The organism is Mesorhizobium sp. CC13, assembly GCF_039907765.1.
Taxonomy (GTDB): domain Bacteria; phylum Pseudomonadota; class Alphaproteobacteria; order Rhizobiales; family Rhizobiaceae; genus Aminobacter.
Window position 1 is genome coordinate 56484 of sequence record NZ_JARDJI010000004.1, and the last position, 112548, is coordinate 169031.

Below are 112548 nucleotides of genomic sequence, written 5' to 3' on the forward strand. Positions count from 1 at the left end.
GGCTCGGGCTTCGGCAACATGGTGATCGCGATCGCCCTGTCGTGGTGGCCCGGCTATGCGCGACTGGTGCGCGGCGAAGTGCTGGCGGCCCGCGAGGAGGTCTACGTCACCGCAGCCCGTGCGCTCGGCGCAACGCCCAAGCGCATCCTCTTCCGCCATATCCTGCCCAACGTCGTGTCGCCGATCATCGTCAAGATGTCGCTCGACATGGGCTTTGCCATCCTGACCGTCGCCGGTCTCGGCTTCATCGGCATCGGCGTTCGTCCGCCGACGCCGGAATGGGGCACGCTGCTTTCGGTCTCGCGCTCCTACATGCCCGACTACTGGTGGACGGCGATGGCGCCGGGCATGGCGATGTTCCTGGCGGTGTTCGGCTTCAACCTGCTCGGCGATGGCCTGCGCGACATTCTCGATCCGAAGGCGAGGCGCTGACATGACCGCCCCTCTGCTTTCGATCCGCGACCTGCACCTCAGGATGTCGAGCTTCGACGGCCGGGCGCATGTCCTGAACGGGATCAACCTGACCGTGAACCGGGGCGAGATCTGGGGTCTTGTCGGGGAAAGCGGCTGCGGCAAGTCGCTCACCGGCCTGTCGGTCTCGCGTCTGCAGCCCACGCCGCCGGCCCACTACACGGCGGGCGAGATCCTGCTCGAAGGCCAGGACCTGCTCAAGCTCAGCCCGGCCCAGATGCAGCGCCTGCGCGGCAAGCGCATCGGCATGATCTTCCAGGACCCGACGACGAACCTCAATCCGGCCTTCCGCATCGGCGAGCAGCTCGTCGACGTGGCGCTGGCTGCGGCAGAGCACGATGCCAGCGTGATCGATTGCCCGCCCGGTGCCGGTCGGCGCGAACGCCGCCGGGCCGCGCGCAAGCTGGCCGGCGAGATGCTGGTCCGTGTCGGCATCCCCAACGCACTGGCCCGGCTCGACGACTATCCGCATCAATTCTCCGGCGGCATGCGCCAGCGCGTGCTGATCGCCATGGCCCTGATCGGACGCCCCGACCTTCTGATTGCCGACGAACCGACGACGGCGCTCGACGTGTCGGTGCAGGCGCAGATCCTCGAACTCATCAAGAACAGCGTCAAAGACTTCGACATGGGTGTCGTGCTCATCACCCACAACCTCGGTGTCGTCGCCCAGACATGCAGTCATGTCGCGGTCATGTACGCAGGAAATATCGTCGAAAGCGGCCCGGTCGCGGCCGTGATCGGCAATCCCGTCCATCCCTACACGCGCGCGCTGATGTCTGCCATCCCGACCCGGGAAACCAAGCGCGGCGAACTGCGCGGGCTGGCCGGTTCGGTGCCGAACCTGATCACCCCGCCGCCGGGCTGCCGCTTCGCACCGCGCTGCCAGTTCGCCCTGCCCGCCTGCACCGCGGCCATGCCGGCATCGGTGCCCGTCGGCAACGATCATTCCGCAGCCTGCATCCGCGTGGCCGAGATGGAGGCGCTTGTCCATGAGTGACATCATGCTCGAAATCGACAACGTCTCGAAAATCTACCCGGGACGTCGCGGCGTCTTCGGCAAGTCGGCCGAAGTCCACGCGCTGAAGAACGTCTCGCTGAAGGTGCGCAAGGGCGAGAGTTTCGGCCTGGTCGGCGAAAGCGGCTCGGGAAAGACGACGCTCACCCGATCCATCCTGCATCTCGAAACCCCGACCTCGGGCAGTATCCGCGTGCAGGGCCAGGACCTCGGCAAGCTTTCCGATGCCGAACTCCGGCGGATGCGCTCGCGCGTCCAGATCGTGTTCCAGGATCCCTATGCGTCGCTCAACCCGCGCATGTCCGTCTACGACATCATCACCGAACCCCTGGTCATCCACCACGAAACCCTGGGCCTGACGCCAAGGCAGCGCAGCGACCGCGCCGCCGAACTGCTTTCGCTCGTCGGCATGGGCCCGCAGCATCTCCACCGCTATCCGCACGAGTTTTCCGGCGGCCAGCGCCAGCGCATCTGCATCGCGCGCGCCCTTGCCTCGGGACCGGAGCTGCTGCTTCTCGACGAACCCACTTCCGCGCTCGACGTATCGGTGCAGGCGCAGGTCCTCAACCTCCTGTGCGAGCTGCAGGATCGGCTCGGGCTGACCTATTTCTTCATCAGCCACGACCTGGCGGTCGTGCGCTACCTTTGCGACCGCGTGGCGCTGATCAATCGCGGCGAGATCGTCGAACAGGGAGATTGCGCCGATATCTTCGACGCTCCGAAGAGCGAATATGCCCGCATGCTCATCGGCGCAATGCCCGAGGTGAAGGTGCCGGCCGGACCGGCGAACGGCGGCATCGGCGCGTAACCTCACCAAGCGCGCCAAACGCCGCGGCGCTCGCATTTGAGCCGAAAAGGCAACGATACCATCCGCGCTCGTCGGCGAACCGCTGGCATCGGTGAACGTCACTCCGGCGCCTGCAGTGCTGACCCTGGCCCGGAACTTCTCCTCCGATCACGGGTTACCCCTCCATGTCCCAGCTATGGAGAGTTCCATGTTCTTGCGAATTTCGAGCCTGACCTTGCTGCTCCTGGCCACCACCTCGGGCCTCTCGGCCCAGACTCTGGTGCTGGAGCCGGCCCAGCAAACCATCGTCCGCGAGTATGTCATCGCGCATCCCGTTCAGCCGGTCGTGCCTCCTGCCGGATTCCAGGTGGTCGTGGGAGAGGTCTTGCCTGACGTGGTCGAAATCACCCCGCTGGACGCGCCCGACCTCGGCGCCAGCTACAGCTATGTCGTGATCGGCCAGCAGACCGTGCTGGTCGAACCGGGCACCCGCAAGATCGTCCAGATCATCGAATAGTAGGCAGCCTGCCGACCTTGGCCGGCACACGCGGGGACCTGCCCCGCCCATTCCGCGAGCCCAGAGGAGGCGCGGACTTCGCTGCCGCGCGTGCGCCATGACCTGGGAGGACTGGCTTTACGTAGTCGTCATTCTGGCAGCACTGGCCATGATATGGCTGGCGGTTGCCCTGTGAGGCGCATTCCATCCGGGCCCTGCCTCCCACGACCCCGAGGCTTCGCTTGGGGAACCAGAATTCTTTCGCGCCGTTGGTGAGTGTCGCCAGGCCCGACTGCGCGATCGCGATCGGCCCTGCCGCGGCGTCAGTGCGTCGCCACCGAAAAGAGGCAATGGCGTGACAACCGAGCCGGCCGTCCCGAGAATGCTAACCGTCTCGAAGCGCCATGCCGAATTGGCGACCGTCCTCGCCATTCCACTGCTGTTCCTGCTTGTCGGCATGGCACTCCGCTATGCGGCCTTCGTCTCGCTGACCGACGAGCCCAGCCTTTCCGCCTATATGCGCGCGCTCTGCAGATGGGACTGCTCCTGGTATCTCGGCATCGCCGAGAAGGGCTACGAAGGCTTTCCGATACCGAACCGCAGCAATGTCGGGCGCTGGGCGTTCTTCCCCTTGTATCCGCTGCTGGTCAGGGGGCTCGGCAACCTCTCGTCCCTACCCCTGCTCTGGGCTGCCGTGTTTGCCTCGACGGCTGCCGCCTATGCCGCCTGCCTGGTCGCCTGGCCCCTGCTCGAAAGAAGCCTCAGGGCCTACGCGCTCTATTCAGCCTTCCTGCTCAGCGGTCCGCTGTCGTTTCAATTCACCAGCGTGCTGACGGAGCCTCTCTTCGTGCTGCTGACCTCGTGTGTCCTCCTGGCATTGAAGCGCTCGAACTACCTCACCGCAGGCGCGTTTTCGGCGCTCCTGTCGTCCACCCGGCTGGTCGGGGTCTTCATCGTCGTCGCCACCGTGATCGGGATGTACCAGGACTACCGTTCGCGTCACCCGGCCGCCGCGCTCGCGTCATTTCCCGCCTGGGTGCTGGCGCGGCCGCGGCTGCTGGTCGCGATCCTCATCTCGCCCCTTGGCCTGTTCGCCTACATGATGTTCCTGCATGCCACCGTCGGCGACGGATTTGCCTTCGTGCATGTGCAACGCGCCTTCGGCCGCGTTGCCGGCAATCCCGTCCTTTATCTGTGGGAGGGGATCTCGGCCATGCCGACAAGCGGTTGGCTGCCGAGCGCGCCGCAATGGAGCGCGCTCGCCGTCATCGTCGGGCTTGCGCTGTGTGCTGTGCTGGCGCTGCGGCGGCAATATGGGGCAGCGCTGTTCTGCGCGCTGTGCATCGTCCTGCCGCTGATCACCAATCTGGCGTCGATGGTCAGATATGTCGGCGCCCTCGCCCCGCTCATCCTGCTTTCGGCACAGTTGCTGTCGCGCCCGGCGCCGATCTGGCTGGCGGCATTGGCCCTTGCACTTGCCGGCTGCTATCTCGTGACGCAGGCCTGGATGGGAGGGCACCTTGCCCTGGTCTAGTGGGCCGCGCGCCTTCCGGCTCGCCCGGCTGGGCGGCTACACGCTTGCGGCATTGCTGGCCTCGGCCGAGTCCGCCATCCTGGTGGTCGCGCTCAACCCGCGCGTCGACGCCGACTATCGTGACTTCTACATCGACCGGACCACGACCTGCCTCAATCGCGATTCCTCGGCACGCTATCTGTTCGGCGAGACGATTTCGTTTCGCCGCGATGGGCAGAAGCGCGCCGCCGGATTCAAGGTCTGCGGCTGGTCGGGCCCTGCAGGCGACGGCACTCATTCACTGGGCGAGATCTCGAGGCTTCGCCTGGAACTCCCTGGCATAGGCTCGACCGTCGTCGCCACCCTCGTGCTCACGCCGGTTCTCCGTCCGCCGCAGAACGAGCAGCGGGTACGGTTCCTCGTCAACGGCGTTCCTGCCCATGAAGTCCGCCTCCGAGGGCCGGAGACGAGGACGGTCTCCCTTGCCGTCCCGCCGGCCGCGCTGGCGCGTGGCAGTATCCTCGACATCATCCTGCAATATCCCGACGCCATACCGCCCAGCCGTTCGGCCAGCGACATCTACAAGCGCGCGATCAAGCTGCTCTCGCTGCGGCTCGACGAGGCCGCGGTGCAGGGCCAGGCTACCGGCGCGCCCGATCGGCGAACACCCATCGGCTCAGAAGGACGAAGTTGACCACGGGGACGAGGAGCGACGTGACGACGATGGGCAATGCCGGAGGCAGCCCGAGCCATCCGACCAGCACCGCCGGCGCAAGATAGGCGATCGCGAAGCCGGCGGCGGTTGCCACCAGGAATCGGGGCGCTTCGGAGCGGTGCTGCCCGGGCGACATGAACGTCACGATCTTGTGGGCGACGTAGGAATAGGCGGCCGCCACCGCATAGGCCGCGAGCGACGCCCGGACGGGGGCGAAATGCGCGCCTTGCCCCAGAATGAAGGCGAGGACCGCATATAGGGCCGTCGCCGAGAGGCCGACCGCTCCGAAGCGCGCGAGCAGCTTCATGGTGTTCAGCGCGGCGGTTCGGCTTTCAGACACGGGCGCTGCAGGCATACTGGGCGCCGAGGGGAAATGCCGCGAGCCCGCGTTCCACCGCCTTGGCGATGCGGCCGGGTGTGGGCAACAGCAGGAAGTGCTCCGAGCGGACCTGCCGGAAGCCCGCGCCGACAAGCAGCGCCCTGGCCTTGCGGGCGCCCAGGAGCACGGCATCCTCGTCGAACGGGCACCGCATCACCGCAAGGCGCGTCAGCGGGTTGAAGGGGTTGTGCTCGATGATGCAGGCCACCCCGCCCGGCCGCACCACCCGCCGCATCTCCTCGACGAAGCCTGGCCAGGACGTCGGCGCAACATGGTGCAGGACGCAGCTGGCGAAGGCGATGTCGAACGTAGCGCTCCGATAGGGAAGCAGGTTCGAGGTGCAAACGCCGTATTCGTTGTCCGGATTGCAGTGGCGGGCGCGCTCGATCGATTGTTCGGACACGTCGCAGCCGTGCAGTCGATCGAAGATGCCGCGAAGATGCGGGTGCAGCGAACCCACGCCGCAGCCGATGTCCAGCGCGCACACGCGCTCGCCGCCGAGCCGCAGTTGCCGCTCGTCGACCAGCCGCCTGAGCAGGTCGGCCTTGGCGCCGAGGAAGAAGTCGTGCCCGAGACCGGAGAAGCGGATGGATCGCGCGACCGCTTCGCCATAGCTGGACCCGTAGCCGTCGAACAGTTCTGACACTAGCCGGCTCTCCGATTGGCCAGGCCCGCGAACGCACGCTCCTCACCCGCCGGCCGCTTGTCGTCGAACCCGCTCGCGCGGGAAACCACGTAGAGGGGCCGCCGCTTCACCTCGGCATAGATGCCGCCGACATAGAGCCCGACCACCCCGGTCATGAACAAGTTGACGCCGCACAGGAAGGACACGATGACGACCGTGGACGTCCAGCCGGCGATGACCCCGGCTTCGAAGGTCCAGGCCAGGATCGCGTAGACGCCATAGGCGATCGCGACGAACGAGATCGTCAGCCCGCCCCACAGCGCCATCCGCAAGGGGGTGTCGGAAAAGCTGACGATGCCGCGGACGGCGAGGTGCAGCATCTTCCAGAACGGGTACTTGGTCTCGCCCCGCGCGCGAGCGGGCCGTTCGAAGAGCACCTCCGTCTGCTTGAAGCCCATCCAGGCGAACATGCCGCGCACGAAACGGTCGTGTTCGGGCATGCTCTGGAAGGTCTCGAGCGCCCTGCGGCCGACGAGCCGGAAATCCCCGACGTCGCGCGGAATGTCCACCGTGGTCATCCGCCCCATCAGCCGGTAGAAGAGGCTCGCGGTCGCACGCTTGAACCAGGTCTCGCCCTCGCGCCTGATGCGCCGGGCATAGACGATCTCGTATCCTTCGTGCCATTTGGCGATGAGATCGAGCACCACTTCGGGCGGGTCCTGGAGATCGGCATCCATGACGATGACCGCGTCGCCGGCCGCGGCGTCCATCCCGGCGGTGATGGCGATCTGGTGTCCGAAATTGCGCGAGAGCTCGATGAGCCGAAACCGCGGCTCATGCTCGAGCAAACGCCTGAGATACTCCACGCTGCCGTCGCGGCTGCCGTCGTCGACGAAGATCGCCTCCGCCTCGCCGTCCAGCCGGCAAAACAGCCCGCCGATCCTTTCGACCAGCAGCGGCAGGACTTCCTCTTCGTTGTTGACCGGGATGACGAACGAGTATCGAGGCGGTTTTCGCCTCGACCGCACGATCTGGATCGCCTGGTTTCGCATCCGATTCAAATCGACAACGCCGCCGAAAAGTTCCCGCCTCGCGTGCAAATGTCGACGAACGGGCAGCCTTGCCGACTTTTGCCTGTATTTGACAGCGCAAGGGCATGGCGGGATGCCTGCCGGCATTCGCCGACAGGCAGGGTCGGACGACGGCGCCTAGACCAGGATGACGACGATCTTCAGGGTCGACGGTTCGACGATCACAATCCGTCCGTCCGCCAGCAGGAAGAACAGGTAGCCTTCATAGGCCGGAACGATCTTGACGATCCGTACCGGAAGCGGTCTCAGCTTGACCTTGACCGTCTGCGGCACGGCAACGCCGACCGCCACGTCAAAGTTGACGGTAACCGGCGCGACCTGCGTTTCCTTGATCACCTGGGTGATCTCGGTCTTCTGCTCCACGGTCACGTTGACGTTCTGGGTCGTCGACGACTCGCCACTCTGCTGAGCCTCCCCGCTCTGTGCAGGTTGCTCGGTCTGCGCGGCGCCACTTTGAGCGGGCTGTTCCATTCCGGAGCCCTGCGCCTTCTGCTTCGGCTGCTCGGCCGTCGCTCCGCCCTGCGTCGCCTCTCCGGCGGCTTCGCCCTCAGGCGCTTGTTCGCCTGCCTTGGGCTGCTTGGCCTGCTGCTTGGGCTGTGCCGCTCCCTCGCCCGCGGCACCGCCCTGCTGCTCGCTCGTGGCGCCCTTTGGCGACTTGCCTTCGGGCTTCAAGCAGTTCTCGGCCTTTGAGCCTGCCGGGCACTCGGTGGTCTGGCCCTGAGCCGGTTGCTCGGTCTGCGCCAGAACAGGCCCGGCGGCGACGCTGAGGCCCAAGGCGATGACGCTCTTGATGATGATACCTGTCATTACAAGTCTCCTCGTCTGAACATCCCTCAAGAGGCTAATCCGGCGTGGAGGGCCAAGGTTCCCAAAAACTTTCCCTGGCGCATTGGCCTCGGTCGGCGATGTGGGCGGTTGATCGGCGGGACCGCGATCGTCGCTTTGAAGCAGGCCTGGCGGAACAATCCGGCCGCGGCCGCCGTTGGTCCCGGTCGCCCGAAAGAGGAGTTCGCGATGGCTGGCAAAGGCGGATTCCGCTTTGCGTCCCTCCGACCCGATGAACGTGGCAAGGTGCCTTCGTCAGGGGATGACGCGCAGTCGGATGCATTCATGCCCCCGGCGCTCGAGGAGGATGCGAGCATCGACACGCTGCGCGAGAGCGCCAGGACCTGCCGCCGCTGCCCGCTGTGGCGCGACGCCACCCAGACGGTCTTCGGCGAGGGGCCGCCAAGGGCGGATATCATCTTCGTCGGCGAGCAGCCCGGCGACCGCGAGGACCTGGCCGGCAAGCCCTTCGTCGGTCCCGCCGGCGACATCTTCGACGCCATCCTTGAAGAAGCGGGCCTCGACCGGGCCAGGGTCTACGTCACCAATGCGGTCAAGCATTTCAAATTCCAGCCGCGCGGCAAGCGCCGCATCCATTCGAAGCCGAATGTCGGCGAGATGCGGGCCTGCCACTGGTGGCTCGCCAAGGAACTGAAGATCGTGAAGCCCCGGCTTGCAGTGGCGCTGGGCGCGACAGCGGCCCATTCCCTCATCGGCAAGCCGATTGCAGTCACCAGGCTGCGCGGCGAGACGATGACGCGTGATGACGGGCTGCCCGTCTTCATCACGATCCACCCTTCGTTCATCCTCCGCATCCGCGACCCGGCCGACCGTCGCGCCGAACGGCGGCGCTTCCTGGCAGACCTGGTAGCGGTCGGGAAGGCAGCGGCGAGTTCGGTGGCTAGTATCCGCCGATGATCGGCAGGATCTCTCCCGTGATGTAGCTGGAGCAGTGCGGCGAAGCCAGGAACACATAGGCGGGCGCGATCTCCTCGGGCTGGGCCGGACGCTTCATCGGCGTCTTCGCGCCGAACATCGATACGTCCGCCGCCTGCTTGTCGGAAGGATTGAGCGGCGTCCACACCGGGCCGGGCGCCACGGCATTTACCCGGATGCCGCGGTCGACGAGATTGGCGGCGAGCGCGCGGGTGAACGCGTGGATGCCGCCCTTGGTCATCGAATAGTCGATGAGTTCCTTGCTGCCGTCGATGCCGGTGACCGAGCCGGTGTTGATGATGGCCGAACCCGGCTGCATGTGCGCGACCGCGGCCTGCGCCATGTGGAAGTAGCCGTAGAGATTTGTCTTGAGCGTTATGTCGAAGTGCTCCTCGGTGAGGTCGGCCAGCTCGCGCGAATGCACCTGGAAGGCCGCGTTGTTGACCAGTATGTCGATGCGCCCGAACTTCTTCACGGTCTCGGCCACCGCCTTTTGGCAGTCGTCGCGCTTGCTGACGTCGCCGGGCAGCAGGATGCATCGGCCGCCCTCGGCCTCGACCGCCGCCTTGGTCCGCTCGGCATCCTCGTGTTCGTTGAGGTAGCCGATGGCGATGTCGGCTCCCTCGCGCGCGAACAGCACCGCGACGGAGCGGCCGATGCCGGAGTCGCCGCCGGTGATCAGCGCCACCTTCCCGGCGAGCTTGCCGGAGCCGATGTAATAGGGTGCATCGTAGAGGGGAGCCGGGTCGACTTGCGACTCCTTTCCCGGTTTCGGCAGATGCTGCCTGGGAAACGGGGGAACGGGGTAGAGCCGGGCTCCGGCCTGCATTGCCTGCCCGCCATTGCCACCCTTGCGTTTGCGGTCGTCTGCTTCGACCTTCTTCTGGACGGATTGCTGTCGTCGCGCTGCTGCGGCGGCTTTGCTCGCGGCCATCGGGCTACCTCCAGATCCTCAGTGGGCCTCGCGGCGTTTGCGTGTGGCGGCGGCCTTCTTTGCAGATGCCGAACGGGAGGCTGCCGAACGGCGGGCCGAAGCTTCCCCGCCCAATTGGCCCCCCTTTTTTGCCGACACGTTGGTGTCGGCCTTGCCGCGTCCGGAGCCGGATTTGTTGCCGCCGCCCGACTCCTTGTTGACCGTGGCCCAGGCTCTGCGCTCGGCCTCCTCGTCGGATATTCCCCGCTCCTTGTAGCTGTCCTCGATGTGCTCCGCCTTGCGCTTTTGCTTGTCCGTATATTTGTCCTTGTCGCCGCGTGGCATGTCATTCTCCCATGGTTCTTCAAGAACCCAACGCCCCGCCTCCGCGACGGTTCCTCTACGAAATCCTGGCGCTTCGATCGGAACCCTCGGCACGCCTGCCTGTTGTGCCGTGACCGCGAGGAAGACGACCATGCCCGGAGGAATCGATGCACCGCAACGCTGAAGCCTGTCCGGCGGCGTCCGGACATGAGGGCGCGGCATCCCTGCGATACGTCGGCGACCAGGAGGCCGGAACGACGCGGCACCCGGCGGGCAAGGGCTTCCGCTACAAGGATGCCCATGGCCGCTGGGTGGCCGACAAGCCCGAGCTTGACCGTATCCGCGGCCTCGCCATCCCTCCGGCCTGGTCCGACGTCTGGATCTGTTCCGATGGCAAGGGGCACATCCAGGCGACCGGGCGCGACGCGCGCGGCCGCAAGCAGTACCGCTACCATCCCCGCTGGACCGCGATCCGCGACGAGGTCAAGTTTTCGAGCCTTGGCGAGTTCGCGCGGGCGCTGCCGAAACTCCGGCGGCGGGTGGAGCGCGACCTCGCCAAGCGAGGGCTGCCGCGGGAAAAGGTGATCGCCTCCATCGTCTGGCTGCTCGACAACACCATGATCCGCGTCGGCAGCCCGGCCTATGCCCGGGAGAACGGCAGCTTCGGCCTGACGACGCTGCGCGACCGGCATGTCGACATCCGCGGCTCGACACTCAGATTTGCCTTCAAGGGCAAGTCCGGCAGGGAATGGCGGTTGCGGCTCGTCGACAGGCGCATGGCCGGGATCGTCCGCCGCATCCAGGACCTGCCCGGGCAGGACCTGTTCCAGTATCTCGATGAGGATGGCAGGCGGTCTGCCGTGACCTCCGAGGACGTCAACGGCTACATCCGCGCGGCGTGCGGCCTCCCCTTCAGTTCCAAGGACTTCCGGACCTGGGGCGGCACGGTCCGGGCGCTTGCGCTGTTTTCGCGCCTGCCGCTCCCGTCCGGCGAAGCCGCCAGGAGGCGCGCCCGCAACACCGTCGTCGACAAGGTCGCGAGAAGCCTCGGCAATACGCGCACCGTCTGCCGCAAGGGATACATCCATCCCGAAGTGATCGGCGCCTGGGCCGAAGGCCGGCTGCAGGAAGGGCTGCGCAGGGCTGGCCATCCTCGCGTGGCGGAACTGGACCGGGACGAGGCGCGGACGCTGGCCTGGCTCCGCGCCACGGCGGAACCTTTGCCAGGGAGACGCGTTCGCAAAACGAGCGCCTAGCCTTTCAGCCGCTCGTCCGAAAGAACAGCGCAATGGCCGAGATTCTCCAGTTTGGTGGCAACCACGTGTTCGTCAAGCGAGCCGAGGATGTCTGGATCGTCCGGGTCCTGGAGGACGGCGACCAGACGGACTACACGTTCGATCACTGCAAATGGGCCGAGAAGTTCGCCAGGGACCAGCGGATCAGGATTGCCGGCCGCAACGGTTGAGGCGAACGCGCGCCAGGTCAGGCCTGGATCGAAGCGACAGGCGCCGTCAGCGTCCAGCAGACACCGTCCGCGTCCAGGACCAGCGCCGCGGTTCCACCCACCGAGATGGGCGTCACGCGTTCGAGCACTGTGCGGCCGAAGCCCGAGCCGGCGCTGGCGCCGGCATTGGGTCCTCCCCGTTCGGTCCATCGCAAGGTGAATTCCGTGCCTGCGACTTGCCATTCGACGGCGACGCGTCCCCTGGCAGTAGACAACGCACCGTATTTCGCCGAGTTCGTGGACAATTCGTGGAACGCCATGCCAAGGCTCTGGACCGCCGCCGCCGACAGCACGATCCGTTCGCCCGCGAACGAGATCTTGTCCTTCCGGGCGAACGGCATGACCTGGCTCGCTACCAGTTCGTGGAGTGTGGCGCCGCGCCATTCGCCTTCCACGAGCAGGTCGTGCGCCCGCGAAAGTCCCATGATCCGCTCACGGATCTGGCTTTCGAATGCCAGCGTGTCCACCGAGTTCTTCCGCGTCTCGCGGATCATCGACAGGATCACCGCGAACTGGTTCTTCACCCGATGGTTCACCTCGCGCATCAGCAACCTGATGCGGCTTTCCCGCTCGCTCCGCTCGGTGATGTCCCGGGCGATCTTGGATGCGCCGATCACCCTGCCCGAGGCGGTCCTGATCGGCGAAACCGTAAGCGAGACCGGTACCAGGCTGCCGTCCTTGCGCCTGCGGACGGTGTCGAAATGGTCGACCCGCTGCCCGGCGCGTATGCGTCCGAGGATGTGGTCCTCTTCGGCCAGGCGATCTTCCGGAATGAGCATGCTGATGTGCTGTCCGATCGCTTCCTCGCTGCTGTATCCGAAAAGCCGCTCCGCGCCTGCGTTCCAGCTCTTGATGTAACCGCTGATATCCTTGCTGACGATGGCATCGTCCGACGACTCGACGATCGCCGCCAGCCGATGCACCTGTTCCTCGGCGCTCTTGTGCTGGGAGATATCGATCAGAATGCTGATCGCTCCGGCGACCTCGCCGGAATCGGAGAGGATGGGGGCAGGATAGGCCAGATACGGGACCACCCTTCCGTCGGGCCGGATCAACGCCGCCTCCACCGCCGCCATTGCCTTCTTGCCGCGCAGGGCGAGAGCCGTCGGCGACTCGTGGCGGCCGAGCGGATCGCCGTTGGGCGTCAAAAGCTTCAGTGCGCCGCACCACTTGGCATCCTTGGGCGGCGTCCGCCCCCACATCTCCACGGCCGCGTCGTTGAACCAGGCGACCGTTCCGTCCGCATCCGTCATGCAGACCGGCACCGCCAGGGCGGCAAGCAGCAGTCGGGGATCGTGCTGGCCGAATTCATCGCGCTTCGCCGCGGGCGTCGGAGCTTCGTCGGGCGCAAGGGACGGACCCGTCATTTCAACCATGTCTGTCCCACTTCCCCGCGATGCGGTTCGCACGCCTTCACCGCTGCGATGGCCGTATGCGCCCGGCATGATCGGTTCGTGTCCATGTCAGTTCAGGCTCGTGCCGGTGTAGCGCTGCCGCACGGCCTCGGCGATCGCCGCCCGGCTCTCCGGGGGTGCCAGGTCGGCATTCCGCTCGATCGAACGCGCCTCGGCCGCGAGCTTCTTGTCCTTGACCTTGTCGCGGAACCACTCCGAGTAGTCGCCGGCGCGGAGGTGGTGTTCCCAGGTGGCGTCGTCGACGCCCTCGGCAATGTGCAGGAACATCATCAGGTTTTGGGCCTTCAGCCTGAGGGCACCTTCAGGGCCGCGGAAGTAGAAGCTGTTGTCGCCCAGGTCCCCCTCGGCATATTTGCGCTTGTGGCGCTTGCGCGCCTGCTTGGGCCTGTCGACGTTGAGCGGCTTCGCCGGCCGGTCCGAGCAGCGGTCCCAGAACAGGACCTGCTGTTCCGACAGCGGCGTGATCCCCTCCGGACGATCGATGCCGACGGCCTCGGAATAGGCGGAGAACACCTGGTCCGCCTCCGGCCCGAGCCCCACGACCACGTCCACGGTTTTGAGGACGTCCTTGGACACGAGGTCGGGGTGGACCGTGATCAGGATGGTCGCCGGCAGTTCCTTGGGAAGGGCAAAGCTGTCGCCGACCCGCGCGGCAGGCAGGAGATGATGCGCCTCGTCGATGACGAGCCAGTGCGGCCGGCCGGTCCTCGCACGCAGCGAGGCCAGCTCGGGCAACAGCTTGGCGAAATAATCGGGCCGCTCGTCGGTCTTGAGCCCGAGCATGTTGACCGCGACGTTGTTGGCCGGCTTGGCGAGCAGGTCCAGGATCTCGCGCACGCTCGGCGGCGTTTCCGCGTCGCCCACCACGACCACGTCCTCGAGGTGCTCGTAGTCACCCTCCGGGTCAAGCACGCAGAACTGATAGGATTTCTTGACGAAGCGCTCGATGAGAAGCATCGCGAGCGTGGACTTGCCGATGCCCGAAGTCCCGGCGATCAGCATGCCGCCGCCATAGGGCGAGATCGCCGAGATCGCGCCTGCGGCGTCGGTACCGACCTTCACGCGCTGCCTGATCGTGTTCATCAGTTCGGCGTCGCGGGACAGGATCCTGCCCGTCAGTTCCGCGACGCCGGCACCGCGCGCCGCGAGCGTCGTACGGTCGGCCGTCTGCTTGACCGTCGGCAATGCGTTCGCCACGGCCACGCCGTAGCCGACCGCGCGCAGGAAGGCGTGGTCGTTCTCCGCGTCGCCGATGCCGACGACATTGTGCGGCGACAGCTCCAGGTCGGCGAGCGCGGCGGCAAGCCCGGTCGCCTTGTTGACGCCGCTCGGCAGGATCATCACGGCACCCTTGTTGAAGATGATCTCGAGTTCGAGGCCGAGCCTGCGTATTTCCTCGAGCACGATCGTCTCATTGGGCACCAGCGTGGCGACGATGGTGCGCCCCACATATAGGGGCACGACGCCTCTCCGGCGCAGGCATTCGACGAACGCCTGCGGCGGAGGGGGTGCCAGCGGCCGCTCCTTCTTTGTCGCTGGCGTGTAGAGCAGCGCACCGTTCTCCGCGACGATCCGGTCGAAGATGTCGTGCTCGGGAAAGACCCGTTCGAGGTCCGGCAATTCGCGCCCCGTCACCAGGATCAGCTTCCGCCCAGATTCCTTGAACTTCACCACGGCCGCCAGCGTGTCCTCGGTGACGGTGCCGTGGTCGGCGAGCGTTTCGTCATAATCGGTGGCAAGGGCCAACGCATACATGGGGTTATGCCGGTCGTTACAGGGTCGTTCAATAATCGGGCAGGCCGGAGTTCGTTCCCGAGTCTCCGACAAAATGCGGTCGGCGAGACCGATTCCGCGGGGAACCATCGGCGCCGCGATCGATTTCAGGATCGGGCGGACGTGCAAGAGGCCGAAGGACGAGCGATGAAGATTGCCCAGGTTGCTCCGCTTTACGAAAGCGTGCCGCCGCGGCTTTATGGCGGAACCGAGCGGATCATTTCCTTCTTGGCTGATGGGCTTGTCGAGGCCGGCCACGACGTCACGCTCTTTGCAAGCGGCGATTCAACCACGCGTGCCGCCCTGGCGGCGACCCGTGATTGCGCCCTGCGTCTCGATCCGAACCCGCCGACCTCGGCGATCGCGGCGCATCTGGCGCAGTTGCACGAGGTCCGCAGACGCGCGTCGGAATTCGACGTCATCCATTTCCATCTCAGCCACTTCCTGCATTTCCCGTTCTTCGAGGACATCGCGTGGAAGACGGTGACGACCCCGCATGGCCGGCTCGACTATCGCGATCTCGCCGGCGCCTATGGGCTCTGGCCGCGCTTTCCGATGATCTCGATCTCCAACAACCAGCGTCTGCCCCTCGCCGGCGCCAACTGGCTCGCCACCATCCACCACGGCCTGCCGGCCCGCCCGCACTCACAGCCTCAATGGAATGGAGAGGGCGGTTACCTGGCCTTTCTCGGGCGGGTCTCCCGCGACAAGCGGCCCGACAGGGCGATCGAGATCGCGCTGCGGAGCGGCTATCGCCTCAGGATAGCCGCGAAGATCGGCGACGATGACCAGCACTATTTTCGCGAGACGGTCGAGCCACTGGTCGACGGGACGAACGTCGAATTCATCGGAGAGATCGGCGAGGCCGAGAAGGACGAATTCCTCGGCAAGGCCACGGCTCTGCTGTTTCCGATCGACTGGCCGGAGCCTTTCGGCCTGGCGGTGATCGAGGCGATGTCCGTGGGCACGCCGGTCGTCGCCTGGAACTGCGGCGCGACGGGCGAGATCGTCGACGACGAGACCGGCGCCGTCGTCGACACGATCGAGGCGGCGGTGGTGGCTGTCCATCGCGTCGCAAGGCTTGACCGCGCCCGGATTCGCGCGGTGTTCGAACGGCGCTTCGGGGCCGAACGAATGGTCGGGCAATACGCCGATGCCTATGCGCGCCTGCTGGCCATGCACGGCGCCTGACGTCTTGCGGATCAGGGATCGAACGACCCGAGGGATGGGATGAATGGCACAACTCGACGAACGCCAGCTTGATCCAGCGGTCGCGCTCGCGACGCTCGACGACGCGCCGCCGCGCAACCCGCACCGGCAGTTCGCCTTGAAACATGGCGACTGCTTCGTCGTCACCAATGATCGAGGCGACATCCAAGGCCGGGGCGACGGCCTGTTTCGCGACGACACGCGCGTCCTGTCCCTGTTACGGCTGACGGTTGGCGGAAGGGAGCCCACCCTTCTCGGCGCGTCGCTCAGCCACGACAACATCATCTTCACCGCCAATTTGACGAACGTGCCGCTGGAGCTCGAGCCGGCCCCGCCGATGCCGCAAGGCGTGCTGCACATCGAACGCTCTTGCCTGCTTTGGGACGACCGCATGTTCGAGCGGATCAGGCTGTCCAACTACAGCGACCGCGACATCCAGGTTCCCGTTGCCCTGGAGTTCGATGCCGACTTCCGCGACATGTTCGAGGTGCGCGGCACCACGCGCCTGAAACGGGGCAAGACCTTCGCCAGCGAGACGTCGGCGGGCCATGTCCTGCTGCGTTACGAGGGGCTCGACGGCGTGGTCCGCCAGTCGGTCATTTCCTTTTCCGAGCAGCCGGTGCAACTGAGCGCCACGCGCGCCGAATTCCGCCTGGAACTGCCCAGGCGCGACGGACGCTCGCTCTTCGTCGAAGTCGGCGCGGAACACGTCGACCGGCCGAGCCGCGAGCGCTACCGCTCGGCGGCCGCCCGTGCGCGCTGGCGGATGCGGGCCAAGAGCCGGCATGGCGCAACCCTTCACAGTTCGGGCCGGGTGTTCAACGAGTGGCTGTCGCGCGCACGCGCCGACATCGCGCTGCTCACGACCGAATTGCCCACCGGCCCCTATCCCTATGCGGGCATTCCCTGGTTTTCGACCGCGTTCGGACGCGACGGCGTGATTTCCGCCCTGCAGATGCTATGGCTCAATCCCGGCCTGGCGAAGGGAGTGCTGGCCTTCCTGGCGCAGCATCAGGCCACCGAGACGCTGCCGTTCAGCGATTCCCAGCCCGGCAAGATCATGCACGAGACGCGCAAGGGCGAGATGGCGGTGCTCAGCGAACTGCCTTTCGGCCGCTACTATGGCGGGGTCGATACCACGCCGCTCTACGTCTACCTGGCCAGCGCCTATGCCCGGAGGACCGGCGACATGGCCTTCATCGACGGCCTGTGGCCCTCCCTTTGCGCTGCTGCCGGCTGGATAGACGCCATGAGCGCGCTCGACGAACATGGCTTCGTCACCTATCAGCGCGCCGCCGAATCCGGGCTCGCCAATCAGGGCTGGAAGGACAGTTTCGATGCGGTCTTCCACGCCGACGGCCGCATCCCGAGGGGGCCGATCGCGCTTGTCGAGGTGCAGGGCTACGTCTTCGCCGCCTATCGTGGCCTGGCGGAACTGGCGACAATTCGCGGCGAGACGGCCCTCGCCCAGCACTGGAGCGACCGCGCCGAACGCATGCGCAAGTCGGTCGAACGCCATTTCTGGATGGACAAGCGCAATTTCTACGCCATGGCGCTGGATGGCGACGGCAAGCGGTGCGAGGTCCGGGCATCGAACGCCAGCCACCTGCTCTACGTCGAGCTGCCGGCGCCCGAGCGGGCCCGGGCGCTCGCCGATGAACTGCTCACGGCGTCGTTCCATACCGGATGGGGCATTCGCACGCTTGCCGACGACGAGGTTCCCTTCAACCCGATGTCCTATCACAACGGCTCGATATGGCCCCACGACACGGCCATCTGCGGCGCCGGCATGGCACGCTACGGCGCCCGCGATGCGGTGGTAAGGCTGATGAGCGGCACTTTCGAAGCGGCCGTGCATTTCAACATGCGGCTGCCCGAACTGTTCTGCGGCTTCACCCGCTCGCCCGGCGAGGCGCCGGTGGCCTATCCCGTCGCCTGCCTGCCGCAGGCGTGGTCCTCCGGATCGGCATTCATGCTCATGCAGGCTTGCCTCGGCATCGAGATCGACGGCTTCAGGGGCGAGATCCGCGTGACCCGCCCGCGGCTGCCCATCGGCATCGACCACCTGTCCGTACGGCGCCTCGGTGTCGGCAATGCCGAGGTCGATCTGCACTTCCAGCGGGTGGGGGATCGCGTCGCGGCCTTCCTCGATTCGCGCGACGAAGGGCTTGCGCCGCTGGTGGTGCGCAGCTGATCAAATCGGCGATCCCTGGGAACCCATCGCCGTCACGGGAGTTCTCACTGCGTGCCGCATGGCACGGCACCATTCCAGAAAAGTCCGGCAACGCCACCAGCGGTATGACTGTTGAGACTGCATTCTTGACCTTGATAGGCCTGGCCGCCGCCGCATTGGCGATATCGGTCGTGGCGATGTGGACGTCGCTTGCCGCCCTGCGGCGCGGCTCGGGTCTTCGGCTGACCCAGTCGGAGATCGATCAAAACGCGCCTTTACGCGCGGTCGAGCAGCCTCGTCCGATGGACGAGCCGCCGCGGCAGCTGCTGCCGGAATTCGAGCAGAACAGCCGTGTGGCCGACAGCCCCCTCACCGCCTGGTCGCCCGAGATGATGCGCCATGTGATAGACAGCGAACTGCCCGACGCCGAGATCATCCTCGTCTCCAACAGGGAGCCCTACATCCACAATCTGAAGGACGGCAAGGTCGAACTCATCGTCCCGGCCAGCGGCCTCGTTTCGGCGTTGGAGCCGGTCATGCGCGCCTGCGCGGGCACCTGGATCGCCCACGGTGGCGGCACCGCCGATCACATGGTCGTCGACGAGCACGATCGCGTCCCGGTTCCGCCGAGCCGGCCGGCCTATACGCTGAGCCGCGTGTGGCTGAGCGAAGAGGAGCAGGAAGGCTACTATCTCGGCTTTGCCAATGACGGACTTTGGCCGCTCTGCCACATCGTCTTCACCCGGCCGGTGTTCCGTGAATCCGACTGGGAGGCCTACAAGGCGGTCAACCAGAAATTCGCCGACCGCATCGTCAAGGAGGCCCGCGGCCCGGACCCCGTCGTCCTGGTCCAGGACTACCACTTCGCGCTCCTGCCCCGCATGGTGCGCGACAAGCTGCCCGAAGCGACCATCATCACCTTCTGGCACATTCCGTGGCCCAATTCGGAAGTCTTCAGCATCTGCCCCTGGCGGGAGCAGATCCTCGACGGCCTGCTCGGCAGCTCGATCGTCGGCTTCCACATCCAGTTCCACTGCAACAACTTCACCGAAAGCGTGGATCGCTTCCTGGAAAGCCGCATCGAGCGCGAGCATTCGTCGATTTCCCATGGCGGCCAGACCACGCTGGTGCATCCCTATCCGATTTCCATCGAATGGCCGCCGATGGCGTTGCAATCGCAGCCTTCGGTGGAGGAGTGCCGCGAGACGATATTCTCGCGCCTCCATCTCGACCCGCGGGCGAGGCTGCTGGTCGGCGTCGAGCGGCTGGACTACACCAAGGGCATCGTCGACCGCTTCCTTGCCCTGGAGCAATTGTTCCTGCGCCATCCGGAATGGATCGGCCAGCTGGTCTTCCTGCAGATTGCAGCGCCCAGCCGCGGTACCCTGCCGGCCTACAGGCACCTGCACGAGGAATGCCTGGCGTTCGTCGAGGATTTCAACGACCGCTTCGGCAACGACACCTATCGCCCGATCGTGTTGCTCGACGAGCATCACAACCAGGGCGACATCTACACCGCCTACCGCGCCGCGGATGCCTGCGTGGTCAGCAGCCTGCATGACGGCATGAACCTGGTGGCGAAGGAGTTCGTCGCCTCGCGTGACGACGAACAGGGCGTGCTGATCCTCAGCACGTTCGCCGGAGCCTCGCGTGAACTCCTGGATGCGCTCATCGTCAATCCCTTCGACCCGGCCGCGATGGGCGAAGCGATGCTGCGTGCCATAACCATGCCCCCCGACGAACAGCGCGAGCGGATGCAAAGGCTGAGGGAAGTCGTCCGCACCAACAACGTCTACCGATGGGCGGGCGCCATGCTGCAGGATGCGGCACGGCTGCGCAAACGCCATCGCGCGCCCGGCGCCGACAACGGTACCGAGGCCGCTGCCGCGATCGTCTCCTCGACCTTCCTCGATCGCCTGCTCGCCAGGCGCCGGCAACCGCCACCCAACAATGTCGGGCGTCGCGCCGGTTCACGCAACTAGGGCCCGGTTCCGAAAAGATGGATGCCGGCAATCGGACCCTACGCCGTCTGCTGCACGACCAGGGTCAATACCCCCTCGTCGGTCACGCCCGCCGCGACGACCTGGCTGGGATCCAAGCCGACGGAAGCCAGGGTCAGCACGGCCTGGCGTGAGTTGCCGACGACGCTTTGCAGCTCCTTCAACTGCGCTGCGTCGGTCTCGTTGACGATGTCGCCCACCTCCTTCTGGGTCGACGGCGGCAGCGTCTCGAACTGAATGACCACCACGTCCGAATAGACCTGGTCGGGGTCGAGGGCGGGTACCTGGAACGGCTGGGTCTGCTGCGGCGCGGACAAGTCCTGCGCCATGGCGGAAGCTGGCAGCAGTGCTGCCAGGATGATCAAGGGTACGACAACACGTCTCATGGGTGCCTCCTCGGAAGAGACCGATGCTCCGATGCAATCGAACTCCTAACCTTGGCCAGGTCGAAATGGTTCCGCTCGGCGCGCGAGGCCCCGGCCGATGCGACAAGACGGCCCTACCTGTGCCGGGTCCGCACGACTGCAAGGACCGCCTGGTCAACTCGCTATTGGCGCTGGCGCTGCTCGAGCGCCCTGATCTCCCTTGCGATCTCGGCCAGCTGGACGGACCAGGGATCGTCGTCCGCGCCGGCGAAGAGCGCGCGGTCGAGGCTCCGAATGCTCACTTCCAGGTCGCGAAGCCGCGTGATCTTGTCCCTAGGCGAAAGGGTTCGGTCGTTGACGATGCTGGCGAGAGACAAGTGTGCCTCCCTTCGATTTTCGGCCGCTGGCGCCGGGCTCAGCCGTAGAAGCGCTGCGCCATGATCGCGTCGAGCTTGCTGCGCGAGGGGCCATAGCGCTTGATCAGCGCTGCGGCCTCGCCGCGGGAGAGGTCGTATCTGTCGGCAAGGTCTGCCACCTCGTATTCCTGCGCGGCGGAAACACGTTTTCGATCTTCCTTGGTCTTCGTCGGGTCGTCGGGCATGATCAGCCCTCCTTGAAATGGCGTTGGCAGGCGAGGCCGCCGCGCTGGCGCGGCAGCCTCGGCAGCCCTAGGCCGCCAGTGCCTTGCGATTGGCCGAGCTGTCGGCGATCTTCGTCAGGTCCTTGTCGGTCGTCTCCTCCTCGGCAAGCGTCAGCCCGAGGAGCTTGGCAGCGTCGGGCAGCTTCATGATTTCGGCCCAGCGCCGCAGGGTTCCGTAGCGGGTGATCTCGTAGTGCTCCACCGCCTGTGCCGCCGAGATCAGGCCGGCATCGCCCGCGGCCGTGTCCTTGAATTCGTCGAGGATTTCCTCGCCTTCCTCGATGATGCCGTCGATGGCGGGGCAGGTCTTGCCCTGGACCCGCTTGCCGATGATCTCGAACACCTGCTCGAGCCGCTCGACATGGCCCTCGGTCTGGTCGCGGTGCTTCTCGAACGCGGCCTTGAGTTCCTTGGACTGCGCGCCGCGCGCCATCTTCGGCAGCGTCCGCAGGATCTTGCGCTCGGCATAGTAGATGTCCATCAGCGCGTCATGAAACAGGTCTTCGAGACCTTTCTCCTTGCTTGGCATTTTCGGCTCCTTCGATTCAGCCCCCGACCTTGGATCAATGACGGTGCGTGGCGAAGGTTCCCCGCATTCGCTGCACGCCACGGCGACTGGTTCCTGTGAACCAAATGCCGGCACGCGGCGTTGTCTGCCATCGACCCAACCCGAGACGAACTCCGTGGACCCGCATCTGTTTCGATTGGCCAGTTTTCTGTCCCGCCCGCCCGGCTTCTATTTGTTGATAGCGGCCATGGGCTTCTGTACGGCGTTGATCCCCTTCGGCCTGACCGACATCGTGACCTATGCGCTGTCGGTGGCGGCGATCCTGATCACCGGCGTGGTGCTGATCCAGGGCAATCGCGACACCGCGGCGATCCACGCCAAGCTGGACGAGATCGTCTTGAGCCTCAACGAGGCACGGAACCACGTGGTCGGGCTTGAGCACTCCGACGCAAAAGACATCAAGAGGACGCTCAAGCAGATAGAACACGAGGCGGCGACAAACGGCCAGCCGTCCGTGCCTGCCGCCAGCCGTCCGTGCCTGCCGCCAGCCGGCGCGGCAGGCCGCAATCCTGATCGAGGCCGGCTTGCGGCAAATGCACGACGTGGAACCTGCCGGGGGGCATAGTTGGGTTGGCGCGTGCCGGCTTCTCAATGCGCCCTTTTGAGGTGGTCGTGCAGGACGTTGATCTCTTCCCAGCCGAATTGGGCGCCCGACTGGGTCACGATGCTTGCTGCCGGATGCTGCTTGGTCAGCGGCGCGCAGACCGCATGGCGCAATGCCTGCGAGAGGTGGCCGAAAAAGACGCCGTGGGTGAACCGGTTTTCATAGAAGGTCGCCGGCTCGTCGAGATCCACTCGCTTGCCTCGAAGCTCCATCTTCAACTCCATGTGCAGTCGCCCCCGCCGCTCTTTGGGGAATTCAAAACCCGTAGGGCGATGAACGGTTCCAGGGAGAACGAAGAAGTGATTGTTCTGGCCGGCCAGGCGGCGATTTGAGCGAATGCCGGTCATCCGTGGTGACGCAGCCTTCGGCGCGGCCGGGTCGCCAAAATGACAAACCCGGCGTGTTACCGCCGGGTTTGCACCATTCATTGCATCGGCCGATCAGAACGAGGCGTCGAGCCGCAGGAAGCCGCTGAACGAGCCGTCGCGCTCCACACTGGTGACCGGATCGATACCCTCGTAGCTGTCGCCGTCATTGTAGTTGAGGGCCAGCTTGGCGTTCAGGTTCTCAACGATCTTGTAGTCGACGACGGCGCCGACCGCCCAGTCGTCGTTGCCGAGTTCGACGGTCTCGTTGGTGGCGAAGTTGCCGGTGTGGCGGTCGCCGAAGTACTGGCCGCCGGCGCCGACCGACAGCCGGTCGTTGACGGCGTACTTGACATAGCCGCCGACCGACCACTCGTAGCCGGAGTACGGAGCGAGCAGGCCGAACCAGGTCGCGCCCGTCTCGTAGGTCGCGATCGCCTGGAGCGTCACGGCATCCGTCGCCTTGACGTTCACGATGCCCTTGAGCGCGACTTCCGAGAAGCGATCGTCATAGCCGGCGTAGAGATTGACCGAGCCCCAGCCCTGGGCGATCGACACCTTGCCGGTGACGAGCGGCACGTAGTCGTAGTTGGTGCGCTCTTCTTCCAGGCCGACCGACACCGCGATGCCGTTGCCGGCGTCGAAGGTGTAGCGGATCTGGTTGATGAAGGTGCCGCCGCCCTTGTCGAACTCGCCGTCGACGCCGCCGTCGAACAGCGTGTCGTTGCGTCCGATCATCAGGCCGCCGAGCTCGAAGTAGGCATAGCGGATCCACATGGCGGTGGTGTCGCTGTAGGTGGGCGTGAATTCGCCGCCGTCGTTCTGCCAGTGCAGCTCGATGTAGCGACGGAAGGTGCCGTATTCGGTCTCCGAACGCGCGTCGAGCTTCAGGCGCGCAGCCGAGTACTTCCGCCAGCCGTCATCGTTGTCCGACCAGTCGATCTGATAGCGAACCAGGCCGCCGACCTTCAGGCAGGTCTCGGTGCCGGGAATGTAGTAGAACCCCGCGCCATAGACGTCGCAGATGCGGACGTATTCCATCGGCTCCGGCTCGGCAACGACGACGGCGTCGGCCGCACGGGCGCCGGAAACTGCGAGCAGAGCCGCAGCGGAACTGAGAGCAAGTCTCTTGATGTCCATTATGTATCCTCAGGTAAAAGAAATAAACAACGGCACGAAACCTTTTCTCAATTCGAGAAATACCTCCCGCGCCCTCGGCGATTGGAAATGAGATCACGTCGGTCTCCATTTCCAAGGATGGTTTCATATACATCCGTCGCGATTCTTCAAAAACAAAACGGCATTAATTTCCAAATGATGTATCTCATTATAATATAATAGTGATATTAAAACCACAGTTATTGTACAAATAATACATACTATACATTTGGCACAAACGGAACGTTATTATTTTTACTTCAGATCGTCACTTACGACTCAGTTCATTTTGACCTTTTCGGCATGCGGGCAAAATTAGGATGCGGCGGAATGTTCCTTCGCCGCTGCTATGACGTCGGCCACGATGTCCTGCTTGAGCAGCTCAATCGGAATGCGGCCGCCGAGCCCGGGCGAAGGCTGGATCAGCCAGAACCAGGCAAGCCGCGGATGCGGGATATGCGAAAGCACTTCGCGGATGCCCGACGCGGGTCTTCCGTCGACGAACTGGGCCAGCGGAAACACATGACGCTGTCTGCCCTTGCGCAAGGCGACGACCTCGTTGCCGCGATACCACCGGTGCAGGGTCGATCGCGGTATCCGAAGGTGCTCCTCCAGATAGGTCGATCCGGCCACGCGACCCGCCCAGTCTTCTATGACCATCGCTTCCAGGTCGCCGCTGGTCGGTTGATTTGGGGATGGAATGCCGCTCGTCGACGCGGCCGGTCTTCCGGCGCCACCGCCTTCGCTCGCCATACGCGCGGCCTCTGCGGCGAGCGCGCGCACAAACTGCGAGGCCAGGGCTGCCAGGTCGGGCCGCATGCCCCCCACGGATTGCAGACTCACCTGCGATGAACAATCCCCGCCCACCCCGCTTTCGCCAGGGACCTTTCCGGCAGCGAGATACCCATCAATATGAAATACATCATTATTGACAATCTTCTTTATTTCGTTGAAGAATGAATCTGTAAGGTTATTTATTATATTAGAAATGTGAGATTGAACATCTTCATTCATGCCGGTCTATTCCTCCACTTCATCAGGCGGGTAGATCTCGAATGCCTGTCCCGGAGCTCAAACGACTGGAGCCCCGGATCCCCTCGGTCGGCGATCGGTAGCCGCTGCTAGTCCAACGCCTGGGCGGCAGTCGCAAATGGCGCCACGGCCGGCATTGCGGCATTTGCCCGGAACCACTTCATCGATTTCCTCCCTTCGATGTCGCCTTCCATGTCCCCCAGGCGTCCCCGCCCGGGAGGTCGACCTGCGCAGCAGGTACACAAATTCATGCCTACAACGCCTTCCAGGCGGTCCACATGGTCGATCCGGACGATGTCGTAAGCATTGTTGACGAACAGGGCCGCTCTCAACGACCCGATGCGCCGCCGCGTCGCAGCACGACGGATTGAGAAGTCGCCTCGGGCACTATAATATCCGGCGATGCTCAGTCTGAGGCGCGCATTGGCTTTCTGTCTGGCGGTCATCTTTGCCGCCGGGCTGAGCGTGTCTCCCATCCAGGCCAGCGACATGTCGGTCAAGATGACGACCATGTCGGATATGAGCATGCCGATGGACGGCGACTGCATCGGATGCCCGGACAAGGGGACGGACAACGGCAAGGCCATGCCCTGTCCTTACGCCTGTGCTGTTCCGCTTGCGGGCCTGTTGCCCACACCCGTTGCCTACGACATAGTGGCGCCGCAATCCGAACCGGCTCCGAGCCTGTCGGCCGAGCCGGACGGACGAGCGGCGGTTCCCGACCCTCATCCTCCCAAACCTTTCGCGCTGATCTGAACGGGGAAGCCCCCAGGGCTTCCGAGCGTGTCGCAAACATCCGCCCCTGCTGGGCCTGATGTGAATTGCCCATGGCCGGCCAGGCTTTCGCCTGTGCGCCGCCCGTGCACGACCAATGCGGAAGGTTTGGAATGACTGATTTATTGAATTTCGGCATGTCCCGGAGGGCCCTCCTTCGGGCAGGTGCATGCCTTGCCGTCGCGGCCACTGGCCTGGAGACGACTGCGGGGAACGCCGCGCCGACGACGGAATATCGGATCGCGCCGGCCCCCGGCCGCGCTCGCCTCAAGGGAAGCGACGCTCCGGAGACGGCCGTCTGGTCCTACGACGGGCAGATTCCCGGCCCGGAGATCCGGTTGCGGCAGGGAGAGCCTGTCCGCATCCTGGTCGAGAATGGGCTCGGGGAAGACACGACCGTCCACTGGCACGGCATCAGGTTGCCGAACGCGATGGACGGCGTGCCGGGCCTGACCCAGCCGCCGATCCGGCCCGGCGAGAGCTTCCTCTACGAATACACGCCGCCCGATGCCGGCACCTTCTGGTACCACCCCCACGCCAACAGCCTGCAGCAGCTTGGCCGGGGGCTGGCCGGGGCCCTGATCGTCGAGGAGGCGGAACCGATCCAGGTCGATCGAGACCTTCTCTGGGTGCTCGGCGACTGGCGGCTGGACCCGGAAGGTCAGATCGCTCCCGGCTTCGGCAGCCCGATGGAAGCGGCGATGTCGGGCCGCGTCGGCAACACCGTGACGCTGAACGGGCGAGCGCCTGCCGACCTGGAAGTGCGGGCCGGCGAGCGCATCCGCCTGCGCCTCGTCAACACGTCGCTCGCCCGCATCATGGCCCTGCGGTTCGAGCGCCACAGGCCCGTCGTCGTCGCCGTCGACGGACAGCCCTGCGATCCGCATGAGCCGGCGGACGGCCGCCTTTTGCTCGGCCCCGCCATGCGCCTCGACCTCGTCGTCGACATGCTGGGCGAGCCCGGCAAGCGCTACGCAATCCGCGACGACTTCTACGAAGGGCTTGGCTACGAGTTGACGGGCTTCGCCTACTCCAGCCAGCCCCCGTTGCGCGAAAACCCGCTCGATGCGCCGCTCCGCCTGCCGCCCAACCCATTGCCGGAACCGGATGTCCGGAACGCGACGCGGCACGAACTGCTGCTCGAGGGCGGCATGCCCGGCATGAACAACATGCAAGGTGGCGCCGGCATGCAGGGCGTGGCCAAGATGATGTCCGGCGGCATGGGCGGCATGAAGCACGGCCAGGCCGTGTGGTCGATCAACGGCACCGCCATGACCGGCGACGGTCACGCCGGGATGCAGCCGCTCGTGACCCTAGCAAGAGGGCAGAGCCACTTCGTCACCCTGCGCAACCGCACCGCCTGGTGGCACCCGATGCACCTCCACGGCTTCAGCTTCCGAGTGCTCAGCCGGAACGGTGTGGCCGTCCCCAACAACCAGTGGGCCGACACGGTGCTTCTGGCTCCGGACGACAGCGTCGACATCGCCTTCGTCGCCGACAATCCCGGCGACTGGATGCTGCATTGCCATGTCACCGACCACCAGACCGCCGGCCTGATGACGGTGCTGCGTGTGGAATGACCAGGCAAGACATGAACGTCACCACCTCAATTGACCACACCGAAAGGAAGACAAAAATGCTTAGAACTCTCGCCACCATGGCCCTTCTCGCAACCAGCCTCACCACCGTCCATGCCGCCGAGGCGCGCAAGGCCGTGCTCTACAAGAACCCCCAGTGCGGCTGCTGCGAAGGCTACGCCGACTATCTGCGCCAAAATGGCTTCGAGGTGGAGGTCAAGCCGAGCAACGATCTCGCCGAGATCAGCCGCAAGGCCGGCGTGCCGGCCGACTTCCAGGGTTGCCACACGACCTTCATCGACGGCTATGTCGTCGACGGCCACGTGCCGGTGAAGATCGTCGAAAAGCTGCTCACCGAGCGCCCCGAAATTGCCGGCATTGCGCTTCCCGGCATGCCGATGGGATCGCCGGGCATGGGCGGCGAGAAGACCGAGCCCTTCACCGTCTATGCTCTCCCCAAAACCGCCGGAGAGCCCGCGGTCTACGCGACGGAATGACAGGCGATGAACAGGAGGAGTTTCGCTTTCTCAGGGCATCCGCCTCTCTTGCCACCCTTGATCGGAAGGATGCGCGAAGTTCTGCTTGGCATCGTCGCGATGCTGCTCGTCGGTGCGCTCGTCGCACCGGCCGCAGCCCACTCTCTCGATGAAGTCGACGCCATGCTCGGCGACAAGGAAAAGTACTTCCAGCCGATCGACAAGCCCGGTCCCGACTTCGCCTTGCAGACGGCGGACGGCCGCGCCGTCGGCCGCGCCGATCTCAGGGGCAAGGTCGTGGTGCTGCATTTCATCTACACCTCGTGTCCGGACGTCTGCCCGCTTCATGCCGAGAAGATCGCCGGGGTCCAGAAGCTGGTGAACGCCACGCCGATGAAGGACCGGGTGACCTTCGTGACGGTCACGACGGACCCGACCAACGACACGGCCGCGGTCATGCGCGACTACGGTCCCACGCACGGTCTCGACCCCGCCAACTGGCTGTTCCTCACGGCAAGGACCGGCGACCCCGAGGATACCACCCGCAAGCTGGCCGAGCAGTTCGGACACAAGTTCCAGAGGACCGCGGACGGCTACCAGATGCACGGCATCGTCACCCACGTCATCGACCAGGAAGGGAACTGGAAAGCCAATTTCCACGGCCTCAACTTCGACGACGTCAACTTCGTGACCTTCGTCAACGCGCTGACCAACGGCACCTCTCGTCCGCACGGGCACGCCGAAAAGAAGTGGTGGGATTTCTTCTGACGGGCCGCAGTGCTGGCAACCTGACCTCGAGGAGGCCCACGGGCCTCCTCGGGGCACGGGCCCGCAGGTGACGGCTGGCGTTCGACGCAATGGGACGTGTGAAAATGCCGTTGACCTTCCATTTGCAGAAAGGTGCACCTTTGAACAATGGAAGCCGGAGCCATGGCACATCAACAACCTGCGCTTGACGAGGCGATCGTCGCGGCATTCACGGTGGCCGTCAGCATCGGACGGGATGACGTCGCCGACCTGCTGCTGCGCGCGCTGGAGTGTCTCTGCGGCGGTCCCGAGACCGGTGGCGCCAACGCCGCCTACAGGATCATCCTGCGCTCCGAACCAGGCGAGCCTGGCCGCGGAATTCCAGCTCCCGGCGCGGCCCGCGGCAAGCGGCCAACCCATTGAGGGATCGCCTCGACTGGAGTGACCGGCATGCCGAAGCGATCAATTCGCCTGGCTCGGTACACTTCCAACCACAGCACCGATACGATAGTTCCCGCCGAGCCTTGAAGCGAGCCGCGCTCAGCGCGCCGTGACGGCCGGCAGGTTCGCCAGTCCGCCTTCGAAGACATCCCGCACCAGGGCCGCGGTGGCGCGGTCGGCCTCGGCGGGTTGGGCGCTGCCGGCGGGCCGCTGGAACTCGCCCGACCACAGCACCGCGCTGCCGCCCGCCTCGCCCGGCTCCACCCACATCTCGGCGACATAGTTGCTGAGCGGCAGGCTGGTCTTGACGATGCGGTAGCGGTACCACCTGCGCGCCTCGTCATAGGCCAGAAGCTCGCTGATGACGAAGCCGCCGCCCTTCACCTGGAACTCCCTGACGGCCAGGGGCTTGCCGTTCTCCCCGACCAGCAGCACGGTTGCCTCGGTTGCCGGGTGCCAGAGATGGATGCCGTCGAAATCCTTGATCGCATCCCAGGCCCGCTGCGGCTCGGCATCGAGGGCGATCCGGGATGCGTAGCGCAGCACCGGGCGTTCCGGTGTCACGGCTTGTATGTTTGTGGGCATGGTTCCTCCCTCCATGTAATTGACTTCGGTCGACGCGGCCCGAGGCGGGACTGCCACCCCGGGCCGGGATCGTTAGAACGGGTAGGCCGGCGGGGCGTTGCGGATCGTCAGCCACTGCCACTGGGTGAACTCGTCTATGTTGCTCGGGCCGCCGATGCTGGTGCCGTTGCCGGAGGCGCCCACCCCGCCGAACGGGTTGATCACCTCGTCGTTGACGGTCTGGTCGTTGATGTGCAGCAGCCCGGCGCGCAGCCGGTCGCCGACCGCCATGGCGCGGCCGATGTCGGGCGAGATCACCGCCGCCGACAGGCCGTATTCGGTGCGGTTGGCGAGTTCCACCGCCTCGTCGTCGCCATTGAAGGAGGTGACGCAGGCGACCGGCCCGAAGATCTCCTCTTCGAAGGCGGCCATGCCCGGCTGGACGCCGGCAAGCACGCTCGGCGCGTAGAACAGCTTGTCATACGTGCCGCCGGCCAGGAGCCGCGCGCCCTGCTCGACCGAGGTCTTCACCACGCGGTCGATATGGTCGAGCTGGGCCTTGTTGATGATCGGGCCGAGCGCGACGTTGTCCGTCGCCGGGTTGCCGACCGGCAGGGTCTTCGCCTTCTCGGCAAGTGCGGCCGTGAACGCCTCGAAGATCGGCGCCTCGACCAGGATGCGGCCGGACGACATGCAGATCTGGCCCTGGTGCAGCCAGGCGCCCCAGGCGGCGTTCTTCACCGCCAGCTCGAGGTCGGCGTCCTTGAGGATGACAAGCGTGTTCTTGCCGCCGAGTTCGAGCGACACCTTCTTGAGGTGCCGGCTGGCGTTCTCGCCGACGACGCGGCCGGCCTTGGTCGAGCCGGTGAACTGGATCATGGCGATGTTCGGATCGGCGACCAGAGCCGCCCCCGCGTCGCCGGCGCCCGGCAGCACGTGCAGAAGCCCCTCGGGCAGGCCGGCCTTTTCGAAAAGGGCGGCAAAGACCAGCCCGCCGCAGACCGCCGTGCGCGGATCGGGCTTCAGCACCACGGCATTGCCGACCGCGAGCGCCGGCGCCACCGCGCGCATGGCGAGGTAGAGCGGGAAGTTGAACGGCGAGATGATGCCGACCACGCCGAGCGGGCGGCGGCGGGCGAGGTTCATCCGGCCGGTTTCGGAGGGCAGCACCAGCCCCTGCGGCTGCGAGGCGAGCGCGGCGGCTTCGTTCAGCGCCTTGATGCAAAGCTGCGTCTCGAATTCGGCCTTGCCGCGCGCGGAACCGCTTTCGCGGATCAGCCAGTCGACCACGTCGGCGAAGTGCGTTTCGAGCAAGCTTGCTGCCTTGCGGATGACAGCTGCCCGCGCGTCGTAGCTGGCCGAAGCCCAGTCGCGCTGCGCCCTGGCCGCCGTCGCCGACGCCTTGGCGACATCGCCGGCCGATGCCATGCCGATGCGGCCGAGCACCGAACCGGTCGCCGGCTCGATGATGTCGGCCGCCTGCGCGGTGCGCTGCCAGCCGCGCGAATAAATAGTTCCGTCAAGGTGATCGCCTCGGATCAGTTTCGTCTGGGACGATGAGACTGTCTTATCCATGAAATGGCTCCTTATTCCTGAAAATGTGGGCCGGGTCCGGGATGTCCGGCGCTGGAGGCCGCCCGCTCGCGGCCGAGCCTGTCCCCCTTTGCGGCAACAGTGGAACTCAAGAAGTGGTGAAGCAGGCTGGCGACTTCGCCCGGACGCTCAATGCACGGCAGGTGGCCGGCGCCGGCAATCGTGCGGAAGGCCGCAGCGGGAATTCGCCGCGCCGTGTCGGCAACGAGTTCCGGCGGGGTCGATTGGTCCTCTTCGCCGGCGATCACCAGCGTCGGCGCGGCAATGCCGGCAATCGCGCCGGTCAGGTCGGCGTCGCGCAGCGCCCGGCAGGTGTCGGCGTAGCCCGTGGCCGGCGTGCGCTCCAGCATCCGCTGCCAGCCGGCGAAGGCGTCTGCCCGGGTGTCGCGGAAGCCGGCCGAGAACCAGCGTTCCATGATCTGGTCGCCGATCGCAGCGACGCCCCGTTGCATCACGGCCTCGATGCGGGTGTTCCAGGCCTCCGGCGTGCCGATCTTGGCCGCCGTGTCCATCAGCACCAGCCTTTCCACCCGCTCCGGCGCCCGCACCGCGAGCTCCATCGCGATCAGCCCGCCGACCGACAGGCCGCACAGGGCGGCACTCCGCCAGCCCAGGTGATCGAGCAGGCCGACGAGGTCGGCCGCGTGATCGGCGATACCGTTGGGCGACTGTGCGACCTCGCTCAACCCGTGGCCGCGCTTGTCGTAGAACAGGAGGTCGAAATCGGCGGCGAGCGCGTCGGCGACCTCGTCCCAGATCGCCAGGTCCGAGCCGAGCGAATTGGCGAAGACGATCCGGGGGCCGCCCCGGCGGCCGGCGCGGCGAAAATGGAGGACGATGCCGTTGCTTCTGGCGAAGGCCATGATGCGCGCCCTAGTGCAGGCCGAGATGGCGTTCGAGCAGCTCGGGCTGCGCCAGCAGCTCCGGCGGTGTGCCGTCGAACTCGACGCCTCCCCTCGACATCACCACCATGCGGTCGGCGACCTTGGCGAGGTTCTTGATGTCCTTGTCGACGACGATGGTGGCGATGCCCTCGCCGCGGATGACGGCGAGCGTCTTCCAGATCTCCTCCGCCACCAGCGGCGCCAGCCCCTCGGTCGCCTCGTCGATGAGGATGATGTCGGGATTGGTCATCAGCGCCCGGCCGATGGTCAGCATCTGCTGCTCGCCGCCGGAAAGCTGGTGGCCGCCGTTGCCACGGCGCTGGGCGAGGCGCGGAAACACCTGAAGCACGCGCTCCAGCGTCCAGCCGCGCTTGCCGTCGCGGCCGGCGCGCGACGCCATGACCAGGTTCTCGATCACCGAAAGCGAGCCGAAGACGCCGCGTCCCTCGGGCACGAAGGCAACGCCGGCCTGCGAGATCGCCTCCGGCTTCTTGCCGCGGATCGAGCTGCCGTTCAGCTCGATGATGCCCTGGACCCGCGGCACCAGCCCCATCAGCGAGCGCAGCAAGGTGGTCTTGCCCATGCCGTTGCGGCCGATGAGCGCCACCTGCTCGCCGGGCCGCACCGCGAGACTCACGCCGTGAAGGATCTGGCTCGGCCCGTAGAAGCTCTCGAGCCGGTCGACTGTCAGGAGCATGTTCATGCCACTTCCTCCGCTTCTCCGAGATAGGCGGCCCGCACCACCGGATCGCGCCTGACGGCGTCGACCGTGCCCGAGGCGATGACCTTGCCGTCGGCCATGACGGTGAGCCGGTCGGCGATGGCGAAGACCGCGTCCATGTCGTGCTCGACCAGGAGCACGCCCCTGCCCGCCTTCAGCGACGCGATCAGCCCGGTCATGCGGCGCGCCTCGGCGTGCCCCATGCCGGCGAGCGGCTCGTCGAGCAGCACCAGCCGGGGTGCTGTGGCCAGCACCATGGCGACCTCGAGCTGGCGCTGTTCGCCATGGCTCATCGACTTCGCCGGGGTGTCGGCACGGCCTTCGAGGCCGACTTCGGCGAGTGCGGCAAGCGCCGCCTCGCGCACGTCGGCGCGGCGTTTGCCGTCGCAGCGCATGGCCAGCGCGCCAGGCCGCGTCGCCTGGGCGGCCAGCCGAGCGTTGTCGAACACCGTTCGCTCGGGAAAGATCGTGGTCTTCTGGTAGGAGCGGCCGATGCCGCCCCGGCAGCGCTGGTGCGGGCCGCTTACGGTGACGTCGCGGCCGTCGAGCAGGATCTTGCCGTCGGTCGGCCTGAGATCTCCCGACAACAGGTTGATGAGCGTCGACTTGCCCGCGCCGTTGGGGCCGATGACGGCATGGACCTCGCCTTCGCGCACGCTGAGCGAAACGTCCGCGCAGGCGGCGAGCCCGCCGAAACGCTTGCCGAGGCCGCGGGCTTCGAGAACGTCAGCCGGCATTGTTCGCCTCCTTCAGGTTGAGCGCGGGCGTGCCTGTGCGCCTGCCGAGGCCGGCGAGCCGTGCCAGGTCCTGCAGGCCGCCGGGCGCGACCAGCACCAGCGCGATGATGATCAGGCCATAGACGAGCTTCCAATCGTCGATGAAATACTTCAGCCCCTCCTCGAGCCCGGTCACGACCAGGGCGCCGGCGAGCGGCCCGGCGACGCGGCGCGTGCCGCCGAGCACGACCATCACCAGCGCGGTGGCGGAGAGATGCCAGCCGAGCATCTGCGGCGCGACGAAGCCGAACTGGGCGGCCGAGAGATAGCCGGCGAGGCCGGCCAGCGCGGCCGAGAGCACGAAGGCGACGAGCCGGACGCGGAACACCGGGATGCCGAGCGCCAGCGCACGCCTTTCGTTGTCGCGCGCCGCCGTCAGGGCATCGCCGAACGGTGTCGACAAGAGATGCCGGATCAGCCACCACGTCCCTGCCGCAGCTGCCAGCGCGGCAAGGTAGAAGGTCACCGGATAGTCGAGATCGACGAGCACGGTCTCGCCCACCGACAGCACCGGCTTGACGTACAGGAACAGGCCGTCCGAGCCGCCGCCGACCGGGGTGTCGTGGAACAGGAAGAACAGCATCTCGCCGAAGGCGAGCGTCACCATAATGAAGTAGACGCCGCGCGTCCTGAGCGACAGGAGCCCGATGACCAGCGCCGCGGCGGCGGCAACCGCCACCGCCAGCGGCAGTGTCAGCAGCAACGACGGCGCGTCGTATTCGGGGGCGGCGAGCACCAGCGCATAACCGGCCAGGCCGAAGAAGGCCGCGTGGCAGAGGCTGACGAGACCGCCGAAGCCGACGGCGAGGTTCAGCGCCATGGCCAGCGTGCCGAGGATCAGCACCTTGGCCGCGAACTGCACGTAGTAGTCGGGAACCAGGGCCGGGAGCATCGCCGCCGCAACGGCGGCGGCAAGCAGCGCAAGATGGGTGCGCGAAGACAAGGGTTGCATCTCACACCTCCCGTTTGCCGAGGATGCCGGTGGGGCGCACGATCAGGACCGCGGCCATCAGCACGTAGACGAGGATGCCGGCGAGTTCGGGCATGAACACCTTGCCGAACGTGTCGATCAGCCCGATCAGCAGCGCGCCGATGGCGGCTCCCGGCACCGAGCCGATGCCGCCGAGCACCACCACCACGAAGGACAGGATGAGCATGCCGTCGCCCATGCCGGGGAACACCGTCGAGATCGGCGCGATCACCGCTCCGGCCAGAGCTGCGAGCGCGATGCCTATGGCAAAGACGTAGCGGTTGACGCTGTCGAACGGGATGCCCAGCGCGCGCGTCATTTCGCGGTTCTCGGCGCCGGCGCGCACCACCATGCCGATCCTGGTGCGGCGGATCACCAGGAAGATGGCGACCGCAACCGCCAGGCAGAGCAGGCTGACGGCCAGCCGGTAGACCGGATAGTTCAGCACGTCGGTCAGCGGCAACGAGCCGGAAAGCCATTCCGGCAGCGGCACCGACTGCACGTCGCGCCCGAACAGCATCTGGCGCAGCTCGTCGACGACGAGGATCAGGCCGAAGCTGAGCAGCACCTGCGAGAGATGGTCGCGGCCGTAGAGCCGGCGGATGAACACGCTCTCCAGCGCCATGCCGACGAGGAAGCTGATGGCGAAGGCGCCTGTGATGCCGATGGCGAAATTGCCGGTGGCGACTGTCAGCCACCAGGCGAGATAGGCGCCCAGCATGTAGAAGACGCCGTGCGCGAGGTTGATCACTCCGAGGATGCCGAAGACCAGGGTCAGGCCGCTCGCGACGAGAAACAGCACGAGCCCATACTGGACGGCATTGAGGAGCTGGATGGCGAAGGTGCCGATATCCATGACGGTCTCCTGTCCGAGAGGGGAGCGGGCGCATGGCGCCCGCCGTTCAGGCCATGCGGCAGCCGCGCGCGGGGTCCCGCACCGCTTCGCCGGCGACCGAGACGAAGGCGTTGCGCCCGTCGCGGACCTCGCGGAGGTAGATGTTCTGGATCGGGTTGTGCGCGGCCGAGAAGCTGAGCGGCCCGCGCGGGCTGTCGATCTTGGCGCCCGCCATGGCGGCAAACAGCGCCTCGCGCGCCGAGGCGTCGCCGCCGGTGGCGGTCAAGCCCGCTTCCAGCAGTGCCGCCGCGTCAAAACCCTGGACGGCGTAGATGTCGCCCGCCTCGCCGGTCTTGGCCTGGAAGGCCGACAGGAACGCCTTGTTGGCCGGATTGTCGAGGTCGTCGGCATAATGCAGCGTGGTGCGGATGCCGCTCGCCGCGTCGCCCTGCGCCTTCAGCGTGCCGTCGGTCAGGAAGCCGGTGCCGTAGAGCGGGATCTTGCCCTTGAGCCCCGCGGCCGCATAGTCGGTGACGAATTTCACCGCCCCGCCGCCGGCGAAGAAGGCGAACACCGCGTCGGGCTTCAGCGTGGCGATCTGCGTGATCAACGCCTGGAATTCGACTTCCGGGAATGGCAGCGTCAGCCCCTCGACGACCTTGCCGCCGGCGGCCTCGAAGCCTTCGGTGAAGGCGCCGACCATCTGCTGGCCTGCGGTGTAGCGCCAGGTGATGGTGAGTACGTTGCGGTGGCCTTCGTCATACACGACCTTGCCCATCGGATGGGCAGGCTGCCAGTTGGAGAACGAGGTGCGGAAGATGTTCGGCGCGCAGAGCGGCCCCGTCGCCTCGTCGGCGCCGGCATTCGGAATGATCAGCGGCACGCCGCTGTCGCGCGCCACCTTCACCATCGCCATGGCGACGCCGGAGTGCACGGTGCCGATCACCACGTCGGCCTTGTCGCGGCTGACCAGCCTGTTCATGTTGTCGGTCGCGGTTTCGGGCTTGGACTCGTCGTCGAGGCGGATGAACTCAACCTTGCGTCCGCCGAGCATGCCGGATTTCTGCTCGACATAGAGGTTGAAGCCGTTCTCGATGAACTGCCCGAGCCTGGCGTAGGTGCCGCTGAAGGGCAGCATCAGCCCGACCTTGAGCGGTGCTCCCTGGGCGATGGCAGGCTTGGGAAATCCGAGGGCGAGGCCTGCGGCGCCGGCCGCCGTTGCGCCGAGAAAGTTCCTGCGCGTGATTACCAGGGTCTGCGCTGTGGACTTGATGTTGGTCATTTCACACTCCTCCGTTTGTTGTCGTTCATCAGCTTGTCAGCGTGCGAGGCCTCCTCCTCGCAAGCCGCCTCAGCCGCTGTCGCCGCCACCCACCGGCAAGATGGTGCCGGTCACGTACGAGGCCTCGTCCGAGGCCAGGAACAGGATGGCGTTGGCCTGCTCTTCGAGCGTGCCGTAGCGTTTCATGAAGCTGGTGGCCTTGGTCTGCTCGACCACCTCCTGCATCCAGGTCGCGTCGCGCTCGTCCTGGGCCGAGGTGTTGCGCGGAATGCGGCGCGCCGGCGCCTCGGTGCCACCCGGCGCCACCGCATTGACGCGGATGCCGCGCTCGGCATTCTCCATCGCCATTGCCACCGTCAGCCCGTTGACCGCGCCCTTGGCCGCCGAATAGGGCACGCGGTTGATGCCGCGCGTGGCGATCGACGAGACGTTGACGATCGACCCGCCGCCGGCCTCGATCATCAGCGGCAGCACGGCGCGGCAGCACCACAGGGTCGGAAACAGCGACCGGCGGATCTCCGCCTCGATCTGCGCCTCGTCGAAATGTTCGAACGGCCGCATCCAGATCGCGCCGCCGACATTGTTGACCAGCACGTCGACGCGTCCGAGCGCGGCGCGCGCCTCCTCGATGGCACCGCGTGCGCCGGCCCAGCCTTCGAGGTCGGCAAGTATGGCGACCGCCCTGCCGCCGGCCGCCACGATCTCGGCCGCGGCTTCCTTGACCAGTTCGGAGCGGTCGACCAGCGCCACATGCGCGCCTTCGCTCGCGGCTTGCATCGCCACCTGGCGGCCGATGCCTTGCGCGGCACCGGTGACGACCAGCGCCTTGCCGGCGAAACGCTGCGCCCGGCCGGTCACGTCGTCGTCTCCGCCGCGAGGAACTTCTCGTAGTGGAAGGAGGCGGGTTTCACGCCGATCCTGTCGAAATGCGCCTTCACGGCATCCACCATCGGCGGCGGGCCGCAGAGATAGACGTCGGCCTCGCCGTCGTTGAGGTCGGCCGCGCCGAAGTGATCGGTGACGAAACCCTTCAGGCCGTGGGCGCTGTCCTTGTCGGCCACGCACACGTCGTAGCTGAAGTTGGCCATCGTTTCGGCGAAGCGGGCGAGCTTCTCGACCTCGACCATGTCGGCGTCGCGCGTCACGCCATAGACCAGCCGCACCGGATGGGCTGGTCCGCCCTCCTCGTCGAGATGTTCGAGCATGGCGAGGAAGGGCGCGAGCCCCGTGCCGCCGGCGAGGAACAGCGTCGGCCTGCGGATCTCGCGCAGGTAGAACGCCCCCACCGGGCCGCGCAGGGTCAGCCGGTCGCCGGAAGTCGCCTGGCTGGACAGATAGGTCGACATCAGTCCACCCGGGATGTTGCGCACCAGGAAGTCGGCGCGGCCGCCCGACACGCAGGACGAGAACGAATAGGCCCGGCTCTCGGCCGTGCCCGGAACCGACACCTGCATGTACTGGCCGGGCAGGAAGCTGAGCGCTTCCGGCTGGTCGAGCGCGACGGTGAAGCCGATCGTGGTGTTGGAGAGCTTGCGCACGTCGGCGATCGCGGCCTCGAACACAGTCGGTCCGCTCTTGCACAGGGCCGAGGTCGCCGGGATGCTGATGACGCAGTCGCTCTCGGGGCGGAACTGGCAGGTCAGCACGAAACCTTCGGAGGCCTCGTCCTCGGTCAGCGCGTCCTCGATGTAGTCGCCCATCCTGAAGCGGCCGGACTCGCACTTGCTCTTGCAGGTGCCGCAGGCGCCGTCGCGGCAGTCCATCGGAATGTTGAGGCGGGCCCGGTAGGCTGCGTCGGCCACGACCTCGTTGCCGTCGCATTCGATGAAGCGGGTGACGCCGTCTTCGAAGTTCAAGGCTATCCTGTGTGCCATGGCTCGATCCTCCCTGGCTGTCAGACGTGGTAGATGTCGATGACGTGGTGGATGTAGTCGTTGGTCAGCACGACCTTCTTGCGGGCGATCTTCAGCCCGCCCTCGCCCTTCTCGAGCGTGTAGAACGACGCTCCGTAGTAGGAATCGGTGGTCTTGTAGCGGAAGTTGAAGGTCAGCCAGTTGAAGCGGACCTGCAGCTTCTCCGCGTCCTGTTCCAGGATCTCGACGTTCGAGATGTGATGGATGGTGCGCGGCTCCGGCAGGCTGGTGGCGCTGGAGCGCTCGGTGCGGATGCGGAAGATGCGGTCCTCCAGCCCCTGCTTGGTGGGATAGTACATCAGCGAGATTTCGGTCTGCGGGTCCTCGACGAGGGTCTCGTCGTCGTCCCAGGACGGCATCCAGAACTCGGCATGCGGGGCGTAGAGCGCGAGCCATTCGTCCCACTGCCTGTCGTCGAGGAAGCGGGCCTCGCGATAGAGGAACTCTTCGACCTCTTGGCGTGAAATGGTCATGACGTCTCCTTCCGCGGACCGTCTTCGGGTCCGCGCCGTGCGGGCGTGTTGCTGTGAAAGGGCGGCGCGTTCGGTCCCGCCGCCCGGGGCTCGGTCAGTCGGTCGGGTTGCGGCCGATCGCCTTTTCCAGCGTCTCTTTCCAGTATTTGTGCTGGATCACGAACAGGCCCTCGTCCTCGGTCTTGGCCCCGGACAGCAGGGGCTTGAGGCCGATCGCCTTGGCGCCTTCGTCGGCACCCTCGATCCAGTGCGTGGCGCCACGGCTGAGGTCGTTCCATGCCGCCTGCCGCGCCTGGTAGCCGATCTGGCAGGAGCGGAACTCTTCCAGGTCGTCGGGCGTCGCCATGCCGGAGGCGTTGAAGAAGTCCTCGTACTGGCGGATGCGGCGGGCACGTGCCTCGGCACCCTCGCCCTTGGGCGCGATGCAGTAGATGGTGACCTCCGTCTTGTCGACCGAGATGGGCCGGTACATCCGGATCTGCGAGGAGAACTGGTCCATCAGGTAGACGTTGGGGTAGAGGCACAGGTTGCGCGAGCGGTCGATCATCCAGTCGGCCCAGGACTGGCCGAACTTCTCGGTCAGCTCGCCGCGCTTCTCGGCCAGCGGCCGGTCCTCCGGATTGCTCCAGCGGGTCCAGAGCAGGAGGTGGCCATGCTCGAACGAGTAGAAGCCGCCGCCCTGCTTGGCCCAGGACGAGGCGTCCATGGCGCGGGTGACGTCGACGCCGGCGGCAGCCGCCAGCGCGTCCTTGCGGTGGTTGGTGGTCGCCGCGTAGTTCCAGTGCACGGACGAGACGTGATAGCCGTCGGCGCCGTTCTCGGTCTGCAGCTTCCAGTTCCCGTCATAGACATAGGTCGAGCCGCCGCGCAGCACTTCCAGCCCGTCGGGCGACTGGTCGACGATCATGTCGATGATCCGTGCCGCCTCGCCGAGATGCTGTTCGAGCGGCAGCACGTCGGCATTCAGGCTGCCGAACAGGAAGCCGCGATAGCTCTCGAAGCGGGCCACCTTGGTCAGGTCGTGCGAGCCGTTCTTGTTGAACTGCTCGGGATAGCCGGCACCGTCGGGGTCCTTGGCCTTGAGCAGCTTGCCGCTGTTGGAGAAGGTCCAGCCGTGGAACGGGCAGGTATAGGTGCTCTTGTTGCCGCGCTTGTGGCGGCACACCATCGCACCGCGATGCGAGCAGGCGTTGAGGAAGCAGTGCAGATCGCCCTTGCGGTCGCGCGAGATGACGATCGGCTGGCGGCCGATATGGCCGGTCAGGAAGTCGTTGGCGTTCGGGATCTGGCTTTCATGGGCGAGATAGACCCAGTTGCCTTCCCAGATGTGCCGCATCTCCAGCTCGAACAGGTCGGGATCGGTGAAGATGTCCCGCCGGCAGCGATAGGCGCCGGTGGCGGGGTCGTCGACGACGGCAGCTTCGAGCGTTTCCTCGATATGCCGGTTGGCGATTGAGTCCAGCATCTTGAAATCCTCCACGAGAGAACAGCGCGCCGCCTCTCCTCGGCGCGCCGGTTGCGGCTGTCAGGCCGAGACGCGCTCGCGCTCGACCACGGTGTCGGCGACGCCCTCCTTCTCGGGCACCAGCACGAAGTCGAAGTCGATCGAGGCGAAGGGCTCCTGCACCTGGCGCTCGGCCAGCGCCTTGGGGTCGCTGATGCGGGTGACCGGCGGGATCAGGTCGTCGCGGGTGCCGAAGGCGAAATCCTCGAACAGGTATTCGTCGCCCTCGATGTTGATCTGCGTGGTCAGGTGGCGGTAGCCGGGCGCCGAGACGAAGAAATGGATGTGCGCCGGACGGTGGCCGTGGCGGCCGAAGGCGAACATCAGCTGCTCGGTGGAGCCGCCCGGAGGCGTCGCATAGCCGCTCGGCATGATCGAGCGGAAGCCGTAGCGGCCGTTGGCGTCGGTCTGGATGCGGCGGCGCAGGTTGTAGGCGGCCTGCTGCGGATCGAAATGCGAATAGTTGCCGCGCGTGTTGGCGTGCCAGACGTCGACGATGGCGTCGGCGACGGGCTTGCCGTTCTGGTCGCGGACCTGGCCCTGCATGAACACGACCTCGCCCTTGTCGGAGCCGTCATCGAGGCGCGCGGTGCCCTTGGAGAGCGGCGCGCCGGCGATGTAGAGCGGCCCTTCGATGGTGCGCGAAGTGCCGCCGGCCAGGCCGGCGCGGCGTTCGGCCTCGTCGAGCCGCAGGTCGAGGAAGTGCTCGAGGCCGATGCCCGGCGCGATCAGGCCGAGTTCGTTGTTGCGCGCCGCCTGGCCGAGATAGGCGACCGCGCTCCAGACCTCGTTCATGCTGATGTCGAGATCGTCGATCGCCGTGAACAGGTCGGCCAAGAGCCGGTTGGCGATGGTCTTCAGGCGCTGGTCGCCGCCTGGCTGGTCGAGGCCGCTGGCGCGGCTGGCGAGATCGTCGACGACGGACTTTTCAATGAGCTTGCTGGACATGGGAACCTCCCTTTCTGGCTCGCATTGCTATGTGTTGACTTTCCCCGCCGGCTCTCCCTTGCCGGCGGAAACCTCTTGCGGCGTCAGGCGCCGTCGTCGGCGATCGCCGATCCGTGCCGGCACAGCGCCTTCACCTCGATCTTCATGAACGGAAACAGCGGCAGCCCGGACAGGATTTCGTGCAGCTCGCCCGGCCCGCTGACGTCGAAGACGCTGACATTGGCGTAGCGGCCGGCGACGCGCCAAAGGTGGCACCACTTGCCGCTCCGCTGCAGTTCCTGGGCCTTGGCCTTCTCCGTCGCCTTGAGGCGATCGGCCACTTCGGCGGGAAGGTCGTGCGGCAGTTCGACGGTCATTTCGACATGGAACAGCATGATGTCACCCAACCACCCGCAGCGACGCGGACGCCTTGTTGCCGTCGCGGCGGAAGCGGTTCACCGCCGCCTCGTCCAGTTCAATTCCGAGGCCGGGTCCGGCCGGAACCTTTAGCTCGAAGTCGGCGTAGCCGAGCGGCTCGGTCAGCAGTTCCTCGGTCAGGAGCAGCGGCCCGAAGAACTCGGTGCCCCATTCGAGGCTGCGGACCCCGGCGAACAGATGCGCCGCCGCGATGGTGCCCACCGGCCCTTCGAGCATGGTGCCGCCATAGACCGCGATGCCCGCGGCCTCCGCGATTCCGATCACCTTGGCTGCCGGAAACAGTCCGCCGGCCTGCTCGATCTTGATCGAGAACACGTCGCCGGCATGCTTTGCGGCCGCCGCGAGTGCGCTTTCGGGACCGGTCAGGATCTCGTCGGCCATCAGTGCTATGGTCGACTTCGCCTGCAGCCTGGCGAGCGGCTCGACGCCGTGCACCGGCTGCTCCACCAGCACGCAGCCGGCATCCGCCAGGGCCGCGATCCCATGCAGCGCCTCGCGCTCGCGCCAGGCCATATTGACGTCGACGCGGACGCTGGCGAAGTCCGGCAGCGCCTTGCGGATCGCCGCCACATGCGCCACGTCCTGGTCCACCGGACGCTTGCCGATCTTGAGCTTGAAATCCTTGTGGCGGCGGGCCGTGAGCATGCGCTGGGCCTCGTCGATGTCCTTGGCCGTGTCGCCCGAGGCCAGCGTCCAGGCCACCGGCAGGCTGTCGCGCCGGCGCCCGCCGAGCAGTTCCGAAAGCGGCAGGCCGAGGCGGCGTGCCTGTGCGTCGAGCAATGCGGTCTCGATCGCGCATTTGGCGAAGTGGTTGCCCTTCACCGCGGCATTGACCTTGTCCATCGCAAGCCCGACGCGGGTTGCGTCGGCACCCGCGAGCAGCGGCGCGATGTAGCGGTCGATGGTGAGCTTCATGCTCTCGGGGCTTTCCGACCCGTAGGCCAGGCCGCCGATCGTGGTGCCCTCGCCGAGCCCGACGACATCGTCCGAACAGCGCAGCCGGACGATCATCATCGTCTGGCCGCTCATCGTCACCATCGACAGCGCGTGCGGCCGGATGGTGGGCAGATCAAGGATAAGCGTCTCGATCTCGATGATGCGGATGTCGGATTTCACGGATAGTCTCCTCCGAAACTCTCGCCATGACGCTAGCTTTGCGAGGCCGGAGGGTCCAAGACTATCTTGGTCGGATTCGATACCCGTAAGGTATAGTGCCATGGACATGCGCCAGCTCCGCTATTTCGTCGCCGTTGCCCGGGAGCGCAATTTCTCAAGGGCTGCGGAGCTCCTTCACATCGCGCAGCCGCCGCTCAGCCGGCAGATCCAGCAACTGGAAGATACCCTGGGAGCAACATTGATCGACCGCTCCAGCCGGCCGCTGGCGCTCACCGACGCCGGCCGTTTCTTCTACGAGCAGGCGACGCAGATCCTTGCCCGGATGGAGCACATCCGCGAGCAGACGCGCCGCATCGCTCAGTCGAGGCGCGAGATCTTCATCATCGGCTGCGTCGGCTCCACCCTCTACAGCGGCATCCCCGATCTCGTCCGGCGCATGCGCGTGCGCTGGCCCGAGCTCGGCATCGAGATCCGCGAGATGATGTCGGTGGAGCAGATCGCAGCACTCAAGGACGGGCGCATCGACCTCGGCTTCGGCCGCGTGCGGCTGAGCGACCCGGATGTCGAGCGCATCACGCTGCGCGAGGAAAGGCTGGTGGTGGCCTTCCCGAAAGGGCATCCGAAATCGCTGTCGCCCGAGCCGATGCCGCTGCGCGACATCGCCGGCGAGACGCTGGTGATCTACCCCTCAAAGCCGCGGCCGAGCTTCGCCGACGAGGTGCTGGCGCTGTTCGCCGACCTCAACGTCGAGCACGGCGTGGTGGAGGAAGTGCGCGAGATCCAGACCGCGCTCGGGCTGGTCGCCGCCGCCATCGGCGTCTGCATCCTGCCGGCGGCGGCGCAGCGCCAGCGCACCGACGACGTCTGCTACCGCATCCTGTCCGACGAAACCGCCACCTCGCCGGTGATCATGAGCTACCGGCGCAACGACAGGTCGGGCCGGATCGAGGAGATCAAGGGCCTAATCCGGGAAATGTATGCCGACAACCCGCCGTGGCTGCGCCTGTCAAACGTCACCTGGTAGGCCTGCGCCCCTCGCGCAGGTTTGCGTCGCCGCACGCAGCCGCGCGGCGCCTTCCTCGTAACCGGCGTCTTCGGCCTCCTCGAGCGCGGTCGTGCAATCGTCTATCCGGGTCCGCAGGAACGGATCGGCGCCGGCCGAGAGCAGCCGCTCGACGGCCTCGATGTCCCGGAGACAGGTGGCATAGTGCAGCGGCGTCCAGTCGTTGAGGCCGCGGCGGTCGACATCCGCGCCCCGGCCGATGAGCAGCGCGACGACGTCCAGCCGGTCGCTCCGGCTGGACGACAGCGCCGCGATGATCGCGGGAAACCCGGCATCGTCGGCGAAGTTCGGGTCGGCCCCCTCGACGATCAGTTTCTCGATGAAGGCCAGCGGGCTCCAGTAGATCGCATATTCGAGCGGATGGCCGAGGCCGAGCTCGAACGGCATCGGTTCGTCGAACCAGCGCCGCGAGCCGCCCAGCGCGCGTCCGAGCGCCTCGAAATCGCCGGCCTTGAAGGCGCCGTCGATCCGCTCGAACAGGCGATTGCGCTCGCACCGGTCTTCAGGGACTTCCAGCATCGCGGCTCCCCTGCTGCCATATTCCCAAGTTTGCCGGGCATTGCTGCGCGGTTGCAAGATGCGATAGGCCGATTCAGGCGCTGGAGCCGGCACGACCCTTGCGCAGGTCGACGGCAAGAACCTTGCGCCGCGATCACTTCCGCAAACAGCAAGAACTCTGCAACCAGCATGCCTAGACTATGACTCTTGTATGCAGAATAGTGAATGTAAGCACTTCGCAATTTGAACGGTTGAGACGAATTTCTCTCCGGCGTATTGCGGAGGCGATGTCGGCTGCCGGCGCGATCAAGGGAGACGACTGCAACCGTAGCCGGGCGCCTGCCTGGAGGGGAGACAGGATGCGTTTGTTCAAGGCCATCGCCGTCGCGGTCGTTGGCGTGGTTCTGGGGATTGCGGCTGCGCGGGGCGGCACGCCGCCCGATACGCTGGTCGTGGCGGATGCGATCGACGACGTCATCACGCTCGATCCCGGCGAGATCGGCGAGGTCGGCGGCGTGCTCACCAGCAGCCAGATCTACCAGCCGCTCGTCAGTTTCGACCCCAACGACCCGGCCAGGATCGTCGGCGTGCTGGCCAGGAGCTGGTCGGTTTCGCCGGACGGCAGGACTTTCACCTTCAAGATGACTCCCGGCGCCAGGTTCGCCTCCGGCAACCCGGTGACCGCCTTCGATGCCGAATATTCGCTGCGCCGGGTGATCCACCTCAAGTCGCGCTCGTCCTTCATCATCGGCCAGTTCGGCTTCTCGCCGGACAATGTCGACGACCGCATCAAGGCCCTCGACGAAAACACACTGGTGATCCAGGTCGCCGACATCTATTCGCCGAGCTACCTGCTCTATTGCCTGTCGTCCTACATGGGTGGCATCGTCGACAGCAAGCTCGTCAAGTCGAAGGAGGTGAGCGGCGACTACGGCAATGGCTGGCTCAAGGCCAGCAACTCGGCCGGCTCCGGCCCCTTCGCGCTTGCCAAGTGGGAGCCCGGGCAGTCGATCCTGCTCGAGCGCAATGCAAACTATCGGGGCGACAAGCCCGGTATCGACCGCATCCTCATTCGCCATGTCGCCGAAAGCAGCGCCCAGCGCCGCATGCTGGAAGCCGGCGAGGTCGACATCGCCAACAGGCTGCGGCCGGACGATCTCGACGCCGTCGAAAGGAACCCGGACCTTTTCACCATCTATGGCCGTTCCGGCAACATCTATTACATGGGCCTCAACGTGCGGAACCAGTATCTCGCCAATCCCAAGGTGGTGCAGGCGATGAAATACCTGGTCGACTACAAGGGGATCGCCGATACGGTGTCGCGCGGCACCATGGAGGTGCATCAGACGCTGGTGCCGAAGGGTTTTCTCGGCGCTCTCGACTACAACCCCTACAGCTACGACGTCGAGAAGGCCAAGGCGCTGCTGGCCGAAGGCGGGGTCACCGGCGATTTCTCGCTCGACATGGTCGTCTGGGACACCCTGCCCTACACCGACTTCGCCAAGGCCATCCAGGCCAACATGGCCAAGGCCGGCCTGACGCTCAATCTCGTGGTCGTCGACGGGCAGCAATGGCTGAAGCGTTATCGCGAGCACGACCTCGACATCTGGCTCGGCCTGTGGGGGCCCGACTATCCGGACCCGCACTCCAACGCCAAGGCCTTCGTGGTCAACAAGCAGGACGCCCCGGACGGCTCGGAAAGCCTGGCCGACCGTTTCGGCTGGAACTCACGCGGCCTTTCGGCCGATGCGATGGCGGCCGTCCGCGAACAGGACACCGCCAAGCGCAAGGCCATGTACGAGGCGATGCAGAAGGTCCACACCGACACTTCCCCCTTCATCTTCATGTTCCAGGAAGTGCGCAAGGTGGCCGTGAGCGCCAGGGTCAAGGGCCTGGTGATGGGCACGACCTTCTCCGACGACCGCTACTCGGCCGTCTCGAAGACGCCGTAAGCGTCGTCCCGTCGGTCACCCTCGGGCAACCCGACCCGGCGCCACCGGCCGGGCGACTGCCCGATTCGGCTTCGCCCTGCACGAGAAGTCCGCTCGGACGCGGCCTCGCTTAGCCTCCGCTGCCGCCAGAGCCGCCCGAACCGCCACTGCCACCCGAACCGCCGGAGCCGCCTGAACCGCCGCTCCCGCCACCGCCACCTGAACCTCCACTGCCACCGGAGCCGCCGCCGCCCCCGGAACCGCCGCTACCGCCCGAGCCTCCGGAGCCTCCGCTACCGCCGCTCCCGCCACCGCCATTGCCGCCGCCGGAACCGTCGCCGTCATCGCCGGAGCCGCCGTCGCCGCCGGTTCCGCCGTCGTTGCCGTCGTTCTCACTGCCGGCGAGCACCGCCGAAATGACCGCGGTGGTGAGCGGCGGGCATTGCGCCAGTTGCTCCGGCGACAGGATGCTGCGGCGGTTGAGCGCGATGCAGCACATCTCGAAGTTGTCCTGGGTCAGCGGCTGGCACTGGGCCGCCGCCATGCGGGGCCGGATGCTGTTCTGGGCCGAGGCAAATCCGGTTGGTAAGGTTGCGGCCAAGGCCGACGAGACCAGCAGAATCGCATGAACCCTGCGTGCGCAGGTTGGGAACGTCCTCATTTCTTCCTCCTGAGGGAAAAAACGCGCCCGTCCCCAAACTGGCGCTATCGATCAAATGTTCCGACATGCGGAAACATCTTGTTAAGCATACATCCTTTTGAAAACCGTGCAACAACCACCCGCCGGGGTTGCGTTATCATCTTCTAATATGCTGTCTACGTGTCGTCCAGGGAGAGAGGGGACAACACATGAAAACGCCAGTGGCGCTGCTGGCGACCGCTTTCATTGCGGCCGCCTGCAGCCAGACGAACTCGTCCGGACCGAGCATGAGCACAGTCGGCTATGCGTTCGCGCCGCCGGCCGCCAATGCCTTCTGCGCCAGCCAGCCGCGCCTGTGCAGCACTGCCGGGTCCGCCAGGACCGCGACGCTGACCGAAGCCAGGATGGAGGAACTCCGGCAGGTCACCGCCTCGGTCAACAGCCGCATCCGCCAGCGCGACGACGCCGAGACCGTCGGCCGCGGGGACGACTGGCGGCTGCCGACGACGGTCGGCGATTGCGAGGATCTGGCCATCCTGAAGAAGAACGAGCTGCGCAAGCGCGGCTGGCCCGCCTCGACGCTGCTGCTCACCGTGGCCACCTATCGCGGCATCGGCCACACGGTCCTCACCGTGCGCACCGACAAGGGCGACTTCATCCTCGACAACCTCAACAACTCGGTGAAGAACTGGTCGCGAACGCCCTACCGCTATTTCGCCCGGCAATCGCAGTCGGAAACCGGCAGGTGGATGCGCATCGGCGCCTGACGTCCGCCACGGCATGACGTGCCGTTCCGGCTCGACCGGAACGGCACCGGCTAGTGCGGAAACCGGTTGTCCTCGACGATCTTCCATATCTGCCGGTTGATGTCCCTGATCGCCTCGATCGAGGCGGTGATGCGGCGCATCTCGGTGTCGTCGAGTTCCTCGTGCTTGCCGTAGTGGACCTCGTCCTTGCTGTCGAAGACCCGCATCAGCTGGGTGCTGGCGCGCGTGCCCGTCTCGTCGAACGAATAGATGCAGTGGCTGTACTTGTTGCGGAGCTTGGACTGGTGCGTCAGCTGCTCCGTCACCGCCAGGATAGACTGGCGGCACGGGGCCGCTGTCTTGGGCAGCTTCGCCAGCCGCTCGACCAGGTCGAGCCGCGCCCGCGTCGTGTTCAGCGTCAGGAAGATGATGATCGCCGTTTCCTTGTCCACCTGGGCAAGTCCGGCAATGAGGTAGATCAGAAGGCTTTCGGTGTTCGTCCAGGTGTAGTTCAGCTGGCCGACGACGAGCAGGACGTCCTGGAAGCGGGGCATTGCAGGTTCATGCCGTGGGTTGCGGCGCCCGTACCGCCGCTGCGTCGTCCGGGCCGCGGTCGCCGAGCCCCTCCCTCCGTTCGTGATAGATGGCCGCCGCCTCGGTGCGGTTGTGCGCGCCGAGCTTGGTGATGATGTTGTGCAGGTGGATCTTGACCGTGTGCTCGGACAGTCCGAGCGCCGCGGCGATGAGCTTGTTCTGCAGCCCACGGGCGACCATGCCGAGGATCTGCAGCTCGCGGTCGGTCAGTTCGTAGAAGTCTTCCTGGTCGCCGTCCGGGACGCGCCGCACCGGATGCTCGTCGAGTTCGTCGGCGTTCGGCGGCCGCCGCTCCATGATCGGCTCGAACAGCGACAGCGGGAAATATTCGCCGCCACGCAACACCAGGCGCACGACCGACAGCCACACGTCGAGCTTGAGGTTCATGGGCAGCACGCCGCGGATGTTGCGGGCGGTCACCACGTCCTTGATCGACACCTCGTGGCGGCCGTCGTCCTGGATCAGCATGATCTGGGCAAAGGGATGCAATTGCGACAGGCGCTCGGAATGGGCCGCCACCTCGGGCAATTGCTCGGCCTCGAGCAGGATCAGAGCGACCGGGCAGTCGAAGCCCGCGCAGGCCTCCGCCAGCGACGGCACCTGTTCCACGGCGATCCAGGGAAATTCGCGCTCGATCGCATAGACGAGCGATTCCGACACGAAATCTGCCGGAGCCACGATCAGCAGCGTCTTGAAAGACTTTTGGCCAGAGACAGAGCCCCCAGCAGCGCGGCGCGCGCTTGCAACTGCTACCCGATACATGAGGCCTCCCGTCCTCTGTCCCGCAATAGACTGCTACTCCCGGCGTGCCGCGCGGCGGGAAATGAGTGTGGATCATATACCGGTCATTGCCGGTTCGGTATAAGCAAGACGAGCTAGCAGGCTCATTCGGCCTAATGCTTCCGGCTGCCCTGCCCCCCTTACGGATTAGTCCCCTGTTGCTTTCCTGAACCCGCGCCGGCTCGCGTCCGCTGGTTGACGCATGCCGCTGCCGCAAGGTTGCAAAGCATAGCGGCCGAGCCGCGCTGTTCTTTGCGGCACAAGCAATTGTTCGCGTGGAGCGGGTCGCAAGAAGTACAACCGGGCGGCCCGCCGTTCTGCCTTCTCCGCACTCGGCGAATCCTTGGCCGGATCGCCCGAAAAGCCTAGCGCGAAGTGTCAGCTTACAATTTCTGGGCGGCAGCCACAGACTTTCCGGGTTTCGCCAGCGAGGGCGCGGCGCGACCAGAACTGCGATTCCGAGTGACACGGCCATTCGTGAAGGCTTCGCCATTCACGGAATTGTGAAGCATTCCGGACGCAGGCCCTCGCCCAGCAAGAGGAGGTAGAGGCCATCCAGACAGGCATGGGATCAGCGGCTGCAAGTCCCCACGGCCGACGATCCAGGCATTCCCAGATGGAAAATAGAGGCGACGTCCGCGCGAAGCCCAAGGCCGTCTGCAAGATGACAACGGTCCGGCAGGCGCGGTCCCAACCGAGGACACGACGATGTCTGACAGGAACAACGGCAATATTAGTGCGTTCGGTTTGCAGTTCCCTGGCGATTCTCACGACTACGGCGACGAGAGCGAAAACAAGAACGAAAACGAGAATAAGAACGAGAACGAAAACAAGAACGACACCGACAATTCCAACGAGAACGAAAACAAGAACGAGTCCGAGAACAAGAACGAGTCGGACAACTACAACGAAAGCGAGAACAAGAACGAGTCCGAGAATAAGAACGAGAACGAAAACAAGAACGAATCCGAAAACAAGAACGTCAACGAGAACAAGAACGAGACCCAGGTTGACGTGGATGTCGACGTCAAGGTCGACCTGAAGGCCGAGGGCCTGCTGGGCGACGATCATTCCGACGACGACTTCGCCGACATCGATACCGGCGGTGGCGACATCGATACGATGCTCATCACCAAGGAAGGCAACATCTCCTACGATCCCGGCGACGACGTCGATTTCAAGGACATCCTCAACGGCTCGCTGAACGGCAATGGCAACAACGCCTTTGTCATCAACCAGATCGCCGAGATGTCCGACGACGACAAGCTCGAGGAAGCGACCGTCAAGAACGAAGGCACCTTTACCCAGGATCTGGACGCCAAGGGCGGCTTCGCCTCGGCCGGTGACGGCATCGACACCGGCGGCGGCGGCGGCTCGGGCGGCGACGCCAAGGCCAATGGCGGCGACGGCGGCGACAGCGGCGACACCAAGGGCGGCAAGGCCGACGGCGGCGACGGCACGGGCGGTCTGGCACTCAGTGCCGCGCTCGGCGGCGACGCCAAGGGCGACACCAAGGCCGAAGGTGGCGAGAGCGACGGCGGCGACGGCAAGAACGACGCCGAGGGCGGCAAGGGCGAAGGCGACGAAGGCGGTCGCGGCGGCGACGGCACCGGCGTCGGCCTCGGCCTCGGCCTCGGTCTCGGCCTCGGTGCCGGGCTCGGCGGCGAAGCCAATTCCGACGGCGGCGACGCCAAGGCCGAATCCGACGAGGCGAAGGCCGAGAGCGGTGACGGCGGCGACGGCGGTGGCGGCGGCGGCGGCGGCGACGGCGGCGATTCCGAAGGCGGCGACGCCGAGGGCGATGGCGGCGATGGCATCGATGCCATCGTACCGATCGTGCCCATCCTGAATTTCGGCTTCGGCGGTGACGCCGAGGGCGACGGCGGCGATGCCGGCAATACCGGCGGCGGCGGTGGCGGCGGCGGCGGCGGCGGTGGCGGCGGCACGGGCGATGCCACTGCGACCAGCGGCGACGCGACATCGACGGCCGGCGACTCCTTCTCGACCGGCGGGGACGGCACCGGCACCGGCACGGGTACCGGCACGGGCTCCGGCTCGGGCAGCGGTACCGGCGGCGGCGGCGGCGCCGGCGGCGACGGCCTTGGCGGCTACGCCATGAACGGCGACGCGACCGGTGGCGCAAGCACCGGCGGTGCGGCGACGGCTTGGGGGGGCGAAGGCGGCCATGCGCTGAGTGGCGCCTGGGCCGACGGCTATGGCGGTGACGCCAAGGTCGGCGACGTCTGGGGCGGCGCGGGCGGCGCTGGCGGCGCGGGTGGCACGGCCAATGGCGGCTTCGGCGGCGCCGGCGGCGACGGCGGAATGTGGGGCTCCTACAACGGCGACGACGGTTACGTCACCGGCTCCAGCGAGGCCAACGCCGACGCCATCATCGACACCAGCGCGTTCAACCAGCAGATCGTGATGGGTGCCAACCTGCAGGGCAACACGGTCGACATGACCGTGGTCGGCGGCGACTACGACCATACGCTCAGTGGCGAAGACGGCTCCGGCTCCAACACCTAGCCGCGATCGTTCGACTCCGCTGCGGCGGAGTGACCCAAACGGACTGCGCGGGTCCCCCGCGCAGTCCTCCATGGTCGGCTGAGCATGCCCGGGCCCGGCCGGCTCCTAGGTTCCGATACCGGAGGCAACGCACGTGAATTCCGTTTATTTGGACAAGGTCACCGAGGCGATCGCTCATTTCATCGGACTGTTCGACACCTCGATCGAAGAGGCTCGCCAGAAACAGGCATACGACGAGTTCAGGGCCAGCCAGGCGAAGGAAGATGCCCAGCCGATTCAGGACGGCGCCGCCGTCCAGGTGGACGCCCGGCACACCCTCGAGGACTTCGACCCGCACGTTCCCTATCTCGGATTGCCGCCGGAGCTGGTGGTGACGACGGTGTGGTCGAACGTGTGGTTCACGCCGCCCGAGATCCCCGCCCCGCACGGGCCGGATATCTTCTATCCGGGCTTCAACGTTCCCCATGCCCCCTTTGCCTCGTCCAGCATCGTGCTGCCGGGCATCGTGCCGCCGGGATCGCTGCCGATCATCGTCAACCAGGATATCCGCCTGTCCGACGCCGACTATGTCGGCGCCGGCGGCAGCGGCCTGAAATTCACGCCGGCGCCGGCCGACGACCTCCAGATGAACATGCTGCAGACGGCCGCTGCCGACCTGTCGCCGATCGACGACCTGGCGCTGCCCGCAACGCCCGACGAGATCGGCACATTCGTGACGACCGCGGTCGCGCGGCTGGACGGCTTCACCGCCGACGGCCACGGCGACGCCGTAGTCGTCGTCGTCAAGGACAGTGTCATCGACGGCATCTTCGTCAATGGCGTCGAGGTCCAGGACGGGGACGCCCCCAAGCTCGAGGACTACGCCGATTTCCTCAGGGATGAGGAAGACGGCGGACCGGACAAGCCCGACTTCAGCGCCCCTCCCGATTCTTCCGACTTCATGGCCGGCTGGGGCGATGGCTCGATAGCCCCCTCGGTCGAGCTGGAGAGCGGCGGCAACACGGTCGTGAACTCGGCCGTCATCACCAACGACTGGGCCTCGTCCGGCGTCATTGCCGCGGTCGGCGACCATGTCGAACTCAACGCCGTGATCCAGATCAACATCGTTGCCGACACCGACAGCGTCGGCGCGAGCCTGAACGGCTGGCGGATCGGCCCCGACAACATCGACGAGACCTTCAACATCGCCACGTTCCAGCGCATCGATCCGGATGCCGGCGCGGCAGACGCCGGAAATGCCCCCTCGGGCTTCCCGTCCTACTATGTCGTGACCGAGATTTCCGGCGACCTCATCCTGCTCAACTGGATCGACCAGTACGCTTTCATGATGGATGGCGACGTCTGCATCCTGTCGTCGTCCGGCGTGAAGACCGTGGTCTCGACCGGCGACAACACGGCCGTCAACGACGTGTCGCTCAGTGAACTGGGCTACTACTACGACCTCATCATCGTCGGCGGCAACATCTACGACGCCAACATCATCCAGCAGCTCAACCTCCTGATCGACAACGACCAGCTGGGCGCGGTGTCCGGTTTCGAGACGACCGGCGGCGGCGCGCTCTCGACGGCGGGAAACCTGCTGTGGAACGAGGCGGCCATCGTCAATGTCGGCCAGGGCAACGACGACGAGAACCTGCCCGGCTTCTACAAGAAGGCGGCCGACAACCTCGCCGCCGGCAAGGACGACCTGCCCAACCAGGTCCTGCACGACAGCGCCTTCGCCGGCATCGGCGTGCTGCGCGTGCTCTACATTTCCGGCGACATCTACAATCTGCAATACATCAAACAGACAACCGTGCTCGGCGACAGCGACCAGGTTGCTGTCGCCATGAACGAGCTTGCCGCGCAACCGGACGCACAGTGGACGGTCACCACCGGCAGCAACGAGCTGGTCAACTTCGCCGGCATCGTCGACGTCGACGGCGCGACCAAGACCTATGTCGGCGGCGAGAGCTATTCCGACGAGGTCCTGATCCAGGCGGAGCTGGTGTCCAGCGATCCGAACCTGGGCGCCCAGGATCCGGACGTGCTGGTCAACGAGGCGGTGGCCTTCCTCGACGACGGCACCGACGACACAGGCCCGGACCCGCACGCAGACCACGCCGTACCGCTGCCGGCGGATTCCGGCACCGTCGACGTCATGCAGAACATGCTCGCCTGACCCGGCCGAAAGGATCGCAAGATGACCGACGATCGCGACCACGGCTGGAGCGAATTCCACGATGTGCCGGAAGGCGGCGAAGGCGAAGACGGTCCGGCCGCCCGCCCGTCGCGCGCCGCCACCAATCCTCCTCCGGACCAGCGGCTCTCCAGCGCCGTCGCCCCGCAGGAAGCTGCGATCGACAGGCTCGAGAAATACATCGACAACGTCGTCGGCGAACTGAAGCAGGTCGCGGGCGCCGAACCGGCCGACCCGACGCCGCAGCCAGTCGCGGCCCCCGAAAAGGCGACGCCGCCGGTATCGGCCGAGCCGGCGCGCAACGCCCATCAACTGCCCAAGGCCGAACTGCCGTCGGCCAGGTCGGCCTGGGAGGCGACGCATCCGCCCCAGCCAATGCCGAGGCCGCCGATCAAGCGGCCCGAAGGCGACGCGGCCGTGCAGAAGGCCACCCCTTCCGCCCAGGCCCTGCCCAAGCTGCCGATCCCTCCCGGGCAGCTTGATGACCGGCCCCAGCCGGCAATGCCCCCCGCGGCATCGATCATCCCGCCTCAGCAAGCCCCGCAGCCGGCCGAGCCGCCGGCGGAGGCTGCCGTAGAAGCCGCGACAGGTTCGCCCATGCCCGAGATGCGGGACACCGAGCCGTCCGAGCCGCGGCCGGACATGAAGGACAAGCCGGTGCCGACCGGCACGGTGAACATCGACGCCGATACCGTTCCGGTGAGGGCGGAGAAGCTTCCCGGCAGCAACGGTCCGACCGGCGGCGACATCGATCGCGGCGGCGGAGGCGGCGGCGGTGGCGGCGGCGACGCCTTCCACAAGCGGCTCGGCCCGGTGGACTTTTCCGCCTCGCTCAAGACCGGCAAGCAGGTCGTCCAGCGAAACCTCCTGATCGTCATGCTGTTCACGCTCGCCAGCAACATCCTGGTGCTGGCGATCCCGCTCTATCTGTTCCAGATATCCGACCGCGTGCTGACCAGCCGCTCGGTCGACACGCTGATCATGCTGACAATCGTCATCGTCGGCGCCGTGGTGCTGCAGGCGATTTTCGACGCCATCCGCCGCCTCATCCTGATGCGTACGGCGGTGGAGGTGGCAGCCCAGCTCGGCACCCCCATCCTCAGCGCCGCCGCCCGCGCCGCCCTGCATGGGACGGGGCGCGAGTACCAGACGCTCGGCGATCTCGGCCAGCTGCGCTCGTTCCTGGTTTCAGGAACGCTTCTGTCGCTGCTCGACGCCCCGCTGGCACCGCTGTTCGTGCTGGCGGTCTTCCTCGTCCACCCGCATCTCGGCTTCATCGTCGTCACGACGTCGCTGATCCTGCTGATCATCGCGATCATCAACCAGCGCTCGACCGAGGCGCCCTTCGGCGAGGCCAACTCGCATCAGAGCAAGGCGAATCTGCATCTCGATTCCATGTCGCGCAATTCGCAGATCATCAACGCCCTGGCGATGATCCCCGAGGCCGTGCGCATCTGGGGCAAGGACACCGCGAGCTCATTGCGGTCGCAGGTCATCGCCCAGGACCGCAACATCGCGTTTGCCTCGACATCCAAGGCGGTGCGGCTGCTGACCCAGGTCGCCATGCTCGGCTGGGGCGCCCATCTTGCCCTCGCCGGCCACCTCAGCGGCGGCATGGTCATCGCCGCCTCGATCATCGCCGGCCGGGCGCTCGGGCCGATCGAGGGCGCCATCGAAGGCTGGAACCAGGTGGTGCAGTCGCGCGCCGCCTATGGCCGCATCGCCAGCCTGCTGCAGTCCTCCCCGCTCAACCTCGAGCGCCTGCGCCTGCCGCGCCCGGAAGGCCGCCTCGACGTCGAGCGCCTGCTGTTCGTGCCGCAAGGCACCAAGCGGGTCGTGCTCAACGGCATCACCTTCGCGCTGGCGCCAGGGGATTCGCTGGCCGTCGTCGGCAATTCAGGCGCCGGCAAGACGACGCTGGGCAAGATGCTGGTCGGCTCCATCCTGCCGACCTCGGGCAACGTCCGCCTCGACCTGATGGACCTGCGCAACTGGGACCAGCGCCAGTTCGGCGAGAACATCGGCTACCTGCCGCAGGACGTCCAGTTGTTCCCCGCCTCGATCAAGGCGAACATAGCCCGCATGCGCGACGACGTCGGCGACGCCGAGATCTTCCAGGCCGCCAAGCTCGCCGACGTGCACGAGATGATCGCCACGCTGCCGCACGGCTACGAGACCTTCGTCGCCGCCGACGGCGCGCCGCTCTCGGGCGGCCAGAAGCAGCGTATAGCGCTCGCGCGCGCCTTCTTCGGCAACCCCCGGATGGTGGTGCTCGACGAGCCGAACTCCAACCTCGACGCCGCCGGCGACGCGGCCCTTGCCCGCGCCCTGCAGCACGCGAAAGAGCAGAAGATCACCGTCATCACCATCACCCAGCGGCCGGCGCTGTTGCAGAGCGTCGACAAGATCCTGCTGCTGGTCAACGGAACGGTCGCCCTCTTCGGCATGCGCCAGGACGTGCTGCAGGCGCTGGCCCAGCGCGGCCTGAGCATCGAGGGCGGTTCCTTCGGCCATCAGATTCCATAGGCGGGCACTGCGATGAGCGACGTCGTCAAGATTCACGACATGGAATGGTACGCCGACGTGCCGCGGTCGATCTCCAGGCAGACCAGGATCGGACTGGTGCTCATCGCGGTGACGTTCGGCGGCTTCGGCACCTGGGCCTTCACCGCACCGCTTGCCGCGGCCATCATCGCGCAGGGGTCCTTCGTCGCCGCCGGCCAGAACAAGATCGTGCAGCATCTCGAAGGCGGCATCATCAAGGAGCTTCTGGTCAGCGAGGGCGACCGCGTCACCTACGACCAGCCGCTCGTCCGCCTGGACGAGACCGCCGCGCAGGCCAACGAGCGCCAGCTATTCCTGCGCCAGGTGCGCCTCGACGCCATCGCGGCCAGGCTGAACGCCGAAGTTGCCCGGGCACCGGCGATCACCTTCCCCGCGAGCGTCGTCGACAACATGGCCGATCCCGACATCAAGCCGATCGTCGAGGGCCAGCAGCTCAACTTCGATGCCGCGCGCAGCAAGCTGCAGAGCGAAATCGGGCTGCTCCAGCAGAACATCGCCGCATTCCGCTACCGCGCCGACGGCTACCAGCAGCAACTGGACGCGGTGAGGCGGCAGCTGGCCCTGATGCAAGAGGAATATGCGGGCAAGAAGACGCTCCTCGACAAGGGCCTGCTGCGCGCCACCGAGATCAAGGCGATCCAGCGCGCCATGGCCGAGGCAGAGGGCCAGATCGGCAGGCTGGTCGCCGAGGTCTCGGAAACCGGCGCCCAGATCATCAAGCTGGAGCAGCAGATCACCCAGACCGAGGACGCCTACAAGCAGGCGGCGCTCGAGCAGCTCCAGGGCCTCGAAGGCGACCTCGACACCGTCCGCGAGCAGTTGCGCGAGGCCATGAGCGTGCTCAACCGGGTCACCATCAATGCGCCGGTCTCGGGCACCATCGTGCGGATGTACTACCACACGCCGGGCGGCGTCATCGAAAGCGGCAAGCCGATCCTGGAGATCCTGCCGTCGGACGTGCCGCTGGTGATCGAGGCGCAGGTTTCGCGCACCGATATCGACAACGTGCAGGTCGGCCAGAACGCCACGGTGCGGCTGACGGCGCTCAACCGGCGCACCACCCCGGTGCTGGACGGCAAGGTGATCTACGTTTCGGCGGATGCGCTTCCGGACAACTCGACGCCGGTCGCCCGGGAAATCTATCTCGCCCGCATCAGCCTGCCGGCCAGCGAAATCGCCCGCGTCCACGGCTTCACCCCCACCCCCGGCATGCCCGCCGAGGTCCTGGTCCAGACCGAGGAACGCACCTTCTTCAGCTATCTCACCAAGCCCATCGCCGACAGCATGTCGCGGGCGTTCATGGAGCGGTAATCGACAACACCTCAACACAGGGGCAGACGATGCAGGTCGACGTCATCACCGATCCGAAGCGGCTCGCCGAGCTCAGGGAGAACTGGGACCGGCTCTACGAGAGCGACCCGGAGGCGCAGTTCTTCCTCTCCTGGACCTGGCTGTCGCGCTACCTGCGCCTCTACGACGGCACCTGGTTCATCCTGGCGGCTCGCCACGGCGGGCCCGGCTCGCCCTATGTCGGCCTGATGCCGCTGCGGCTGCGCACCCGCTTGAACAACAAGACCGGACATTTCTTCAACGAGATCAACATGGCCGGCAACTACGCCGCCGACTACACCGGCGCATTGTGTGCGCCGAGCCACGCCGGCCGGACGATGCAGGCCTTTGCACGCCATCTCTGCGGCATGGGCTGGACCCGCCTGCATCTCGAGAACGTCCGCATGTCGACGGGCAGGCTGAAGGCATTCCTCGCCGCCTTCCCCGACGAGACGCTGGCGCTACGCGAATTCAGCCGCGTCAACAAGGCCGACAATGTCGACAACTGCCGCTGCTTCGCCGCCACCCTGCCCGACAGCTTCGACACCTATCTGGACAAGGTGCTGAGCACCAATACCCGCCAGAAGCTGCGGCGCTTCCTGCGCAAGGTCGACGCCGGCGACTTGCGCGTCACCGAGGCCGATGCCCTGACCTGCCATCGCGACATCGAGACGCTGCTCGAGTTCTGGCGGCTGAAATGGGGCGAGCGGAAGGGAGGCAGGCTCACCTCCATCCTGCGCCACAACCGTGTCGTGCTGCGCGACGGCTTCGAAACAGGCGCGCTCTACATGCCCGTGCTCTGGCAGGGCGACCGGCCGCTGGGCGCGGTCGCCAGCTTCGTCGACCCGGTCAAGAAGGCGATGCTGTTCTTCATCGCCGGCCGCGACGGGACGGTGACCTCGATCCCCGTCGGGCTCATCCTCCACGGCCACAGCATCCGCACCGCCATCGGGCGCGGCTTCGCCACCTACGACTTCCTGCGCGGCGACGAGCCTTACAAATTCGCCTTCGGCGTGACCGAAAGCCGTATCCACTGCGCCATGATCCATACCAAGAGCGGCCGCAACTTCGGCAATCGCCTCGATCCGCGCTCGCTCGACGGCATCTACGCGGAGGTGCAGCGGTTCCACGAACGGGGCGAACTCGCGCGCGCCGAGAGCGGCTACCGGCAGATCCTCGGCACCGATCCCGGCTACGCCCGCGCGCTCTACGGGCTCGGCCAGCTGGTCTCGGCCAAGGGCGACCACCGCGAGGCGCGCGACCTCTATGCCCGGCTGTCGGCGGTTTCGCCCAACGCCTCCAAGGTCTGGTTCAGGCTGGGGGCGGCACTGCAGACCCTGGAGGACCACGACGGCGCGGTGGCGGCGTTTCGCAAGTCGCTCGCCCGCAACGACGAATTTTCGGCCGCGCAGTTTTCCCTCGGCAAGAGCCTCGGTGCCCTGGACCGCGCCGAAGAGGCGGTCGAGGTCTTGCAGGATCTGGTTCGCAGGCTGGAGGGCGCGCAGCGCGACGAAAGCCTGCTGGTCAAGACCAGGGTGCTGCTCCGGCGATTCCGCCAGGGCGCCCAGCCGAGCTACATCATGCTCGATCCCCGCCCGGCAGCGCCGCGCCCCATGGTGCCGGGGCCATAGCCGCGGAGCCTTGTGTCAGGGCTGTTGCGCCAGGAAGGCCTCGAACCGGCGCATTTCCTCGGCATCGATGCCGACCGCGTGGCCGGCCGCCGGATAGGCGCCGCTGGCGATGTCGGCGGCATATTCCCTGAACGCGGCGATCCGCTCCTGCTGGATGCGGTCATTTTCGGCGGCGAGGTTGCGGTAGACCTTGGCATGGCGCGGAGTGTGGCCGCGGTTGAGGCCGAGCACGTCCTCGGCGAACAGGTACTGCGCATCGCAGCCGGCGCCCGCGCCCATCGAGATCAGCACCAGCGGCGTGCGTTTCGAGATCGCCGTCGCCACCTCCGCCGGCACGACCTCGATCTCGGCGGCAAAGGCCCCGGCCGCCTCCAGTTCCTTGACCTGGCGCCACACCAGCTCGGCCGTCTCGGCGGTCTTGCCGACGGCACGGAATCCGCCGGTCCAGGTCGAATGCGTCGGGATCAGCCCGACATGGCCGCACACCGGGATGCGCTCGTCGGCCAGCCGGCGGATGGTCTGCGCGCTCGCCGAGCAATAGACCGCGTCCGCGCTCGCCGCCTTCAGCCTGACGGCCGTTCGCAGGACCTCGTCGGTCGTCGCCCCCATCATGCCGTACTCGTCGCCGGGCACGGCAAAGCAGGTCGGCGCGGCGTCGCGGAAACGCTTGTCGAGCATCAGCCCGTAGGTCACGGACAATAGGTCAATGCCGGCGCGCTCGGCGGCTTCCGCCTCCTCCAGCGTCGTCACCCGGAGTTTCGACAGTTGGCGCTTGCCCTTAAGCGCGCGCAAATCTGCGACCGTTGGCCTGTTGCGTGCCATCGTTTGGTCCTCGGTTACGGAAGTGTGTCGACCACCAGCCCTCAGGCCTTCAGCAGCCACTCATGCTCCTTGGCGTTGTGGAACTTCCACGTCCGCACCGGCCCGGCCATGACGTTGAGATAATAGAGGTCGTAGCCGTGGCAGGCGGCGCAGGGGTGGTAGCCCTTGGGCACCAGCGTCACGTCGCCGTCCTCCACCGCCATCGCCTCGTCGATCTCGCGGTGGCCGGTATCGTCGAACTCGGTATAGACGCGCTGGAAGGCAAAGCCCTGCGGCGGGTTGAGCCGGTGGTAGTAGGTCTCCTCCAGCAGCGATTCCGCCGGCAGGTTGTCCTCGTCGTGCTTGTGCGGCGGATAGCTCGACGTGTGCCCGCCGGGCGTGATCACCTCGACCACCAGCAGCGAATCCGCCGGCTCGCTTTCAGGCAGGATGTTGGTCACGTAACGTGTGTTGGTGCCCTTGCCACGCACCTCCTGCTTGACATCGTCGGGCCCGATGATGCGCAGCGGATGGCCGCCGTTCAGGCCGGGCGCCGTGCACACCGCCAGTTCCACATTGGTCTCCGCCCGCACCGACCAGTCGCCGCCGGCCGGCACGTAGACCGACCACGGCTTGCCCTCGAAGGGCGACATGCGTTCGCCCAGCGTGCCGAGATCGTCCTCGCCGACCCGCACATGCGCCTTGCCGGAAACCAGCACCAGGCAGGTCTCGCGGTCCGCGGTCCAGTCGCCATAGGTATCGCCGGGTTCCAGCCTGTGCAGGTCGAAGCCGACATAGGTCCAGCCGGCGGTCTCCGGGGTGACGTGGATCGCCCGGCCCGCGCCGTGCTTCGGCTTGATCAAGAGTTTCGACATGGTCTCTCACTCCTTGTCGGGGGCGGCGTCGTCGCCGGGTTTGTAGGCGATCAGGAACTGGTAGGCGCCGAGTGCTGCCATGCCGCCCGCCAGCGTGCCCCAGAAGGGCGAGCCGGTGGCGAACTCCAGGACCGACCACGCCGCGCAGATGCCGACGAGCACGATGCGCCGCCACAGCGGCCTGAGGAACGGATGGTTCTGGTCGTTCATCAATTGCGTACTGCCTCGCCGGTCGACACTCCGGGATCGTAACCGGCTCGGCGACAGCCCTCAAGCATTACGGCGCCGCGCGTCGGAGACGCGCAAAGGACGCCGCAACACCTTGGACCATCGCATGACCTCGACCGAAAATCGGCTTCGACTTTCGGGGTCATGCGGCAGGAAAGCCCTGCGTCTCCACCGTGTAGCCGGCGGCCGTCATCACCCGCATCAGCTCGGCATGGCCGACCTCGGCCATCTTCAGCGGCGGGTTCTTCTTCGGGTCCTGCTCGGCCTCGACCACGAACCAGCCCTCGTAGCCATGGTCGGCGAACTTCTGCACGATCGCACCGAAGTCGAGCGAGCCGTCGCCCGGCACGGTAAAGGCGCCCAGCGCCACGGCGTCGAGGAAGGATTGCCTGGTCCAGTCGAGCCCGTTGATGACGTCCATGCGCACGTCCTTCACATGCACGTGGCTGATGCGCTCGTGGTGGTTGTCGATGGCGCGCAGCACGTCGCCGCCGGCAAAGGCGAGATGGCCGGCATCGAGCAGCAGCGGAATGCCTTCGCCCGAGTGCCTCATGAAGGCGTCGAGTTCGTGCTCGAACTGCACCACCGCCGCCATGTGGTGGTGATAGGACAGCGGCATGCCCTGCTCCGCGCACCATTCGCCGAATTCGGTCAGCTTGCGGGCATAGGCCTTCATTTCGTCGTCTGACAGCACGGCCTTGGTCGCCAGCGGCTTCGAGCGGTCGCCCTGGATCGAGCGGCCGACCTCGCCATAGACGATGCAGGGCGCTGCGACCGCCTTGAACAGCTCGATCATCGGCTGGATGCGGTCCTTGTTGGCCGCCAGCTCCTCGTTGACCAGAGTGCCGGAGAACCAGCCGCCGCACAAAGTCACGTCGGCCGTCTTCAGGATCGGCAGCATCGCCTCCGGCGTGCTCGGGAAACGGCGGCCCTGCTCCATGCCGGTGAAGCCGGCCGAGCGCGACTGCCTGAGGCATTCCTCCAGCGACACGTCATCGCTCAGCTCCGGAAGGTCGTCGTTCCACCATGCGATGGGGGACATGCCCAGTTTGGCTTTCACGTCAGTTCTCCATTCTTACCTCCCCCTTGTGGGGAGGTCGCGCCGCAGGCGCGGGTGGGGGTAATTCGAAGAGCGCGACGTGGGGACCCCACCCCGTCGCTTCGCGCTATCCCTCGCGATGGAGGGTTTGAACCTTTGCACTGCCCTCACTGTCCTGCCGGACATCTCTCCCCGCAGGCGGGGAGAGAGTGGCTGGCATCACCGTGTCGCCAATCACCAAATTTTGGCGTTTGGCAGGAGCGTCGCGATAGGCGTGTCTCTCCCCGTTTACGGGGAGAGATGTCCGGCAGGACAGTGAGGGGCAGCGCCAACCTCACAGGCCTAAGCCTTAGTCTCCCACCCGCTGCAGCTTCAACTTCTCCTCGTAGCCCTTGCGCGCGGCATTGACCTCGGCGCGGGCGCTGACTTCGGGCACCGCGACGTCCCACCAGTGGCCGCCCTCGCCTGTCGAGATCAGCGGGTCGGTATCGATCAGCACGACCGTCGTCCGGTCGCTCTTGCGGGCACGCTCCAGCGCCGCCTCGAGATCGGCGATCGACGCCGCCTTCTCGGCATTGGCGCCGAGGCTTTTCGCATGTGCGACGAAATCGATGTCGGGCAGCATCTCGTGCTTCGTGTCGCGCAAGAGGTTGTTGAAGTTGGCCCCGCCTGTCGCCATCTGCAGCCGGTTGATGCAGCCATAACCGCGGTTGTCGAGCAGCACGATGGTCAGCTTGAGCCCCAGCATCACCGAAGTGGCGATCTCCGAGTTCAGCATCAGGTAGGAGCCATCGCCGATCATGATGACGACCTCCTTGTCCGGCCGCGCCATCTTGGCGCCCAGGCCGCCGGCGATCTCGTAGCCCATGCAGGAGAAGCCGTATTCTGAGTGGTAGGAGCCGGGTCCGCCCGCCTGCCACAGCTTGTGCATCTCGCCCGGCAGGCCGCCGGCCGCATGCAGCACGATGACGTCGGAGCCCAGCGTCCGCTGCACCGCGCCGATCACCTGCGCATCCGAAGGCAGCGCCGCGTTGGTCGCCACTGTCACCTTGGTCGCGGACTTGCGCCACTCGGCCTTGCCGGCCTTGGCGTTCTCGGTCCAGGACGCGGGCGCCTTGTAGCTACCGATGGCCGCGCCGAGTTCGGCGAGCCCTTCGCGGGCATCGGCGACCAGCGGCAGCGCCCGGTGCTTGCCGGCGTCGAAGGCCTGCACGTTGAGACCGATGATGGTCTTGGCGGCATTCTTGAACAGCGCCCAAGAGCCTGTCGTGAAATCCTGCAGCCGCGTGCCGACCGCCAGCACCACGTCGGCCTCCTCGGCCAGCCGGTTTGCTGCCTCCGTGCCGGTCACGCCGACCGCCGCCATGTTCAGCCCGTGCTCGTCGGTCAGCGCCGACTTGCCGCCCTGCGTCTCGCAGACCGGGATGCCGGTGGCTTGCACGAAACGGTCGAGTTCATCCGACGCGCCGGAATAAAGCACCCCGCCGCCGGCCACGATCAGCGGCTTCTTCGCCGCCTTCAGCACCTCGGCCGCGGTCGCCAATTCGTCGCGGTCCGGGCGCGGCCGGCGCGGCGTCCACACGCGTTCGGCAAAGAAGCTCTCGGGATAGTCATAGGCCTCGGCCTGCACGTCCTGGCACAAGGACAGCGTGACGGGGCCGCATTCGGCCGGATCGGTCAGCACCTGCATGGCGCGCGCCAGGGCCGGGATGATCTGCTCGGGCCGGGTGATGCGGTCGAAATAGCGCGATACCGGACGGAAGCAGTCATTGACCGAGACCGTGCCGTCGCCGAAATCCTCGACCTGCTGCAACACCGGGTCGGGCACGCGGTTGGCGAACACATCGCCGGGCAGGAGCAGCACCGGCAGCCGGTTGACGTGTGCAAGCGCGGCCGCCGTCACCATGTTGACCGCGCCGGGGCCGATGGAGCTGGTCGCCGCCATCATGCGCTGGCGGAAATTGGCCTTGGCAAAGGCGATCGCCGCATGCGCCATCGCCTGCTCGTTGTGGGCGCGATAAGTCGGCAGCTCCTCGCGCACCTGGTAGAGCGCCTCGCCGAGCCCGGCGACATTGCCATGCCCGAAGATCGCCCACACGCCGCCGAACAGCGGCACCATCTTGCCGTCGATCACGGTCATCTGCCGCGTCAGGTAGCGCGTCAGCGCCTGCGCCATGGTCAGGCGAACGGTCTTGCTCATCGTCTTCTCCTCCCGCTGCAGCGGCGCATCCGGGGACGCCGGCCTCGCTTCAGCTGTCTTTCGATTTATGCCGCCCGACGGTCCCGCGCCGCAAGCCATGCCTTGGTCAGCTGCTCGAAACGCTGGGCCATGTCGTCCACCGCCGCATCGTCGTCCATGCGGCCGGCCATCCACTCTTCCGCCGCATGGGCGAATATGCTGCGTCCCACCGCGAAACCCTTGACGACAGGGGCGTCGGCGGTCGCTGCGAAGGCCACTTCGAGTTCCGCCAGCGGCGCCTCGAGCCCGAGCAGCACCACGCCGCGGCAATAGGGATCGTTCCTGTTGATGACCGTCTCGATCTTCTTCCAGGCAGCCGCCGACGCCTGCGGCTCGAGCTTCCACCAGTCCGGCTTGATGCCGAGCGCATAAAGCTCCTCCAGCGCGCGCGGAATGGTGTTGTCGTCGAGCTTGCCGTGCTTGCCGGCGATGATCTCGATGAGCAGCTCCCTGCCGACTTTCCGCGCAGCCTCGAACAGCGTGCGCAGCTTCTGCTGCTGCTCGGCCTTGAGTTCCACCGGATCGTCGGGATGGTAGAAGCACAGGCACTTGATGCAGTGCTCGACCGGCCACTCGACCAGCTGCGAACCCATGTCCTGCGAAAACTCGAAACGCAGCGGCCGCGAGCCCGGCAGTTCCACCGGCCGACCCAGCCAGGAGAACGGATGGCGGGCGAATTCGAACATCGCCTCGCGGCCGAATTTTTCGTCGATCAGCATGCCGTAGCCGTCGCGGCCGTCGGCCACCTTGGCCGCCGCCTTCACCGCCAGCACCTTGAAGTCGCGGATGCGCTGGGCATCCGCGCCGGTGCGCGCGGCGATGTCCTCCAGCTGGATTCGGTGGTCGCAGGCCAGCGCCATCATCGAGGGGATCTCGTGCCGGCGCGTCGTCGCCCAATGCACGTGGTTGATCGCCTCGTCCTTGCGCAGCGCGCGCTCCTTGCTGCCGTTCTCGAGGAAGAACTGCAGTTCGTCGAAGGTCGGGATTTCGGGCGAGCACAGCAGCCGCGACACCGCGAAGGCGCCGCAGGCGTTGGCCCAGGTTGCTGCCGTCGCCAGGCTCTCGCCGCCCAGCCAGCCGCGCAGGAACCCCGACATGAAGGCATCGCCTGCGCCCAGCACGTTGTAGACCTCGATCGGAAAACCCTTGCCGACGATGCCCGCCTCGAGGTCGTCCGTGATCGGCCTGTCATAGACGATGCAGCCCATCGGCCCGCGCTTCAAGACGATGGTCGCATTGGACAGCGCCCGGATGGTCTTCAGCGCGGCGAGCAACTCGCTCTCGCCCGAGGCGATCAGCACCTCTTCCTCGGTGCCGACGATCAGGTCGCAGTCGGCCAGCACACCCTTGATGTGGTTCGACACCTTGTCGGAGGCGATGTAGCGGCTCTCGCCGTCGGCATGCCCCGCGAGGCCCCAGAGGTTCGGGCGGTAATCGATGTCGAACACCACCTTGCCGCCGCTGTCCTTGATCAGCTTCATCGCCTTGCGCTGGGCGGCATCGGTGTTGGGCCGCGAGAAATGCGTGCCGGTGACGACGATGGCACGCGACGATGCGATGAAGGCCGGGTCGATGTCGTCTTCCGACAGCGCCATGTCGGCGCAGTTCTCGCGGTAGAAGATCAGCGGAAAGGTCTTGTCGTTTTCGACCGACAGAAGCACCAGCGCCGTCAGCCGCTCCCTGTCGGTGACCAGCCCCTTGTCGGACACGCCTTCGCGCAGCATCTGCTCGCGGATGTAGCGGCCCATGTGCTCGTCGCCGACGCGCGTCAGAAGCGCCGAGCGCAGGCCGAGCCTGGCCGTGCCGATGGCGATGTTGGCCGGGCAGCCGCCGACCGACTTGGCGAAGGACGCCACGTCCTCCAGCCGCGATCCGGTCTGCTGGCCATAGAGATCGACCGACGCGCGCCCGATGGTGATGACGTCGAGTGTAGGCTGGTTCTTGGGGTCGGTCATTCTGTCCTCCCGGTCGCTCCGCCGCGCCGGCCTGCCCGCCTTGTCTGCTCGCAGGCCACACAATGCAATTCAAATTCCAATAATCAGTCAATCGGAATTTTCATTCCATCGACAGATTGTGACGGCGCGCCCCGAGGCCAGCTGCCCCGAGGCGCTGCACGCCCCGTCGGCCGCCTAGAGCCGTACGGTCTTGCCTTCCTTGGCCGACTTCAGCGCCGCGTCCGCCAGCTTCAGCGCCATCAGGCCATCCTTGCCGTCGGGCGAAATCCTGGCGCCCTTTGTCACCGAGGCGATGAAGGCCGCGATCTCGTTGGCATAGGCCTCGGTGTAGCGGGTCATGAAGAAGTCGTGCAGCGGCGGGCGGGTGTAACCGAGCGCGCCGGCGACCTCGATCGACACCGCGCGCTGGTTCTCCGCCGACACCATGCCGTCGGAACCGTGCACCTCGATGCGCTGGTCGTAGCCATAGGTGGCGCGGCGCGAATTGCTGATCACGCACTGCCGGCCGCTTGCCGTCACCAGGATCACCGAGACGCTGTCGAAGTCGCCGAGCTCGCCGATCTTCTTGTCGACCAGCACCGAGGCCGTCGCCGTCACCGCCACCGGCTCCTCGCCGAGCAGGAAGCGCGCCATGTCGAAGTCGTGGATGGTCATGTCGCGGAAGATGCCGCCCGAGCGGGTGATGTATTCGGCCGGCGGCGGGCCGGGATCGCGCGAGGTGATCACCACCTGCTCGACCTTGCCGATGGCGCCGTCGTCGATGGCCTTGCGCACGGCGGCGAAATGCGGGTCGAAGCGCCGGTTGAAGCCGACCATCAGCGTCCCGCCTGCCTTTTCCACCACGCCGAGGCACTTCTCGACGCGGGCGACGTCGAGGTCGATCGGCTTCTCGCAGAACACCGCCTTGCCGGCGAGCACGAAGCGCTCGATCAGGTCGGCGTGGGTGTCGGTCGGCGTGCAGATCACCACCGCGTCGATGTCGGCCGCCTTCTCGATCTGGTCGATGGATCGGACCTCGCAGCCATAGGCATCGGCGAGATCGTTGGCGGCCTTCTCGAAGGCATCGGCCACCGCCACCAGCTTGGCCTGCGGGTTGGAGGCCACGGCCTTGGCGTGTACCTTGCCGATGCGGCCTGCGCCCAGGACACCGAACCGAACTGTCATGACAACCTCATTTCCTTGGCCCGCGCCGTCCGGGCCGCAATCTTGATCTGGGAGGATGGGGCCGCCCGCCGACGGGTGCCGGGCGGCCTGTTGTTGCTTACGCCTTCTTGCGCTTGTTCTGGCGGTGCTGGTCGATGATCACGGCCGACACGATGATGATGCCCTTGATGATTTCCTGATAGTAGGCGCCGACCTTGAGGAAGGTGAAGCCCGAAGTCAGCACGCCGAGGATGATCGTGCCGATCACCGTGCCGGTGATGCGCCCGACGCCGCCCGACAAGGAGGTGCCGCCGATGACCGCGGCCGCGATCGCGTCGAGTTCGTAGGCGACGCCCATGCCCGGCTGGCCCGACGCGGCGCGCGCCGCCGTCACCACGCCGGCGAGACCGGAGAGCAGGCCGGCGATGGCATAGACCTTGATCAGGTGGCCGCCGATGTTGATGCCCGAGACGCGGGCCGCCTGCGGGTTGGCGCCGATGGCATAGGTGAACTTGCCGTAGCGCGTGTAGCCGAGCGCGACATGGAAGATCACCGCGACGAGCAGGAAGATGATCACCGGCAGCGGCAGCGGGAAGCCCAACACGTTGAAGCTCTTGCCGAACCAGGTGAAGCTGTCGTCGAGCAGGGCTACCGGCTGGCCGAGCGTATACCACTTGGCCAGGCCGCGCGCCGACACCATCATGCCGAGCGTGGCGATGAATGGCGGTATCTTGGTCTTTGCCACCAGCGTGCCGTTGACGAAACCGGCGAGCAGGCCGACGCCGAGCCCGGCGAGGATCGCCCAGATCGGCGACATGTCGGTGAGCGAGGGATAGACCGCCCGCGGGTTGGCCGATGTCTGCGCGAGGCTCGCCGCCACCATGGCGACGAGGCCGACAACCGAGCCCGACGACAGGTCGACGCCGCCGGTGATGATGACCTGGGTCACGCCGACCGAAATGATGCCTATCACCGACACCTGCAGGATGATGATCGACAGGCGCTGCTTGTTCATGAGGAAGCTGTCTCCGACCAGGATCCAGCCGAGGATCTCGAAGACGATGGCGATGCCGATCAGCACGCCCAGGATCGAAACCTCCGGCGGCAGGCGCTTCTTGCTTCCGATGACGTTTGCGGGTCCCGCAATCTCGTTCGTCGACATGGTTCTTCCACCCTTGTGGTTCTTGGCACCGCTCAGTGCGACGCGAGTTCCATGATCTTGACCTGGCTGGCCTCGGCTCGGTCGAGGAAGCCGGTGACGCGGCCTTCGTGCACCACCATGATGCGGTCGCTCATGCCCAGCACCTCGGGCATCTCCGAAGAGATCATGATGACCGCCACGCCCTGCCCCGCGAGCTTCGAGATCAGCCGGTGTATTTCCGCCTTGGCGCCGACGTCGATGCCGCGCGTCGGCTCGTCGAGGATCAGGATCTTCGGCTTGGTCAGCAGCCAGCGTCCGATCAGCACCTTCTGCTGGTTGCCGCCCGACAGGTTGATGATCGGCTCGGCCATGTCGGGCGTCTTGACCCTGAGCGCCGAGCTGATCTCGACGGAATCCTTGCTCAGCTGCTTCTGCTTGACGAAGCCGCTCTTCACATAGCCCGACTGCAGCACCGCCATCTGGGTGTTTTCCTGGATGTCGAGCAGAAGGAAGCAGCCGGTTTCCTTGCGGTCCTCGGTCAGGAACGCCATGCCGTGCTTCATCGCCGTCGACGGGCTGTCGATGCGCACCGCCTTGCCGAACAGCTCGATGGTTCCGGCGTCTGCCGGTGTCACCCCGAACACCGTCTCGGCGATGTTGGATCGGCCCGAGCCGACCAGGCCGGCGATGCCGAGGATCTCGCCCGAACGCACGTCGAAGGAGACGTCCTGGAACACGCCCTTGAGCGTCAGCCCCTTCACCGACAGCACCACGTCGCCGATCGGCACTTCCTCCTTCGGGAACATCTGGGTGATCTCGCGGCCGACCATCATCCTGATGATGTCGTCGCGCGTCACCTCCGTGGAGGCCTTGGTGGCGATGTATTTGCCGTCGCGGAACACCGAGAACTCGTCGGCGATCTCGAACAGCTCGTTCATCTTGTGGGTGATGTAGATGATGCCTTTGCCCTGTTCGCGCAGCGCCCGGATGATGGTGAACAGGTGGTCGACCTCGCGCTCCGTCAAGGCCGAGGTCGGCTCGTCCATGATCAGCACGTCGGATTCGTAGGACACCGCCTTGGCGATCTCGACCATCTGCCGGCTGGCCACCGTCAGCGTGCCCACCTGGACGTCGGGATCGATGTCGATGTTGAGCCGCCTGAACAGTTCGGCCGTCTTGCGCCACATCTCGCCATGGTCGACGAAACCCAGCCTGGTCGTCGGCTCGCGGCGGATCCAGATGTTCTCGGCCACCGTCATCGGCGCCATCAGGTTGAGCTCCTGGTGAATCATGGCGATGCCGTTCTCGAGCGCATCCAGCGGCCCCTTGAGGCGGATGTCCTGGCCGCGAAGCTTGAAGCTGCCGGAATCGGGCGTGTAGATGCCGGCCACGATCTTCATCAGCGTCGACTTGCCGGCGCCGTTCTCGCCCATCAGCGCATGCACGCTGCCGCGCTTCAGCCGAAGCTGGACGTTGTCGAGCGCCACGACGCCCGGGAATTCCTTGCGGACGTTCTCGACTTCGAGAAGGTAGCCGGCGTCCATCGCGGCGCCGCCTGCGGACGCCGCTTCCATCGTGCCTGTGCTGTGCATGGCTGCTGGTCCTCCCAGACCCGTCCCGGCGCCTGCGCGGGACATAGTCCTTCAGGGAAAATGCGCCGCCGTCCGGCGACGGCGCATTCCACGGATCATATCAGTTTTTGGTCGTGTACTGGTCCATGTTCGCCGGGGTGACCAGCTCGAACGGCACCCAGACCGGCGACGTCACGGCTTCGCCCTTGGCGAGCTTCATGGCCGTGTCGACCGCGCCGCCGCCCTGCGCCGCCGCGTTCTGGAACACGGTGACGTCGAGGTCGCCGGCCTTCATGTAGGCGAGCGCTTCCTGGGTGGCGTCGACGCCGGCCACGATCACGTCCTTCATGTCCCAGCCGGCCGCCTTCATGGCGTTGATGGCGCCGATGGCCATGTTGTCGTTGTTCGAGATCACGGCGTCGGGCTTGTGGCCGGCGGCGATCCAGTTGGTCATCAGGTCCTGTGCCTTGACCGGATCCCAGCCTGCGGTCTGCTCGTCGATGACGTTCAGCTTGACGCCGCATTCGCTGCCGGCATTCACGTCGTGAATGTCCTTGGTGCGCATCACCGCGGCCTGGTTGGCGAGGTCGCCGACCATGATCAGGATGCCCGCCTCGGTCTTGCCGGCTTCCTTGAGGATGCGGCAGACCTCCTTGGTCTCCAGCGTGCCGGAATCGACCTCGTTCGAGCCGACAAAGGCGCCCTTGGCACCCAGCGCTCCGACGTCGATCGGCTCGCGGTTGACGTAGACGATCGGAATGCCCGCTTCGTTGGCAAGCTTGGTCATCGGCGCGGTGGCCGAGGTGTCGACCGGATTGACGATGATGGCGTCGACCTTGGCGGCGATGAAGTTCTGGACCTGCGAAAGCTGCTTGTTGACGTCGTCGTCGGCGATCTCGATGACCACCGGCTGGCTGGCGTCCGCCGCGGCCTTCTCGATGCCCTTGCGGAGCACGGTCAGGAAGGTGTCCGAATTGGCCATGCTGACGCCGATGTCGCCGGCAAACGCGGTTCCCGCCAGCAGCACCGACAGTGCGGCGCCGAGCAAATATTTCTTCATGATGACTCTCCTCCACGAACGGTGCCCGGCTGCACCCCATACGCCGGAAGCCCGCGGCTCCGCCGAAGGCCCATTTTCACGGGCGCCACCATCGCTCCTCTGCGATGTTGGTGCGGCACCCGCCTCCCGATGGCCGGCCCAATTCAGAATGTTCGGGCCGTGCTTTTTCTATATGAAATGTTTATTCCATATTCCGGTCGAACGTCAAGAGACATTCCATCGTCCACCGATCAAACTTGCGTAAGCGCCGGCTGCCGGCCGCGGACGGCCGGCCACCCGCGGTGATTGCTGCCGGAAAGATTGTTCAGGTCCGCGCGCGGATGAACGCGATGCTTTCGGCCAGCGCGGCGCGAGGATCCGCCAGTCTGTGCACGGCGGGCGAAAACGGCTCGAAGGAGAGCGGGCCCTGGTAGCCGCCGGCGACCAGCGCCCGGATCTGGCCGACATTGTCCAGCCTGTCGCCGGCATCGACCAGCACGCGGTGCGGATCGCGCATGTCGGGCACGGTCACGGCCGGATCGTCGACGCCGGAGATATGCACCAGCCCGGTCATGCCCGGGAAAAGCTCCGGTTCGCCGGCGAGATGGTGATGGAAGGTGTCGTGCACCATGCGGAACGTGGCCGAGCCGCCAACGTCCTCGATCGCCTCCGCCGCCTCGCGCTTGGAGCGCAGCGAGCAGATCTCGAAGCCCAGCGGCTCGACCAGGCCGCGCACGCCGCGGTCGCCGAGGATGGCCTTGAGCGCCGACAGCGCCGCCCTGAGGTTGCGCTGGCGCCCGCCGTCCGCCTGCCCGGTGCCGTCGTTGACCGGCACCAGGACCAGGGCGCGGGCACCCACGTCGCGGGCATAGTCGGCCAGTTCGATGGCTTCGGCCTCGCGCGCGGCATTCCACTCGTTGAAGCGCTGCAGCGCGTTGATGCTTGTTATGGATATTCCATTTTCCGCCGCCAGCGCCTTGATCGCACCGGCCGGCGTGCCGTCGACGATGGCGTTGCCGGCAAGATCGTTGCGGATTTCGACGTCGCTGATGCCGAGTTCGCGGCAGAGCGCGAAGAACGCGGCGGGCTTCAGCTCCGGCGCCACCATGTGATTCAGCGCGAATGTCAGCTTGCTGGTCGTGGACATGCCGGGTTCCTCCTTGGCCATCCTGCCGCGGCAGCATCGCCGGCGACTGTTTCATTCCATTCTTCACATAGAACGGAATAGTCAATCCAAATAATGGCGAGAAACCCATCATTCCTGATAGATTCTCGTTCAGGCGGCCAACCAGGAAGTTCCTGTAACAGGCAACTATTGGAGACTCGCCACGAACCATGCCAAATGCGTTCAGAGGTTTGGGTGGGGGAATGACATGACGACGGAAACCGAGAGGGCCGAGCGGGAACGGATTCTGGCGGCGATGCTGGAGGCCTCGGTGCAGGACCAGCGCACCGTCGACGACAACCGTCGAAGCATCGCTCCGCTGCTGGACGGCATGTCCGTTCGGGAAGGCATCAGGCATGACGACGACCGCGGCAGCGTCACCGAAATCTACGACCCGCGCTGGAACTGGCATCCCGATCCGCTGGTGTTCTCCTATGTGTTCACCATTCGCCCCGGCCTGGTGAAGGGCTGGGGCCTGCACAAGCTGCACGAGGACCGCTATTTCGTCATCAGCGGCGAACTCGAACTCGTCCTCTACGACCCGCGCCCGGACTCGAGCACCTTCGGCAAGATCTGCAAGGTCTATCTGTCGGGCACCAGGCCTCGGCTGGTCAACGTCCCGAAATTCGTCTGGCACGCGGATCGCAACATCGGCACGACCGACGTCGTCGTGGTCAACTTCCCGACCATCCAGTACGACCATTCGAAGCCGGACAAGTACCGCCTGCCCCTCGACACCGATCTCATCCCCCACAGCTTCGGTGACGCCAGGGGATGGTGAGCCGTCCCCTCGTCTCCATCCTGATGCCGACGCACTGCCGGCCCGACGTCGTCGGGCTGGCGATCGACGCCGTCCTCAACCAGACGTTCGGAGACTTCGAACTCCTGGTCGTCGGCGACGGGGCCGTCCCCGGCACGGCGGAGGCCGCCCGCCGCTTCGACGATCCGCGGATACGCTACTTCGACCTGCCCAAGGCGCCGCATTTCGGCTACGCCAATCGCAACGTCGCCCTGCGGCAATCCCGCGGCAAGCTGATCGGCTTCGCCGCCGACGACGATCTTCTGTTCCCGGACCATCTCGAAACCCTGCTCCGCGGCCTCGAGCGCGGCGCGGCCGTCGCCTACAGCCAGTCGCTCTGGGTCTCCACCGACGGCATCGCCGCGCCGTTCCTGGCCAACCTGGAGTTTCCCGACGAGCTGGAGGCCTTTCGCCGGGCCAACAGCATTCCGGCGAGTTGCTTCCTCTACAGGGCGGATGCCCTGCCCCGGCGTGACGCATGGCCGGAGAACGTGCGGTCGGGAGCCGACTGGTACCTTTGGCAGCGCATCATCGCGGCCAATCCACGCGCCCCGCTCACCCACTGCAGGACGCCGACCGTCATGCACTTCAGCGCCCGCCGGAAGGAGTCGCGCCATTCCGGCATGCCGCAGCTGGCGACCTGGCTCCACATCGCCGACAACGTGCCCTGGTGGCCCGCCGAGCTGCGGGTGTCCGTCGCACCGGATCGAACGGAGCAGGAAGCTTACGCGCAGCTGATGCGCGGCGATCCGGACTGGCCAAGCCGCGTGCGGCGCGCTTCCGGCGACCTGGTCTCGCGCCTGGCGTGGGGAAACATCCAGGGCGCCCTCTCGACCCTCGATGCGCTTGCCACCGCGCAGGCCGCGGCGCCCTCCCGGCCGCACAAGACGATTGCCCAACGCCTGCTCGCCGAGATCGGCAGGATCCCGAACAACCTCCGCCGCCGCCTGGCGCGCTGAGCCGGGCAAACGGCGAGCCGTGCCTCAGATGTTCTCCGGCAGGTAGATGTCGAAGGGCAGGAAAGTCTGCCCGGGAGCGTTCGCCGGCCCGTCCTCGGCCGCATGCGCCATCAGGCCGACGAGCTCGCGGCACAGCGGCTGCAGCGGCGTCGCGATCGCCATGACTGCGAGATTGTCGGCCAGGGCCGCGCGGGTATCGACCGTGATCTCATTGCAGATCAGCACCGGCAGAGGATCGGGCCTGAGCTGTTGCAGCGCCGAGATCGCCCCCTCGATGCCGCCGCCGGCGACATAGCACCCGACGAGGTCGCCATGCCGCCCAAGTAACCCGGCGACGGCCTCATGCGTGATCTCGTAGGACTCGTTGTTGACGACCGTCTCCAGCACCGCGAATTCGGGCGCGTGCTCGCGGAAGAAGGCGCGGAATCCGATCTCGCGCAGCTCGTGGCCATGGAAGCGATGGCTGCCGACGAACAGCGCCACCTTGCCCGGCCGGCGCGCGCACTTGGAGATCATCCAGGCGGCCGTGCGGCCGACCTTGAGGTTGTCGATGCCGACGTAGCCTTCGCGCACGCCGGTAGCGAAGTCCGACAGCAGCGAGAAGGCGGGGATGCCGCGCTCCTTCATTTCGGCCACCGCAGCCGTGACCGTCGGATGGTCGGGACTGACCAGCGCCACCGCATCGCAGTTCGCCCCCAGCCGCCGCAACCGCTCGACGATCTCTTCGGGCGCGAGCGTATCGGCGAATTCGATGGTCGCCGTGCCACGGAAACCCGACGCCTGGGCAATGGCCTTCTCCAGTTCGCCTGCGAAGGCGCGATAGAACACATCCTTCGGCCGCAGCAGCACGAAGCCGAGTCGGTACTCGGGCAATTCCTTGCGCATGCGCTGCGCGATCAGCCCGGCCGCGTGGTAGCCGATCGACGTCGCCGCCTCGTAGACGCGGCGCTGCGTCTCCTCGCGCACCGGCAGGCGCCCGTTCAGCACCCGGTCGACGGTTGCGACGCTGACGCCCGACACGCGGGCGAGATCGGTGATGGTGGGCCTTTTGCTCATGTCCGCTTCCAGGAGTTCGCGCCAATCATAACCTGCCATGATAGAAAATGATAGATTCCATCATGCTATGATTGCAAAAATCGCATCATGGGCTACCATCCTTGCAGTGAACGATCTCCGGCGCCCATCGCGGAACCGTTCCCGACTTCCAGGGAGAGAGCCATGACCGTGACGCCTTCGGCGCGCGACTACAGCCTTGTGGGCGACAGCGCCCGCCGCGCCGTCGAAAGCGGCCTCGCCGCCGCCGAGTGGTACCACACCGACATCCCCCGCAAGCAGATGAAGGAGCTGATGCAGCGCTCAGACGCGCCTGCCATCCGCGACACCGCGATCTGGCTCGGCCTTCTCGCTGCCTTCGGTGCCGCCGGCGCGGCCCTCTGGGGCAGCTGGTGGTGCGTGCCCTTCTTCCTCTGCTACGGCGTGCTCTACGGCTCGGCCACCGACTCCCGCTGGCACGAATGCGGCCACGGCACCGCCTTCAAGACACCCTGGATGAACGACGCGGTCTACCAGATCGCCAGCTTCATGATCATGCGCAACCCGGTGACCTGGCGCTGGAGCCACACCCGCCACCACACCGACACCATCATCGTCGGCCGCGACCCCGAGATCGCCGTCATGCGCCCGCCGGACCTTCTGCGCGTCATGCTCAATTTCTTCGGCCTGCTCGACGCCTGGCACGCCATGGTCGACATGGTGCGCAACGCCGCCGGCGTGATCGGCAGGGAGGAAAAGACTTTCATTCCCGAGAGCGAGCAGCCCCGCGCCATCCGCATCGCCCGCATCTGGGTGGCGATCTATGCGGCCACCATCGCGCTTGCGCTCCATCTCGGCTCATGGCTGCCGCTGATGCTGGTCGGCCTGCCCCGTCTCTACGGCGCCTGGCATCACGTGCTCACCGGCCTGTTGCAGCATGGCGGTCTCGCCGACAACGTCGTCGACCACCGCCTCAACAGCCGCACAGTGCTGATGAACCCCATCAGCCGCTTCATCTACTGGAACATGAACTACCACGTCGAACACCACATGTTCCCGATGGTGCCCTATCACGCGCTGCCCAGGCTGCACGGGATGATCGGGCACGACCTGCCGGCGCCGAGCCCGTCGATCTGGGCCGGCTACCGCGAGATGCTGCCGGCCTTCGTCCGCCAGCTCCGCAACGAGGACCATTTCGTCAGGCGCGAGCTGCCGCCGACCGCGCGGCCCTATCGCGAGGAATTCCACGGCGAGGCCGTCCTCGCCGCCGAGTAAGGCCTCCAGGCGTCCCCCGGGGCGGCAGCCCCCAGCCGCCCCGCATTCCGAAATCCCAGGGAGAGAGACATGAGCGACTGGATCGAGGCCTGCGCGGCCGACGATATCGACGAGGAAGACGTGATCCGCTTCGACCATGCGGGCAAAAGCTTCGCCATCTACCGCAGCCCCGAGGACGAATTCTTCGCCACCGACGGGCTGTGCACCCACGAGCAGATCCACCTGTCACAGGGGCTGGTCATGGGCGACATCATCGAATGCCCCAAGCACAACGGCCGCTTCAACTACAAGACCGGGGCCGCCCGCGGCGCGCCCGTCTGCGTCAACCTCAGGACCTATGCGGTCAAGGTCGACGGCGGCAAGGTCTTCATCCAGCTGGGCTGACGGACATGGCGGGAATGGTCATTATCGGGGCCGGCGAGTGCGGCACGCGCGCCGCCTTCGCCCTGCGCGAAGCGGGATTTGACGGCGAAATCACGCTCGTCGGCGCCGAACCCCACCTCCCCTACGAACGCCCGCCGCTGTCCAAGGAGGCGATGACCGGCGACGCGCCGTCGATCAAGGCCATTGCCGACGCCGCCCGCCTCGCCGATCACCGCATCGACCTCTCGGGCTTGATGACCGCCACCTCGATCGACCGTGCCAACCGCTGGGTGCGCCTCGCCGACGGCTCCGACCTCGCCTACGACAAGCTCTTGATCGCCACCGGCTCGGTGCCGCGCCAGTTGCCTCTTCCGGGGCTCGGCGCGCGCTCCGCCTATCTGCGCACCTTCGACGACGCGCTCCGCATTCGCCGGCACCTCCGGGAAGGCGCCCCCCTCGCCATTGTCGGCGGCGGCTTCATCGGTCTCGAACTCGCGGCCTCCGCCCGTAAGCTGGGTGCTGCCGTCACCGTCATCGAGGCGCAGCCGCGCATCCTCATGCGCGGCGTGCCCGGGGAAATCGCAGAAGTCGTCCACGATACCCATGTCACTGAGGGCGTCGATATCGTCTGCGGCGACGGCATCGCCGCCATCGAGGACGACGGCGAAACCGTGCGCATCGCCCTGTCGAGCGGCAGGATCATCGATGCCGACCTCGCCGTCATCGGCATCGGCGCGGTGCCCGTCACCACGCTCGCCGAAACCGCCGGCCTCGCCCTCAACAACGGCATTTCGGTCGACGCGCAATTGCGCACCAGCGACCCGCACGTCTTCGCCGCCGGCGACTGCTGCTCCTTCCCGCTCGCCGTCTATGGCGGTCGCCGCGTCCGCCTCGAAGCCTGGCGCAGCGCCCAGGAACATGGCGCGCTCGCCGCCCGCAACATGCTCGGCGCCGGGGAGGCCCACGCCTGCGTCCCTTGGTTCTGGTCCGACCAGTTCGGCCTCACCCTGCAGATCGCCGGCCTTCCCGACGAAGGCGAGCGCACCATCCGCCGCGACCTCGGCGACGGCGCCTTCATCCTGTTCCATCTCAAGGTCGACGGCCGCCTGGCTGCGGCCAGCGGCATCGGCCCCGACAATGCGGTCGCCCGCGATATCCGCCTCGCCGAGATGCTCATCGGCAAGATGGCGCGTCCCGATCCCGAGGCGCTGGCCTCATCGGCCGTCAAGCTGAAGAGCCTGCTCGCCGCCTGAAATTGCCCGGAGATGGCGGCTTGAGAATCGCCGCGGATTCCGGGACTCTGGGGCGAGGCGGGTGGCTGCCTCGTTTGGGAGGGGCTGGAAATGCCGGTCAGCGAATTCGGGCGGATGCCGGACGGCTCTGTGGTCGAGGCGATTTCGATCGCCGCCGACGGCATTGCTGCAAACATCCTCACCTTCGGCGCCTCGCTCGCCGACCTCGTCGTCGCCACGTCCGACGGCCCGCGTTCGGTGGTGCTCGGCTTCGACAGCCTCGACGGCTACCTCACCCATGGCGCCTTCTTCGGCGCCATCGCCGGCCGCTGCGCCAACCGCATCGCCGGCGGCCGCTTCATCCTCGATGGCGTCGAGCACCAGCTCGATCTCAACGAGGCCGGCCGCGGCCATCTGCATGGCGGTGCGGACGGCTTCTTCCGCCGCAACTGGACGGTGGTCGATGCCAGCGACAATTCCGTCCTGCTCGGCCTCGCCTCGCCCGACGGCGACCAGGGCTATCCGGGCAAGGTGATCGCCACCTGCCGCTATTCGGTCGACGAGGGCCGGCTGCGCATCGCGCTCGGCGCGCGCAGTGACGCCCCGACGCTCGTGAACCTCGCCACGCACGCCTATTTCAACCTCGACGGCGGCGGCACCGTCCTCGACCACCGCCTCAAGATCGCGGCGGAAGCCTATACGCCGGTCGACTCGCAGAACGCGCCGACCGGAGACGTGCTGGCGGTCGACGAAACCCCGTTCGACTTCCGCGGGCTTCGCCCGGTCCGCAACGGACCCGACGGTGCGCATGCGGCCTACGACCACAATTTCGTGCTCGCCATGCAGCCGGCGCCCGAGCCCTGGCATGCCGCCCGGCTGGAGGGTCCGCACTCCGGCATCCGCCTCGACCTGTGGACCACCGAGCCGGGGCTGCAGTTCTACGATGGCGGCTTCCTGCCCGTCGCCCCGCCGCTGCGCGGCGGCGTCGAAGGCGTGCGCCATGGCGGGCTCTGCCTCGAACCGCAGCGTTTCCCCGATGCCGCCAACCACCCGCATTTCCCGAGCGCCGTGCTCAGGCCTGGCGAGATCTACTCGCAGGTGACGGAATATAGGTTCTCGATCGTGGAGTAGGCGGGCGGCTGCCTTACCCTCCCCCTTGTGGGGAGGGTCGATCCGCGCAGCGGATCGGGGTGGGGGTATCCGACCGACCCGAAAAGCCTCACACCCGCGCGCAGAGCGCCTCGAAGAAGGCGACGTTGTCGAGGTCGAGCGGATCGTCCACCGGCAGCGCCTGCGACGACATCTTGGCGATCACCACTTCCGCCTTCGGGTCGACATAGAGCCATTGGCCGTGGATGCCGATGCCGCAATAGGCTCCCGACGCGTTGCCGGTCTGGTACCACTTGTTGCGGTAGCGGCCGGTGGCGAACAGGTTGGTCATGGTGCCGCGCTGCCAGGCCCCGGCATCGCCGCCATGGATGGTGTCCTCGACCCAGGCCTGCGGCACGATGCGCCCGCCCTCGGCAGTGCCGCCCTGGCGCATCATCTCGCCGACGCGGGCGAGATCGCGCACCGCCACCGAGACGCCGCCCGCCGCGCGCGCCGTGCCTTCCTTGTCGACGGTCACGAAGCCGTCGCGCTTGGCCCCCACGGGGCGCCACAGCTTCTCGGCCATCAGCTCGGCGTAGCGCTGGCCCGACGCACGCTCGACGATGATGCCGAGCAGGTCGGAATTGGGCGAACGGTAGCGGAAGGTCCGGCCGTGCGGCTCGTCCAGCTGCTTGAGCGTGACGAGGAACTCGCGCAAAGATTCCGCCCCGCCGCCGGGGTTCCACATCGTCGCCCGGCGATAGCGGGCAAACAGGCTCTCGGGATCGAGATAAGCCTCCTCGAAATCGAGGCTGACGGTCATGTCGAGCACGTGCCGCACCGTCGCATTGGCATAGACCGAGCCCGCCGCCTCGGGCACGTAGGTCGTCACCGGCGCGTCCGGATCGAGCTTGCCCTCGCCTTCGAGTCCGCCCGCCAGGATCGCCGTCAGCGACTTCGAGATCGAGAAGATGATGTGCCGGGCATCTGGCTTCATCGACGGCGCGAACCAGTCGCCGACAAAGCGCCCCTTCTTCATCACCGTCAGCGCGTCGGTCGAGGAGCGATCGAGAAACGCCAAAGCCGTCTCGCTCCTGTCGCCGATGCCCAGCGTCTCGCCGAGCAGGCCGCCAAGGTCGACGGGTGCGGCTTCCAGGTTGCCTTCTCGCGCGGCGAAGCGCGTGCTCGTCACCATCTCGCCGACATTCTGGAAGGCCCAGCGGTTGAACGGCTGCTCGCGCCAGTTGCCCAGCGCCACGTCCTTGCGGGCGAAGCCGAACATGCGTTCGAACGCAGTGGGTGACGTCATGATCTTTCCTTGCTGCTGGTATTCCGCCGGTCAGGCGAGCGCTGCGGCGATCGCGTGCACGGCCTTGAGCGTCGCCACCGAATAGGCGACGGAGGTGAATTCGGGCCAGGTCGACAGCTTCACCGTCACCATCCGCGTGTCCCAGTCGATATGGATCAGCTGCCCGAACACGCCGCGGCACATCAGCGCCCGCGACCGCGGATCCTCGATCCAGAACTGGTTGCGGTAGCTGCCCTCGGGCATCGAGGCGCTGTAGTTGGGGCCGTGCACGCCGTTGCGCGTTTCGGCGATCCAGTCGGCCGGCACGATGCCGGCGCCGTCCTCGAGAATCGTCTGGCCGAAGCGGGCATAGTCGCGCAGCGTCGCGTTGAAGCCGCCGTCGGCCACCGCATAGCCGGCGCTGTCGACGGTGAAGCAGGCGCTCTCCTCCGCCCCGATCTTCTGCCACAGCACCTCGGAAACCAGCTGCGCCAGGCGCTTGCCGGTCGCGCGCTCCATGACGAAGGCGAGCACGTCGGTCTCGATCGAGCGGTATTCGAAGGCAGCACCATGCGACCGCGTCGTCTCGGTCAGGCCGAGGATCAGCTCGAACATATGCCGCGGCCACTTGAACGCAGGGTCAGTGCCTGATGGCACCGGCTTCCAGCCGCAGGCGACGTCGACCTGGCCGATGTCGGAATAGGGATCGGTATAGGCCTCGCTGAAGCGCACGCCGGTGGTCATGTCGAGCACGTGCTGGACGGTGGCGCCGTTCCAGCCGGTCGCGGCCAGTTCGGGCAAATAGTCGGTCACCAGTTTCTTGGCGTCGACGACGCCGCGCCCGGCAAGGATGCCGAACACCGTGCCGGTCACCGACTTCGCCACCGATTGCGACAGGTGCGGCGTGCGCGCCGACATGCCGTTGAAATAGCGCTCATAGGCGATCTTGCCGTCCTTGAGCACGATGAAGCCGTCGGTATAGGTCTCGTCGAGCAGGCCCGAAAGCGTCGTCGGCTTGCCCATGCTGTCGCCCACCGGCAGCAGGTCGAGATCGGTTTCGGCGCGCGGCAGCGCGCGCACCGGCCCCTCGCCGCGCCACACCTCGGCCGTCGGCACGATCTCGCGCACATGCTGGAAGGCCCAGCGGTTCCAGGGCGGCATGTCCCACGCCGTCTTCGGCACCGGCATCGCCGGCGGCGAGCCCTGCATGATCGGCGGCATGTTTTCGCTGTTGCGGTAGGAGCTCATCATCTCAACCCATCTCTTCTCCCCGCGTGCGGGGAGAAGATGCCGGCAGTCGGATGGGGGGCGGCGCGAACGCTTCGAGCCTGGCGCCGTCCCCCACGGGCAATTTCTCCCCGTGAACGGTGTGAAGGGAAAGCCCTTACTTCTGCAGTTCGGTCCAGATCTTGGTGTAGAGCGCCTGCACCTCGGGCGAGCACAGGCGCTGCAGTTCGCCGCGTGCCTTTTCGGCCTCCGGAATGATCACTTCCGGCGCGTCCTTCATGTCGGCCGGCATGAACTTGTCCGAGCCGGCGATGCCGTTGGCATAGCGGTGGAAGGCCGAGTTCATCGCCGCGTTTTCCGGATCCATCATGAAGTTCTGGAACAGCTTGGCGTTCTCGACGTTCTTGGCTTCCTTGAGCACGACGATGTTGTCGCTCCAGAGGCCGTAGCCTTCCTTGGGATAGCTGTAGCGGATCGCCGGATTGGCGAGGCGCTGGCGCAGGGCCGAGCCGTTCCAGTCGCTGGTCGCCTTGAAGTCGCCGGCGCCCATCTTCTCGATGGTGTTGTATTCCATGGCGATCCAGTTCGGCTTGGCCGCCACCAGCGTGTCGCGCACCTTCTTCAGGACCGCCTTGTCGTCGGTGCACTGCTCGCCGCCGACATATTTGATCGCGGCGAAGATCACGTCGTTCATCTCGGGAACGACGTTGACCTTGCCCTTCAGCTCTTCGGGCGTGTCGAAGATGATGCCCCAGCTGTCGGCCGGTCCTTTGTAGGTATCGGTGTTGACGACGACGCCGATCGTGCCCCAGGCCCATGGCACCGAGTATTTGCGGCCGGGGTCGAAGTCGGGGTTCGCCCATTCCGGCGCGACGTTCTTGAAGTTCTCCATCTGGCCCGGGTTGGTCTCCTGGATGAGGCCTTCCTGGATCCAGATCGGGATGAAGGTCTGCGACGGCATGGCGATGTCGAAGCCGGTTCCGCCCTGGCGCACCTTGGCGAGCGCGGTGTCGTTCGAGTCGTAGTCGGTCACCGTCACCTTGACGTCGTACTGCTTCTCGAACTTCTTGATCATGTCGGGGCTGATGTAGTTGCCCCAGTTGTAGATGTTGAGTTCACCCGCCGCCGAGGCGAGGCTGGTCGAAGCCAGCAGCGCCAGGCCGGCGGCCATCGACATGGATTTCAGGTTCATCATTGCACTCCCGTTGATTAGTCCCGTTTCCTGCTCAAGAAGAAGAACAGCGTGACGATGACGACCGACAAGAGCAGGAAGACGGTCGAGATCGCGTTGACCTCCGGCGTGATGCCGCGGCGGATCTGCCCCAGCATGTAGGTCGGCAGGGTGTCCTGCCCGCCCGACTTGACGAACTCGGTGATGACCACGTCGTCGAGCGAGATGACGAAGGCGAGCATCAGGCCGGCGATGATGCCGGGCCACAACAGCGGCAGCGTCACCCGCCGGAACGCCTGCCAGGGCGTGGCGTAGAGATCGGCCGCGGCCCTTTCGAGCGTCAGGTCCATGTTCTCCAGCCGCGCCCGGATCGGCAGGTAGGCGAAGGGGATGCAGAAGGCCGTGTGCGCCGCGATCAGGTAGCCCAGGCCGGTGTAGCCGCTGGCGATCTTGATCTGCGAGAAGAAGATCAGCAGCGCCACGCCGGTGACGATCTCGGGCACCATCAGCGGCTGGTTGATGAAGGCGTATTTGAAGGTGAGGCCGCGGTAGGGCCGCGTCCGCGTCGTCGCAAGTGCTGCCATGGTCGCCGCGATGGTGGCGATGACGGCAGCCGACGAGGCGATCTTGAGCGACCGCCACGAGGCGTCGACGACCTGCTGGTTGGCCCAGGCCGACACGAACCAGCGCAGCGAGAAGCCGCCCCAGTCGGTCACCGAGGTCGACTCGTTGAAGGCATAGACCACCAGCACCAGGATCGGCGCGTAGAGCAGTACGAAGCAGGCCGTGGCGATCGCCGTGAAGCCGGTCTGCTGCCGGATCGAGAAGCGCTTAGCCATGGCGCACCTCCGAACTCGAGGTGTTGCGGACATAGACGAGCAGCGCGACCATCACGATCGCCATCACGGTGATCGATAGCGCAGCACCCAGCGGCCAGTTGCGCCCCTGCCCGAACTGCAGTTCGATCAGGTTGGCGAACATCATGTTCTTGCCGCCGCCCAGCACGCTCGGCGTCACATAGGCGCCGATGGCCGGGATGAACACCAGGATCGAGCCGGCGACCACGCCGGGCCTGACGAGCGGGAAGATGATGCGCTTCAGCACCTGCCAGCGCGAGGCATAGAGGTCGTAGCCGGCCTCGACCAGGCGGAAGTCGAGCTTCTCCATGCTGGCGTAGAGCGGCAGCACCATCAGCGGCAGGTAGACATAGACCATGCCCACCATGATGGCGAAGTCGGTGTAGAGCATCTGGATCGGCTGGTCGACGATGCCGAGATTGATCAGCGCCGTGTTGATGATGCCCTCGTTGCGGATCACCTGCAGCACCGCGAAGGTGCGGATGAGGAGGTTCGTCCAGAACGGGATGGTAATCAGGAACAGCCAGACGTCGCGCGTCCGCTCCGACCGCGTGGCGATGAAGTAGGCGGTGGGGAAGCCGAAGATCAGCGTCGCCACGGTGGCCATCAGCGCGAGCCTGAGCGACCGCCAGAAAATGGTGAGGTGGGAACTCGCCAGCGCCAGCGTGTCGTCGAAGATGTCGCGCTCGAGGAAGACCGAGATCCAGCCTTCGGTGGAGAATTTCCACTCGACGTCGCCATAGGGTCCGGGCGTCAGGAACGAGTAGATGAGTACGATCAAGAGCGGGCCGGAGGCGGCGAGCAGGATGATGATCAGCGCCGGTGTCGACAGAAGCCAGCGGTTTCTCGTCTCCCGCGCCTCCGCCTGTTTTTCGATTTCGGCTGCGGTCGCCATGGCTCAGTCCTTGAGTATCTGGGCCGCATCGTCGCCGATGACGATGCCGACGCGCTCGCCGCGCGCGAAGTCCGCCGCCGATCCGCGCGTGTTCTGCTGGCGCACGGTGAAGATCGCGCCGTCGTCCAGCTTGATGTGCACATGCGTGTCGGTGCCGAAATAGACGACGTTCTCGACCACGCCCGAGATGTCGCCCTTGTCCTTCACCGCCCTGGCATGCTCGGGGCGGATCACCACCGTCGCGCTGCCGTCCGGCTTGAAGCCCTCGGGCAGCGTGGCCGCGATGGTCGCGCCCGATTTCAGCGTCACCTTCGCCTTGCCGCCGTCGACCGAGACGATGCGCGCCTCGAGGAAGTTGGTCTCGCCGATGAAGTCGGCGACGAAGCGCTCGGCCGGCCGGTCGTAGATCTCGCGCGCCGTTCCAACCTGCAGGATCCTGCCCGACGACATCACCGCGATGCGGTCGGACATGGTCAGCGCCTCCTCCTGGTCGTGGGTGACGAAGATGAAGGTGATGCCGGTCTCGTGCTGCAGGCGCTTGAGCTCGATCTGCATCTCCTTGCGCAGCTTGTAGTCGAGCGCCGACAGCGGTTCGTCGAGCAGCAGCACCTTGGGCTGCGGGGCAAGCGCCCGGGCGAGCGCAACGCGCTGCTGCTGGCCGCCGGAGATCTGGCTGGTGCGGCGCTTGGCGAGCTTTTCCATCCGCACCAGCTTCAGCATCTCGGCGACGCGCGCGTCGATCTCGGCGCGCGGCTTGCCCAGCATCTCGAGCCCGAAGCCGATGTTCTGCGCCACGGTCATGTGCGGGAACAGCGCATAGGACTGGAACACCGTGTTGACCGGCCGCTTGTAGGGCGGCAGCGGCGCGATGTCCTGGCCGTAGAGCATGATCTCGCCCTCCGACGGGAAGTCGAAGCCGGCGATCAGCCTGAGCAGCGTGGTCTTGCCGCAGCCCGATGGCCCCAGCAGCGTGAAGAACTCGTTTTCCCTGATCGAAACCGAGACGGTATCCAGCGCCGCAACCTGCGCCTCCCCCGTTCCGTAGACCTTGCGAACTCCGCGAACCTCGATCGCATTCCTACCCGGTGTGTCCGGCACGCAATACGCCCCATTGTCTTGTCCGCCTTGCTGGCGGAACTTGTTCCCCGTTCGATTGTCACCACAGCCCGCAGGGCTTGGCAACAACGGCTCTCTTTCGCTCGCCAGGCCGCCGGCACCCCGTCAGGCCTGGTAGGTCACCCTGCCCCCGCAGATGGTCGTCACCGGCCGCACCTCGTGCAAGACGGCCGGATCGGTCGCCTCGATGTCGCCGGAAAGCACCACCAGGTCGCCGAGGAAGCCCGGCTTCAGCCTGCCCTTCCTGTCCTCCATGAATTCGGCATAGGCGCCCTCGACCGTGTAGCCGGCGAGCGCCTGGTGCAGCGAAACGCTCTGGTCTGGCATATCGTCTGCCCAGGGCTTGCGCAGCATCGCAGCCTGCATGCCCTCGATCGGATCGATCGGCGCCACCGGCCAGTCGGAGGCGAACACCACATGCGCGCCGGCCTCGATCAGGCTGCGCGTCGGATAGGCGTAGGGCCAGCGCTCGCGGCCGATGCGCGAGACCGTCGGCTCCAGCGGGAACGTCATCGCACCGGGCGGGTGAGGAGGCTGCATCGAGGCGATCGCGCCGAGATCGGCGAAGCGCCCGATGTCGGTCGCCGTGGTCAGTTCGACATGCTCGACGCGGTGGCGGCTGTCGCGCCTGCCGTTGGCCTTCGCGGCCGCCTCGTAGCCGTCGAGCACGGCGCGCACCGCCCCGTCGCCGATCGAATGCACGGCGATCTGCAGGCCGCGCCGGTCGATCTCGACCGCGATGCGCTTGAACTCCTCCGGCGAAAACAGCGGCTCGCCCACCCAGTCCGGCCGGTCGGCGTAGGGCTCGATCATCACCGCCGTCCAGGAATCCAGCACCCCGTCGTAGAACAGCTTGACCATGCCCGACGACAGCCATTCGCCGGCATGGCGCTCGGCCATGTCCGACGCCTTTTCGAGCATGTCGAGCGTCATGAAGTTCTTGTAGTGGAACGGCACCTTGACCCGGCAGGTCAGGTCGCCCTCGGCCTCGATCTCCGACAGGAGCTCGAGCTGGTAGTAATTGCCGTCCATGTTCTGGATCGAGGTGATGCCGTGGCGCGCGCACCAGTCGAGGCCGCGCCGCATGATGGCGCGGTCGCCGGCGCGCTCCTCCGCCGAGGGCATCGGGTCTGGCTCGCCGCCGGTCGACAGGCCGAGCCGCACGCGCCCTTCGCCCGCGAGCTTGAGCACCGGGTTGAAGGCCTCGTTCTCGCGCAATTCGCCCGCGGCCAGGCCGTCGGCGCCCATGACGATCTCGTTGCCGGGGGTAAGCTCCAGCCCGTGCAGCACGCCCGCCAATTCCAGCGCCCTGGTGTTGGCCCACATCGTGTGGTGGTCGGGTGCCGCCATGACGAACGGCCGGTCGGGCAGGATGGCGTCGAGGTGATGCCTCGTCACCCGCTCGCTGCCGAGGATGGTGTAGTCGGCGCCCTGGGCGACCAGCATCAGCTGGTTGGGCCGCGCCGCCGCATAGGCCTGGACCGCCTCGCGCAGCGCCTCGAAGCCGTGCACGCCCAGAAGCTGCAGATGCGCGAGTTCGGCTGCGCCCGAGAACAGGTGCATGTGCGCTTCGATGAAGCCCGGCACCACCGAGCCGCCGCGCGCGTCGATCACCCTGGTGTCGGGGCCGCGCAGCGCTTCGATCGCGGAGTTGTCGCCGACGGCGGCGATCAGGCCGCCCTTGATGGCCACCGCTTCGGCCGCCGGCCGGGTCGCGTCCATGGTCAACACGCGGCCGTTGATGACGATCAGATCGGCTTTGCCAACCGTTTGGACAGACATCGCGACTCCGCGCACTTGACTGACTGGGACCGCTCGGACCCGCATCGGTCGCCCGCCATTCCGACGGAATGGCGCAATCCGACAGCAAGCCTGAAGCCGTCCGCCGCCCAAGGAATTCCAGTAGTTTCCCTAAAGACAGCGCCGAGAAAAAATGCGACTAATTATTCGCGTTTGTCAATATGCGGGATTTGTTGGATGCGTTGTGGAGGACGCAGCCCGTGCATGGTGCAGGCGAGCAGGGAGCGAGAAGTCATTCCGTGAATCGCAGTGTCAACTGGAAGACCACGACGGCGCTCAAACCGCGCAAGAAGCCGCGACAGGAGCGGTCGAGCAAGGTCGTCGACAGGATTCTCGATGCCGCCCTCACCCTGACCAGGGAGCAAGGGACCAAGACGCCGACGACGCTCGCCATCGCCCAGCGCGCCGGCCTGTCGGTCGGCTCGGTCTACCAGTACTACCCCAACAAGGAAGCCATCCTTCTCGATCTCGCCCGGCGCTGGCTGGGCGCCTTTCCCGAAGTCATCGCCAAGCGCATCGCGGCTCCCCGCCCCACCAGCCGCGACGAGTTCCAACGGGAGGTGGACAAGCTCTTCGTCGACACCTCCAGGCTCTATCTCGACAATGCCAACCTGATGCCGGTCATCGAGGCCATCACCGGCAATCCCGACCTCCGGCCGATCCAGAACGAATATGACGAGCAGATCATCGCCCTCTACGCCGCCTGGCTGCGCCATGTGAACCCGGCGCTCCAGGACGACGTCGCCAGCCGGCTGGGCGTGGTGATGATGGAGGTCGGCCACGTCTGCCGCCTCATCGGCCTAAAGCGCGACCGCAAGGCGTTCGACCTCATCCAGGACGACGTCAAGACCATGTGGCTCGCCCTCGTCGCCCCCTATCTCGATTTCAACCAAAGCCAGGAAGGATTTTCATGAAGACAGTCTTTTCGCCGCTCCATGCCGGCCATAGCGGCCAGATGGAGCTTGTCGCCGGTGCCATCGTTCCCGGTTTCGAAAAACCCTCGCGTGCCGAGATCATCAGGGCGCGGATCGAACATCAGAAGCTGGGGGATATCCTGGCGCCCGAGGTCCACGACCTCGCGGCCGCCAAGCGCGTGCACGCGGCCGACTACATCGACTTCCTGCCGACCGTCTGGCCGCAGTGGGAAGCCGCCGGCAAGTCCGGCTCGGCCATCCCCTTCGCCTGGCCCACCAGCGGCCTGCGCGGCGACGTCCGCCCCAGGACCATCGAGGCGCTGCTCGGCTTCTATTCCTTCGACGGCGGCGCTTCCTTCGTGAAGGGCACCTGGGAGGCGATCAAGTCGTCCTATGACGTGGCGCTCACCGCGGCTGCCCTGGTCAAGGCCGGCGAGCGCGCCGCCTTCGCGCTCTGCCGTCCGCCGGGGCACCACGCGGGCGCTGCCTTCATGGGCGGCTATTGCTACATCAACAACGCCGCAGTCGCGGCCCAATGGTTCCGCGACCAGGGCGCCAGGCGCGTCGCGGTGCTCGACGTCGACTACCACCACGGCAACGGCACGCAGGAGATCTTCTATTCGCGCGCCGACGTCCAGGTCATCAACCTGCATGGCGACCCGATGACCGAGTACCCGTTCTTCCTCGGCCACGCCGACGAGCGCGGCCAAGGCGAGGGCGAAGGCTTCAACCTCAACTATCCACTGCCCTTCGGCACCTCCTTCGACAAATGGAGCGAAGCGCTCGACGACGGCTGCAGCAAGCTCGCCGCCTACGCGCCCGACGTCGTCGTGGTCTCCCTCGGCGTCGACACCTTCGAGAAGGACCCGATCAGCCACTTCAAGCTGACCAGCGCCGACTACCCCAGGATCGGCGCCCGCATCGCCCAGCTCGGTCTGCCGACGCTGTTCGTCATGGAGGGCGGCTACGCCGTCGACGAGATCGGCGTCAACGCCGTCGGCGTGCTCACCGGCTTCGAGGGCCGCTGACGCGGCTGACCTGCCCTCCCCCTCGTGGGGAGGGTCGGCGGCACGCCGAGCAAACCCTGCGAGCGGAAGCCCCGAGACCGTGAGGGGGCAGCGAAAGAGCCGACCGGCAGGCGAAAAACCCTCCCCTGAGTCTCGTGACGGACTCTGAATTAACTTTTTGTCAATTCCGTTTGCGGAGCGATTCGCGAGCAGGTAAATTGAACCCGAATCAGCCGGTCCACGGGGGGCGCGGCGAACCACCAACTCTCTGAAAAACCGAGGTTTTCCTCGGGTGAGAGCGCGTCAGGTTTCGCGCGACCAGCACGGATTCGGCCGATCGGCGCCCCAGGCGCTGGTGTGGCGTTTTTTCGTCTCAAGTGAAGCGTTTTCGACCGGAAGGGGCAGCGGCCTTTTCCGGCCTCCCACGGATTCCGGCCCAGTTCTGAAATGATCGCCCTCGCAGCCCGCCACGAACAGACGACCGTCGCAGCAAGGCTCGCATCGCGCAGCGATCTCACCGCCTTCCTCATGGGGCTGGCCGACGAGGTGGGCGCCGACGGCTACATGCTCGTCGCCATCTCCCAGGACCAGGACCGCGACAACCTGCAGATCGTCGCCTCCAACTGGATCTACGACGCCATCCAGATCGCCGGCCACGCGCTCATCGCCAGCCTCGCACAGGGACCCTTCGCCAGCGCGCCGGGCGTCCAGCCGCAGGGGCTGATCGCTTCGCAGGCTCCCGCCCTGCTCGGCGGCGAGGAGGCGAAGCTGCTCGACATCCTCGGTCATGCCGAGATCTTCGCCCTGCGCCTGCATGTCGGGCGCCAGCGCCTGTTCATGCTGCTCTCCGCCGGCGAGGCCGGCCGGATCGACCCGGCGCTGATGCCGCGCGCCCAGATCGAATGCTGCTACGCCCTGTCCCAGGCGCAGGGCATCCTTGCTGCGGCGACGCTGCGCGACCCGCTGTCCGACCGCGAGCGCGAGTGCCTGTTCTGGGTGTCGGAAGGCAAGACGACGGAGGAAGTGGCGCTGATCCTCGGCGTCTCGTCCAACACCGTCAACAGCTACATCACCCACGCGATCCAGAAGCTGTCGGCCAGCAACCGCGCCATGGCGATTGCGACCGCGATCAGGAGTGGCATCATTTGACCTACGCCCACGCCCGACACTTCGCCTCCGTAGCACGGCCCGTCCAAGATCAGCACCCGGGCCGCCCGGCGAACCCGATGGCCGACCGCATTGTCACGCTTGCCGACGCGGTAAGGTATTGCCGCTGGATCGCCGCCGATCTCGGCGCCCGCGACTTCGCCCTCTGCTTGGCCGGGACGTCGTCCGACAGCAGCCGGCTGGTGCCCTGCTTCGATTCCGACTACCCCGGCACCATGTCGGCCGCGCGCCTGCTCGGCGGCGGCATCGGCGAGCACCTGCTGCGCCATGCCCGCCAGTCCACCGCGCCGTGCTGGTGGGCCGACGACGCGGCCGCCGAGGCATCCCTTTCAGCGCTTGCATGGGCAAGCCGCATCGAGCCGCTGGCCCAGATCGGCCGGGGCATCGCCTTCCCGGTCTACGCCGAGCGCGGCCAGGCTGGCCTGTTCATCTTCGGCGGACCCGACCTCGCTCCGGCCCCCCGCTCGCTGCACGCACTGCATGCCCACTGCTTCTCGCTGTTCGAGGCGGTCGCACGCATGAGCCCAACCCGTGACGGCAAGCTGCCGTCGGTGTCGCGGCGCGAACTCGAGTGCCTCAAGCTCACCTCGCGCGGCTACACCAGCGAGGAGATCGCCAAGCTGCTCAAGCTCTCGGTCCACACCGCCAACCAGTATCTCACCCAGACGACGCAGAAGCTCAACGCCGTCAACCGCATGCACGCGGTCGCCAAGGCGTTGCGCCTGGGCCTGATCGACTGAGCGCCGCGCGTTCGGACGAACGCGCCGACGTCACTCCAGATCTTTGACGTAGAGCCTTCTCCCGTCTCGCCTGGTTCCGCCTGGAAGCTGGATGCACCAGCCTCCCCTCAGGCCGCCTCGGCCCGCGGCGTCCGCCGGATCATCGCCTGCTCGATCGCGGCGGCGAGATATTCGGTGTTCTTCTCCGGCTCCGGGTCGGGCTTCTCGAACGACACGTAGTGGACCTCGACGGAGGCGTTGTTCGCCGTCATCGACAGCTGGAAATAGACCGCCGCCCCTGCCGGCCTGAGCTCGAGGTCGAGCACGATGCGCGGGCTGCCGGTCCAGCACACCTGCGCCTCGCCGCCGAGGCCGAGCCGCAGTGCGCCGGGCATGAAGTACATCTCGGCCGCTGAATCGACCAGGTCGGCCAGGCAGGCGAAATGCTCCAGGCGGATGAAGGCGATGTAGTCGGCGATGTCGACAAGGCGCAACTCGCGCACCACGGGCTGGATGGCGGTTGCGACGATCATTTCCCGGGACGTTGCATGTGGCTGACGATTCATGATGTCCTGCGTTGGCCCTTGTTTCCGTAGACGACGCGAACGAGCTCAGCGACCGCCTGGTAGAATTGAGGTGGGATGACATTATCCACCGAAACTTGCTTGTACATGGAACGTGCGAGCGCCACGTCCTCGAACACCGGGATGCCGTTCTCGCGGGCGATCTCGCGGATCTTGAGCGCCACCAGGTCCTGCCCCTTGGCCAGCACGACCGGTGCAGAATCCTCCTCGCGCACGTAGCGCAGCGCGATCGAGAAGTGGGTCGGGTTGGCGATCACCAGCGTCGCGCGCGGCACCGCCGCCATCATGCGCTGGCGGGCGCGGTCGCGCGCCAGCGAACGCAGCCGCGACTTGACGATCGGGTCGCCTTCCGACTGCTTCAGTTCGTCCTTCACCTCCTGCTTGGTCATGCGCAGGTCGGCGCGCCAGTGGAAGCGCGACCAGACGATGTCGGCAACCGCGATCGCCGCCATCACGAAGACGATCGCCACCAGAATGTCCACGGCGATGCCGCGGATCACGGTGGCGAAGGCCACCGGGCTGGTGATCATGCCCGCGAGCAGGCGGCGGTGGTCGTCCGACAGCACGAAGGTCAGCACCACGATGACCAGGACGAGCTTGCCGAGCGATTTCAGGAACTCGGCGAAGCCCTGCACGCCGAACATCCGCTTCCAGCCCTGGAACAGCGAGATGCGCGAAGCCTGCGGCCGGATGCGCTCGCCGACGAACTGCGGCACGTTCTGGAAGATCGAGGCGCCGACGCCGGCGACGACGAGAAGCATGAGCAGGCTCGCGACCGCGCGGCCGATCTCCATCATCACCGCCCGGTAGAGCTCGATCACGTCGCGTTCGGTGCCGAGCGGCCAGGCTTCCGGCTTTTCCAGGAAGTTCGACAGGAACGCGCCCAGTTCGGCCACGGCCTCGCCGGCGAAGAAGACGGTGTAGACCAGGATCGCCACGAACGAGGTGAAGATGGCGATCTCCTTCGAGTGCGGCAGCTGGCCCTTCTCGATGGTGTCGCGGATCTTCTTCTCTGTGGCCTCTTCGGTTTTTGAATCCTTGTCGACGCTGTCGGACATGGCTCAGAGAGACCGGAGGCTCAGGCGGCGTCCAGCGCCGACGGCAGCTCGAGCAGCCCGTCGTTCGCCATGCGCAGCGCCGTCGAGGCGATGGTCTTGCGGGCCTGCAGGATGGTCGCCGGCTGGATGCCTTCCGAACCCTGGCTGAGTTCGGATTCGATCATGCGGCGCGAGCGCGCGCCGATCGACGAAAGCACGGCCTCGGCGATCTGCAGCGGGGTACCCCTGAGCGCCAGCGTCACCAGTTCCGTCGACAGCCCGTCGAACAGGGCGACGCGGGCCTTCTGCGTCATCAGCGGGATGTCGTCGAACGAGAACAGCCGCGCGCGGATGGCGTCGAGGTCGCTGAGGCCGCCCTCCTGGAGGTCGCTCATCACTTCCTCGAGCTGCGACTTGTCGAGTTCGTTGAGCACGCTGGCGACGCGGGTCTGTCCGGCCGAGGTGTCCTTCTGGGCGCTTTCGGTCAGCACGCGGCTGCGGATCTGGTTCTCGACCAGCCTGGTCGCCGCCTCCGGCACGATGGCCAGTTCCATCATCCGCTTGATGATCTCGATGCGCAGCGGCTTTTCCAGCGTCAGCACGACGCTCGCGGCATAGCCGGGCGCCAGGTTCGACAGGATCATCGCCGAGGTTTGCGGGTGCTCGTTGGCGAGGAACGTGCCGATCTGGGCCGGCTCCAGCTTCTCGAGCTGCGGCCACACCGGCGGGGTGGTGTCCTTCTCCACCACCGGCTTGCCCTTGCCCATCAGCGCGTTGACCTCTTCGGGCGACAGCGACTCGTTGAGGATCGTGTCCATCTTGTCGGCCGAATCGAGCAGGCCCGCGCCCTCGGTGAACTCGGCCTCGAACTCGGCGACGATCCGCTCCAGGTCGGCCTGCGGGATGGTGCGCAACAGCCTGGCGCCTTCGATCAATGCCTTCAGCTCGTCCTGCTTGAAGAACTTGAGCAGCCGGCTCGCCGACGGCTTGCCCATCGCCACCAGTATGGCTGCTGCCTTTTGCGGCCGCGTCAGCGTCGACAGCGGATTCATGCGCAGGCCTTTCTCGAAAGCTGGAAGAGCACGCCCGATTTCCCTCAGGCGCTCTTGGTGGCGGCCACGATCTCGGTCAGGCGGATGCCGAAGCGCGACGGATCGCTTTCGAGCACGGTGATTTCGCCGCGCGCGATGCGGCGGCCGTTGACGACGACGTCGACCGGCTCGCCGATACGGCGGTCGAGCGCCACCGTCGAGCCCTTCTGCAACGTCATCAGGTCGGACACCGCCATCTCGGTGCTGCCGAGCACGATCTGCACCTCGACCGGGATGTCGAATATGACGCTGCCGGAGGGCGCGTTGCGCAGCGCCTCGGGGCGCTTCTCCTCTTCGCTCAGCACGCCGCGCAGCTCTTCGATGGCGCGGTTGAGCTGCTCGTCCTCGACGGCGGCTTCAGGCTTTTGGACCTCGGGCTTCGGCTGCGCCTTGCTCATGATGTTCTCCAGTTCTCTCGGTCACGGTAGACGGCGATCCGCCTCAGCCCGCGACGATCCCTTCAATCGTGTCGTCCGCGTCGGCGGGACGCCGGATGCGGACGGTGTAGTTCTGCCCGAGCTTGCCGAACTCGCAGGCAAACAGCGTCTTGCCGCGCGTGCCGATGACCGCGTTCGACTGCACGTCCTGCGGCAGCTCGATCACCTGGCCGGCCACGAGCCGCGTCAGCTCGCCGAGCGTCATGCGCCCGAGCGGCATCGACGCCTCGAGCCGCACCGTCGAGCGCATCACCTCGTCGGAGAAGCGCGAGCGCCACTCCGTCGTCGGCGGCGACGCCGCATCCTTCTCGGCCTTGCCGCGCTTGTCCTCGATCAGGATGCGCTGCGGCAGTGTCAGCGTCAGCAGCCCGCGCGACGCCGCCGTCGAGATCGACAGCACGACGCGCGCCGACGGACCGTCGCGGAACACGTGCTTCTTCATCTCCGTGCCGGTCATCGCGTCGGCGACCGGCAGCTTCACACCGAGCCCGCCGTCGGGACCCTGGGCGTTGACGGCGCGGCCGATGTCCTGGAACACCATGGTGACGACGCCGAGCTCGATCGACGACAGGTCGCGGTCGATCGGCGCCACCTCGCGGCTCGGGTCGCCGCCGAACAGAACGTGCACGAGGATGGCGATCGCCTGCGGGTCGAGCGTCATCACCAGCCCATCGGGCGAGGTCGGGGTCATCGCCACCGCCATCGCCTGGTTGGCCTTGCCGGCCTTGGCGTCGGCCATGCGGCCGAGCTTGACCTCCGCCACCTCGACGAAGACCTGCTCGGGCAGCATCTCGGTCAGGAACCGGGCGATCGCCGGCGCCGAGCGCTCCGCCAGGCGGCGGGCGGCCGAGTGCACCTTGGCCGGCTCGCCGGTGTCGCCAAGCAGGCGCTCGATGATCAGGTCCCGCGATTCCGCCGGGCTCGCGGTAGTGCTCATGACTTCACATGCCCTTCGTCAGCGTCCGGCATCGGCTCAGGCCGCCTTCTTCTCGAGGTTGCCGGTGTTGAGCGTGCTCTGTTCCACCGCGTCGATCGACGGCCGGTCGTAGGACGAGATCGTCTTGCGGCCGAACTCGATCGCCACCTGCGGCAGCGAGCCGTTCATGTAGGCCAGCAGCGTCTGCTTCACGATGATGTAGAGGCGGTTCTTCTTCTCGCGCACCATCTTGATCTTGGCGGCGATCGGGCCGACGAGGGCATAGGACAGGAAGATGCCGAGGAAGGTGCCCACCAGCGCCGCGCCGATCAGCGCGCCGAGGATTTCCGGCGACTGGTCGAGCGCGCCCATCGCCTTGACCACGCCCAGCACCGCGGCCACGATGCCCAGCGCCGGCAGGCCGTCGCCGACCGCGACCAGCGCGTGGTACGACTTCAGCTTGTCCGAGCGGATGGTCTGGATCTCCTCGTCCATCAGCGCCTCGATCTCGTGCGGGCGGGCGTTGCCGATGATGATGATGCGGCAGTAGTCGCAGATGAAGTGCGTCAGGTCGTGGTTCTTCAGCACCGTCGGGAAGGCCTGGAAGATCGCCGATTCCTCGGGGTTGTCGATATGCGCCTCGACCTCCGACCGCGTCTTGGTCCTGAGCTCGCGCATCAGGCTGTGCAGCACGCCGAGCGTTTCGAGGTAGTCCTGCTCCTTCGGCACCGACTGCTTGAAGGCTTCGACGATGCCCCTGCCCGTGTCCTTGACCGTCGACATCGGGTTGGCGACCAGGAAGGTGCCGAGCGCGGCACCGCCGATGATGACGGCTTCCCACGGCTGCATGAGCACGCTGACCTTGCCGCCCATGGCCATGAAGCCGCCCAGCACGCAACCCAGCGTCACGACGAGTCCGATTAGAATGCCCACCGCAGGTCCTTCCGCATTGAAAGCAATACGCAGACAGCGATAGCGGTCGTGCCTTGTGTGAGGCTTGAAATGGCGCTGCGACCCGATTCAGCCTCGCGCAAGCATTCGCGCATAGTCTTCCCCGACTATCCTGCGGCGGAAGGGGCCAGGGCGTGCTCAATACCTATTCAAGCTACCAGTTGATCGCGAGGGACTTGAACAAGGCGCTCGACCGCGTCGAGTCCCGGCCGATGGTCGAGCGCGAGACGGAGTACTACCTCAAGAACATCACCAAGGTGAAAAGCGTCGACGAGTTCGTCAAGAACGACCGGCTGTTCCGTTACGCCATGAAGGCTTTCGGCCTGCAGGACATGGCCTACGCCAAGGCCTTCATGGCCAAGGTGCTGCGCGAGGGCGTCACCGATCCCGACAGCTTCGCCAACAAGCTGTCCGACAAGCGCTACGTCGAATTCGCCAAGAGCTTCAACTTCGCCGACCTCGGCGCCCGCGCCACCGTCTACAACAAGGCCCAGCAGGGCGCGGTCGACAAATACCTGGCCGCGGTCAAGCTCGGCGGGGGCGATCCCAATGCCGCCGCCGTGCAGCAGGAGGTCAAGTATTACCTCGACAACATCGTCAAGGTGAAATCGGCCAAGGAGTTCATGGCCGACACCCGGCTCTACACCTTCGCCATGAAGGCCTATGGCCTCGAATCCTCCATCCCCAACAAGGAGATGATGGAGAAGGTGCTGGTCGGCGGCGTGCGCGACCCCAAGAGCTTCGCCAACCAGATGGCCGACAAGCGCTACGCCGCCTTCGCCGCGGCCTTCAACTTCGAGGCCTACGGCGCCGACGCCACCACCACTAATCCGGCGCAGAAGCCGGCGACCGAGAAATTCGTCCGCCAGACGCTCGAGGAAGACGCCGGCCAGACCAACGAAGGCGTGCGGCTTGCCCTCTACTTCCAGCGCAAGGCGCCTTCCCTCACCAACTTCTACGAGGTGCTTGCCGACAAGGCGCTGGCCAAGGTCGTGCGCACCGCGCTCGGCCTGCCCGACTCGCTCGCCTCCGCCGACGTCGACCTGCAGGTCAAGCATTTCGAGCAGCGGCTGAAGGTCACCGACTTCTCCGATCCGAAGAAGCTCGGCGATTTCCTCAAGCGCTTCACCAGCATGTGGGAGATCGCCAACCCGACATCGCCGGTGCAGCAGTCGGCCGGCATCCTGTTCGGCCGGCCGGCTTCCTACGGGGTCTCTACCGACCTCATATTCGCCATGCAGAAGCTGAGGTTCTGAGGACATCATGCAGAACGGTCTCTACGTCGCGCTGTCGGCCCAGGTGGCGCTCGAAAAGCGCCTGAACACCATCGCCGACAACGTCGCCAATTCGTCCACCGTCGGCTTCCGCGCCACCGGCGTGAAGTTCGAGGACGTCGTCTCCGGCATCGGCGACAAGTCGGTGTCCTTCACCTCGCCGGGCGATACCTATCTCTCCACCCAGAGCGGCGGCCTGACCCAGACCGCCAATCCGTTCGACTTCGCCATCCGCGGCGACGCCTGGTTCGGCATCGAGACGCCGGCCGGCACCGTCATGACCCGCGACGGGCGCTTCACGCTCACCCAGGACGGGCAGCTGGTCACGCTGGAGGGCTATCCGGTGCTCGACGCCGGCGGCGCGCCGATGCAGCTCGATCCGCGGGCCGGCCCGCCGGAAGCCGGCGCCGACGGCTCGCTGCGCCAGGACGGGCGGCTGGTGGGCGCCATCGGCCTCTACGAATTCAACCCCGGCCCGAACTTCGTCCGCTACGGCAATTCCGGCGTGGTGCCCCCGGGGACGCCCGAGCCGGTCGTCGACCGCATGGCAGCGGGCGTCGCCCAGGGCTTCGTCGAGGAATCCAACGTCAACCCGGTCAAGGAGATGACCAGGCTCATCATGGTGCAGCGCGCCTTCGAGAACACGGCCGCGCTCATTCGCCAGACCGACGCCTCCTTCACCGACGCCATCAAGACCCTCGGGTCCAAGTAGGCCGCCAGTTGAGCACCCCCCTGCCCGCGATCCGCACCGACCTGCCCCCGGCACACGACAACCGGCTCGAGGCGCTGGAACAAGTCCGGCGCCGCTTCGCCGACGACCGCATGCTCGTCCGGCGCGGCGGCCGCGTCACCGAGATCGCGCCGACGCACTACAAGGTCCGCGGCCTCTCCGCCAGCGCCCGCCTCGGCGACATCGTCGAGCACGGCGGCCACGGTCTCGGCCGCCGCGGCGAGATCGTCCAGATCGGCCGCGACGAGGTGCTCGTCGCGCCCTATGAGAGCAGCGGCGACGTCGGCGTCGGCGATGCCGTCTTCACCCGCGGCCCGATCGCCGTCACCCCGCATCCGAGCTGGCGCGGCCGCGCCATCGATGCGCTCGCCCGCCCCATCGACCATGGCCCGCCGCTGATCCGCAGCGCTTCGCAGAAAGGTGCCGCCGTGGCGCCGCCGGCAGCGCTCGCCCGCCAGCGCGTCGACACCGGCTTCCGCACCGGCGTCCGCGTCATCGACATCTTCGCTCCGCTCTGCTTCGGCCAGCGCATGGGCATCTTCGCCGGCTCCGGCGTCGGCAAGTCGACGCTGCTCGCCATGCTGGCCGGCGCCGATGCCTTCGACACCGTCGTAGTCGCCCTGATCGGCGAGCGTGGCCGCGAGGTGCGCGAATTCCTCGAGGACACGATCGGCGCAGCCTCCATGGCCAAGACCATCGCCGTCGTCGCCACCAGCGACGAGAGCGCCATGATGCGCCGCCGCGCCCCCGACACCGCAATGCGCGTTGCCGAGCACTTCCGCGACCGCGGCGACCGTGTCCTGCTCGTGCTCGATTCCATCACCCGTTTCGCCCACGCGCTGCGCGAGGTGGCGATCGGCGCGGGCGAACCGCCGGTGGCGCGCGGCTATCCGGCATCCGTCTTCACCGAGCTTCCCAAGCTGCTCGAACGCGCCGGACCCGGCGTCGAGGGCAAGGGGTCGATCACTGCGATCATTTCGGTGCTGGTCGACGGCGACGACCACAACGACCCAGTCGCCGATTCCGTGCGCGGCATCCTCGACGGCCACATCGTGCTCGACCGCTCGATCGCCGAGCAGGGCCGCTACCCGCCCGTCAACCCGCTGTCGTCGATCTCGCGCCTCGCCGGCAAGGCCTGGACCGCGGACGAGCGCGTGCTCGTCGGCAAGCTCAAGGCGATGATCTCGCGCTTCGAGGACACGCGCGACATCCGCCTGCTCGGCGCCTACCAGCCCGGCGCGGACCCCGAGCTCGATCTCGCCGTGCGCCAGGTCCCGGTCATCTACGAGGCGCTGGCGCAGTCGCCGTCGGACGGCTCCGCGCCGGACCCGTTCTCCGATCTCGCCCGTCATCTGAAAGCCAAGGATAGAGCCAATGTTCAGACGGAATGATCCGGCCAGCGAACTGCTGGACATGATCGGCTCGAACCAGAAGCCGGCCACCCTGCTCGAACGCCTCGGGATGAAGCGCCGCACCGTCATTCTCGCCCCGCCGGCGCGCCGAAACGACCGTCGCGGCGACCTGATGATCGCCGGCCTGGGCATCGCCATCGGCCTCGCGAGCGCGCTCTTCCCCTGGTACATCTTCTTCAATCCGGAAAAATTCGGCGTGCGCGCGCTGAAGTTCGCCGGCGACGGGCAGAGCGAACAGTCGGTTCCGCTCGCTCTCGGCCAGCAGGTAGAGCGCGTCGGCGCGCCGATGTCGGTCGAGGACATCCCGCCGATGCAGCTGGACCTGTTCGCCACCGGTTCGCTGCGCCGCGACGAGGACGGGGGCCCCGGCGTGCCTGGGGTCGAGCAGCAGCCCTTCCCCGGCCCCACGGTCAACTTCACCCTCGTGCACGTCGCCAACGGCCGCGCCATGGTTCAGGACCAGACCGGGCTCTGGGTCGTGCAGCGCGGCTCCGTCCTGCCCGACTCGAGCCGCGTCGCCTCCATCGAGCAGCGCGACGGAAAATGGGTGCTCGTCACCTCCCGCGAGGACGTGGTCGAGCTCCAGCGCTGACCGTCCGCGGGGCTTGCGGCCGCGCGCAAGGCCCGCGCAAGACTGGGGCAATAGTGTTTGGAAATCTGCTCGGAGATTTCCATGGACCCCGTCAACCTCTTCGATCTGGCCGCCCAGCAGGCTCGCTGGCTCTCGGTGCGCCAGACGACCATCGCCGGCAACGTCGCCAACGCCAACACGCCCGGCTACCGCGCGAACGACGTCGAGCCCTTCGAGCAGGTTCTCGACCGCACGCGGGTGGCGATGACGGCGACGCAGGCCGGGCATCTCGGCGGCGGCGCCACCGATGCCAACTACGCCGTCCGCCAGCAGGAACCGGAAACCGCTGTCCTTCCCTCCGAAAACACGGTGGCGCTGGAGAGCGAACTGATCAAGGCCGGCGAGGTGCGCCGCTCGTTCGAGCTGAATACGGCCATCGTCAAGGCCTTCCACCGCATGGTCATGTTGAGCAGCAAGGCCTGAATGCCATGGATCCGCTGAGCGCAGCACTCAAGATCGCCGGCTCCGGCCTCGGCGCCCAGTCCGAACGGCTCCGCATCGTTTCGGAAAACCTCGCCAATGCGCAGTCGACCGGCGATACGCCCGGCGCCGAGCCGTATCGGCGCAAGACCATCAGCTTCGCCGCCGAACTCGACCGCGCGACCGGCGGCTCGACCGTCGAGATCGCCGCCATCGGCAACGACCAGTCGGCGTTCCCGCTCGAATTCCAGCCGGGCAACCAGGCCGCCGACGCCAACGGCTACGTCAAGATGCCCAACGTCAACGTGCTGATCGAGATGGCCGACATGAACGAGGCCAACCGGTCCTATGAAGCCAACCTGCAGGTCATCAAGCAGGCGCGCGATCTCATTTCCATGACCATCGACCTTATGAGGAGCCAGTCGTGATCGGTACCATCAGCCCGCTCGGCCCGCAGGCACTTAGCAAGCCGACGAGCATCGTTTCGGAAGCGGCCAGCGCCGCCACCGGCGACGTCGCGTCCTCCTTCGCCGCAGCCCTTGCCGACGCGGCCACCCAGACCGCGGCCACGCTGCGCCAGGCCGAGCAGATGTCCATCGCCGGCATGCAGGGTCACGCCGACACCCGCGAGGTGGTCGACGCGGTGATGACCGCCGAGCAGTCGCTGCAGGCCGCGATCGCCATCCGCGACAAGATCGTCACCGCCTATCTCGAAGTCAGCCGCATGGGCATCTGAGGACCACGACGATGAAAGCCCTCTCCATCGCCGCCACCGGCATGAACGCCCAGCAGACCAATCTCGAGGTGATCGCGAACAACATCGCGAACATCAACACAACCGGCTACAAGCGCGCCCGCGCCGAATTCTCCGACCTGCTCTACCAGGTCGACCGCATGCAGGGCGTTCCCAGCCGCGCCAACGCCGCGATCGTGCCGGAAGGCGTCAGCATCGGCCTCGGCGTCAAGACCGCGGCGGTCCGCAACGTCCACGTCCAGGGCGGCCTGACCAGCACCGGCAACCAGTTCGACATGGCGCTCACCGGCAAGGGCTGGTTCCAGATCGACGGGCCCGAAGGCGAGACGCTCTACACCCGCGCCGGCTCCTTCAACACCAACGCCACCGGCCAGCTCGTCACCGTCGACGGCTATGTCGTGACCGGCGGCATCACCATCGACCCCAATGCCACCGAGGTCGTCGTCAACAATTCCGGCCAGGTCTTCGCCCGCGTCGCCGGCCAGACGGATCTCGTGCAGCAGGGACAGCTGATGCTGTCGAACTTCGCCAACGAGGCGGGGCTCGCTCCGCTCGGCGACAACCTGTTCCAGGCGACCGAGGCCTCCGGCCCGGCCATCGACGGTATCCCCGGCGACCCCGGCTTCGCCACCGTCAAGCAGGGCTATCTGGAAAACTCCAACGTCGACCCGGTCAAGGAAATCACCGAGCTGATCTCGGCCCAGCGCGCCTACGAGATGAACTCCAAGGTCATCCAGGCGGCCGACGAGATGGCCGCCGTCGTCTCCAAGAACATCCGGTGAGCATGATGCGGCAGCGCCACGCCCTCCCTCGCATCCGCGCGGCAGCGCTCGCGCTCGCCATGCTCGGCGGCGCCGGCGCGGCCCGGGCGCAGGAGGTCGTTCTCGTCCCCGACCGCGTCATCTATCCCGGGGAGACGGTCGTCATGTCGTCGCTCCGGGAAGTCACGCTCAAGCCGGGCAAGGTGCGCCCGGACGGGGTCGCGACACGCGCCGAGGAGCTCGACGGCAAGGTCGCCAAGCGCACGCTGCTGCCCGGCCGCTACGTCGCGGCGGGCGCGCTGCGCCAGCCCTGGCTGGTCGACCGCGGCGCCGCCGTCCAGGTGGTCTTCGAGGCCGGCGCGCTGACGATTTCGGCCGCCGCCGTCGCCCTCGACCCGGGTTCCGCCGGCGACCAGGTCAAGGTGCGCAACGTCGACAGCGGCAAGATCCTCACCGGCACCGTCATGGCCGACGGCTCCATCCGCGTAGGTGCGACATGATCCGCAGGCTGGTACTCGCGGCGGTCGCCGTCCTCGGCCTCCAGGCAGCCTATGCCGACGGTCCCGAGGGCACGCCGATATCGGAGCTGCAGGAGCCCGGCGGCAAGCCGGTCGGCAACGGCGGCAGCGGCAACGACTACGCCGGTCTCGGCGAACGCGACGGCCTGGCCGGCGCCTATGACGACCCCGGCCGGCTGACCACGCTCAACAGCGGCGGCAACCTCGCCAGCGTCCGCATCAAGGATATCGCCGTCCTGCAGGAAGCGCGCGACAACCAGCTCGTCGGCTACGGCCTGGTGATCGGCCTCAACGGCTCCGGCGACAGCCTGCGCAACTCGCCCTTCACCGAGCAGTCGATAAGGGCGATGCTCGAAAATCTCGGCGTCGCCTCCGAGGACGGCCGCGCCCGCGTCCGCAACGTCGCCGCCGTCATCGTCACCGCCAACCTGCCCGCCTTCGTGCAGGCAGGCGCGCGCATCGACGTCAACGTCTCCTCGCTCGGCGATGCCTCGTCGCTGGCCGGCGGCACGCTCGTCATGACCCCGCTCAAGGCGGCCGACGGCGAGATCTACGCCGTGGCGCAGGGTTCCATGCTGGTCGGCGGCTTCAACGCCCAGGGCGCGGCCGAATCCGTGACGCAGGGAACCCCGACCGCCGGCCGCGTACCCAACGGCGCCATCGTCGAGCGCGAGGTCAAGGCGCGCTTCGTCGACGAGAACGTCCTGACCCTGCAGCTCCTCAACCCGGACTTCTCCACCGCCGTGCGCATCGCCGACGCCATCAACGGCTACGCCCGCCAGCGTTTCGGCAAGCGCGTCGCCGGCGAGCAGGATTCGCGCGCCGTCATCGTGCGCAAGCCCGAAGGCATCTCCACCGCACGCTTCTACGCCGAGCTCGAGAACCTGCTCGTCAAGTCGGATGCGCCCGCCCGCGTCGTCGTCGACGAGCGCACCGGCACCATCGTCATCGGCAACGAGGTCAAGGTCTCGCGCGTCGCCATCAGCCACGGCACGCTCACCGTGCGTATCACCGAGCAGCCGCGGGTGGTCCAGCCCGAGCCCTTCTCGCGCGGCCAGACGGCGGTCGAGGACTTCACCGTCATCGAGGCCGAGCGTCCCGGCTCCAAGGTCGGCCTGCTCAACGGCCCCGACCTGCAGACCCTGGTCGCCGGCCTCAACCGCCTCGGGGTCAAGCCCGACGGCATCATCGCTATCCTCCAGGGTATCAAGTCCGCAGGCGCCCTGCAGGCCGACCTGGTTGTGCAATAGGGCTCGTCATGGCGAACGTTCTTCCCCTTCCACTCCGCAGCCGGGCGCTCGCCGCGGCCGCCGTCGCGGCGGTGCTGATGGGCAGTGCCCCGTCGCACGCCCAGGAGGTCCGCCAGGTGCTCGACGGCCCCGAGGCCTCGGGCGAACGCGCAGCTCCCACCGCGCCCAGCGAGGTCGAGCGCTTCTGCTCCAACATCGCCGACGCCGCCCGCGACCGCCGCTATGCCATCCAGGCGGAGGAGCTCAGGAAGCTGCAGGCCGACGTCGACCAGCGCCTCGCCGCCCTCGAAGAGAAGCGCAGCGAATACGAGACCTGGCTCAAGCGCCGCGAGGTGTTCCTCGCCCGCGCCGAGGAGAACCTCGTGCAGATCTATTCGCGCATGAAACCCGACGCCGCCGCCGAGCGCCTTTCCGAGCTCAATGTCGAGCTCGCCTCGGCCATCCTGATGAAGCTCGACGCCCGCAAGTCGAGCGTCATCCTCAACGAAATGGAAAGCAAGTCGGCCGCGGAGCTCACCCGCGTCATGGCGAGCGCCACGCGCCGGGAAGACCCCTCATGACCAGAAACGCCCTTCTCGCGGCCTCGCTCGCCGGCGTGCTCGCCGGCTGCGCCGCCAATCTCAAGGAGATCAACAAGGAGCCCACCATGTCGGCGGTCGGCTCCGGCATCGACGACAGCAGCTCGGCGATGTACCGCTATCCCGAGGCGCCCACGGCACCGGTCAAGCGTTTCTCGCTGTGGCAGGACAAGCAGAGCCGCATGTTCACCGATCCGCGCGCCCTGCAGCCGGGCGACATCCTGACCGTCAGGATCCAGATCGACGACCGCGCCCGCTTCAAGAACGAGTCGGAGCGCTCGCGCACCTCCAATCGCAAGATCGGGCTCGGCATGGACATGGAATGGGACGGCGCCGGCACCGGCGGCTCGGCCGATGCCGACGTCGATTCCGAATCCAAGTTCGCCGGCGACGGCGCCACCTCCCGCTCCGAGAAGCTCGACCTCCTCGTCGCGGCCGTCGTGACCGAGGTGCTGCCCAACGGCAACATGATCATCCGCGGCTCGCAGGAGGTCCGCGTCAACGCCGAACTGCGCGTGCTCACCATCGCCGGCATCGTGCGCCCGTCCGACATCGGGCCGGAGAACACCATTCCCTACGAGCGCATCGCCGAGGCGCGCATCTCCTATGGCGGCCGCGGCCGCCTGACCGAGGTCCAGCAGCCACCCTACGGCCAGCAGTTCCTCGACCAGGTCCTCCCGTTCTAGGCGCGCCCATGTCGACCGTCGAACAGCCCCTCCCGCGCAAGACCGGCCCCTCGGCGGTCGTCCAGATCGGCATCCTCGTGCTCATGACCGCCGCCGCCGTCGGCATGGGCTGGCTGTCGGGCGCCTATCTCCAGGGCGAAGGCAAGCCGGCCGAAAAGCCGGCCGCGGAATCGCCGTCGCACAAGTCCGGTGAAGGCGGCGACCAGCGCCTGGCCAACGGCACGCTGGTGCAGCTCGCCCCGATCACCACCAACCTGGCCGCCCCGGACACCATGTGGGTGCGTCTCGAAGTCTCGCTGGTGCTCACCGAGCCGCAGCCGCCGGAAATGGCCGAGCGCGTCCACCAGGATCTGCTCGCCTATGCCCGCACCTTGCGCATCCACCAGATCCAAGGCGCCAGCGCGCTCCGCCAGCTCAAGACCGACCTCGACGAGCGCGCCGCGCTGCGCAGCGGCGGCAAGGTCAAGGAAGTCCTGATCAGGACGTTGCTGTTCGAATGAAGAAATTTCTGGCTACCGCCGCCATCCTGGCCGCCACGGTCCTTCCCGCCGGCGCCCAGCAGCTCGACCTGAGCGCGATCGGCAAGGCCGACGGCGCCACCGTCGGCTACATCATCCAGATGTTCGGCCTGCTCAGCGTGCTGTCGGTCGCGCCGGGCCTGCTCATCATGGTGACGAGCTTCACCCGCTTCGTCATCGCGTTCTCGATCCTGCGCACCGGCATCGGCCTGCAGTCCACCCCGGCCAACCTCATCCTGATCTCGCTGTCGCTGTTCATGACCTTCTACGTCATGGCGCCGACCTTCGATCAGGCCTGGCAGAACGGCGTCAAGCCGCTGATGGACGACCAGATCACCCAGGCCGAGGCGGTCGACCGCATTTCCGACCCGTTCCGCACCTTCATGATGCGCAACGTCCGCGACAAGGACTTCGCCCTCTTCGCCGACCTCGCCCGCGAGCGCGGCCAGGCGGTGTCGGAAGAGAAGGTCGACCTGCGCATCCTCGTTCCCGCCTTCATGATTTCCGAGATCCGCCGCGGCTTCGAGATCGGCTTCCTGATCGTGCTGCCCTTCCTCGTCATCGACCTCATCGTCGCCACCATCACCATGGCCATGGGCATGATGATGCTGCCGCCGACGGTGGTTTCCCTGCCCTTCAAGATCCTGTTCTTCGTGCTGATTGACGGCTGGAACCTGCTCGTCGGCAGCCTGGTGAGATCCTTCGCGTAGCTCAGCCGAGCTCTTCCCCCGCACATCCGAAAGTCAGGTCGCGCGACGGTTGCACCGCCGCGCGCAAAACGTGCATTCCTGTAAAAAAATCAGCAGGTTAACGCGGGTTAACCATACTATTTAGACCTTTGGTAGGAAGTCGCCCGTTAGATCGCGGTACAGGGCGAGTTGGCCACGACAGATGGCCATAGGCATGATGCCGCTTCGCCCGAGCCGGTGGTTTTCCGGCATGTTCCTCATAAAATTTGTGTACAAGGAACAGGGCTCATGGCTAGCCTTCTCACCAACGCGTCCGCAATGACGGCGCTGCAGACCCTCGCGAGCACCAACAAGAACCTCGAGACCACCCAGAACCGCATCGCCACCGGCCAGCGCGTTTCGACCGCTTCCGACAACGCGGCCTACTGGTCGATCGCCACGAGCATGCGTTCGCAGACCGGCGCCCTCAGCGCCGTGCAGGATGCCCTCGGCCTCGGCGCCGCCATCCTCGACACCGCTTCGAGCGCTCTCGAAGAGGCCATCGACAAGACCAAGGAAATCCTGGCCAAGTACGTTGCTCGCGCAACGCCGGGCACCGACACCGCCGCCATCGACGCTGAAATCACCCAGCTGAAGGCCCAGGTCACCTCGATCGCCCAGAACGCCGACTTCCAGGGCGTCAACATGCTCGAGACCGGCGGCACGGCTGCCAACATCGTGACCGGCTACCAGCCGGGCGCCGCTCCGACGACGATGACGGTTGCCGCCTACGATCTCGAAGCCGCGCTGGCTGCCGCGACCGACACCATGACCGTCGAGACCGCCCTGGACGCGATGAAGACCGCCGCCGCCGGCATCGGCGCGGCCAAGACCCGCGTCGACTCGCAGAAGTCGTTCACCAGCAAGCTGATCGACTCGATGGACCGCGGTATCGGCCAGCTGGTCGACGCCGACATGAACAAGGAGTCGGCACGTCTGGCCGCTCTGCAGACCCAGCAGCAGCTCGGCATCCAGGCGCTCTCGATCGCCAACTCGAGCTCGCAGTCGCTCCTGTCGCTGTTCCGCGGCTAACAATACCGGACGGGCGCGGTTCGCCGCGCCCGCATCGATATCGATCCGAGCCGTCTCAGGCATGTGGATCGAAGGCCGGGTCGCACCGCAAGGTGCGGCCCGGTTTTCTTTTTTGGCCTTGCTCTGTCTGCTGGCCCCGGTCGCATCCTGCGCCCGACAGGTCGCCGCCCGCGCATGCCTCCGCGCCTCCCCGCTCCCAGATAGCCACGCACAAGCTCGGTTCCGGTAAATTCCCGCCGACGGTGCGCGTGCGCTGGCGCGTGCCGCGTCGTCGTTAATTCGCCGTTAACCATAGTTGTTTAGTCGTGGTTAACCAATTGCATTGCCGGTTTGGCCCGCGTCATCGGCGGAGCGGACTGAAACCGCAATCGGCACGCGCCCGCGAGGCGGCGCGCAGATCGACAGAGGGGGCCCATTCGATGTCCAGCATTATGACCAACGCGTCGGCAATGACCGCGCTTCAAAGCCTGAGCTCCACCAACAAGGCGCTTCAGGTCGCCCAGGGGCGCATCTCCACCGGCTATCGCGTCGCCGAGGCGTCCGACAACGCCGCCTACTGGTCCATCGCCACCACCATGCGCTCCGACAACAAGGCCAACTCGTCCGTGCAGGACGCCCTCGGCCTCGGCGCTGGCAAGGTCGACACCGCCTACACCGCTCTCAAGGACGTCATCGGCGTCATCGACGACGTCAAGCAGAAGCTGATCACCGCGCGCGGCCAGGGCCTCGACATCCGCCAGCAGATCCAGGGCGAGATCGCCACCCTGCAGGTCCACCTCAAGAGCGCGGCGGTCGGCGCCAGCTATGCCGGCTCCAACATGCTCGCCACCGACGATCCGGGCCCGGTCGAGATCGTCTCCTCCTACAACCGTGCCGCCGACGGCACCGTCACCCTCGGCAAGGTCTCGATCGACATAACCAACATCACGCTCTTTGCCGCCAACGGCACGCCCAAGCCGATCACCGCCGACATCATGGCCATCGACGTCGAGACCAACGGCACCGACGCCGACATCGACGGCTACCTCGCCGACATCGAGACGGCGCTGACGTCGATGACCCTGGCCGCCTCCGAGCTCGGCGCCGCCAAGTCGCACATCGACCTGCAGAAGGACTTCGTCTCCAAGCTGATGGATTCCATCGACCGCGGCGTCGGCCAGCTCGTCGACGCCGACATGAACAAGGAATCGACCCGCCTGCAGGCGCTCCAGGTGCAGCAGCAGCTCGGTATCCAGGCGCTGTCGATCGCCAACTCCAATTCGCAGGCGATCCTCTCCCTGTTCAAGGGCTGACCGGCCGCCCGAACCCGCATCCCATCTCTGTGGGCCGCGCCTCGCGCGGCCCATTTCATTTTCGCACAAGCTTCGAGTTCTAGGGTCTCCGTGGAAGATATTGCGGGGAGCCTTCGCACGTGCCCGAACAGATCCAGAGCATCGTCGCCAATCTGCAGAGCTTCGGCCCGCGCCGGCTCGCGATTCTCGGCGGCATCGCCGCCCTTGTGCTCGCCATCGTCGGCGTGGCGTCGGTCTATCTCAACCGTCCCGCCTACGAGACCCTCTATGTCGGCCTCGAGCGCTCCGACGTGAACCAGATCGGCATGGTGCTGAGCGAGGCCGGCATCGGCTTCGACGTCGCCTCCGACGGCACCACCGTGCTCGTCCCCGCCGGCTCCACCGCCAAGGCGCGCATGCTGCTCGCCGAGAAGGGCCTGCCGACCAGCGCCAACGCCGGCTACGAGCTGTTCGACAATGTCGGCTCGCTCGGCCTCACCTCGTTCATGCAGCAGGTTACCCGCGTGCGCGCCCTCGAAGGCGAGATCGCCCGCACCATCCAGTCGATCGAGGGCATCAAGGCGGCCCGCGTCCATATCGTCATGTCCGAACGGGCGAACTTCCGCCGCGACGAGCAGAAGCCTTCGGCCTCCGTGGTCATCCGCGCCGCAAACGCCGACGCCGAGAAGTCCGCCCTGTCGATCCGCCATCTCGTTGCCGCCGCTGTCCCCGGGCTCGACGCCGAGCGCGTGACCGTGCTCGACGCCGGCGGCAACCTGCTCGCCTCGGGCGACGATCCCAGCAATTCGAGCGCTGCCCGCGCCATCGGCGTCGAGCGCACCGTCGAGACCCAGATCGAGGAGAACATCCGCCGCGCGCTCGCCGCCTATCTCGGCTCGGACAATTTCCGCGCCAGCGTCAAGGCCGAGGTCAACACCGATTCGCGCCAGACCGAGGAGACCATCTTCGATCCCGATTCGCGCGTCGAACGCTCGGTCCAGGTCGTGCGCGCCAATGAGAACAGCAACCAGAAGCAGTCGGCCACCCCGACCACCGTCGAGCAGAACCTGCCCGATGCCGAGGCGACGGCGACCGAGGGGCCGCAGTCGAGCTCGGCCAGCGACCGCAAGGAAGAGATCACCAACTACGAGATGAACTCCAAGCGCATCGCCACCGTCTCCAACGGCTACACCGTCACCAAGATGTCGATTGCCGTCGTCGTCAACCAGCAGCGCCTCGCCGCGGTGCTCGGCCAGAACGCGACGCCCGAGGCGATCGCCGCCCGCGTCGCCGACATCCAGAAGCTGGTCGCCTCCGCCACCGGCTTCGACGAGAAGCGCGGCGACAGCATCAACGTCTCGGCGGTGGAGTTCATCGACGGCCTCGAGGGCGAGGAGGTCTCCGGACCGGGCGTGCTCGCCTCCATCGGCCAGTACGCCGGCACCATGATCAATGCCGCCGCCTTCATCGTCGTCGTCTTCCTCGTCGCCTTCTTCGGCCTCAGGCCGATGGCGACCGCGCTCTCCAAGCCGGCGACGCCCGCTTTGGCCGGCCCGAGCTTCGAGGAGGTGCAGCGCTCGCTGCCGACGCCGGAGGCCGCCGCCGAGGCGCCGCCGGCCCTGCCCGGCGCCCGCCCCAACGCCATCGACGACCTGCGCAACAAGCTGCGCCCCGCGCCGCAGGACAGGCTCGCCCGCATGGTCGACCTCAATGAGGAACGCACCGCGCTCATCCTGCGCAAATGGGCCGCCGCGGAGGCCGCCTGATGTCCATCGCCGCACTGTTCGAACGGCTGACCGACTTCGCGCCGCACGCCCCGCGCGATGCCGAGCCCGCGCGGCCGGCGGGCGCCGCCTATCCCAAGCCGGTGCCGGACCTCGACGTTCCGGCCCTGGTCGCCGCGGCCGTCGCCGAGGCCGAGGCCGCGCTCGCGGCGCGACTTGCCCAGGAGCATGAGGCAGCGCTCGAGGCCGAGCGCCAGCGCCACGGAGCCGAACTTGCGGCACTGGGCGCCCGCCTCGGCTCCGATGCGGGCGCCGTCATCATGGCCGGCATCGGCGACATGGAGGCGCGCCTCGTCCACCTCACCACCGATGCGGCGGCACGCGTCATCGCCGGGCTGGTCAGCGACGACATCCGCAGCCGTTCGATCGATGCGCTCGCCGCCGCCGTTCTCGCGGCCCTGGCCGACCGCGACGCCGTGCGCATCAAGGTCAGCGGGCCGCAATTCATGTTCGACGCGCTCGCCGCCGCCCTCGGCGACCGCGCCGAAGCCGTCGACTTCACCGAGGCCGCCGGCTTCGACCTCGGCGTCGCCATCGACGACAGCCTGTTCGAGACCCGGCTCGGCGAATGGTCCGCCGCCCTTTCCGAGACCCTGCCATGAGCGTCGCCAACGACAGTGAACCGCGGCACGAGATCGTCATCGTCAGGCGCCACCATGGCGACCATGACGAGGCCCACCATGGCGGCGTCTGGAAGATCGCCTTCGCCGACTTCATGACGGCGATGATGTGCTTCTTCCTTGTCATGTGGCTGATCAGCGCCGCCAACGAGCAGACCAAGGCGGCGGTCGCGAGCTACTTCAATCCGGTCAAGCTGGTCGACCGCAACGCCAGCCGCAAGGGCATCGAGGAGCTCGGCGACGGTCCCAATTCCGTCGGCCTCACCGCCGAGGATCCCCAGCAGGCGAGCGACAAGGCCGGCACCGACGGCCGCGGCAATGCCGGCCCCTCCACCGAGCAGAATTCCGTCGATGCCGCCGACACGGTGAAGCGCTCCGACGAGCAGCTGTTCAGCGACCCCTATGCCGTGCTCGCCGAGATCGCGCAGGACACCGGTCAAAAGGCCAACGTCTCCGACAAGGGCGACGGCGGCGCGCAGGAGGCCGGCCCCGCGACCGGCGCCTCGGGCGGCGACGCCTATCGCGATCCCTTCGCGCCGGACTTCTGGACCGAGCAGGTGGCGACGCCCGCCGCCGAGGCGAGCTCCGAGCGCGCCGCCCTCGAGGGCGAGCCGGCCAAGCCCGGCGACAAGGCCGCCCGCTCGGAGATCCCGCCGGCCGTGAAGGCCGTGGAGGCAAAGCCCGGAGCCGCCGCCGAACAGGTTCCGCCGGCGACCCCGGCGCCGACCGCGACGGCGCGCGAGAAGGCCGAGACGGCCGGCGACGCGCCCAACCCGGATGCCGCCGAAGCCGAGGCCCTAGCCACGGCACCCGCCAAGCCCGGGGCCAAGCCCGACGACCGGCCGACCCAGGACACGATCGACCAGGCCGACGCCATCCGCCGCGAGCTGGCCGAAGCGCTCAAGCCCGGCGAGCAGCTTCCCGACGGCATGTCCGTCGTCGCCACCGACAAGGGCGTCGTCATCTCCGTCACCGAGCAGCTCGATTTCGGCATGTTCGAGATCGGCTCCGCCGTGCCGCGCCGCGAGCTGGTCCACGCCATGGAGAAGATCGCCAAGACCATCGCC

General features: G+C 66.6%; 113 protein-coding genes and 1 pseudogene (2 of these 114 running past the window's edge). 54 read left to right on the plus strand and 60 right to left on the minus strand.

The genetic code is table 11. From position 1 onward, the window contains the following. The 6 genes from PV773_RS08160 to PV773_RS08185 form a co-directional block, all read left to right on the plus strand. A protein-coding gene (locus tag PV773_RS08160) for an ABC transporter permease (protein WP_347965867.1) crosses the window boundary here: on the plus strand, positions 1-432 show its final stretch. Its footprint begins 465 nt before the window's first position; only the last 432 of its 897 coding nucleotides appear in the window; the start codon falls outside the window, past its left edge; it ends in the stop codon at positions 430-432. Between the two features lies 1 nt (position 433). Then, positions 434-1471, plus strand: coding sequence for an ABC transporter ATP-binding protein (locus PV773_RS08165; protein ID WP_347965868.1), 1038 nt, complete (start codon positions 434-436; stop codon positions 1469-1471). Continuing rightward, positions 1464-2297 (plus strand): ATP-binding cassette domain-containing protein, encoded by an 834-nt coding sequence (locus PV773_RS08170; RefSeq protein ID WP_347965869.1) that lies wholly within the window; start codon positions 1464-1466, stop codon positions 2295-2297. The genes PV773_RS08165 and PV773_RS08170 overlap by 8 nt, the downstream gene beginning before the upstream one ends. Before the next feature lie 187 nt (positions 2298-2484). After that, entirely contained in the window at positions 2485-2793 is a 309-nt protein-coding gene (locus PV773_RS08175) for a DUF1236 domain-containing protein (protein ID WP_347965870.1), read from the plus strand. 361 nt (positions 2794-3154) lie between these two features. Then, complete coding sequence (locus tag PV773_RS08180) at positions 3155-4306, plus strand: hypothetical protein (RefSeq protein ID WP_347965871.1); 1152 nt, start codon at positions 3155-3157, stop codon at positions 4304-4306. Further along, positions 4293-4979 (plus strand): hypothetical protein, encoded by a 687-nt coding sequence (locus PV773_RS08185; protein WP_347965872.1) that lies wholly within the window; start codon positions 4293-4295, stop codon positions 4977-4979. Before PV773_RS08180 ends, PV773_RS08185 begins: the two co-directional genes overlap by 14 nt. On the opposite strand, the gene PV773_RS08190 is transcribed toward PV773_RS08185, so the two are convergent. The 4 genes from PV773_RS08190 to PV773_RS08205 all read right to left on the minus strand — a co-directional run bounded on the left by PV773_RS08190 (position 4927) and on the right by PV773_RS08205 (position 7902). Next, the gene (locus PV773_RS08190; protein ID WP_347965873.1) at positions 4927-5340 is read right to left on the minus strand and encodes a GtrA family protein; all 414 of its coding nucleotides are present in this window, start codon (positions 5338-5340) and stop codon (positions 4927-4929) included. The genes PV773_RS08185 and PV773_RS08190 overlap by 53 nt on opposite strands. Next, entirely contained in the window at positions 5333-6025 is a 693-nt protein-coding gene (locus PV773_RS08195) for a methyltransferase domain-containing protein (RefSeq protein ID WP_347965874.1), read from the minus strand. The genes PV773_RS08190 and PV773_RS08195 overlap by 8 nt, the downstream gene beginning before the upstream one ends. After that, a complete protein-coding gene (locus tag PV773_RS08200) occupies positions 6025-7056 on the minus strand; it encodes a glycosyltransferase family 2 protein (RefSeq protein ID WP_347965875.1) in 1032 nt (343 codons plus the stop codon). The genes PV773_RS08195 and PV773_RS08200 overlap by 1 nt, the downstream gene beginning before the upstream one ends. Before the next feature lie 156 nt (positions 7057-7212). Then, on the minus strand, positions 7213-7902 hold the full coding sequence (locus PV773_RS08205) for a DUF1236 domain-containing protein (RefSeq protein ID WP_347965876.1): 690 nt from the start codon (positions 7900-7902) through the stop codon (positions 7213-7215). 303 nt (positions 7903-8205) lie between these two features. Between PV773_RS08205 and PV773_RS08210 the strand changes: the two genes are divergently transcribed. After that, on the plus strand, positions 8206-8838 hold the full coding sequence (locus tag PV773_RS08210) for a UdgX family uracil-DNA binding protein (RefSeq protein WP_347965877.1): 633 nt from the start codon (positions 8206-8208) through the stop codon (positions 8836-8838). Here the strand turns inward: PV773_RS08210 and PV773_RS08215 are convergent. Next, positions 8822-9790 (minus strand): SDR family oxidoreductase, encoded by a 969-nt coding sequence (locus PV773_RS08215; RefSeq protein WP_347965878.1) that lies wholly within the window; start codon positions 9788-9790, stop codon positions 8822-8824. The two genes, PV773_RS08210 and PV773_RS08215, sit on opposite strands and share 17 nt — an antisense overlap. An 18-nt stretch (positions 9791-9808) precedes the next feature. Continuing rightward, positions 9809-10114, minus strand: coding sequence for a plasmid stabilization protein (locus tag PV773_RS08220; RefSeq protein WP_347965879.1), 306 nt, complete (start codon positions 10112-10114; stop codon positions 9809-9811). Between the two features lie 146 nt (positions 10115-10260). On the opposite strand from PV773_RS08220, the gene PV773_RS08225 reads away from it, so the two are divergent. Both PV773_RS08225 and PV773_RS08230 read left to right on the plus strand, forming a co-directional pair. Continuing rightward, the gene (locus PV773_RS08225) at positions 10261-11349 is read left to right on the plus strand and encodes a DNA topoisomerase IB (protein ID WP_347965880.1); all 1089 of its coding nucleotides are present in this window, start codon (positions 10261-10263) and stop codon (positions 11347-11349) included. A 32-nt stretch (positions 11350-11381) separates the two neighbouring features. Continuing rightward, the gene (locus PV773_RS08230; protein ID WP_347965881.1) at positions 11382-11558 is read left to right on the plus strand and encodes a hypothetical protein; all 177 of its coding nucleotides are present in this window, start codon (positions 11382-11384) and stop codon (positions 11556-11558) included. Between the two features lie 17 nt (positions 11559-11575). Here the strand turns inward: PV773_RS08230 and PV773_RS08235 are convergent, their stop codons facing one another. Together PV773_RS08235 and PV773_RS08240 are read right to left on the minus strand one after the other, a co-directional pair. Further along, positions 11576-12973 (minus strand): PAS domain S-box protein, encoded by a 1398-nt coding sequence (locus PV773_RS08235; RefSeq protein WP_347965882.1) that lies wholly within the window; start codon positions 12971-12973, stop codon positions 11576-11578. Positions 12974-13060: 87 nt separating this feature from the next. Beyond that, complete coding sequence (locus tag PV773_RS08240; protein WP_347965883.1) at positions 13061-14767, minus strand: HAD hydrolase family protein; 1707 nt, start codon at positions 14765-14767, stop codon at positions 13061-13063. 165 nt (positions 14768-14932) lie between these two features. On the opposite strand from PV773_RS08240, the gene PV773_RS08245 reads away from it, so the two are divergent. The 3 genes from PV773_RS08245 (at position 14933) to PV773_RS08255 (ending at position 20149) form a co-directional block, all read left to right on the plus strand. Beyond that, positions 14933-15976, plus strand: coding sequence for a glycosyltransferase family 4 protein (locus PV773_RS08245; protein WP_347966083.1), 1044 nt, complete (start codon positions 14933-14935; stop codon positions 15974-15976). Positions 15977-16019: 43 nt separating this feature from the next. After that, on the plus strand, positions 16020-18188 hold the full coding sequence (locus PV773_RS08250; protein WP_347965884.1) for an amylo-alpha-1,6-glucosidase: 2169 nt from the start codon (positions 16020-16022) through the stop codon (positions 18186-18188). Positions 18189-18469: 281 nt separating this feature from the next. Beyond that, positions 18470-20149: a trehalose-6-phosphate synthase gene (locus PV773_RS08255; protein ID WP_347966084.1), complete on the plus strand. Its 1680-nt coding sequence runs from the start codon at positions 18470-18472 to the stop codon at positions 20147-20149. 38 nt (positions 20150-20187) lie between these two features. Here PV773_RS08255 and PV773_RS08260 read toward each other — a convergent pair whose 3' ends face one another. The 4 genes from PV773_RS08260 to PV773_RS08275 all read right to left on the minus strand — a co-directional run bounded on the left by PV773_RS08260 (position 20188) and on the right by PV773_RS08275 (position 21701). Further along, entirely contained in the window at positions 20188-20553 is a 366-nt protein-coding gene (locus tag PV773_RS08260) for a hypothetical protein (protein WP_347965885.1), read from the minus strand. Between the two features lie 161 nt (positions 20554-20714). Beyond that, positions 20715-20909 carry a hypothetical protein gene (locus PV773_RS08265; protein ID WP_347965886.1) on the minus strand — a complete coding sequence of 65 codons (195 nt, stop codon included), beginning with the start codon at positions 20907-20909 and terminating at the stop codon, positions 20715-20717. A 38-nt stretch (positions 20910-20947) separates the two neighbouring features. Next, positions 20948-21133 carry a DUF3606 domain-containing protein gene (locus tag PV773_RS08270; RefSeq protein WP_347965887.1) on the minus strand — a complete coding sequence of 62 codons (186 nt, stop codon included), beginning with the start codon at positions 21131-21133 and terminating at the stop codon, positions 20948-20950. Between the two features lie 67 nt (positions 21134-21200). Next, positions 21201-21701: a ferritin-like domain-containing protein gene (locus PV773_RS08275; RefSeq protein WP_347965888.1), complete on the minus strand. Its 501-nt coding sequence runs from the start codon at positions 21699-21701 to the stop codon at positions 21201-21203. 154 nt (positions 21702-21855) lie between these two features. Between PV773_RS08275 and PV773_RS08280 the strand changes: the two are divergent. After that, a pseudogene (locus PV773_RS08280) lies at positions 21856-22176 on the plus strand (low affinity iron permease family protein); the annotation flags it as partial. A gap of 152 nt (positions 22177-22328) precedes the next feature. Here the strand turns inward: PV773_RS08280 and PV773_RS08285 are convergent. From PV773_RS08285 to PV773_RS08300, 4 genes are all read right to left on the minus strand, one after another. Beyond that, complete coding sequence (locus PV773_RS08285) at positions 22329-22772, minus strand: hypothetical protein (protein ID WP_347965889.1); 444 nt, start codon at positions 22770-22772, stop codon at positions 22329-22331. Positions 22773-22784: 12 nt separating this feature from the next. After that, positions 22785-23849, minus strand: coding sequence for a porin (locus tag PV773_RS08290; RefSeq protein WP_347965890.1), 1065 nt, complete (start codon positions 23847-23849; stop codon positions 22785-22787). A 333-nt stretch (positions 23850-24182) separates the two neighbouring features. Continuing rightward, positions 24183-24881: a hypothetical protein gene (locus PV773_RS08295; RefSeq protein WP_347965891.1), complete on the minus strand. Its 699-nt coding sequence runs from the start codon at positions 24879-24881 to the stop codon at positions 24183-24185. A 107-nt stretch (positions 24882-24988) separates the two neighbouring features. Further along, the gene (locus PV773_RS08300) at positions 24989-25486 is read right to left on the minus strand and encodes a hypothetical protein (protein ID WP_347965892.1); all 498 of its coding nucleotides are present in this window, start codon (positions 25484-25486) and stop codon (positions 24989-24991) included. A gap of 300 nt (positions 25487-25786) precedes the next feature. Here PV773_RS08300 and PV773_RS08305 point away from each other — a divergent pair, with 300 nt between their 5' ends. The 4 genes from PV773_RS08305 (at position 25787) to PV773_RS08320 (ending at position 28896) form a co-directional block, all read left to right on the plus strand. Continuing rightward, on the plus strand, positions 25787-27253 hold the full coding sequence (locus PV773_RS08305) for a multicopper oxidase family protein (protein WP_347965893.1): 1467 nt from the start codon (positions 25787-25789) through the stop codon (positions 27251-27253). A gap of 56 nt (positions 27254-27309) precedes the next feature. Beyond that, positions 27310-27747 (plus strand): DUF411 domain-containing protein, encoded by a 438-nt coding sequence (locus PV773_RS08310; protein ID WP_347965894.1) that lies wholly within the window; start codon positions 27310-27312, stop codon positions 27745-27747. A gap of 69 nt (positions 27748-27816) precedes the next feature. Next, complete coding sequence (locus PV773_RS08315; protein WP_347965895.1) at positions 27817-28494, plus strand: SCO family protein; 678 nt, start codon at positions 27817-27819, stop codon at positions 28492-28494. 162 nt (positions 28495-28656) lie between these two features. Next, positions 28657-28896, plus strand: a complete 240-nt coding sequence (locus PV773_RS08320) for a hypothetical protein (protein WP_347965896.1) — start codon at positions 28657-28659, stop codon at positions 28894-28896. Between the two features lie 117 nt (positions 28897-29013). Here PV773_RS08320 and PV773_RS08325 read toward each other — a convergent pair whose 3' ends face one another. The 15 genes from PV773_RS08325 to PV773_RS08395 all read right to left on the minus strand — a co-directional run bounded on the left by PV773_RS08325 (position 29014) and on the right by PV773_RS08395 (position 42910). Next, entirely contained in the window at positions 29014-29499 is a 486-nt protein-coding gene (locus PV773_RS08325) for an SRPBCC family protein (RefSeq protein ID WP_347965897.1), read from the minus strand. A 72-nt stretch (positions 29500-29571) separates the two neighbouring features. Continuing rightward, positions 29572-31053 carry a benzaldehyde dehydrogenase gene (locus tag PV773_RS08330; RefSeq protein WP_347965898.1) on the minus strand — a complete coding sequence of 494 codons (1482 nt, stop codon included), beginning with the start codon at positions 31051-31053 and terminating at the stop codon, positions 29572-29574. An 11-nt stretch (positions 31054-31064) separates the two neighbouring features. Further along, positions 31065-31934, minus strand: a complete 870-nt coding sequence (gene pcaD, locus PV773_RS08335; protein ID WP_347965899.1) for a 3-oxoadipate enol-lactonase — start codon at positions 31932-31934, stop codon at positions 31065-31067. A 10-nt stretch (positions 31935-31944) separates the two neighbouring features. Beyond that, positions 31945-32658, minus strand: a complete 714-nt coding sequence (locus tag PV773_RS08340; RefSeq protein WP_347965900.1) for an ABC transporter ATP-binding protein — start codon at positions 32656-32658, stop codon at positions 31945-31947. After that, positions 32655-33413 (minus strand): ABC transporter ATP-binding protein, encoded by a 759-nt coding sequence (locus PV773_RS08345; RefSeq protein WP_347965901.1) that lies wholly within the window; start codon positions 33411-33413, stop codon positions 32655-32657. The genes PV773_RS08340 and PV773_RS08345 overlap by 4 nt, the downstream gene beginning before the upstream one ends. Continuing rightward, entirely contained in the window at positions 33403-34404 is a 1002-nt protein-coding gene (locus tag PV773_RS08350) for a branched-chain amino acid ABC transporter permease (RefSeq protein WP_347965902.1), read from the minus strand. The genes PV773_RS08345 and PV773_RS08350 overlap by 11 nt, the downstream gene beginning before the upstream one ends. 1 nt (position 34405) lies before the next feature. Next, positions 34406-35278, minus strand: a complete 873-nt coding sequence (locus tag PV773_RS08355; protein WP_347965903.1) for a branched-chain amino acid ABC transporter permease — start codon at positions 35276-35278, stop codon at positions 34406-34408. 46 nt (positions 35279-35324) lie between these two features. After that, positions 35325-36539 (minus strand): ABC transporter substrate-binding protein, encoded by a 1215-nt coding sequence (locus PV773_RS08360; RefSeq protein ID WP_347965904.1) that lies wholly within the window; start codon positions 36537-36539, stop codon positions 35325-35327. Positions 36540-36608: 69 nt separating this feature from the next. Further along, complete coding sequence (locus tag PV773_RS08365; protein ID WP_347965905.1) at positions 36609-37397, minus strand: 1,6-dihydroxycyclohexa-2,4-diene-1-carboxylate dehydrogenase; 789 nt, start codon at positions 37395-37397, stop codon at positions 36609-36611. Further along, complete coding sequence (gene benC / locus PV773_RS08370) at positions 37394-38413, minus strand: benzoate 1,2-dioxygenase electron transfer component BenC (protein WP_347965906.1); 1020 nt, start codon at positions 38411-38413, stop codon at positions 37394-37396. The genes PV773_RS08365 and benC overlap by 4 nt, the downstream gene beginning before the upstream one ends. Positions 38414-38433: 20 nt before the next feature. After that, entirely contained in the window at positions 38434-38925 is a 492-nt protein-coding gene (gene benB, locus PV773_RS08375; protein WP_347965907.1) for a benzoate 1,2-dioxygenase small subunit, read from the minus strand. A 94-nt stretch (positions 38926-39019) separates the two neighbouring features. Beyond that, positions 39020-40390, minus strand: a complete 1371-nt coding sequence (benA, locus tag PV773_RS08380; protein ID WP_347965908.1) for a benzoate 1,2-dioxygenase large subunit — start codon at positions 40388-40390, stop codon at positions 39020-39022. A 60-nt stretch (positions 40391-40450) separates the two neighbouring features. After that, positions 40451-41377, minus strand: a complete 927-nt coding sequence (catA, locus tag PV773_RS08385; RefSeq protein ID WP_347965909.1) for a catechol 1,2-dioxygenase — start codon at positions 41375-41377, stop codon at positions 40451-40453. Positions 41378-41460: 83 nt separating this feature from the next. Next, on the minus strand, positions 41461-41751 hold the full coding sequence (gene catC, locus PV773_RS08390; protein WP_347965910.1) for a muconolactone Delta-isomerase: 291 nt from the start codon (positions 41749-41751) through the stop codon (positions 41461-41463). A gap of 4 nt (positions 41752-41755) precedes the next feature. Continuing rightward, the gene (locus tag PV773_RS08395) at positions 41756-42910 is read right to left on the minus strand and encodes a muconate/chloromuconate family cycloisomerase (protein WP_347965911.1); all 1155 of its coding nucleotides are present in this window, start codon (positions 42908-42910) and stop codon (positions 41756-41758) included. A gap of 100 nt (positions 42911-43010) precedes the next feature. Here PV773_RS08395 and PV773_RS08400 point away from each other — a divergent pair, with 100 nt between their 5' ends. Then, positions 43011-43934, plus strand: coding sequence for a LysR family transcriptional regulator (locus PV773_RS08400; protein ID WP_347965912.1), 924 nt, complete (start codon positions 43011-43013; stop codon positions 43932-43934). On the opposite strand, the gene PV773_RS08405 is transcribed toward PV773_RS08400, so the two are convergent. Then, the gene (locus PV773_RS08405) at positions 43917-44492 is read right to left on the minus strand and encodes an ankyrin repeat domain-containing protein (protein WP_347965913.1); all 576 of its coding nucleotides are present in this window, start codon (positions 44490-44492) and stop codon (positions 43917-43919) included. The two genes, PV773_RS08400 and PV773_RS08405, sit on opposite strands and share 18 nt — an antisense overlap. Before the next feature lie 338 nt (positions 44493-44830). Here PV773_RS08405 and PV773_RS08410 point away from each other — a divergent pair, with 338 nt between their 5' ends. Then, positions 44831-46423 carry an ABC transporter substrate-binding protein gene (locus PV773_RS08410; protein ID WP_347965914.1) on the plus strand — a complete coding sequence of 531 codons (1593 nt, stop codon included), beginning with the start codon at positions 44831-44833 and terminating at the stop codon, positions 46421-46423. A 109-nt stretch (positions 46424-46532) separates the two neighbouring features. On the opposite strand, the gene PV773_RS08415 is transcribed toward PV773_RS08410, so the two are convergent. Further along, entirely contained in the window at positions 46533-47063 is a 531-nt protein-coding gene (locus PV773_RS08415; protein WP_347965915.1) for a hypothetical protein, read from the minus strand. A gap of 188 nt (positions 47064-47251) precedes the next feature. Between PV773_RS08415 and PV773_RS08420 the strand changes: the two genes are divergently transcribed. Beyond that, positions 47252-47809: a transglutaminase-like cysteine peptidase gene (locus PV773_RS08420; RefSeq protein ID WP_347965916.1), complete on the plus strand. Its 558-nt coding sequence runs from the start codon at positions 47252-47254 to the stop codon at positions 47807-47809. A gap of 50 nt (positions 47810-47859) precedes the next feature. Here PV773_RS08420 and PV773_RS08425 read toward each other — a convergent pair whose 3' ends face one another. Both PV773_RS08425 and PV773_RS08430 read right to left on the minus strand, forming a co-directional pair. Further along, on the minus strand, positions 47860-48342 hold the full coding sequence (locus tag PV773_RS08425; RefSeq protein ID WP_347965917.1) for a hypothetical protein: 483 nt from the start codon (positions 48340-48342) through the stop codon (positions 47860-47862). Positions 48343-48349: 7 nt separating this feature from the next. Beyond that, on the minus strand, positions 48350-49042 hold the full coding sequence (locus tag PV773_RS08430; RefSeq protein WP_347965918.1) for a response regulator transcription factor: 693 nt from the start codon (positions 49040-49042) through the stop codon (positions 48350-48352). 828 nt (positions 49043-49870) lie between these two features. Between PV773_RS08430 and PV773_RS08435 the strand changes: the two genes are divergently transcribed. From PV773_RS08435 to PV773_RS08455, 5 genes are all read left to right on the plus strand, one after another. Further along, a complete protein-coding gene (locus PV773_RS08435; RefSeq protein WP_347965919.1) occupies positions 49871-51688 on the plus strand; it encodes a hypothetical protein in 1818 nt (605 codons plus the stop codon). Between the two features lie 133 nt (positions 51689-51821). After that, entirely contained in the window at positions 51822-53849 is a 2028-nt protein-coding gene (locus PV773_RS08440) for a type I secretion protein (protein ID WP_347965920.1), read from the plus strand. Between the two features lie 21 nt (positions 53850-53870). Then, positions 53871-56393, plus strand: a complete 2523-nt coding sequence (locus tag PV773_RS08445; RefSeq protein WP_347965921.1) for a type I secretion system permease/ATPase — start codon at positions 53871-53873, stop codon at positions 56391-56393. A 12-nt stretch (positions 56394-56405) separates the two neighbouring features. Then, positions 56406-57743, plus strand: coding sequence for an HlyD family type I secretion periplasmic adaptor subunit (locus PV773_RS08450; protein ID WP_347965922.1), 1338 nt, complete (start codon positions 56406-56408; stop codon positions 57741-57743). Between the two features lie 29 nt (positions 57744-57772). After that, positions 57773-59392: a GNAT family N-acetyltransferase gene (locus PV773_RS08455; RefSeq protein WP_347965923.1), complete on the plus strand. Its 1620-nt coding sequence runs from the start codon at positions 57773-57775 to the stop codon at positions 59390-59392. A 15-nt stretch (positions 59393-59407) separates the two neighbouring features. Here the strand turns inward: PV773_RS08455 and PV773_RS08460 are convergent, their stop codons facing one another. The 11 genes from PV773_RS08460 to PV773_RS08510 form a co-directional block, all read right to left on the minus strand. After that, positions 59408-60214: a 3-methyl-2-oxobutanoate hydroxymethyltransferase gene (locus tag PV773_RS08460; protein ID WP_347965924.1), complete on the minus strand. Its 807-nt coding sequence runs from the start codon at positions 60212-60214 to the stop codon at positions 59408-59410. 41 nt (positions 60215-60255) lie between these two features. Beyond that, the gene (gene iolB / locus PV773_RS08465) at positions 60256-61068 is read right to left on the minus strand and encodes a 5-deoxy-glucuronate isomerase (protein WP_347965925.1); all 813 of its coding nucleotides are present in this window, start codon (positions 61066-61068) and stop codon (positions 60256-60258) included. A 6-nt stretch (positions 61069-61074) separates the two neighbouring features. After that, positions 61075-61278 (minus strand): DUF3329 domain-containing protein, encoded by a 204-nt coding sequence (locus PV773_RS08470; RefSeq protein WP_347965926.1) that lies wholly within the window; start codon positions 61276-61278, stop codon positions 61075-61077. 160 nt (positions 61279-61438) lie between these two features. Further along, positions 61439-62356, minus strand: a complete 918-nt coding sequence (iolE, locus tag PV773_RS08475; protein ID WP_347965927.1) for a myo-inosose-2 dehydratase — start codon at positions 62354-62356, stop codon at positions 61439-61441. Positions 62357-62684: 328 nt separating this feature from the next. Then, positions 62685-64535 (minus strand): 3D-(3,5/4)-trihydroxycyclohexane-1,2-dione acylhydrolase (decyclizing), encoded by a 1851-nt coding sequence (gene iolD, locus PV773_RS08480; RefSeq protein WP_347965928.1) that lies wholly within the window; start codon positions 64533-64535, stop codon positions 62685-62687. 65 nt (positions 64536-64600) lie between these two features. Further along, the gene (gene iolC, locus PV773_RS08485; RefSeq protein WP_347965929.1) at positions 64601-66529 is read right to left on the minus strand and encodes a 5-dehydro-2-deoxygluconokinase; all 1929 of its coding nucleotides are present in this window, start codon (positions 66527-66529) and stop codon (positions 64601-64603) included. A gap of 174 nt (positions 66530-66703) precedes the next feature. Next, the gene (gene iolG, locus PV773_RS08490; RefSeq protein WP_347965930.1) at positions 66704-67693 is read right to left on the minus strand and encodes an inositol 2-dehydrogenase; all 990 of its coding nucleotides are present in this window, start codon (positions 67691-67693) and stop codon (positions 66704-66706) included. A 97-nt stretch (positions 67694-67790) separates the two neighbouring features. Next, positions 67791-68834, minus strand: a complete 1044-nt coding sequence (locus tag PV773_RS08495; protein WP_347965931.1) for an ABC transporter permease — start codon at positions 68832-68834, stop codon at positions 67791-67793. Between the two features lie 32 nt (positions 68835-68866). Continuing rightward, positions 68867-70405, minus strand: a complete 1539-nt coding sequence (locus tag PV773_RS08500) for a sugar ABC transporter ATP-binding protein (RefSeq protein WP_347965932.1) — start codon at positions 70403-70405, stop codon at positions 68867-68869. A gap of 100 nt (positions 70406-70505) precedes the next feature. After that, entirely contained in the window at positions 70506-71444 is a 939-nt protein-coding gene (locus tag PV773_RS08505) for a substrate-binding domain-containing protein (protein WP_347965933.1), read from the minus strand. 304 nt (positions 71445-71748) lie between these two features. Continuing rightward, a complete protein-coding gene (locus PV773_RS08510; RefSeq protein WP_347965934.1) occupies positions 71749-72570 on the minus strand; it encodes a TIM barrel protein in 822 nt (273 codons plus the stop codon). A gap of 226 nt (positions 72571-72796) precedes the next feature. Here PV773_RS08510 and PV773_RS08515 point away from each other — a divergent pair, with 226 nt between their 5' ends. Both PV773_RS08515 and PV773_RS08520 read left to right on the plus strand, forming a co-directional pair. Then, positions 72797-73369, plus strand: coding sequence for a dTDP-4-dehydrorhamnose 3,5-epimerase (locus tag PV773_RS08515; RefSeq protein ID WP_347965935.1), 573 nt, complete (start codon positions 72797-72799; stop codon positions 73367-73369). Next, the gene (locus PV773_RS08520; protein WP_347965936.1) at positions 73363-74346 is read left to right on the plus strand and encodes a glycosyltransferase family 2 protein; all 984 of its coding nucleotides are present in this window, start codon (positions 73363-73365) and stop codon (positions 74344-74346) included. The genes PV773_RS08515 and PV773_RS08520 overlap by 7 nt, the downstream gene beginning before the upstream one ends. Positions 74347-74370: 24 nt before the next feature. Here PV773_RS08520 and PV773_RS08525 read toward each other — a convergent pair whose 3' ends face one another. Continuing rightward, positions 74371-75402, minus strand: coding sequence for a LacI family DNA-binding transcriptional regulator (locus tag PV773_RS08525; protein WP_347965937.1), 1032 nt, complete (start codon positions 75400-75402; stop codon positions 74371-74373). A gap of 162 nt (positions 75403-75564) precedes the next feature. Between PV773_RS08525 and PV773_RS08530 the strand changes: the two genes are divergently transcribed. The 4 genes from PV773_RS08530 to PV773_RS08545 all read left to right on the plus strand — a co-directional run bounded on the left by PV773_RS08530 (position 75565) and on the right by PV773_RS08545 (position 79379). Then, positions 75565-76653 (plus strand): fatty acid desaturase family protein, encoded by a 1089-nt coding sequence (locus tag PV773_RS08530; protein ID WP_347965938.1) that lies wholly within the window; start codon positions 75565-75567, stop codon positions 76651-76653. A 69-nt stretch (positions 76654-76722) separates the two neighbouring features. Beyond that, complete coding sequence (locus PV773_RS08535; protein ID WP_347965939.1) at positions 76723-77037, plus strand: MocE family 2Fe-2S type ferredoxin; 315 nt, start codon at positions 76723-76725, stop codon at positions 77035-77037. Between the two features lie 5 nt (positions 77038-77042). Further along, complete coding sequence (locus PV773_RS08540; RefSeq protein ID WP_347965940.1) at positions 77043-78269, plus strand: FAD-dependent oxidoreductase; 1227 nt, start codon at positions 77043-77045, stop codon at positions 78267-78269. A 90-nt stretch (positions 78270-78359) separates the two neighbouring features. Further along, positions 78360-79379 (plus strand): aldose epimerase family protein, encoded by a 1020-nt coding sequence (locus PV773_RS08545; RefSeq protein ID WP_347965941.1) that lies wholly within the window; start codon positions 78360-78362, stop codon positions 79377-79379. A gap of 88 nt (positions 79380-79467) precedes the next feature. On the opposite strand, the gene PV773_RS08550 is transcribed toward PV773_RS08545, so the two are convergent. From PV773_RS08550 to PV773_RS08580, 7 genes are all read right to left on the minus strand, one after another. Further along, positions 79468-80646, minus strand: coding sequence for a serine hydrolase (locus PV773_RS08550; protein ID WP_347965942.1), 1179 nt, complete (start codon positions 80644-80646; stop codon positions 79468-79470). A 30-nt stretch (positions 80647-80676) separates the two neighbouring features. Next, positions 80677-81873 carry a serine hydrolase gene (locus PV773_RS08555; RefSeq protein WP_347966085.1) on the minus strand — a complete coding sequence of 399 codons (1197 nt, stop codon included), beginning with the start codon at positions 81871-81873 and terminating at the stop codon, positions 80677-80679. A 136-nt stretch (positions 81874-82009) separates the two neighbouring features. Next, on the minus strand, positions 82010-83044 hold the full coding sequence (locus PV773_RS08560; RefSeq protein ID WP_347965943.1) for an extracellular solute-binding protein: 1035 nt from the start codon (positions 83042-83044) through the stop codon (positions 82010-82012). Between the two features lie 17 nt (positions 83045-83061). Continuing rightward, on the minus strand, positions 83062-83862 hold the full coding sequence (locus tag PV773_RS08565) for an ABC transporter permease (RefSeq protein WP_347965944.1): 801 nt from the start codon (positions 83860-83862) through the stop codon (positions 83062-83064). Further along, a complete protein-coding gene (locus tag PV773_RS08570) occupies positions 83855-84775 on the minus strand; it encodes an ABC transporter permease (RefSeq protein WP_347965945.1) in 921 nt (306 codons plus the stop codon). The genes PV773_RS08565 and PV773_RS08570 overlap by 8 nt, the downstream gene beginning before the upstream one ends. 3 nt (positions 84776-84778) lie before the next feature. Further along, on the minus strand, positions 84779-85873 hold the full coding sequence (locus PV773_RS08575) for an ABC transporter ATP-binding protein (RefSeq protein WP_347965946.1): 1095 nt from the start codon (positions 85871-85873) through the stop codon (positions 84779-84781). 123 nt (positions 85874-85996) lie between these two features. Beyond that, a complete protein-coding gene (locus PV773_RS08580; RefSeq protein WP_347965947.1) occupies positions 85997-87673 on the minus strand; it encodes an amidohydrolase in 1677 nt (558 codons plus the stop codon). A 257-nt stretch (positions 87674-87930) separates the two neighbouring features. Between PV773_RS08580 and PV773_RS08585 the strand changes: the two genes are divergently transcribed. From PV773_RS08585 to PV773_RS08600, 4 genes are all read left to right on the plus strand, one after another. Further along, positions 87931-88605, plus strand: coding sequence for a TetR/AcrR family transcriptional regulator (locus PV773_RS08585; RefSeq protein WP_347965948.1), 675 nt, complete (start codon positions 87931-87933; stop codon positions 88603-88605). Then, on the plus strand, positions 88602-89633 hold the full coding sequence (locus tag PV773_RS08590; protein WP_347965949.1) for a histone deacetylase family protein: 1032 nt from the start codon (positions 88602-88604) through the stop codon (positions 89631-89633). Before PV773_RS08585 ends, PV773_RS08590 begins: the two co-directional genes overlap by 4 nt. 426 nt (positions 89634-90059) lie before the next feature. After that, a complete protein-coding gene (locus PV773_RS08595) occupies positions 90060-90761 on the plus strand; it encodes a LuxR C-terminal-related transcriptional regulator (RefSeq protein WP_347965950.1) in 702 nt (233 codons plus the stop codon). A 77-nt stretch (positions 90762-90838) separates the two neighbouring features. Further along, positions 90839-91519 (plus strand): helix-turn-helix transcriptional regulator, encoded by a 681-nt coding sequence (locus PV773_RS08600; protein WP_347965951.1) that lies wholly within the window; start codon positions 90839-90841, stop codon positions 91517-91519. A gap of 107 nt (positions 91520-91626) precedes the next feature. Here the strand turns inward: PV773_RS08600 and PV773_RS08605 are convergent, their stop codons facing one another. Genes PV773_RS08605 through motA form a run of 6 tightly spaced genes read right to left on the minus strand, consistent with a single transcriptional unit; the run spans position 91627 to position 96496 of the window. Then, entirely contained in the window at positions 91627-92064 is a 438-nt protein-coding gene (locus tag PV773_RS08605) for a hypothetical protein (protein WP_347965952.1), read from the minus strand. Next, complete coding sequence (gene flhB / locus PV773_RS08610) at positions 92061-93140, minus strand: flagellar biosynthesis protein FlhB (RefSeq protein WP_347965953.1); 1080 nt, start codon at positions 93138-93140, stop codon at positions 92061-92063. The genes PV773_RS08605 and flhB overlap by 4 nt, the downstream gene beginning before the upstream one ends. A gap of 20 nt (positions 93141-93160) precedes the next feature. Continuing rightward, positions 93161-94171 carry a flagellar motor switch protein FliG gene (locus PV773_RS08615; RefSeq protein WP_347965954.1) on the minus strand — a complete coding sequence of 337 codons (1011 nt, stop codon included), beginning with the start codon at positions 94169-94171 and terminating at the stop codon, positions 93161-93163. A 44-nt stretch (positions 94172-94215) separates the two neighbouring features. After that, positions 94216-94608 (minus strand): flagellar motor switch protein FliN, encoded by a 393-nt coding sequence (gene fliN, locus PV773_RS08620; RefSeq protein ID WP_347965955.1) that lies wholly within the window; start codon positions 94606-94608, stop codon positions 94216-94218. A gap of 43 nt (positions 94609-94651) precedes the next feature. Beyond that, positions 94652-95584: a FliM/FliN family flagellar motor switch protein gene (locus tag PV773_RS08625; RefSeq protein ID WP_347965956.1), complete on the minus strand. Its 933-nt coding sequence runs from the start codon at positions 95582-95584 to the stop codon at positions 94652-94654. Positions 95585-95620: 36 nt separating this feature from the next. Continuing rightward, on the minus strand, positions 95621-96496 hold the full coding sequence (gene motA, locus PV773_RS08630) for a flagellar motor stator protein MotA (protein WP_347965957.1): 876 nt from the start codon (positions 96494-96496) through the stop codon (positions 95621-95623). A 152-nt stretch (positions 96497-96648) separates the two neighbouring features. On the opposite strand from motA, the gene PV773_RS08635 reads away from it, so the two are divergent. The 19 genes from PV773_RS08635 to PV773_RS08725 all read left to right on the plus strand — a co-directional run. Continuing rightward, on the plus strand, positions 96649-97770 hold the full coding sequence (locus PV773_RS08635) for a DUF1217 domain-containing protein (RefSeq protein ID WP_347965958.1): 1122 nt from the start codon (positions 96649-96651) through the stop codon (positions 97768-97770). 7 nt (positions 97771-97777) lie between these two features. Beyond that, complete coding sequence (gene flgF / locus PV773_RS08640) at positions 97778-98500, plus strand: flagellar basal-body rod protein FlgF (protein WP_347965959.1); 723 nt, start codon at positions 97778-97780, stop codon at positions 98498-98500. An 8-nt stretch (positions 98501-98508) separates the two neighbouring features. Next, the gene (gene fliI, locus PV773_RS08645; RefSeq protein WP_347965960.1) at positions 98509-99909 is read left to right on the plus strand and encodes a flagellar protein export ATPase FliI; all 1401 of its coding nucleotides are present in this window, start codon (positions 98509-98511) and stop codon (positions 99907-99909) included. Then, on the plus strand, positions 99893-100522 hold the full coding sequence (locus PV773_RS08650) for a hypothetical protein (RefSeq protein WP_347965961.1): 630 nt from the start codon (positions 99893-99895) through the stop codon (positions 100520-100522). The genes fliI and PV773_RS08650 overlap by 17 nt, the downstream gene beginning before the upstream one ends. Positions 100523-100603: 81 nt before the next feature. Continuing rightward, positions 100604-100984 (plus strand): flagellar basal body rod protein FlgB, encoded by a 381-nt coding sequence (flgB, locus tag PV773_RS08655; protein ID WP_347965962.1) that lies wholly within the window; start codon positions 100604-100606, stop codon positions 100982-100984. A gap of 5 nt (positions 100985-100989) precedes the next feature. Beyond that, positions 100990-101409: a flagellar basal body rod protein FlgC gene (flgC, locus tag PV773_RS08660; protein ID WP_340036729.1), complete on the plus strand. Its 420-nt coding sequence runs from the start codon at positions 100990-100992 to the stop codon at positions 101407-101409. Next, positions 101406-101717 (plus strand): flagellar hook-basal body complex protein FliE, encoded by a 312-nt coding sequence (locus tag PV773_RS08665; protein WP_347965963.1) that lies wholly within the window; start codon positions 101406-101408, stop codon positions 101715-101717. The genes flgC and PV773_RS08665 overlap by 4 nt, the downstream gene beginning before the upstream one ends. A gap of 11 nt (positions 101718-101728) precedes the next feature. Beyond that, positions 101729-102517, plus strand: a complete 789-nt coding sequence (gene flgG / locus PV773_RS08670) for a flagellar basal-body rod protein FlgG (RefSeq protein ID WP_347965964.1) — start codon at positions 101729-101731, stop codon at positions 102515-102517. Positions 102518-102576: 59 nt separating this feature from the next. Further along, entirely contained in the window at positions 102577-102996 is a 420-nt protein-coding gene (flgA, locus tag PV773_RS08675) for a flagellar basal body P-ring formation chaperone FlgA (protein ID WP_347966086.1), read from the plus strand. After that, positions 102993-104264 (plus strand): flagellar basal body P-ring protein FlgI, encoded by a 1272-nt coding sequence (locus PV773_RS08680; protein ID WP_347965965.1) that lies wholly within the window; start codon positions 102993-102995, stop codon positions 104262-104264. Before flgA ends, PV773_RS08680 begins: the two co-directional genes overlap by 4 nt. A gap of 8 nt (positions 104265-104272) precedes the next feature. After that, complete coding sequence (locus tag PV773_RS08685; RefSeq protein ID WP_347965966.1) at positions 104273-104824, plus strand: MotE family protein; 552 nt, start codon at positions 104273-104275, stop codon at positions 104822-104824. Beyond that, positions 104821-105528 carry a flagellar basal body L-ring protein FlgH gene (gene flgH / locus PV773_RS08690; RefSeq protein ID WP_347965967.1) on the plus strand — a complete coding sequence of 236 codons (708 nt, stop codon included), beginning with the start codon at positions 104821-104823 and terminating at the stop codon, positions 105526-105528. Before PV773_RS08685 ends, flgH begins: the two co-directional genes overlap by 4 nt. An 8-nt stretch (positions 105529-105536) precedes the next feature. Beyond that, positions 105537-106028 carry a flagellar basal body-associated FliL family protein gene (locus PV773_RS08695; RefSeq protein WP_347965968.1) on the plus strand — a complete coding sequence of 164 codons (492 nt, stop codon included), beginning with the start codon at positions 105537-105539 and terminating at the stop codon, positions 106026-106028. Then, positions 106025-106756, plus strand: a complete 732-nt coding sequence (gene fliP / locus PV773_RS08700) for a flagellar type III secretion system pore protein FliP (RefSeq protein WP_347965969.1) — start codon at positions 106025-106027, stop codon at positions 106754-106756. Before PV773_RS08695 ends, fliP begins: the two co-directional genes overlap by 4 nt. A 267-nt stretch (positions 106757-107023) precedes the next feature. Further along, a complete protein-coding gene (locus tag PV773_RS08705) occupies positions 107024-107806 on the plus strand; it encodes a flagellin (protein ID WP_347965970.1) in 783 nt (260 codons plus the stop codon). A 419-nt stretch (positions 107807-108225) separates the two neighbouring features. Beyond that, positions 108226-109098 (plus strand): flagellin, encoded by an 873-nt coding sequence (locus PV773_RS08710; protein WP_347965971.1) that lies wholly within the window; start codon positions 108226-108228, stop codon positions 109096-109098. A 119-nt stretch (positions 109099-109217) separates the two neighbouring features. Next, positions 109218-110843, plus strand: a complete 1626-nt coding sequence (fliF, locus tag PV773_RS08715) for a flagellar basal-body MS-ring/collar protein FliF (protein WP_347965972.1) — start codon at positions 109218-109220, stop codon at positions 110841-110843. Next, positions 110843-111463, plus strand: a complete 621-nt coding sequence (locus PV773_RS08720; protein ID WP_347965973.1) for a hypothetical protein — start codon at positions 110843-110845, stop codon at positions 111461-111463. Before fliF ends, PV773_RS08720 begins: the two co-directional genes overlap by 1 nt. After that, a protein-coding gene (locus tag PV773_RS08725) for a MotB family protein (protein WP_347965974.1) crosses the window boundary here: on the plus strand, positions 111460-112548 show its 5' portion. 249 nt of this gene lie beyond the right edge of the window; 1089 of the gene's 1338 nt are visible here — the first part of the coding sequence; its start codon is at positions 111460-111462; the stop codon falls past the right edge of the window. The genes PV773_RS08720 and PV773_RS08725 overlap by 4 nt, the downstream gene beginning before the upstream one ends.

Coding starts and splice junctions, on each gene's coding strand:
- PV773_RS08590 (WP_347965949.1), top strand. CDS start 88,602: ATGAAGACAGTCTTTTCGCCGCTCCATGCCGGCCATAGCGGCCAGATG.
- PV773_RS08455 (WP_347965923.1), top strand. CDS start 57,773: ATGCAGGTCGACGTCATCACCGATCCGAAGCGGCTCGCCGAGCTCAGG.
- iolC (WP_347965929.1), bottom strand. CDS start 66,529: ATGACCGACCCCAAGAACCAGCCTACACTCGACGTCATCACCATCGGG.
- PV773_RS08705 (WP_347965970.1), top strand. CDS start 107,024: ATGGCTAGCCTTCTCACCAACGCGTCCGCAATGACGGCGCTGCAGACC.
- PV773_RS08565 (WP_347965944.1), bottom strand. CDS start 83,862: ATGGCTAAGCGCTTCTCGATCCGGCAGCAGACCGGCTTCACGGCGATC.
- catC (WP_347965910.1), bottom strand. CDS start 41,751: ATGCTGTTCCATGTCGAAATGACCGTCGAACTGCCGCACGACCTTCCC.
- PV773_RS08530 (WP_347965938.1), top strand. CDS start 75,565: ATGACCGTGACGCCTTCGGCGCGCGACTACAGCCTTGTGGGCGACAGC.
- PV773_RS08625 (WP_347965956.1), bottom strand. CDS start 95,584: ATGAGCACTACCGCGAGCCCGGCGGAATCGCGGGACCTGATCATCGAG.
- PV773_RS08495 (WP_347965931.1), bottom strand. CDS start 68,834: ATGTCGACGAACGAGATTGCGGGACCCGCAAACGTCATCGGAAGCAAG.
- PV773_RS08175 (WP_347965870.1), top strand. CDS start 2,485: ATGTTCTTGCGAATTTCGAGCCTGACCTTGCTGCTCCTGGCCACCACC.
- PV773_RS08205 (WP_347965876.1), bottom strand. CDS start 7,902: ATGACAGGTATCATCATCAAGAGCGTCATCGCCTTGGGCCTCAGCGTC.
- PV773_RS08460 (WP_347965924.1), bottom strand. CDS start 60,214: ATGGCACGCAACAGGCCAACGGTCGCAGATTTGCGCGCGCTTAAGGGC.
- PV773_RS08285 (WP_347965889.1), bottom strand. CDS start 22,772: ATGAATGGTGCAAACCCGGCGGTAACACGCCGGGTTTGTCATTTTGGC.
- PV773_RS08605 (WP_347965952.1), bottom strand. CDS start 92,064: ATGAATCGTCAGCCACATGCAACGTCCCGGGAAATGATCGTCGCAACC.
- benB (WP_347965907.1), bottom strand. CDS start 38,925: ATGACCATTTCACGCCAAGAGGTCGAAGAGTTCCTCTATCGCGAGGCC.
- PV773_RS08165 (WP_347965868.1), top strand. CDS start 434: ATGACCGCCCCTCTGCTTTCGATCCGCGACCTGCACCTCAGGATGTCG.
- PV773_RS08410 (WP_347965914.1), top strand. CDS start 44,831: ATGCGTTTGTTCAAGGCCATCGCCGTCGCGGTCGTTGGCGTGGTTCTG.
- PV773_RS08415 (WP_347965915.1), bottom strand. CDS start 47,063: ATGAGGACGTTCCCAACCTGCGCACGCAGGGTTCATGCGATTCTGCTG.
- benC (WP_347965906.1), bottom strand. CDS start 38,413: ATGGCACACAGGATAGCCTTGAACTTCGAAGACGGCGTCACCCGCTTC.
- iolG (WP_347965930.1), bottom strand. CDS start 67,693: ATGACAGTTCGGTTCGGTGTCCTGGGCGCAGGCCGCATCGGCAAGGTA.
- PV773_RS08400 (WP_347965912.1), top strand. CDS start 43,011: ATGGACATGCGCCAGCTCCGCTATTTCGTCGCCGTTGCCCGGGAGCGC.
- PV773_RS08420 (WP_347965916.1), top strand. CDS start 47,252: ATGAAAACGCCAGTGGCGCTGCTGGCGACCGCTTTCATTGCGGCCGCC.
- PV773_RS08170 (WP_347965869.1), top strand. CDS start 1,464: ATGAGTGACATCATGCTCGAAATCGACAACGTCTCGAAAATCTACCCG.
- PV773_RS08240 (WP_347965883.1), bottom strand. CDS start 14,767: ATGTATGCGTTGGCCCTTGCCACCGATTATGACGAAACGCTCGCCGAC.
- PV773_RS08505 (WP_347965933.1), bottom strand. CDS start 71,444: ATGAAGAAATATTTGCTCGGCGCCGCACTGTCGGTGCTGCTGGCGGGA.
- PV773_RS08595 (WP_347965950.1), top strand. CDS start 90,060: ATGATCGCCCTCGCAGCCCGCCACGAACAGACGACCGTCGCAGCAAGG.
- flgH (WP_347965967.1), top strand. CDS start 104,821: ATGACCAGAAACGCCCTTCTCGCGGCCTCGCTCGCCGGCGTGCTCGCC.
- PV773_RS08720 (WP_347965973.1), top strand. CDS start 110,843: ATGTCCATCGCCGCACTGTTCGAACGGCTGACCGACTTCGCGCCGCAC.
- PV773_RS08325 (WP_347965897.1), bottom strand. CDS start 29,499: ATGCCCACAAACATACAAGCCGTGACACCGGAACGCCCGGTGCTGCGC.
- PV773_RS08405 (WP_347965913.1), bottom strand. CDS start 44,492: ATGCTGGAAGTCCCTGAAGACCGGTGCGAGCGCAATCGCCTGTTCGAG.
- PV773_RS08300 (WP_347965892.1), bottom strand. CDS start 25,486: ATGGCCTTGCCGTTGTCCGTCCCCTTGTCCGGGCATCCGATGCAGTCG.
- PV773_RS08305 (WP_347965893.1), top strand. CDS start 25,787: ATGACTGATTTATTGAATTTCGGCATGTCCCGGAGGGCCCTCCTTCGG.
- PV773_RS08350 (WP_347965902.1), bottom strand. CDS start 34,404: ATGCAACCCTTGTCTTCGCGCACCCATCTTGCGCTGCTTGCCGCCGCC.
- PV773_RS08685 (WP_347965966.1), top strand. CDS start 104,273: ATGGCGAACGTTCTTCCCCTTCCACTCCGCAGCCGGGCGCTCGCCGCG.
- PV773_RS08520 (WP_347965936.1), top strand. CDS start 73,363: ATGGTGAGCCGTCCCCTCGTCTCCATCCTGATGCCGACGCACTGCCGG.
- PV773_RS08245 (WP_347966083.1), top strand. CDS start 14,933: ATGAAGATTGCCCAGGTTGCTCCGCTTTACGAAAGCGTGCCGCCGCGG.
- PV773_RS08555 (WP_347966085.1), bottom strand. CDS start 81,873: ATGAGCTCCTACCGCAACAGCGAAAACATGCCGCCGATCATGCAGGGC.
- PV773_RS08315 (WP_347965895.1), top strand. CDS start 27,817: ATGCGCGAAGTTCTGCTTGGCATCGTCGCGATGCTGCTCGTCGGTGCG.
- PV773_RS08275 (WP_347965888.1), bottom strand. CDS start 21,701: ATGCCAAGCAAGGAGAAAGGTCTCGAAGACCTGTTTCATGACGCGCTG.
- iolD (WP_347965928.1), bottom strand. CDS start 64,535: ATGAGCAAGACCGTTCGCCTGACCATGGCGCAGGCGCTGACGCGCTAC.
- PV773_RS08230 (WP_347965881.1), top strand. CDS start 11,382: ATGGCCGAGATTCTCCAGTTTGGTGGCAACCACGTGTTCGTCAAGCGA.
- flgF (WP_347965959.1), top strand. CDS start 97,778: ATGCAGAACGGTCTCTACGTCGCGCTGTCGGCCCAGGTGGCGCTCGAA.
- PV773_RS08270 (WP_347965887.1), bottom strand. CDS start 21,133: ATGCCCGACGACCCGACGAAGACCAAGGAAGATCGAAAACGTGTTTCC.
- iolB (WP_347965925.1), bottom strand. CDS start 61,068: ATGTCGAAACTCTTGATCAAGCCGAAGCACGGCGCGGGCCGGGCGATC.
- PV773_RS08235 (WP_347965882.1), bottom strand. CDS start 12,973: ATGGTTGAAATGACGGGTCCGTCCCTTGCGCCCGACGAAGCTCCGACG.
- PV773_RS08570 (WP_347965945.1), bottom strand. CDS start 84,775: ATGGCGACCGCAGCCGAAATCGAAAAACAGGCGGAGGCGCGGGAGACG.
- PV773_RS08515 (WP_347965935.1), top strand. CDS start 72,797: ATGACGACGGAAACCGAGAGGGCCGAGCGGGAACGGATTCTGGCGGCG.
- flgC (WP_340036729.1), top strand. CDS start 100,990: ATGGATCCGCTGAGCGCAGCACTCAAGATCGCCGGCTCCGGCCTCGGC.
- PV773_RS08560 (WP_347965943.1), bottom strand. CDS start 83,044: ATGAACCTGAAATCCATGTCGATGGCCGCCGGCCTGGCGCTGCTGGCT.
- PV773_RS08340 (WP_347965900.1), bottom strand. CDS start 32,658: ATGAACATGCTCCTGACAGTCGACCGGCTCGAGAGCTTCTACGGGCCG.
- flgG (WP_347965964.1), top strand. CDS start 101,729: ATGAAAGCCCTCTCCATCGCCGCCACCGGCATGAACGCCCAGCAGACC.
- PV773_RS08525 (WP_347965937.1), bottom strand. CDS start 75,402: ATGAGCAAAAGGCCCACCATCACCGATCTCGCCCGCGTGTCGGGCGTC.
- PV773_RS08360 (WP_347965904.1), bottom strand. CDS start 36,539: ATGACCAACATCAAGTCCACAGCGCAGACCCTGGTAATCACGCGCAGG.
- PV773_RS08220 (WP_347965879.1), bottom strand. CDS start 10,114: ATGCCACGCGGCGACAAGGACAAATATACGGACAAGCAAAAGCGCAAG.
- pcaD (WP_347965899.1), bottom strand. CDS start 31,934: ATGGCCTTCGCCAGAAGCAACGGCATCGTCCTCCATTTTCGCCGCGCC.
- PV773_RS08345 (WP_347965901.1), bottom strand. CDS start 33,413: ATGCCGGCTGACGTTCTCGAAGCCCGCGGCCTCGGCAAGCGTTTCGGC.
- PV773_RS08615 (WP_347965954.1), bottom strand. CDS start 94,171: ATGAATCCGCTGTCGACGCTGACGCGGCCGCAAAAGGCAGCAGCCATA.
- PV773_RS08250 (WP_347965884.1), top strand. CDS start 16,020: ATGGCACAACTCGACGAACGCCAGCTTGATCCAGCGGTCGCGCTCGCG.
- PV773_RS08710 (WP_347965971.1), top strand. CDS start 108,226: ATGTCCAGCATTATGACCAACGCGTCGGCAATGACCGCGCTTCAAAGC.
- PV773_RS08210 (WP_347965877.1), top strand. CDS start 8,206: ATGCCCCCGGCGCTCGAGGAGGATGCGAGCATCGACACGCTGCGCGAG.
- PV773_RS08580 (WP_347965947.1), bottom strand. CDS start 87,673: ATGTCTGTCCAAACGGTTGGCAAAGCCGATCTGATCGTCATCAACGGC.
- PV773_RS08260 (WP_347965885.1), bottom strand. CDS start 20,553: ATGAGACGTGTTGTCGTACCCTTGATCATCCTGGCAGCACTGCTGCCA.
- benA (WP_347965908.1), bottom strand. CDS start 40,390: ATGCTGGACTCAATCGCCAACCGGCATATCGAGGAAACGCTCGAAGCT.
- PV773_RS08320 (WP_347965896.1), top strand. CDS start 28,657: ATGGCACATCAACAACCTGCGCTTGACGAGGCGATCGTCGCGGCATTC.
- PV773_RS08535 (WP_347965939.1), top strand. CDS start 76,723: ATGAGCGACTGGATCGAGGCCTGCGCGGCCGACGATATCGACGAGGAA.
- fliN (WP_347965955.1), bottom strand. CDS start 94,608: ATGAGCAAGGCGCAGCCGAAGCCCGAGGTCCAAAAGCCTGAAGCCGCC.
- PV773_RS08225 (WP_347965880.1), top strand. CDS start 10,261: ATGCACCGCAACGCTGAAGCCTGTCCGGCGGCGTCCGGACATGAGGGC.
- catA (WP_347965909.1), bottom strand. CDS start 41,377: ATGTCCAGCAAGCTCATTGAAAAGTCCGTCGTCGACGATCTCGCCAGC.
- PV773_RS08295 (WP_347965891.1), bottom strand. CDS start 24,881: ATGAATGAAGATGTTCAATCTCACATTTCTAATATAATAAATAACCTT.
- PV773_RS08255 (WP_347966084.1), top strand. CDS start 18,470: ATGGACGAGCCGCCGCGGCAGCTGCTGCCGGAATTCGAGCAGAACAGC.
- PV773_RS08600 (WP_347965951.1), top strand. CDS start 90,839: ATGGCCGACCGCATTGTCACGCTTGCCGACGCGGTAAGGTATTGCCGC.
- PV773_RS08545 (WP_347965941.1), top strand. CDS start 78,360: ATGCCGGTCAGCGAATTCGGGCGGATGCCGGACGGCTCTGTGGTCGAG.
- flgA (WP_347966086.1), top strand. CDS start 102,577: ATGCTCGGCGGCGCCGGCGCGGCCCGGGCGCAGGAGGTCGTTCTCGTC.
- PV773_RS08550 (WP_347965942.1), bottom strand. CDS start 80,646: ATGACGTCACCCACTGCGTTCGAACGCATGTTCGGCTTCGCCCGCAAG.
- PV773_RS08540 (WP_347965940.1), top strand. CDS start 77,043: ATGGCGGGAATGGTCATTATCGGGGCCGGCGAGTGCGGCACGCGCGCC.
- PV773_RS08695 (WP_347965968.1), top strand. CDS start 105,537: ATGTCGACCGTCGAACAGCCCCTCCCGCGCAAGACCGGCCCCTCGGCG.
- PV773_RS08200 (WP_347965875.1), bottom strand. CDS start 7,056: ATGCGAAACCAGGCGATCCAGATCGTGCGGTCGAGGCGAAAACCGCCT.
- flgB (WP_347965962.1), top strand. CDS start 100,604: ATGGACCCCGTCAACCTCTTCGATCTGGCCGCCCAGCAGGCTCGCTGG.
- PV773_RS08215 (WP_347965878.1), bottom strand. CDS start 9,790: ATGGCCGCGAGCAAAGCCGCCGCAGCAGCGCGACGACAGCAATCCGTC.
- flhB (WP_347965953.1), bottom strand. CDS start 93,140: ATGTCCGACAGCGTCGACAAGGATTCAAAAACCGAAGAGGCCACAGAG.
- PV773_RS08500 (WP_347965932.1), bottom strand. CDS start 70,405: ATGCACAGCACAGGCACGATGGAAGCGGCGTCCGCAGGCGGCGCCGCG.
- PV773_RS08310 (WP_347965894.1), top strand. CDS start 27,310: ATGCTTAGAACTCTCGCCACCATGGCCCTTCTCGCAACCAGCCTCACC.
- fliP (WP_347965969.1), top strand. CDS start 106,025: ATGAAGAAATTTCTGGCTACCGCCGCCATCCTGGCCGCCACGGTCCTT.
- PV773_RS08470 (WP_347965926.1), bottom strand. CDS start 61,278: ATGAACGACCAGAACCATCCGTTCCTCAGGCCGCTGTGGCGGCGCATC.
- PV773_RS08510 (WP_347965934.1), bottom strand. CDS start 72,570: ATGTCCACGACCAGCAAGCTGACATTCGCGCTGAATCACATGGTGGCG.
- PV773_RS08650 (WP_347965961.1), top strand. CDS start 99,893: ATGTTCAGACGGAATGATCCGGCCAGCGAACTGCTGGACATGATCGGC.
- PV773_RS08680 (WP_347965965.1), top strand. CDS start 102,993: ATGATCCGCAGGCTGGTACTCGCGGCGGTCGCCGTCCTCGGCCTCCAG.
- PV773_RS08290 (WP_347965890.1), bottom strand. CDS start 23,849: ATGGACATCAAGAGACTTGCTCTCAGTTCCGCTGCGGCTCTGCTCGCA.
- PV773_RS08445 (WP_347965921.1), top strand. CDS start 53,871: ATGACCGACGATCGCGACCACGGCTGGAGCGAATTCCACGATGTGCCG.
- PV773_RS08180 (WP_347965871.1), top strand. CDS start 3,155: ATGCTAACCGTCTCGAAGCGCCATGCCGAATTGGCGACCGTCCTCGCC.
- PV773_RS08425 (WP_347965917.1), bottom strand. CDS start 48,342: ATGCCCCGCTTCCAGGACGTCCTGCTCGTCGTCGGCCAGCTGAACTAC.
- PV773_RS08450 (WP_347965922.1), top strand. CDS start 56,406: ATGAGCGACGTCGTCAAGATTCACGACATGGAATGGTACGCCGACGTG.
- PV773_RS08435 (WP_347965919.1), top strand. CDS start 49,871: ATGTCTGACAGGAACAACGGCAATATTAGTGCGTTCGGTTTGCAGTTC.
- PV773_RS08330 (WP_347965898.1), bottom strand. CDS start 31,053: ATGGATAAGACAGTCTCATCGTCCCAGACGAAACTGATCCGAGGCGAT.
- PV773_RS08355 (WP_347965903.1), bottom strand. CDS start 35,278: ATGGATATCGGCACCTTCGCCATCCAGCTCCTCAATGCCGTCCAGTAT.